This is a genomic window from Citrobacter sp. CK180, assembly GCF_030333655.1.
GTDB lineage: Bacteria > Pseudomonadota > Gammaproteobacteria > Enterobacterales > Enterobacteriaceae > Citrobacter_B > Citrobacter_B koseri.
The window spans coordinates 1-115,343 of the sequence record NZ_JAOWFM010000053.1 but is presented as its reverse complement, the minus strand read 5'-3'; the positions used below and the strand labels follow the sequence as shown (position 1 = coordinate 115,343).

General features: G+C 52.7%; 97 protein-coding genes, 6 tRNA genes, 1 other RNA gene and 3 pseudogenes (1 of these 107 running past the window's edge). 68 read left to right on the top strand and 39 right to left on the bottom strand.

Annotation, left to right across the window (positions count from 1 at the left end; translation table 11 throughout):
• The 3 genes from xapA to OGV50_RS16365 form a co-directional block, all read left to right on the top strand.
• A protein-coding gene (xapA, locus tag OGV50_RS16375; protein WP_200090866.1) for a xanthosine phosphorylase crosses the window boundary here: on the top strand, positions 1–364 show its 3' end. The gene continues 470 nt to the left of window position 1, outside the view; 364 of the gene's 834 nt are visible here — the last part of the coding sequence; the start codon falls outside the window, past its left edge; it ends in the stop codon at positions 362–364.
• Between the two features lie 61 nt (positions 365–425).
• Entirely contained in the window at positions 426–1,682 is a 1,257-nt protein-coding gene (locus tag OGV50_RS16370) for a nucleoside permease (RefSeq protein ID WP_286488635.1), read from the top strand.
• A 97-nt stretch (positions 1,683–1,779) separates the two neighbouring features.
• On the top strand, positions 1,780–2,664 hold the full coding sequence (locus tag OGV50_RS16365; RefSeq protein ID WP_012131381.1) for a LysR family transcriptional regulator: 885 nt from the start codon (positions 1,780–1,782) through the stop codon (positions 2,662–2,664).
• Positions 2,665–2,792: 128 nt separating this feature from the next.
• On the opposite strand, the gene OGV50_RS16360 is transcribed toward OGV50_RS16365, so the two are convergent.
• The 4 genes from OGV50_RS16360 to OGV50_RS16345 all read right to left on the bottom strand — a co-directional run bounded on the left by OGV50_RS16360 (position 2,793) and on the right by OGV50_RS16345 (position 3,225).
• Positions 2,793–2,918: non-coding RNA, RtT sRNA (locus OGV50_RS16360), on the bottom strand.
• A gap of 29 nt (positions 2,919–2,947) precedes the next feature.
• A tRNA-Lys gene (locus OGV50_RS16355) sits at positions 2,948–3,023 on the bottom strand.
• 4 nt (positions 3,024–3,027) lie between these two features.
• Positions 3,028–3,103, bottom strand: a tRNA-Val gene (locus tag OGV50_RS16350).
• A 46-nt stretch (positions 3,104–3,149) separates the two neighbouring features.
• Positions 3,150–3,225: transfer RNA gene (locus OGV50_RS16345), tRNA-Val, on the bottom strand.
• Between the two features lie 259 nt (positions 3,226–3,484).
• Between OGV50_RS16345 and gltX the strand changes: the two genes are divergently transcribed.
• Positions 3,485–4,900: a glutamate--tRNA ligase gene (gene gltX, locus OGV50_RS16340; protein ID WP_047462188.1), complete on the top strand. Its 1,416-nt coding sequence runs from the start codon at positions 3,485–3,487 to the stop codon at positions 4,898–4,900.
• 76 nt (positions 4,901–4,976) lie between these two features.
• Here the strand turns inward: gltX and OGV50_RS16335 are convergent, their stop codons facing one another.
• Positions 4,977–5,366 carry a MerR family transcriptional regulator gene (locus tag OGV50_RS16335; protein ID WP_012131383.1) on the bottom strand — a complete coding sequence of 130 codons (390 nt, stop codon included), beginning with the start codon at positions 5,364–5,366 and terminating at the stop codon, positions 4,977–4,979.
• 1 nt (position 5,367) lies between these two features.
• Positions 5,368–5,730, bottom strand: a complete 363-nt coding sequence (locus tag OGV50_RS16330) for a YfeC-like transcriptional regulator (protein ID WP_200073624.1) — start codon at positions 5,728–5,730, stop codon at positions 5,368–5,370.
• A 221-nt stretch (positions 5,731–5,951) separates the two neighbouring features.
• Between OGV50_RS16330 and OGV50_RS16325 the strand changes: the two genes are divergently transcribed.
• From OGV50_RS16325 to OGV50_RS16315, 3 genes are all read left to right on the top strand, one after another.
• Positions 5,952–6,027: transfer RNA gene (locus OGV50_RS16325), tRNA-Ala, on the top strand.
• Between the two features lie 39 nt (positions 6,028–6,066).
• Positions 6,067–6,142 (top strand) — tRNA-Ala (locus OGV50_RS16320).
• A gap of 210 nt (positions 6,143–6,352) precedes the next feature.
• Entirely contained in the window at positions 6,353–8,551 is a 2,199-nt protein-coding gene (locus OGV50_RS16315; RefSeq protein WP_200090863.1) for a bifunctional diguanylate cyclase/phosphodiesterase, read from the top strand.
• An 80-nt stretch (positions 8,552–8,631) separates the two neighbouring features.
• Here the strand turns inward: OGV50_RS16315 and nupC are convergent, their stop codons facing one another.
• Positions 8,632–9,819 carry a nucleoside permease NupC gene (gene nupC, locus OGV50_RS16310; RefSeq protein WP_012131386.1) on the bottom strand — a complete coding sequence of 396 codons (1,188 nt, stop codon included), beginning with the start codon at positions 9,817–9,819 and terminating at the stop codon, positions 8,632–8,634.
• A 275-nt stretch (positions 9,820–10,094) separates the two neighbouring features.
• On the opposite strand from nupC, the gene OGV50_RS23675 reads away from it, so the two are divergent.
• The gene (locus OGV50_RS23675) at positions 10,095–10,184 is read left to right on the top strand and encodes a hypothetical protein (protein ID WP_418222348.1); all 90 of its coding nucleotides are present in this window, start codon (positions 10,095–10,097) and stop codon (positions 10,182–10,184) included.
• Complete coding sequence (locus tag OGV50_RS16305; protein WP_071260155.1) at positions 10,165–11,403, top strand: Nramp family divalent metal transporter; 1,239 nt, start codon at positions 10,165–10,167, stop codon at positions 11,401–11,403. The genes OGV50_RS23675 and OGV50_RS16305 overlap by 20 nt, the downstream gene beginning before the upstream one ends.
• 100 nt (positions 11,404–11,503) lie before the next feature.
• Here the strand turns inward: OGV50_RS16305 and ypeC are convergent, their stop codons facing one another.
• Together ypeC and mgrA are read right to left on the bottom strand one after the other, a co-directional pair.
• Positions 11,504–11,824, bottom strand: coding sequence for a DUF2502 domain-containing protein YpeC (gene ypeC, locus OGV50_RS16300; protein ID WP_024130138.1), 321 nt, complete (start codon positions 11,822–11,824; stop codon positions 11,504–11,506).
• A gap of 124 nt (positions 11,825–11,948) precedes the next feature.
• On the bottom strand, positions 11,949–12,947 hold the full coding sequence (gene mgrA, locus OGV50_RS16295) for an L-glyceraldehyde 3-phosphate reductase (RefSeq protein ID WP_286488634.1): 999 nt from the start codon (positions 12,945–12,947) through the stop codon (positions 11,949–11,951).
• Positions 12,948–13,129: 182 nt separating this feature from the next.
• On the opposite strand from mgrA, the gene OGV50_RS16290 reads away from it, so the two are divergent.
• Positions 13,130–14,785 carry an alpha-keto acid decarboxylase family protein gene (locus OGV50_RS16290; protein WP_012131393.1) on the top strand — a complete coding sequence of 552 codons (1,656 nt, stop codon included), beginning with the start codon at positions 13,130–13,132 and terminating at the stop codon, positions 14,783–14,785.
• A gap of 13 nt (positions 14,786–14,798) precedes the next feature.
• Here OGV50_RS16290 and OGV50_RS16285 read toward each other — a convergent pair whose 3' ends face one another.
• On the bottom strand, positions 14,799–16,034 hold the full coding sequence (locus tag OGV50_RS16285) for an ion channel protein (protein WP_200090860.1): 1,236 nt from the start codon (positions 16,032–16,034) through the stop codon (positions 14,799–14,801).
• Between the two features lie 204 nt (positions 16,035–16,238).
• Here OGV50_RS16285 and glk point away from each other — a divergent pair, with 204 nt between their 5' ends.
• The 6 genes and pseudogenes from glk to ptsP all read left to right on the top strand — a co-directional run bounded on the left by glk (position 16,239) and on the right by ptsP (position 23,637).
• Positions 16,239–17,204 carry a glucokinase gene (glk, locus tag OGV50_RS16280; RefSeq protein ID WP_012131396.1) on the top strand — a complete coding sequence of 322 codons (966 nt, stop codon included), beginning with the start codon at positions 16,239–16,241 and terminating at the stop codon, positions 17,202–17,204.
• Between the two features lie 247 nt (positions 17,205–17,451).
• The gene (locus OGV50_RS16275; RefSeq protein ID WP_286488633.1) at positions 17,452–17,778 is read left to right on the top strand and encodes a PTS fructose transporter subunit IIB; all 327 of its coding nucleotides are present in this window, start codon (positions 17,452–17,454) and stop codon (positions 17,776–17,778) included.
• Positions 17,779–17,798: 20 nt separating this feature from the next.
• Entirely contained in the window at positions 17,799–19,046 is a 1,248-nt protein-coding gene (locus OGV50_RS16270; RefSeq protein WP_012131398.1) for a PTS fructose transporter subunit IIC, read from the top strand.
• A gap of 16 nt (positions 19,047–19,062) precedes the next feature.
• A complete protein-coding gene (gene ypdF / locus OGV50_RS16265; protein WP_115614589.1) occupies positions 19,063–20,148 on the top strand; it encodes an aminopeptidase in 1,086 nt (361 codons plus the stop codon).
• Positions 20,148–21,185 (top strand): aminopeptidase, encoded by a 1,038-nt coding sequence (gene ypdE, locus OGV50_RS16260; RefSeq protein WP_200090859.1) that lies wholly within the window; start codon positions 20,148–20,150, stop codon positions 21,183–21,185. The genes ypdF and ypdE overlap by 1 nt, the downstream gene beginning before the upstream one ends.
• Before the next feature lie 26 nt (positions 21,186–21,211).
• Positions 21,212–23,637: pseudogene (gene ptsP, locus OGV50_RS16255) on the top strand (phosphoenolpyruvate--protein phosphotransferase).
• Positions 23,638–23,854: 217 nt separating this feature from the next.
• Here the strand turns inward: ptsP and OGV50_RS16250 are convergent.
• From OGV50_RS16250 to ypdA, 3 genes are read right to left on the bottom strand one after another with little or no spacing between them, the layout of a single operon-like run.
• Complete coding sequence (locus OGV50_RS16250; RefSeq protein WP_012131402.1) at positions 23,855–24,712, bottom strand: AraC family transcriptional regulator; 858 nt, start codon at positions 24,710–24,712, stop codon at positions 23,855–23,857.
• Positions 24,713–24,726: 14 nt separating this feature from the next.
• Positions 24,727–25,461, bottom strand: coding sequence for a two-component system response regulator YpdB (gene ypdB, locus OGV50_RS16245; RefSeq protein WP_058667806.1), 735 nt, complete (start codon positions 25,459–25,461; stop codon positions 24,727–24,729).
• Positions 25,462–25,475: 14 nt separating this feature from the next.
• Positions 25,476–27,173 carry a two-component system sensor histidine kinase YpdA gene (gene ypdA / locus OGV50_RS16240; RefSeq protein ID WP_096753865.1) on the bottom strand — a complete coding sequence of 566 codons (1,698 nt, stop codon included), beginning with the start codon at positions 27,171–27,173 and terminating at the stop codon, positions 25,476–25,478.
• Positions 27,174–27,562: 389 nt separating this feature from the next.
• Here ypdA and alaC point away from each other — a divergent pair, with 389 nt between their 5' ends.
• The gene (gene alaC, locus OGV50_RS16235; RefSeq protein WP_012131405.1) at positions 27,563–28,801 is read left to right on the top strand and encodes an alanine transaminase; all 1,239 of its coding nucleotides are present in this window, start codon (positions 27,563–27,565) and stop codon (positions 28,799–28,801) included.
• 51 nt (positions 28,802–28,852) lie between these two features.
• On the opposite strand, the gene ypdK is transcribed toward alaC, so the two are convergent.
• Positions 28,853–28,924, bottom strand: a complete 72-nt coding sequence (gene ypdK / locus OGV50_RS16230) for a membrane protein YpdK (protein ID WP_010723117.1) — start codon at positions 28,922–28,924, stop codon at positions 28,853–28,855.
• A gap of 379 nt (positions 28,925–29,303) precedes the next feature.
• The gene (gene lpxP / locus OGV50_RS16225; protein ID WP_012131406.1) at positions 29,304–30,224 is read right to left on the bottom strand and encodes a kdo(2)-lipid IV(A) palmitoleoyltransferase; all 921 of its coding nucleotides are present in this window, start codon (positions 30,222–30,224) and stop codon (positions 29,304–29,306) included.
• Between the two features lie 917 nt (positions 30,225–31,141).
• Between lpxP and OGV50_RS16220 the strand changes: the two genes are divergently transcribed.
• The 3 genes from OGV50_RS16220 (at position 31,142) to OGV50_RS16210 (ending at position 40,354) form a co-directional block, all read left to right on the top strand.
• The gene (locus OGV50_RS16220) at positions 31,142–38,101 is read left to right on the top strand and encodes an autotransporter outer membrane beta-barrel domain-containing protein (RefSeq protein WP_200090858.1); all 6,960 of its coding nucleotides are present in this window, start codon (positions 31,142–31,144) and stop codon (positions 38,099–38,101) included.
• A 97-nt stretch (positions 38,102–38,198) separates the two neighbouring features.
• On the top strand, positions 38,199–38,780 hold the full coding sequence (locus OGV50_RS16215; protein ID WP_047462248.1) for a LuxR C-terminal-related transcriptional regulator: 582 nt from the start codon (positions 38,199–38,201) through the stop codon (positions 38,778–38,780).
• 62 nt (positions 38,781–38,842) lie between these two features.
• Positions 38,843–40,354, top strand: coding sequence for an EAL domain-containing protein (locus OGV50_RS16210; protein WP_200003467.1), 1,512 nt, complete (start codon positions 38,843–38,845; stop codon positions 40,352–40,354).
• A gap of 189 nt (positions 40,355–40,543) precedes the next feature.
• Here OGV50_RS16210 and OGV50_RS16205 read toward each other — a convergent pair whose 3' ends face one another.
• From OGV50_RS16205 to OGV50_RS16190, 4 genes are all read right to left on the bottom strand, one after another.
• On the bottom strand, positions 40,544–40,978 hold the full coding sequence (locus OGV50_RS16205; RefSeq protein WP_049008221.1) for a DoxX family protein: 435 nt from the start codon (positions 40,976–40,978) through the stop codon (positions 40,544–40,546).
• A 14-nt stretch (positions 40,979–40,992) separates the two neighbouring features.
• Positions 40,993–42,888: an amidohydrolase gene (locus OGV50_RS16200; RefSeq protein ID WP_012131414.1), complete on the bottom strand. Its 1,896-nt coding sequence runs from the start codon at positions 42,886–42,888 to the stop codon at positions 40,993–40,995.
• Positions 42,885–43,163 (bottom strand): XapX domain-containing protein, encoded by a 279-nt coding sequence (locus OGV50_RS16195; protein ID WP_012131415.1) that lies wholly within the window; start codon positions 43,161–43,163, stop codon positions 42,885–42,887. Before OGV50_RS16195 ends, OGV50_RS16200 begins: the two co-directional genes overlap by 4 nt.
• A gap of 65 nt (positions 43,164–43,228) precedes the next feature.
• Entirely contained in the window at positions 43,229–43,909 is a 681-nt protein-coding gene (locus OGV50_RS16190; protein WP_012131416.1) for a hydrolase, read from the bottom strand.
• Positions 43,910–44,434: 525 nt separating this feature from the next.
• On the opposite strand from OGV50_RS16190, the gene OGV50_RS16185 reads away from it, so the two are divergent.
• Entirely contained in the window at positions 44,435–45,337 is a 903-nt protein-coding gene (locus tag OGV50_RS16185) for a LysR family transcriptional regulator (RefSeq protein ID WP_012131418.1), read from the top strand.
• Between the two features lie 211 nt (positions 45,338–45,548).
• Here the strand turns inward: OGV50_RS16185 and OGV50_RS16180 are convergent, their stop codons facing one another.
• A complete protein-coding gene (locus OGV50_RS16180; RefSeq protein WP_071818848.1) occupies positions 45,549–45,890 on the bottom strand; it encodes a helix-turn-helix transcriptional regulator in 342 nt (113 codons plus the stop codon).
• Between the two features lie 182 nt (positions 45,891–46,072).
• On the opposite strand from OGV50_RS16180, the gene gap reads away from it, so the two are divergent.
• From gap to OGV50_RS16165, 3 genes are all read left to right on the top strand, one after another.
• Positions 46,073–47,074, top strand: a complete 1,002-nt coding sequence (gap, locus tag OGV50_RS16175) for a type I glyceraldehyde-3-phosphate dehydrogenase (RefSeq protein WP_012131419.1) — start codon at positions 46,073–46,075, stop codon at positions 47,072–47,074.
• A 384-nt stretch (positions 47,075–47,458) separates the two neighbouring features.
• Positions 47,459–50,002: an oxygen-sensing cyclic-di-GMP phosphodiesterase DosP gene (gene dosP, locus OGV50_RS16170; protein WP_112001802.1), complete on the top strand. Its 2,544-nt coding sequence runs from the start codon at positions 47,459–47,461 to the stop codon at positions 50,000–50,002.
• Positions 49,999–51,561: a sensor domain-containing diguanylate cyclase gene (locus OGV50_RS16165; protein WP_012131422.1), complete on the top strand. Its 1,563-nt coding sequence runs from the start codon at positions 49,999–50,001 to the stop codon at positions 51,559–51,561. The genes dosP and OGV50_RS16165 overlap by 4 nt, the downstream gene beginning before the upstream one ends.
• A 42-nt stretch (positions 51,562–51,603) precedes the next feature.
• Here the strand turns inward: OGV50_RS16165 and OGV50_RS16160 are convergent, their stop codons facing one another.
• Complete coding sequence (locus OGV50_RS16160) at positions 51,604–53,031, bottom strand: glucose/sorbosone family PQQ-dependent dehydrogenase (RefSeq protein ID WP_112001804.1); 1,428 nt, start codon at positions 53,029–53,031, stop codon at positions 51,604–51,606.
• 624 nt (positions 53,032–53,655) lie between these two features.
• Here OGV50_RS16160 and OGV50_RS16155 point away from each other — a divergent pair.
• Positions 53,656–55,260, top strand: a complete 1,605-nt coding sequence (locus OGV50_RS16155) for an MFS transporter (RefSeq protein WP_052194464.1) — start codon at positions 53,656–53,658, stop codon at positions 55,258–55,260.
• Positions 55,261–55,432: 172 nt separating this feature from the next.
• On the opposite strand, the gene OGV50_RS16150 is transcribed toward OGV50_RS16155, so the two are convergent.
• Together OGV50_RS16150 and OGV50_RS16145 are read right to left on the bottom strand one after the other, a co-directional pair.
• Positions 55,433–55,507, bottom strand: a tRNA-Arg gene (locus OGV50_RS16150).
• A gap of 75 nt (positions 55,508–55,582) precedes the next feature.
• Positions 55,583–56,515, bottom strand: coding sequence for a formate/nitrite transporter family protein (locus tag OGV50_RS16145; RefSeq protein ID WP_012131426.1), 933 nt, complete (start codon positions 56,513–56,515; stop codon positions 55,583–55,585).
• A 288-nt stretch (positions 56,516–56,803) separates the two neighbouring features.
• Here OGV50_RS16145 and mlaA point away from each other — a divergent pair, with 288 nt between their 5' ends.
• Positions 56,804–57,559, top strand: a complete 756-nt coding sequence (gene mlaA / locus OGV50_RS16140) for a phospholipid-binding lipoprotein MlaA (RefSeq protein ID WP_024130145.1) — start codon at positions 56,804–56,806, stop codon at positions 57,557–57,559.
• A gap of 62 nt (positions 57,560–57,621) precedes the next feature.
• Here mlaA and fadL read toward each other — a convergent pair whose 3' ends face one another.
• Positions 57,622–58,971: a long-chain fatty acid transporter FadL gene (gene fadL, locus OGV50_RS16135; RefSeq protein WP_024130146.1), complete on the bottom strand. Its 1,350-nt coding sequence runs from the start codon at positions 58,969–58,971 to the stop codon at positions 57,622–57,624.
• 371 nt (positions 58,972–59,342) lie between these two features.
• Here fadL and OGV50_RS16130 point away from each other — a divergent pair, with 371 nt between their 5' ends.
• The 4 genes from OGV50_RS16130 (at position 59,343) to sixA (ending at position 63,953) form a co-directional block, all read left to right on the top strand.
• On the top strand, positions 59,343–59,627 hold the full coding sequence (locus OGV50_RS16130) for a YfcZ/YiiS family protein (protein ID WP_134769192.1): 285 nt from the start codon (positions 59,343–59,345) through the stop codon (positions 59,625–59,627).
• 176 nt (positions 59,628–59,803) lie between these two features.
• Positions 59,804–61,114, top strand: coding sequence for an acetyl-CoA C-acyltransferase FadI (fadI, locus tag OGV50_RS16125; RefSeq protein ID WP_200090856.1), 1,311 nt, complete (start codon positions 59,804–59,806; stop codon positions 61,112–61,114).
• Positions 61,114–63,261: a fatty acid oxidation complex subunit alpha FadJ gene (gene fadJ / locus OGV50_RS16120; RefSeq protein ID WP_047462278.1), complete on the top strand. Its 2,148-nt coding sequence runs from the start codon at positions 61,114–61,116 to the stop codon at positions 63,259–63,261. Before fadI ends, fadJ begins: the two co-directional genes overlap by 1 nt.
• Positions 63,262–63,467: 206 nt before the next feature.
• Positions 63,468–63,953, top strand: coding sequence for a phosphohistidine phosphatase SixA (sixA, locus tag OGV50_RS16115; protein WP_047462281.1), 486 nt, complete (start codon positions 63,468–63,470; stop codon positions 63,951–63,953).
• Positions 63,954–64,195: 242 nt separating this feature from the next.
• Here sixA and smrB read toward each other — a convergent pair whose 3' ends face one another.
• Entirely contained in the window at positions 64,196–64,747 is a 552-nt protein-coding gene (smrB, locus tag OGV50_RS16110) for an endonuclease SmrB (RefSeq protein ID WP_012131437.1), read from the bottom strand.
• A gap of 165 nt (positions 64,748–64,912) precedes the next feature.
• Between smrB and prmB the strand changes: the two genes are divergently transcribed.
• Genes prmB through OGV50_RS16080 form a run of 6 tightly spaced genes read left to right on the top strand, consistent with a single transcriptional unit; the run spans position 64,913 to position 69,465 of the window.
• Complete coding sequence (gene prmB / locus OGV50_RS16105; protein ID WP_012131438.1) at positions 64,913–65,845, top strand: 50S ribosomal protein L3 N(5)-glutamine methyltransferase; 933 nt, start codon at positions 64,913–64,915, stop codon at positions 65,843–65,845.
• Between the two features lie 38 nt (positions 65,846–65,883).
• Positions 65,884–66,969, top strand: a complete 1,086-nt coding sequence (gene aroC, locus OGV50_RS16100; protein WP_012131439.1) for a chorismate synthase — start codon at positions 65,884–65,886, stop codon at positions 66,967–66,969.
• A 3-nt stretch (positions 66,970–66,972) separates the two neighbouring features.
• The gene (gene mepA, locus OGV50_RS16095) at positions 66,973–67,797 is read left to right on the top strand and encodes a penicillin-insensitive murein endopeptidase (RefSeq protein WP_012131440.1); all 825 of its coding nucleotides are present in this window, start codon (positions 66,973–66,975) and stop codon (positions 67,795–67,797) included.
• Entirely contained in the window at positions 67,797–68,606 is an 810-nt protein-coding gene (locus tag OGV50_RS16090; RefSeq protein ID WP_012131441.1) for a sulfite exporter TauE/SafE family protein, read from the top strand. Before mepA ends, OGV50_RS16090 begins: the two co-directional genes overlap by 1 nt.
• Positions 68,606–69,154: an elongation factor P hydroxylase gene (locus OGV50_RS16085; protein ID WP_200090855.1), complete on the top strand. Its 549-nt coding sequence runs from the start codon at positions 68,606–68,608 to the stop codon at positions 69,152–69,154. The genes OGV50_RS16090 and OGV50_RS16085 overlap by 1 nt, the downstream gene beginning before the upstream one ends.
• 32 nt (positions 69,155–69,186) lie before the next feature.
• The gene (locus tag OGV50_RS16080) at positions 69,187–69,465 is read left to right on the top strand and encodes a YfcL family protein (protein WP_012131443.1); all 279 of its coding nucleotides are present in this window, start codon (positions 69,187–69,189) and stop codon (positions 69,463–69,465) included.
• A gap of 68 nt (positions 69,466–69,533) precedes the next feature.
• On the opposite strand, the gene mnmC is transcribed toward OGV50_RS16080, so the two are convergent.
• On the bottom strand, positions 69,534–71,534 hold the full coding sequence (gene mnmC, locus OGV50_RS16075) for a bifunctional tRNA (5-methylaminomethyl-2-thiouridine)(34)-methyltransferase MnmC2/FAD-dependent 5-carboxymethylaminomethyl-2-thiouridine(34) oxidoreductase MnmC1 (RefSeq protein ID WP_200090854.1): 2,001 nt from the start codon (positions 71,532–71,534) through the stop codon (positions 69,534–69,536).
• Positions 71,535–71,692: 158 nt separating this feature from the next.
• Between mnmC and fabB the strand changes: the two genes are divergently transcribed.
• The gene (gene fabB / locus OGV50_RS16070; RefSeq protein ID WP_047462293.1) at positions 71,693–72,913 is read left to right on the top strand and encodes a beta-ketoacyl-ACP synthase I; all 1,221 of its coding nucleotides are present in this window, start codon (positions 71,693–71,695) and stop codon (positions 72,911–72,913) included.
• Between the two features lie 111 nt (positions 72,914–73,024).
• Here fabB and OGV50_RS16065 read toward each other — a convergent pair whose 3' ends face one another.
• The 3 genes from OGV50_RS16065 to OGV50_RS16055 all read right to left on the bottom strand — a co-directional run bounded on the left by OGV50_RS16065 (position 73,025) and on the right by OGV50_RS16055 (position 74,335).
• Positions 73,025–73,555, bottom strand: a complete 531-nt coding sequence (locus OGV50_RS16065; protein WP_047462296.1) for a YqhG/Tai3 family protein — start codon at positions 73,553–73,555, stop codon at positions 73,025–73,027.
• Positions 73,555–73,923 carry a hypothetical protein gene (locus OGV50_RS16060; RefSeq protein WP_058667779.1) on the bottom strand — a complete coding sequence of 123 codons (369 nt, stop codon included), beginning with the start codon at positions 73,921–73,923 and terminating at the stop codon, positions 73,555–73,557. The genes OGV50_RS16065 and OGV50_RS16060 overlap by 1 nt, the downstream gene beginning before the upstream one ends.
• A 163-nt stretch (positions 73,924–74,086) precedes the next feature.
• Positions 74,087–74,335, bottom strand: coding sequence for a helix-turn-helix domain-containing protein (locus OGV50_RS16055; protein WP_047462299.1), 249 nt, complete (start codon positions 74,333–74,335; stop codon positions 74,087–74,089).
• Positions 74,336–74,508: 173 nt separating this feature from the next.
• On the opposite strand from OGV50_RS16055, the gene OGV50_RS16050 reads away from it, so the two are divergent.
• Together OGV50_RS16050 and OGV50_RS16045 are read left to right on the top strand one after the other, a co-directional pair.
• Positions 74,509–74,883 (top strand): MerR family transcriptional regulator, encoded by a 375-nt coding sequence (locus tag OGV50_RS16050; protein ID WP_104868399.1) that lies wholly within the window; start codon positions 74,509–74,511, stop codon positions 74,881–74,883.
• Between the two features lie 179 nt (positions 74,884–75,062).
• Entirely contained in the window at positions 75,063–76,241 is a 1,179-nt protein-coding gene (locus tag OGV50_RS16045; RefSeq protein WP_200090853.1) for an MFS transporter, read from the top strand.
• On the opposite strand, the gene flk is transcribed toward OGV50_RS16045, so the two are convergent.
• Complete coding sequence (gene flk, locus OGV50_RS16040) at positions 76,238–77,239, bottom strand: flagella biosynthesis regulator Flk (RefSeq protein ID WP_049008705.1); 1,002 nt, start codon at positions 77,237–77,239, stop codon at positions 76,238–76,240. The genes OGV50_RS16045 and flk overlap by 4 nt on opposite strands.
• 102 nt (positions 77,240–77,341) lie before the next feature.
• Between flk and pdxB the strand changes: the two genes are divergently transcribed.
• The 15 genes and pseudogenes from pdxB to hisP all read left to right on the top strand — a co-directional run bounded on the left by pdxB (position 77,342) and on the right by hisP (position 91,740).
• Positions 77,342–78,478, top strand: a complete 1,137-nt coding sequence (gene pdxB, locus OGV50_RS16035; protein WP_200090852.1) for a 4-phosphoerythronate dehydrogenase PdxB — start codon at positions 77,342–77,344, stop codon at positions 78,476–78,478.
• Positions 78,479–78,539: 61 nt separating this feature from the next.
• The gene (locus tag OGV50_RS16030) at positions 78,540–79,553 is read left to right on the top strand and encodes an aspartate-semialdehyde dehydrogenase (RefSeq protein WP_012131450.1); all 1,014 of its coding nucleotides are present in this window, start codon (positions 78,540–78,542) and stop codon (positions 79,551–79,553) included.
• Positions 79,553–80,365: a tRNA pseudouridine(38-40) synthase TruA gene (truA, locus tag OGV50_RS16025; protein ID WP_012131451.1), complete on the top strand. Its 813-nt coding sequence runs from the start codon at positions 79,553–79,555 to the stop codon at positions 80,363–80,365. Before OGV50_RS16030 ends, truA begins: the two co-directional genes overlap by 1 nt.
• A 23-nt stretch (positions 80,366–80,388) precedes the next feature.
• Positions 80,389–81,048, top strand: a complete 660-nt coding sequence (locus OGV50_RS16020) for a DedA family protein (protein WP_012131452.1) — start codon at positions 80,389–80,391, stop codon at positions 81,046–81,048.
• Between the two features lie 152 nt (positions 81,049–81,200).
• Positions 81,201–82,115 (top strand): acetyl-CoA carboxylase, carboxyltransferase subunit beta, encoded by a 915-nt coding sequence (accD, locus tag OGV50_RS16015; protein WP_012131453.1) that lies wholly within the window; start codon positions 81,201–81,203, stop codon positions 82,113–82,115.
• 192 nt (positions 82,116–82,307) lie between these two features.
• Positions 82,308–83,576 (top strand): bifunctional tetrahydrofolate synthase/dihydrofolate synthase, encoded by a 1,269-nt coding sequence (gene folC / locus OGV50_RS16010; protein ID WP_115625758.1) that lies wholly within the window; start codon positions 82,308–82,310, stop codon positions 83,574–83,576.
• Complete coding sequence (dedD, locus tag OGV50_RS16005) at positions 83,566–84,249, top strand: cell division protein DedD (RefSeq protein WP_012131455.1); 684 nt, start codon at positions 83,566–83,568, stop codon at positions 84,247–84,249. The genes folC and dedD overlap by 11 nt, the downstream gene beginning before the upstream one ends.
• A 314-nt stretch (positions 84,250–84,563) precedes the next feature.
• Positions 84,564–85,052 carry a colicin V production protein gene (gene cvpA / locus OGV50_RS16000; protein WP_012131456.1) on the top strand — a complete coding sequence of 163 codons (489 nt, stop codon included), beginning with the start codon at positions 84,564–84,566 and terminating at the stop codon, positions 85,050–85,052.
• Positions 85,053–85,087: 35 nt separating this feature from the next.
• A complete protein-coding gene (purF, locus tag OGV50_RS15995; RefSeq protein WP_012131457.1) occupies positions 85,088–86,605 on the top strand; it encodes an amidophosphoribosyltransferase in 1,518 nt (505 codons plus the stop codon).
• 91 nt (positions 86,606–86,696) lie between these two features.
• Positions 86,697–87,272: pseudogene (locus tag OGV50_RS15990) on the top strand (UbiX family flavin prenyltransferase); the annotation flags it as partial.
• Positions 87,273–87,560: 288 nt separating this feature from the next.
• Positions 87,561–88,343: a lysine/arginine/ornithine ABC transporter substrate-binding protein ArgT gene (gene argT / locus OGV50_RS15985; RefSeq protein WP_012131460.1), complete on the top strand. Its 783-nt coding sequence runs from the start codon at positions 87,561–87,563 to the stop codon at positions 88,341–88,343.
• A gap of 248 nt (positions 88,344–88,591) precedes the next feature.
• Positions 88,592–89,374 carry a histidine ABC transporter substrate-binding protein HisJ gene (hisJ, locus tag OGV50_RS15980; RefSeq protein ID WP_012131461.1) on the top strand — a complete coding sequence of 261 codons (783 nt, stop codon included), beginning with the start codon at positions 88,592–88,594 and terminating at the stop codon, positions 89,372–89,374.
• Between the two features lie 185 nt (positions 89,375–89,559).
• On the top strand, positions 89,560–90,246 hold the full coding sequence (locus OGV50_RS15975; protein ID WP_012131462.1) for a histidine ABC transporter permease HisQ: 687 nt from the start codon (positions 89,560–89,562) through the stop codon (positions 90,244–90,246).
• Complete coding sequence (gene hisM / locus OGV50_RS15970; protein ID WP_012131463.1) at positions 90,243–90,959, top strand: histidine ABC transporter permease HisM; 717 nt, start codon at positions 90,243–90,245, stop codon at positions 90,957–90,959. The genes OGV50_RS15975 and hisM overlap by 4 nt, the downstream gene beginning before the upstream one ends.
• Before the next feature lie 7 nt (positions 90,960–90,966).
• Positions 90,967–91,740 (top strand): histidine ABC transporter ATP-binding protein HisP, encoded by a 774-nt coding sequence (gene hisP / locus OGV50_RS15965; protein ID WP_049008687.1) that lies wholly within the window; start codon positions 90,967–90,969, stop codon positions 91,738–91,740.
• A gap of 97 nt (positions 91,741–91,837) precedes the next feature.
• Here hisP and OGV50_RS15960 read toward each other — a convergent pair whose 3' ends face one another.
• The 3 genes from OGV50_RS15960 to folX form a co-directional block, all read right to left on the bottom strand.
• Complete coding sequence (locus tag OGV50_RS15960; protein WP_049008706.1) at positions 91,838–92,350, bottom strand: GNAT family N-acetyltransferase; 513 nt, start codon at positions 92,348–92,350, stop codon at positions 91,838–91,840.
• Positions 92,351–92,420: 70 nt separating this feature from the next.
• Positions 92,421–93,314 (bottom strand): TIGR01777 family oxidoreductase, encoded by an 894-nt coding sequence (locus OGV50_RS15955; protein ID WP_047462321.1) that lies wholly within the window; start codon positions 93,312–93,314, stop codon positions 92,421–92,423.
• A 19-nt stretch (positions 93,315–93,333) separates the two neighbouring features.
• Positions 93,334–93,696 (bottom strand): dihydroneopterin triphosphate 2'-epimerase, encoded by a 363-nt coding sequence (folX, locus tag OGV50_RS15950; protein ID WP_012131467.1) that lies wholly within the window; start codon positions 93,694–93,696, stop codon positions 93,334–93,336.
• Between the two features lie 196 nt (positions 93,697–93,892).
• Between folX and yfcF the strand changes: the two genes are divergently transcribed.
• The 3 genes from yfcF to yfcD are packed head-to-tail and all read left to right on the top strand — an operon-like array spanning position 93,893 to position 95,754.
• Entirely contained in the window at positions 93,893–94,537 is a 645-nt protein-coding gene (gene yfcF, locus OGV50_RS15945) for a glutathione transferase (protein WP_200090851.1), read from the top strand.
• 55 nt (positions 94,538–94,592) lie between these two features.
• Positions 94,593–95,144: a phosphodiesterase gene (gene yfcE / locus OGV50_RS15940; protein ID WP_047462326.1), complete on the top strand. Its 552-nt coding sequence runs from the start codon at positions 94,593–94,595 to the stop codon at positions 95,142–95,144.
• A gap of 55 nt (positions 95,145–95,199) precedes the next feature.
• Positions 95,200–95,754 carry an NUDIX hydrolase YfcD gene (gene yfcD, locus OGV50_RS15935; RefSeq protein ID WP_058667767.1) on the top strand — a complete coding sequence of 185 codons (555 nt, stop codon included), beginning with the start codon at positions 95,200–95,202 and terminating at the stop codon, positions 95,752–95,754.
• Positions 95,755–95,759: 5 nt separating this feature from the next.
• Here the strand turns inward: yfcD and OGV50_RS15930 are convergent, their stop codons facing one another.
• Positions 95,760–96,779: a LacI family DNA-binding transcriptional regulator gene (locus tag OGV50_RS15930; RefSeq protein WP_012131471.1), complete on the bottom strand. Its 1,020-nt coding sequence runs from the start codon at positions 96,777–96,779 to the stop codon at positions 95,760–95,762.
• A gap of 250 nt (positions 96,780–97,029) precedes the next feature.
• Between OGV50_RS15930 and OGV50_RS15925 the strand changes: the two genes are divergently transcribed.
• The 5 genes from OGV50_RS15925 (at position 97,030) to OGV50_RS15905 (ending at position 101,015) form a co-directional block, all read left to right on the top strand.
• Entirely contained in the window at positions 97,030–97,473 is a 444-nt protein-coding gene (locus tag OGV50_RS15925) for a PTS sugar transporter subunit IIA (protein ID WP_024130154.1), read from the top strand.
• A gap of 82 nt (positions 97,474–97,555) precedes the next feature.
• Positions 97,556–97,828: a PTS sugar transporter subunit IIB gene (locus OGV50_RS15920; RefSeq protein WP_024130155.1), complete on the top strand. Its 273-nt coding sequence runs from the start codon at positions 97,556–97,558 to the stop codon at positions 97,826–97,828.
• Between the two features lie 22 nt (positions 97,829–97,850).
• Positions 97,851–99,242 (top strand): PTS ascorbate transporter subunit IIC, encoded by a 1,392-nt coding sequence (locus OGV50_RS15915; RefSeq protein WP_012131474.1) that lies wholly within the window; start codon positions 97,851–97,853, stop codon positions 99,240–99,242.
• Positions 99,239–100,069 carry a transketolase gene (locus OGV50_RS15910; RefSeq protein WP_199971643.1) on the top strand — a complete coding sequence of 277 codons (831 nt, stop codon included), beginning with the start codon at positions 99,239–99,241 and terminating at the stop codon, positions 100,067–100,069. The genes OGV50_RS15915 and OGV50_RS15910 overlap by 4 nt, the downstream gene beginning before the upstream one ends.
• On the top strand, positions 100,062–101,015 hold the full coding sequence (locus OGV50_RS15905) for a transketolase family protein (protein WP_047462336.1): 954 nt from the start codon (positions 100,062–100,064) through the stop codon (positions 101,013–101,015). Before OGV50_RS15910 ends, OGV50_RS15905 begins: the two co-directional genes overlap by 8 nt.
• 283 nt (positions 101,016–101,298) lie before the next feature.
• On the opposite strand, the gene yfcC is transcribed toward OGV50_RS15905, so the two are convergent.
• The 3 genes from yfcC to ackA form a co-directional block, all read right to left on the bottom strand.
• Positions 101,299–102,825, bottom strand: a complete 1,527-nt coding sequence (gene yfcC, locus OGV50_RS15900) for a putative basic amino acid antiporter YfcC (protein ID WP_047462338.1) — start codon at positions 102,823–102,825, stop codon at positions 101,299–101,301.
• A 216-nt stretch (positions 102,826–103,041) separates the two neighbouring features.
• Positions 103,042–105,186 (bottom strand): phosphate acetyltransferase, encoded by a 2,145-nt coding sequence (pta, locus tag OGV50_RS15895; protein ID WP_024130156.1) that lies wholly within the window; start codon positions 105,184–105,186, stop codon positions 103,042–103,044.
• Positions 105,187–105,262: 76 nt separating this feature from the next.
• Positions 105,263–106,465, bottom strand: coding sequence for an acetate kinase (gene ackA, locus OGV50_RS15890; protein WP_012131481.1), 1,203 nt, complete (start codon positions 106,463–106,465; stop codon positions 105,263–105,265).
• A gap of 338 nt (positions 106,466–106,803) precedes the next feature.
• Here ackA and yfbV point away from each other — a divergent pair, with 338 nt between their 5' ends.
• The 4 genes from yfbV (at position 106,804) to OGV50_RS15870 (ending at position 110,417) form a co-directional block, all read left to right on the top strand.
• Positions 106,804–107,259, top strand: a complete 456-nt coding sequence (gene yfbV, locus OGV50_RS15885; RefSeq protein WP_003028087.1) for a terminus macrodomain insulation protein YfbV — start codon at positions 106,804–106,806, stop codon at positions 107,257–107,259.
• Positions 107,260–107,342: 83 nt separating this feature from the next.
• Positions 107,343–107,837, top strand: coding sequence for a YfbU family protein (locus OGV50_RS15880; RefSeq protein ID WP_012131483.1), 495 nt, complete (start codon positions 107,343–107,345; stop codon positions 107,835–107,837).
• Positions 107,830–108,507, top strand: coding sequence for a sugar phosphatase (locus tag OGV50_RS15875; RefSeq protein WP_012131484.1), 678 nt, complete (start codon positions 107,830–107,832; stop codon positions 108,505–108,507). The genes OGV50_RS15880 and OGV50_RS15875 overlap by 8 nt, the downstream gene beginning before the upstream one ends.
• A 77-nt stretch (positions 108,508–108,584) precedes the next feature.
• The gene (locus tag OGV50_RS15870) at positions 108,585–110,417 is read left to right on the top strand and encodes an SLC13 family permease (protein ID WP_012131485.1); all 1,833 of its coding nucleotides are present in this window, start codon (positions 108,585–108,587) and stop codon (positions 110,415–110,417) included.
• An 88-nt stretch (positions 110,418–110,505) separates the two neighbouring features.
• On the opposite strand, the gene yfbR is transcribed toward OGV50_RS15870, so the two are convergent.
• Positions 110,506–111,105, bottom strand: a complete 600-nt coding sequence (yfbR, locus tag OGV50_RS15865; protein ID WP_012131486.1) for a 5'-deoxynucleotidase — start codon at positions 111,103–111,105, stop codon at positions 110,506–110,508.
• 104 nt (positions 111,106–111,209) lie between these two features.
• A complete protein-coding gene (gene alaA, locus OGV50_RS15860; RefSeq protein WP_012131487.1) occupies positions 111,210–112,427 on the bottom strand; it encodes an alanine transaminase AlaA in 1,218 nt (405 codons plus the stop codon).
• A 935-nt stretch (positions 112,428–113,362) separates the two neighbouring features.
• Here alaA and OGV50_RS15855 point away from each other — a divergent pair.
• Positions 113,363–114,085, top strand: a pseudogene (locus OGV50_RS15855) (LysR family transcriptional regulator); the annotation flags it as partial.
• Between the two features lie 65 nt (positions 114,086–114,150).
• Positions 114,151–115,313 (top strand): IS3-like element IS3 family transposase gene (locus OGV50_RS15850; protein ID WP_085947771.1). Its coding sequence is split into 2 segments (ribosomal slippage): positions 114,151–114,412 and positions 114,412–115,313, totalling 1,164 coding nucleotides; the frame shifts between segments, so codons are not numbered across the junction.
• Positions 115,314–115,343: the final 30 nt, after the last annotated feature.

Genomic DNA, 115,343 nt, shown 5'->3' with positions numbered 1-115,343 from the left:
CTTCTCGCTGGCCAATGCCTACGATGCGGATTACCGCGCCATTCTCCAGCGCGTTGCAGGGGAAGAGGGCTTCACGCTTCACGAAGGGGTGTTTGTCTCTTATCCGGGGCCGAACTTTGAGACGGCAGCGGAAATTCGCATGATGCAGATCATCGGTGGCGACGTGGTGGGAATGTCGGTCGTCCCGGAGGTGATTAGCGCGCGCCATTGCGGACTAAAGGTGGTGGCCGTATCCGCGATCACCAATCTGGCGGAAGGGCTGGGTGATGTGAAACTGTCCCATGCACAAACGCTGGCGGCAGCTGAGCTTTCCCGGCAGAACTTCATCAATCTGATTTGCGGCTTCTTACGCCAACTGGCTTAAAACACAAAATAATAATGGCCCTGCTTGCAGGGCCGTACTTTACGGCAAGGAACGAAAAAAAATGGGTATTACGTCCCGCTTAAAAGTCATGTCGTTTTTACAATATTTTATCTGGGGAAGCTGGCTGGTGACCCTGGGTTCTTACATGATTAACACCTTACATTTTACTGGCGCTAACGTTGGAATGATTTACAGCTCAAAAGGGCTGGCGGCGATTATTATGCCGGGCATTATGGGGATCGTCGCCGATAAATGGCTGCGTGCCGAGCGTGCATATATGCTCTGCCATCTGGTGTGCGCCGGCGCGTTGTTGTATGCCACGACCGTGACCGACCCGGATGCGATGTTCTGGATAATGTTAATTAATGCAATGGCCTATATGCCGACTATTGCCTTATCCAACAGCGTTTCTTACGCCTGCCTGGCGCAGTCCGGCCAGGACCCGGTTACTGCATTCCCGCCCGTTCGCGTCTTTGGTACCGTGGGCTTTATTATCGCTATGTGGACGGTCAGCCTGATGGGGCTGGAGCTAAGCAGCGCGCAGCTGTACATTGCCGCTGGCGCTTCGCTGTTACTGGCGCTGTATGCCTTTACGCTACCGAAAATTCCGGTGGCGAAGAAGAATACGTCCGCCACGCTTGCCAGCAAACTGGGGCTGGATGCGTTTATCTTATTCAGAAATCCGCGAATGGCGATTTTCTTTCTGTTTGCGATGATGTTAGGGGCTGTGCTGCAAATTACGAATGTTTTCGGTAATCCCTTCCTGCACGATTTTGCCCGCAATCCGGCGTTTGCTGACAGCGTTGTGGTGAAATATCCCTCCATCCTGCTGTCTGTTTCCCAAATGGCTGAGGTGGGTTTCATTCTGACTATCCCGTTCTTTCTGAAACGCTTTGGCATTAAAACCGTGATGCTGATGAGTATGCTGGCATGGACGCTGCGCTTTGGCTTTTTTGCGTTTGGCGATCCATCCCCGTTTGGCGTTGTGCTGCTGCTGATGTCGATGATTGTTTACGGTTGCGCTTTCGACTTTTTCAATATTTCAGGATCGGTATTTGTTGAGCAGGAAGTCAGTTCGACGATCCGCGCCAGTGCGCAGGGGCTGTTTATGACTATGGTCAATGGCGTAGGCGCCTGGGTCGGGTCAATTTTGAGTGGTATCGCCGTGGACTACTTCTCGGTGGAAGGCGTGAAAGACTGGCAGACCATCTGGCTGGTATTCGCCGCTTATGCGCTGGCGCTGGCAGTGATTTTTGCGCTGTTTTTCAAATATAAACACGAGCCAGAAAAATGGCTGGCGAAACCACTGGCGCACTAACGGCTGAAACGGCGGGGTGCCTGCCCGCCGTTTCAACGTCCCTGAGACAAATGTGCTAACGTTGCGCATTATTCCTTATCTGTGGAGCGCAATAATCATGGAACGCGTACATCGTATAGATCTTAAATTATTGCGCTATTTTCTCGCTGTTGCTGAGGAGCTGCATTTTGGCCGGGCGGCGGCGCGTCTGAATATGTCTCAGCCTCCTCTGAGTATTCATGTCAAAGAGCTGGAAAATCAGCTTGGCACGCCGTTGTTTGTTCGCCATTCCCGCAGCGTGGCGTTAACGCATGCGGGGAAAATTCTCATGGAAGAGTCGCGGCGTTTGTTGTTCAGCGCGAATCAGGCATTTGCGCGCGTGGAACAGATCGGACGCGGTGAAGCAGGGCGCATTGAACTGGGCGTTGTGGGCACGGCGATGTGGGGGAAAATGCGTCCTGTGATGCGCCGTTTTTTGAAAGAGAACCCCAATGTCGAGGTGTTATTTCGCGAAAAAATGCCTGCGATGCAGATGGCGTTACTGGAGCGACGCGAGCTGGATGCTGGCATCTGGCGGATGGCGATCGAACCGACGGAGGGATTTACCAGCCTGCGCTTACATGAATCCGCATTTTTGGTGGCGATGCCGGAAGATCATCCTCTGGCTTGCTGCCCGGCGATCCCTCTTGATGCGTTACGCAACGAATATTTCGTTACTATGCCTTCGATTCATACCGACTGGGCATTTTTGCAACGTGTTTGTCAGAAAGCCGGATTTACGCCGATGATAGTGCGTGAAGTTATGGAGCCGCAAACGGTGCTGGCGATGATCAGCATGGGGATTGGCATTACGTTAATCGCGGACAGTTATGCGCAGATGAACTGGCCGGGCGTGGTGTTTCGCCCTCTGGAAGAACGTATTCCGGCAGATTTGTATATTGTTTACGAGCCGCAGCAGGCAACACCGGCATTAACGAAGTTGATTGATGCGCTGATTCGTTGAGCATTGCCGGATGGCGGCGCAAGCGCCTTATCCGGCCTACAAGACCCGTAGGCCTGATAAGCGAAGCGTCATCAGGCATATAAATATCGCGCATAGCAAAAAGGCGCCTTTAGGGCGCCTTTTTACATTGGTGGGTCGTGCAGGATGACTCGCTTCGCTCGCCCTTCGGGCCGTCGCCGCTAGCGGCTCCGTTGTCTCACTACGTTCGACCCGAACCTGCTACAGGTTCGAATCATAAATATTGCGCATAGCAAAAGGGCGCCTTTAGGGCGCCTTTTTACATTGGTGGGTCGTGCAGGATTCGAACCTGCGACCAATTGATTAAAAGTCAACTGCTCTACCAACTGAGCTAACGACCCGAAGTGGTGGGTGATGACGGGATCGAACCGCCGACCCCCTCCTTGTAAGGGAGGTGCTCTCCCAGCTGAGCTAATCACCCACTTCGGTACTTCATTTTACTGCAAGAAATTCAGCTGGCGAGAAAGTGGTGGGTGATGACGGGATCGAACCGCCGACCCCCTCCTTGTAAGGGAGGTGCTCTCCCAGCTGAGCTAATCACCCCCGCTGTGTGGAGTCGCATTATAGGGAGAGTTGAAAATGAGTCAACGCATTTTCTAAAGAAATTGTCCGTTCGTCGTAAATTTAAACAAAACGATCGCGAATTACTCCGTTCAGCATGATTTGTATACGAAAATCGCAAAGCGTGATGTTCCAACCCGAACAACATTGAGGAATCAGACCACGGTGATAGAATACCAGCCTGATAATCTTTCCCGGATTTGCCGGTTGTCGGCATCTTTAATAAACGTAAGGCCATTTCATGAAAATCAAAACTCGCTTCGCGCCAAGCCCGACAGGCTATCTGCACGTCGGCGGCGCGCGTACTGCTCTTTACTCCTGGCTTTTTGCACGTAACCACGGCGGTGAGTTTGTGCTGCGTATTGAAGACACCGATCTCGAACGCTCCACGCCGGAAGCTATTGAAGCCATTATGGATGGTATGAACTGGCTGAGCCTGGAATGGGATGAAGGCCCGTATTTCCAGACCAAACGTTTTGATCGTTACAACGCGGTGATTGATGAGATGCTGGAAGCGGGTACGGCATATAAATGCTACTGCTCCAAAGAGCGTCTGGAAGCGCTGCGTGAAGAACAAATGGCGAAAGGCGAGAAGCCGCGTTACGACGGCCGCTGCCGTCATGGTCACGAACATCATTCTGACGATGAGCCTTGCGTTGTGCGTTTTGCCAACCCGCAGGACGGCTCCGTTATTTTTGACGACCAGATCCGTGGGCCGATCGAATTCAGCAACCAGGAGCTGGACGATCTGATCATTCGTCGTACCGACGGTTCCCCGACCTATAACTTCTGCGTGGTCGTGGATGACTGGGATATGGAAATCACCCATGTGATTCGTGGCGAAGACCATATCAACAACACGCCGCGCCAGATTAACATCCTGAAAGCGCTGAACGCGCCGGTTCCGGTGTACGCGCACGTTTCCATGATCAACGGCGACGACGGTAAAAAACTGTCCAAGCGTCATGGCGCGGTCAGCGTGATGCAGTATCGTGACGACGGCTACCTGCCGGAAGCGCTGCTGAACTACCTGGTGCGTCTGGGCTGGTCCAGCGGCGATCAGGAGATCTTCACCCGTGAAGAGATGATCAAGCTGTTCTCGTTGAATGCCGTGAGCAAATCCGCCAGTGCGTTCAACACTGACAAACTGCTGTGGCTGAACCATCACTACATCAATTCTCTGGCGCCGGAATATGTGGCAACGCACCTGCAATGGCACATTGAGCAGGAGAATATCGATACCCGTAACGGCCCGCAGCTGGCTGAACTGGTGAAACTGCTGGGCGAACGCTGCAAAACACTGAAAGAGATGGCGCAAAGCTGCCGCTATTTCTATGAGGACTTTGCTGAGTTCGACGCGGATGCGGCGAAAAAACACCTGCGCCCGGTCGCGCGTCAGCCGCTGGAAGTGGTGCGTGATAAGCTGGCGGCCATCACAGAGTGGAGCGCAGAAAACGTACACCATGCAATTCAGGCGACAGCCGATGAACTGGAAGTGGGGATGGGGAAAGTCGGTATGCCGCTGCGCGTTGCCGTCACTGGCGCAGGCCAGTCTCCGGCGCTGGACGTCACGGTGCATGCGATTGGTAAATCCCGCAGCATTGAGCGCATCAATAAAGCGCTGGCTTTTATCGCGGAACGTGAAAATCAGCAGTAAGGTGTATTAACCGTAGGCCGGATGGGGGTTGCGCCGCCATCCGGCCTGTTGCCCGATGGCGCTGCGCTTATTGGGTCTACGATTCATCAAGGCCCAAACGGGCGAGAAAACCGCGTATGCCTTCTCGCGACAGAAACTGCGCCAGCTTTTCCTGCTCTTTGGACGACATGTTTTCCACGGCATCAATAATCTGGCGATAGGCGTGGCTGCGCACAACGTGGCTGTATTCGGCAAGCGGCTCCTCCGCCTGATAAAACGCAGAATGGTTGCGGAAGGCAGGGATGTTAAGAATAAATTCCTGTACGCGAGCATCAATGTGAATGAGCCTTGCCCGACCGCCTTTTACGCCCGGAAACTTTTCAGTTTCCCATCCTTGTTCTCTGATCCACCGATTAACGGTTTGTCTGGCGACGCCAAGGCACTCCGCCAGCTCTTCGGTCGTCATTTTGCTGCGTAATTTTTTCATATTATTTGCTATCGCGAATCCCTAAGCGTTGTAACAAACCGGTAATCCCTTCACGCAAAAGCAAAGACGTAAAGTGCTTCTGTTCAGATGGCGTCATCTCTTTGACCAGCGTGACCAGCAGCGATTCAAGAGAGGTATCGCTGGTTAACGAAAAGGATTCCGATGCTCCCTCCGCAGAACGCTCGGCGCTGCGGATATATTCGCGAACCTGCTCATTAACGTGTACCAGCCGGGCTTTTCCTCCCTGTACGCCTGGTTTGGGCGACGTCGTCCAGCCTTCCTTGCGCACCCATTTGTTGATGGTTTGTCGGCTGTAACCGGTCAGATTAGCGAGTTCTTCTGGCGTCATCCGTTCCTTGAACATAACGATTCCCTGAATAGTCGTATGGTTAATTAGCGGTTCACTTTATAGCATCATTTTAGTTGAAACCGTGACGCGTTTAACTACTAAATGCGAGTTGTTACGCAATGTTCTTCATTTGCCTGCTTTTTCAGCGATTGAATTTGCCGGTGGCATTTTGCCGTTGACACATGCGAAGGGAATTCATATGATGCCGCCCGTCAACTCGACAAGCTTTACGTGACGGGGCTATAGCTCAGCTGGGAGAGCGCTTGCATGGCATGCAAGAGGTCAGCGGTTCGATCCCGCTTAGCTCCACCAAATTTGAATCCCAACAAATCTGGTACGTAAAAGCATCGTGGGGCTATAGCTCAGCTGGGAGAGCGCTTGCATGGCATGCAAGAGGTCAGCGGTTCGATCCCGCTTAGCTCCACCAAAATTTGAACCCTCGCTGAAAAGCGGGGGTTTTTTGTATCTGCGTTCCCGCCATTTTTGTAATACAGTTTCAGTAAGCGTCAATACCTTTGTATCAAATGAAAGAACGTGTAAGAGCGCCTGATATCAGGCCTGTGCAGGTTTGCTTCGCGTCACGAATAAACTTATTATTTGTGTGCCTTATAGCGTGACTGATGAGAACAGGGAATCTATGCAGGATAAGCATAACTTACTAAAAAATATAAAAATATTTATCGTTTCTTTGACGCTATCCATTGTCGGCATACAGTTCTCCCGCTCTATTTCTCCGCTCGCCGTTGTCGATGACAGCTCTATTTTCCTGGCCTGGCTGCCGCTATGCGTCATGTTTTCCGTGCTGTTCTTATTTGGCCGACGCGGTATTGTCCCCATCATTTTAGCGATGATGGCGACCAATCACTGGAACCTTCATCTCCCGTTAATGCAGGCAGCGGTGCTGTTATTTTGTCAGACCTTTTCCGTATTGGGCATTTGCGGGATTGTCCGCTGGCAAGTGGGGGCGCGCTGGCGTCATGGATTGCCTGACAGGAATATCTGGTTGCGTATCTTCTGGCTCGGGTTTGTCGCGCCGGCGGGCATCAAAGCCAGCATGTATCTCGCGGGGCATTGTCTGGACTACCCTGTTGCGATATCAACATTCTTTGGTACGGCAACCATTATTTATACCATCGTGGATATTCTGAGCCTGATTTCAGCGGTCCTGATTTTCACTATGCTCTTTTATTATCCTCTGCGGATGATAATCAACCCGCGCTATTGCCGCATTTTCTGGCGCAGGGACATTGCGCCGTATCTGGTCAAAGAGAAGCGTCTGTTTACCCTGACCTGGATCTCCGTCGTCGTGGCGCTGATCGTTCTGATGTGCGCGCCTTTTGATGCCGACTATATTGCCGGTTATCTGGTGCCCGTCTTTTTTATTGTTTTTACGCTCGGTGTGGGCAGGTTGAGTTATCCGCTGCTGAACCTCAGCTGGGCCATCTCTGCGCTGTGCCTGCTGGTGTATAACCGGAATTTCTTGCAGGGCGTCGGCTCCGAATATTCACTGGCCTTTATCCTCTCTGTTCTCATCTCCTTTAGTATTTGTTTGCTGTATATGGTGTGTATTTATCAACGCAGCGAATGGTTGAACCGACAGTGGCATGGCCAGGCGTTAACCGACCCGTTGACGAGCCTTCCTAACATTCGCGCGCTGGAGCAATTTTTGTTGCAGGGAACAGGACAAACGGTTTGCTGCCTGCGGATGGAAAACCTGGAATTTTTGAGTCGACATTACGGCATGCTGATGCGCGTTCATTGCAAACGCTCGGTGTGTCGAATGCTGCAACCGTTCCTGCAAGAAAACGAGAGCGTATTTCAGGTGCCTGGCAGCGAATTGTTGTTAGTGCTTCGCGGCCCTGAGACGGAAGCCCGCCTGCAACATATGGTTAATCTCCTCAATAGCCGCAAAATTTACTGGAACAATACCGGGCTGGACATGGAATACGGCGCCGCGTGGGGCGTTTACGACGGCAGGCAGGAGACGCTGCAACCCCTGCTGGGGCAGCTTAGCTGGCTGTCGGAGCAATCCTGCGCGAACCACCGGGTTATGGCGCTGACCCAAAGTCTTGAGGTGGTCTCCGATCAGACGACGGAACGGGTATTACTGCTGCAAAAGGTTCGCAAAGCGCTGGAGAACGGCGATCTGGTTTTGTACGCGCAACCGATTCTCAACGCGCAGGGGAAGGGGTATGCGGAGGTTCTGGCGCGGCTGAAAAGTGATGACGGCATCATGACACCGGATCAGTTTATTCCACTGATTGCCCAATTTAACCTCAGCGCCCGCTTTGATTTACAGGTTGTGGAGGCCCTGCTGCGATGGATAGCTACCCACCCGACGACAGCGCCGGGCGCCCGTTTCTCGGTCAATTTAATGCCGTTGACGTTACTGAATAAAGAGAGCGCATCACGCATTATCGGCCTGTTCAGGCGTTATGGTATTACGCCAGAAAGCGTGATCATCGAAATCACCGAAGAGCAGGCGTTTTCCAATTCTGAAATCAGCACGCAGAATATTGCGCAACTGCGGAATTTCGGTTTCAGGATAGCCATTGATGATTTTGGTACGGGATACGCGAACTATGAACGTCTTAAACGCCTGCGGGCAGACATCATCAAGATTGATGGTTGCTTCATAAAAGATATTATGACGGACTCTCTGGATGCGATGATCGTGAAATCAATTACCGATCTCGCGAAAGCGAAATCCTTATGCGTGGTTGCCGAATTTGTCGAGACGCCGGAGCAGCGGGAATTACTCTTAAGCCTGGGCGTGAACTATCTGCAAGGTTATCTGATTGGGCGACCGCGCCCGCTGGAAGCGCCACAGCTATAAAAAAACCGGGGAACATGTCCCCGGTTGCGCGTCGTAAGGCCAGATGAAGGCGTTTGCGCCGCCGCCTGGCGATACCGTAATTACAGAACCAGCGCTGCGATAGACGCAGACAGTACGCTCACCAGCGTTGAGCCGTACACCAGTTTCAGACCAAAACGTGAAACCACGTTGCCTTGCTCTTCGTTCAGACCTTTAATCGCGCCTGCGATAATCCCGATGGAAGAGAAGTTAGCGAAGGAGACCAGGAATACAGAGATGATGCCTTCCGCGCGCGGAGAGAGCGTAGAGGCGATTTTCTGTAGATCCATCATGGCGACGAATTCATTAGATACCAGTTTGGTCGCCATGATACTGCCTACCTGAAGCGCTTCATTCGCCGGAACCCCCATGACCCAGGCCACCGGGTAGAAGATGTAACCCAGAATGCCCTGGAAGGAGATGCCCAGAACGGCCGCGAACAGGGCGTTCAGCGCCGCGATCAGGGCGATAAAGCCAATCAGCATCGCCGCAACGATAATCGCGACCTTAAAGCCCGCCAGAATGTATTCGCCCAGCATTTCGAAGAAGCTCTGACCTTCGTGCAGGTTAGACATCTGAATATTTTCTTCGCTGGCTTCGACGCGATACGGGTTGATCACTGACAGAACGATAAAGGTGCTGAACATGTTCAGAACCAGCGCCGCAACGACATATTTCGGCTCCAGCATGGTCATGTACGCGCCCACGATAGACATGGATACGGTAGACATTGCCGTTGCCGCCATCGTGTACATACGATTGCGGGACATTTTGCCGAGGATGTCTTTATACGCGATAAAGTTCTCAGACTGGCCCAGAATCAGGGAACTGACGGCGTTAAATGATTCCAGTTTACCCATCCCGTTGACTTTGGATAAGAGGAAACCAATCGCGCGAATCACAACCGGCAGAACGCGGATGTGCTGAAGAATACCGATCAGCGCGGAAATAAAGACGATGGGGCAAAGGACTTTCAGGAAGAAGAAGGCCAGGCCCTGATCGTTCATGCTGCCGAAAACGAAGTTGGTCCCTTCGTTGGCAAAACCGAGCAGTTTTTCAAACATCTCGGAGAAACCTTTCACGAAGCCCAGGCCAACGTTTGAGTTCAGGAAGAACCAGGCCAGTAAAACTTCGATAACAAGCAGCTGAATGACGTAACGAATGCGAATTTTTTTACGGTCATGGCTTACCAGCAGTGCGAGTACCGCAACAACAGCGAGGGCCAGGACAAAATGAAGGACGCGGTCCATATTTGCTCCAAATATGAGGCAGGTTTAATTTCCGTGCACATTCTATGCAACAACAATAAAGAAAACGAGATCAAACACACACTATAATAAGGAGCTGTGATGAGATTCAAAATTAGTGATCTGGAATACGTTTCTGTTATGTTTAGTATGGAAGTGAAAAGTTATGTCATTGTGCTAATCTCATACAATTAACAAACAACCTGGTTTTGTTTTTCGACCCTCCCTTGCTGACCCATAGCCTGGCGCTATCAGAGATATCAACGTTACCCATTAAAATGCACTTGATAATCATTCTCAATAAACATAGCATAAAACATAGCAAAGGCTATGTTTCTGAGGCAAAAGATGACAAACGATCGCGTTGAAAGCAGTAGTGGACGGGCGGCGCGCAAGTTAAGGCTCGCATTGATGGGCCCGGCGTTCATCGCCGCGATCGGATACATCGATCCCGGTAACTTTGCGACCAATATCCAGGCCGGGGCCAGCTTTGGCTATAAATTGCTGTGGGTGGTTGTCTGGGCGAACCTGATGGCGATGCTCATCCAGGTTCTGTCGGCCAAACTGGGGATTGCGACAAGCAAAAACCTGGCGGAGCAAATTCGCGATCATTACCCGCGCCCTGTCGTCTGGTTCTATTGGGTTCAGGCGGAAATCATCGCGATGGCCACCGACTTAGCGGAATTTATCGGGGCGGCGATCGGCTTTAAACTCATTCTCGGCATCTCCCTGTTGCAGGGGGCGGTGCTGACAGGTATCGCCACATTCCTGATTCTGATGTTGCAGCGTCGTGGGCAAAAACCGCTGGAAAAAGTGATTGGCGGATTACTGCTGTTTGTGGCCGCAGCCTATATTGTGGAACTGATTTTTTCGCAGCCAAGCCTGGCGCAGCTGAGCAAAGGGATGATCATCCCCAGCCTGCCGAACTCTGAGGCGGTATTTCTGGCTGCCGGGGTGCTGGGCGCGACCATCATGCCCCACGTTATCTATCTGCACTCTTCTTTAACGCAGCATCTGCACGGCGGCTCCCGGCAGCAGCGCTATGCCGCCACCAAATGGGATGTGGCGATAGCGATGACGATTGCAGGGTTCGTGAACCTGGCGATGATGGCGACCGCTGCCGCCGCGTTCCATTTTAGCGGGCATACCGGTATTGCCGATCTTGATCAGGCGTATCTGACGCTGGAACCGCTGCTTAGCCATGCTGCGGCGACGGTGTTCGGCCTGAGCCTGGTTGCGGCGGGGCTCTCTTCCACCGTGGTCGGTACGCTGGCGGGGCAGGTTGTGATGCAGGGATTTGTTCGCTTTCATATTCCGCTGTGGGTACGCCGCACTGTCACGATGATGCCGTCGTTTATCGTTATTCTTATGGGGCTTGATCCAACCCGAATCCTGGTGATGAGCCAGGTCCTGCTGAGTTTCGGCATTGCGCTGGCGCTGGTGCCGTTATTGATTTTTACCAGCGATCGCACATTAATGGGCGATCTGGTGAATACCCAATGGGTCAAGTACATCGGCTGGATGATTGTGGTGCTGGTGGTGGCGCTGAATATCTGGTTGCTGGTAGGAACCGCGCTGGGGTTGTGATTTAAAGACCGTATAGCCAGGGAAGTTAAGAGAAATGGTTGAATCGGTATTGCTGATAAAAACACAATTCGAAAATAGCCCCGTTTGAACGGGGCTATTTTTAATGACGGTGTCCGTGACCCCGGCCAGGGTGGTGGTCGCGATCGCGCCAGCCTTCGCGGTAGCCGCGTTCATAGGCTTTGCGCTTATCCCAGCCGCGATGATAGCCATTATCGTGTCGCCACCAGCGATTTTTACGCCATTCATAATGGTGGTGCCAGTAATCCCGGTCGCGCCAGTATCTGCCGTCCCAGTAGTTACCGTAATTATCGCGATCGCCAATTTGTAATTTTATCGATGGCAACAGGGTGATTTCGCCAGCGTTCGCGGCAAGCGGTGTAAAAGCCAATAAGGCTGCCGCCAGAATCAGTGACCTGAACATTCTTTTTCTCCTTCACGATCGAGCCGTAATCGGCCTGTTAACGCAATATTACGGGGCGGTAAAGCCCCGTTTCATCGCCTTAACTCTTAAATCATGAGTGAGAGCACTTTTTGCTAAAAAGTGATTATTGGCTGCCGTTCAGGATTGCGTTGATTTCTGCGCATTCGGCGGGAGAAAAATGACGATTTGCCAGCATCCCCACGGCATCTTCAATTTGCGCGGTCTTGCTGGCGCCAATCAGCACTGACGTCACTTTGTCGTCGCGCAGCACCCAGGCCAGCGCCATCTGGGACAGTTTTTGCCCCCGACGTCCGGCCAGCGCATTTAACTGGCGCACTTTTTCCAGTTTCTCTGGGGTAATCTGATCCGGGTTAAGGAAGCGGCTTCCGCTGGCGGCCCGGGAATCAGCCGGAATGCCGTTGAGATAACGATCGGTTAATTGCCCGCCCGCCAGCGGTGAAAAGGCGATACTGCCAACGCCTTTCTCCTGCAATAAGGCCAGTAAGCCGTCTTCGACCCAGCGCTCAAACATCGAGTATTTGGGCTGGTGAATCAGGCACGGCGTGCCCAGGTCGTCCAGGATCTCAATGGCCTGTCTGGCCAGATCCGCCGGATAGTTGGAAATCCCGACGTACAGCGCTTTTCCCTGACGAACAATATGATTCAGCGCTTTCATCGTCTCTTTGAGCGGCGTTTCCGGGTCAGGGCGGTGGTGATAGAAGATATCGACATATTCCAGCCCCAGACGTTTCAGGCTTTGATTGAGGCTGGCTATCAAATACTTGCGCGAACCCCAGTCACCGTAAGGGCCATCCCACATGGTATAACCCGCTTTAGTGGAAATGATCAGTTCATCGCGCCACGGTAAAAAATCTTCCTGTAGGATACGGCCAAAATGGCGCTCTGCTGAGCCTGGCGGCGGGCCGTAATTATTCGCGAGATCAAAATGGGTAATTCCCAGATCAAAAGCACGCTGTAGCAGCGCCCGGCTGTTCTCTACCTGAGTGGTATCACCGAAATTGTGCCATAGCCCAAGTGAAATGGCGGGGAGCTTTAAACCGCTCTGACCGCAGCGGCGATACTCCATTGTCTGGTAGCGATTTTCATCGGCCCGATAAACCATGTTGTTGCCCTCTGAATGACGTGAGTTTCCAGTGTATACGTTTACACGGATTGTTATTCAATGAGATTACACCGTGAAAAACTGTAAATCCTGCTTTCCACCCCTTTTGCAGCAGCTTTTCTGGACAGCTATCACAGTTCTTTAATACTCAACATGAGGTTACCGTCAGAAGGATAGCTGTCATGCAAACCCCATATTCCGTTGCGGATTACCTGCTGGACAGACTGGCAGGCTGCGGTATCGGGCATCTTTTTGGTGTGCCGGGCGATTATAATTTGCAGTTTCTTGACCATGTGATTGCGCATCGTGACGTATGCTGGGTAGGGTGCGCGAATGAGCTGAATGCCGCCTATGCGGCTGATGGCTACGCCCGGTTAGCCGGGGCAGGGGCGTTGTTGACCACTTTCGGCGTAGGGGAGTTAAGCGCGCTTAATGGCCTGGCGGGAAGCTACGCAGAGTACGTTCCCGTGCTGCATATTGTCGGCGCGCCATGCAGCGGCGCACAGCGGCGGGGCGAACTGATGCATCACACCCTAGGCGATGGCGACTTTCAGCATTTTTACCGTATAAGCCAGGCTGTAACGGCCGCCAGCGCCGTGTTGAATGAACAGAACGCCTGTTATGAAATCGACCGCGTATTACGCGGAATGCTGACGATGCGCAGACCCGGCTATCTGATGTTACCGGCGGATGTGGCAAAACGACCTGCTGTCCCTCCTGTAAACGTTCTCACACCTGACCGTGCTGAAGGGGAAAATGACACGGTGGCGGCGTTTCGCTATCGCGCGCGCCAGCGGCTGATGAACAGCCCGCGCGTGGCGCTGCTGGCAGACTTTCTCGCCTTGCGTTTTGGCTTGCAGCCAGTTTTACAACGCTGGATGGCGGAAACGCCAATAGCGCACGCGACGCTGCTCATGGGCAAAGGGCTGTTTGATGAGCAGCACCCGAATTTTGTCGGTACATACAGCGCCGGAGCCAGCAGTGAATCGGTGCGTCAGGCGATTGAAGAGGCTGATACCGTTATCTGCGTTGGCACCCGGTTTGTCGATACGCTGACGGCGGGCTTCACACAGCAACTGCCGCAGGAACGCACGATTGAAATCCAGCCGCATGCTTCGCGCGTCGGGAATAGCTGGTTCAGCGGTCTGTCGATGGAGCAGGCGGTCACTACGTTGCGCGAGTTATGTCTGGAACTTTCATTTTCGCCTCCTCCGACCCCGGCGCATGCGCCCGGCGGCCATATTGAGAAGGGGACGCTGACGCAAGAAAACTTCTGGCATACGGTACAGGCGTACCTGCTGCCGGGCGATATTATCCTTGCCGATCAGGGAACCGCCGCGTTTGGCGCGGCGGATCTTTCACTGCCTGCTGGCGCGGACGTGCTGGTGCAACCGCTTTGGGGATCAATCGGCTATGCTTTGCCCGCCGCCTTTGGCGCGCAAACCGCCTGCCCGGAACGGCGAGTGATTCTGATTACCGGAGACGGCGCGGCGCAGCTGACGATTCAGGAACTGGGGTCGATGATGCGGGATGGACAGTCGCCGGTCATTCTGCTGCTCAATAACGATGGCTATACCGTGGAGCGCGCCATTCATGGGGCGAACCAGCGTTATAACGATATCGCCGGATGGAACTGGACGCAGGTTCCGCAGGCGCTCAGTGCGAACTGTCAGGCGGAGTGCTGGCGGGTAACGCAGGCTATCCAGCTGGAGGAAGTGCTGGCGCGCCTGAAATCCCCGCAGCGGCTTTCGCTGATTGAGGTCGTGCTGCCGAAAGCCGATTTGCCGGAATTGCTGCGTACCGTCACCCGCGCGCTGGAATCGCGCAACGGGGAGTAAACGCGGTGGCTGGTTATCTGTCGTGGCGGTTGGCGGCCATCATCGGCTTGCCTGCCAGCAGGAGCCAGGCGGGAAGCATAACGATGCACAACAGCGGAAGCAGGGTGGTGTCCGGTACGACGACTGCGGCCATAAACAGACTCAGCCAGCCGTCACGGGTTACGACCAGCATCAGCCCCAGAATCGCGCATGAGACGGTAATTGCCGCCGGAACCGCTTCAACATGCGCGTGCAGCATCAGACCCAGCGCCACGCCCACAAAGACCGCCGGGAAGATACGCCCGCCCCGGAAACCGCAGGCGGCGGCGATAACCAGCGCGCCCAGCTTAACGATCGCCAGCATAAAGTAGTCCGTGGCGCCCAGCGTTTGGCTGAACGCCAGCTGCTGCATCTCGTCCAGTCCTTTAAAGAGAGTCAGCGGCCCGCCCAATACGCCCAGAATCCCCAGCATAAAACCACCGATACCGAGAATAAGTACCGGATTTTTCAGACGATGCACCAACGAATGCAGACGTGGTAAACACCATACCGCCACCATACCCGCCGCAATCGCAATGGCCGCCACCACTGCGCCGCTGAAAATATCGCTCAGCCGCATTTGCGTGTAGTGCGCAATCGGCAAGGAGAAGTGCGGATGGAAGAACAGGCTAGTGGTTAACGATCCCGCGGCTGCCGCCATCAGCGGAGCGAACAGACGATCCCACAAGGGCGTATCGTCAGAGCTGTTCAGGGTTTGCGAGAAAATCAGCGCGGCGGCGACAGGGGTGCCGAACAGCGCGCCGATAGTGCCTGCGGAAGCCAGGATCGTCCAGTCCAGCGCCCCTATGCGTGGGAAAAGGCGCGCGCCGATAGCGACGGCCAGCGCGATATTCACCGCCATAATGGGATGCTCCGGCCCCAGGCTTACTCCACCTGCCAGGCCGAGAATGAGCGCGATCAGCAGGCCCGGAAGCGCGACAGGGTTCATCGGCGCGCCGATCAGCGGTTCGGTCGCCGGGTCCGGGCCTGCATGCCCAGGGCTGTAGCGGATGACAAGCCCGACCATGATCCCGGTAAACGTGAGCATGCCGATAATCCAGACGGGGGAATCATGAGCAATGCCCAGGCCGATGGGGATTTGCTCCCACAGCAGGCGCTGTAAAACGGAGGCGACTTTCATCACGGCGATCAATACCAGACTGGAGGCAATGCCAATAATGAGTGCGGGAAGCGATAATAACAGCATCGTTCTGGCTCGCGGATGGAGCATGATCTATTCCTTAATACTGAGTCATATGCTTAGTTTGCACAGCCTGCCCGACGGCATCGCTGCAAATGGTGCTGAAACGATAAAGTAATTATGTGATGCAGATCGATATTTTTGGGGAGCTCGCCTTTCGACCGTTGTTGTTATGCCCCCATGAATTTACAGTGTGGCAAAGATTTATTCTGACTTTAGCGGAGCAGTAGAAGAATGACAAAATATGCTTTAGTAGGTGATGTAGGCGGCACCAACGCGCGTCTTGCTCTGTGCGATATGACCAGCGGGGAGATTTCGCAGGCGAAAACCTATTCCGGGCTGGACTATCCGAGCCTCGAAGCCGTGGTTCGCGTGTATCTGGACGAGCATAACGCCAGGGTGGAAGACGGCTGTATCGCTATCGCCTGCCCGATCACCGGTGACTGGGTGGCGATGACTAACCACACCTGGGCATTTTCTATTGCGGAGATGAAAAAGAATCTTGGCTTTAGCCATCTGGAAATCATCAACGATTTTACCGCCGTGTCGATGGCGATCCCGATGCTGCGCAAAGAGCATCTGATCCAGTTCGGCGGCGCGGAACCGGTTGCCGGCAAACCGATTGCCGTTTACGGCGCCGGAACCGGATTAGGGGTGGCACACCTGGTTCATGTCGATAAACGCTGGATCAGCCTGCCGGGCGAGGGTGGTCACGTTGACTTCGCGCCGAACAGCGAAGAGGAAGGCATTATTCTCGAAGAACTGCGTGCGGAAATTGGTCACGTCTCCGCCGAGCGCGTGTTGTCGGGGCCAGGGCTGGTGAATCTGTATCGTGCTATCGTCAAATCTGATGGCCGTCTGCCGGAAAATCTGCAACCGAAAGATATTACCGAACGCGCGCTGGCGGATACCTGCATTGACTCTCGTCGTGCGCTGTCGCTGTTTTGCGTCATTATGGGCCGTTTTGGCGGTAATCTGGCATTGACGCTGGGCACGTTTGGCGGCGTCTACATTGCGGGCGGCATCGTGCCGCGCTTCCTGGAGTTCTTTAAAGCCTCCGGCTTTCGTGGCGGGTTTGAAGACAAAGGCCGTTTCAAAGCCTACGTTCAGGATATTCCGGTTTACCTGATTGTGCATGATAATCCCGGTCTGCTCGGTTCCGGCGCGCATCTGCGCCAGACGTTAGGGCAAATTCTGTAATTGAAGATCGGCAGGCCTGATACGCGTTAGCGCCATCAGGCAGGGCATGACAGTCGTTGCCTGCATTATCCGGCCTTAAACCGCGTCATTGACGCGGTTTTTTTGTGCCCGTCGCCGACCTTTCCGACGCTCGTCACATTTCTGTTTAACGGGATTATTTGTCCAGTAAAAGCATTATTTGTCTGATAACAATGCGCAGGCTCTCACCGCCATAATTTCTCTCGTTAACTATCTGGAGGAGTCTGTTATGGCGAAAAAACTCATTGCTGTTTGCGCATGCCCGATGGGGCTGGCCCACACATTTATGGCGGCTCAGGCGCTGGAAGAGGCGGCGGTTGAAGCGGGATACGAGGTGAAAATTGAAACCCAGGGGGCGGACGGCATCCAGAATCGCCTGACGGCGCAGGATATCGCTGAGGCGACGCTAATCATCCATCCCGTTGCCGTTACCCCCGAAGACAATGAACGGTTTGAGTCGCGCGATGTGTATGAAATTACGCTCCAGGACGCGATAAAAAACGCCGCCGGTATCATTAAAGAAATCGAAGAGATGATTGCGGCAGAGCAACAATAATTTTCGACAGGGATACACATATGGCCATTAAAAAACGCAGTGCAACTGTTGTGCATGGCGCATCCGGTGCGGCAGCGGCAATAAAAACCCCTCCGGCCTCCCGTAACAGCTTCTGGGGCGAACTTCCGCAGCACGTCATGTCGGGTATTTCGCGCATGGTGCCCACGTTAATCATGGGTGGGGTGATTCTCGCTTTCAGCCAGCTGATTGCCTATAGCTGGCTGAAAATTCCCGCAGATACCGGCATTATGGATGCGCTGAATAGCGGAAAATTCGACGGTTTTAACCTCTCATTACTGAAATTCGCCTGGCTATCGCAATCCTTTGGCGGCGTGTTGTTTGGCTTTGCGATTCCAATGTTCGCGGCGTTTGTCGCTAACTCTATCGGCGGTAAGCTGGCCTTTCCCGCAGGATTCATCGGCGGCTTAATGTCCACCCAGCCAACCCAGATACTGAATTTTGACCCGGCCAGCCTGCAATGGGTAACGACCGCGCCCGTACCGTCAACGTTCATCGGGGCGCTGATTATCTCGATTGTCGCGGGCTATCTGGTGAAGTGGATGAATCAAAAAATCCAGTTGCCTGATTTCTTACTGGCCTTCAAAACCACCTTTTTGCTGCCCATTTTGTCCGCTATTTTTGTGATGCTGGCGATGTACTACGTGATCACGCCGTTTGGCGGATGGATTAACGGCGGTATCCGTACGCTACTGACGGCGGCGGGTGAAAAAGGAACGCTGATGTATGCGATGGGGATCTCGGCGGCAACGGCAATTGACCTCGGCGGCCCGATTAACAAGGCCGCAGGATTTGTCGCTTTTAGTTTCACTACCGATCACGTTTTACCCGTCACCGCGCGTTCTATCGCGATTGTGATCCCGCCGATTGGTCTGGGGCTGGCAACGATTCTCGATCGTCGCTTAACCGGTAAGCGCCTGTTTAACGCGCAACTGTATCCGCAAGGCAAAACCGCGATGTTCCTGGCGTTTATGGGGATCAGCGAGGGGGCGATTCCTTTCGCGCTGGAAAGCCCGATTACGGCAATCCCTTCGTATATGGTGGGCGCGATTGTCGGCTCGACAACCGCCGTCTGGCTGGGCGCCGTGCAGTGGTTCCCTGAGTCTGCGATTTGGGCATGGCCGCTGGTGAGCAATCTTGGCGTCTATATGGCGGGGATCGTGTTAGGGGCGGTGATCACGGCGCTGATGGTCGTTTTCCTGCGTCACATGATGTATCGCAGAGGCAAACTGCTGATTGAAAGCCTCTGAAAAAAGGACTGACATCATGACGTTACGTGCATCGCTTCGCCAGTGGCTGGTGGAACAACGCCTGGATGCGGTATTGATTTCATCCCGGCAGAACAAGCAACCGCATTTGGGGATTTCCAGCAGCGCCGGGTTTGTTTTTATCACGCATAAAAGCGCGCATCTGCTGGTGGATGGCCGCTATTACGCTGACGTTGAAGCGCGAGCGCATGGCGATCAACTGCATCTGTTGGCCGGGTCGCAGACGCTGACTTCCATTGTGAACCAGATAATCGACGACGAGCAATTGCAGGTCATTGGTTTTGAAGGCGCGCAGGTGAGTTGGGATTGCGCGCAACGCTGGCAGGAAAGGCTGCGGGCGAAGCTGGTGAGCGCGTCGCCGGACGCGCTGCGACAGATCAAAACGGCACAGGAAATAGCGTTGATACGCGAGGCCTGCCGGATTGCCGATTGCAGCGCGGAGCATATCCGCCGTTTTATTCGCCCCGGCCTTCGCGAACGAGAAATTGCCGCGGAGCTGGAGTGGTTTATGCGCCAGCAGGGGGCGGAAAAAGCCTCTTTTGACACCATCGTCGCCAGCGGCTGGCGTGGGGCGTTACCCCACGGTAAAGCCAGCGAAAAAATCGTCGCGGCGGGTGAATTTATTACCCTGGATTTTGGGGCGCAATATCAGGGGTATTGTTCGGATATGACGCGAACATTCCTCGTGAGCGGGCAGGATGCGCCCGTCGCATCTCATCCGCTGTTCGCCGTTTACCAGACGGTTCTTGAGGCGCAGCAGGCGGCGATTGCCGCCATTCGTCCGGGCGTGTGCTGCCAGGCGGTGGATGCTGCGGCTCGTCGGGTGATTGAGGCGGCGGGCTATGGCGATTATTTTGGCCACAACACCGGGCACGCTATCGGCATTGAGGTGCATGAAGCGCCGCGCTTTTCACCCACGGATACCACCCGACTTGCCGCAGGCATGTTGCTGACCGTAGAGCCGGGCATTTACCTGCCGGGGCAGGGCGGCGTGCGTATTGAAGATGTCGTACTGGTCACGGAAGACGGCGCGGAAGTGCTCTACACGATGCCGAAAACAGTATTGCTCACGGGAGAAGCATAATGGATTTATCGCTGTTAAAAGCCCTGAGCGAGGCGGATGCCATTGCCTCCTCAGAACAGGAAGTGCGCCAGATCTTACTGGAGGAAGCGGATCGTCTGCACAAAGAGGTGCGCTTTGACGGGCTGGGATCGGTGCTGATCCGTCTTAATGAGTCCGATGGGCCGAAAGTGATGATCTGCGCGCACATGGATGAGGTGGGGTTTATTGTGCGCAGTATCTCGTCGGAAGGGGCGATCGATGTGTTGCCGGTCGGCAACGTGCGTATGGCGGCCCGTCAGCTCCAGCCCGTGCGTATTACCACGCGGGAAGACAGTAAAATTCCCGGTTTGCTGGATGGCGAGCGTAATGGAAATGAGGTTGGCGCCTTGCGGGTCGATATTGGCGCACGCTCATATGATGAGGTGATCCAGGCGGGCGTTCGACCAGGCGATCGCGTCACTTTTGACTCTGTGTTTCAGGTGCTGCCACACCAGCGGGTAATGGGGAAAGCGTTTGATGACCGACTGGGGTGCTACTTGTTGATCATGCTGCTGCGTGAATGGCATGACGCAGCGCTGCCCGCCGAGGTCTGGCTGGTAGCCAGCTCCAGCGAAGAGGTCGGGTTACGCGGCGGGCAAACGGCCGCTCGCGCGGTTGCTCCCGATATCGCTATCGTGCTGGACACCGCCTGCTGGGCGAAAAACTTTGATTATGGCGCGGCGAATCATCGGCAGATCGGTAAAGGGCCGATGCTGGTGCTTGCCGATAAGTCACTCATCGCACCGCCCAAACTGACCGCCTGGGTTGAAAGCGTCGCCAGTGACTCCGGTCTGCCGCTGCAACTGGATATGTTCAGTAATGGAGGGACGGATGGCGGAGCGGTGCATTTGACCGGGACGGGAACCCCGACGGTGGTTATTGGGCCCGCCACGCGTCACGGGCATTGCGCCGCGTCCATTGCGGATTGCCGCGACATTATCCATACGCAGCAACTTTTATCGGCACTTATTACCCGTCTTACGCGTGAGACCGTCGTTCATCTTACGGATTTCAGATGAGCGTCTTGCGTTAATCAGGAGTTGTTATGTTAACGATTCAATTTCTCTGCCCGTTGCCAAATGGCCTGCATGCGCGTCCGGCGTGGGAACTGAAAGAGCAGTGTAGCCAGTGGCAAAGCGAGGTGACGTTTATTAACCATCGCCAGAATGCGCGCGCGGACGCGAAAAGCTCGCTGGCGCTGATCGGCACCGGAACGCTGTTTAACGACAGTTGCAGTCTGAACATTAGCGGCAGTGATGAAGAGCAGGCCAGGCGTTCTCTGGAGACCTATCTCCAGCACCGGTTTATCGACAGTGACAGCGTTCAGCCGACCTCTGCGGAACTGGCGGCGCATCCGCTGCCGCGCTCACGTTGTGGCAAAACGACAATCTGGAGGCGTATCGCGCAATTCCGGCCAGCGCGGAAGACAGCACCCGGCTTGAACATAGCCTGGCGACGCTGGCGGAGCAGCTTAATCAACAGCTTCGCGAACGTGACGGTGAAAGTAAAACGATCCTTAGCGCCCATCTGTCGCTGATCCAGGATGACGAGTTTGCGGGGAACATTCGCCGCCTGATGGACGAGCAGCACAAGGGGCTGGGCGCGGCGATTATCGCCAATATGGAGCAGGTGTGCGACAAGCTGTCGTCCTCCGCAAGCGACTACTTACGCGAGCGGGTAAGCGATATTCGTGATATTAGCGAACAGTTGCTGCATATCACCTGGCCGGAACGACGCCCGCGTAATACGTTGATTCTTGAACAGCCGACCATTCTGGTGGCGGAAGATCTGACGCCAAGCCAGTTCCTGAGCCTCGATTTGCAGCACCTGTCCGGCATGATTCTGGAGAAAACCGGCAGAACGTCGCACACGCTGATTCTGGCGCGCGCATCCGCGATTCCGGTGCTCAGTGGGCTGCCCCTGGACGCGCTCAGTCGCTACGCCGGGCAACCTGCGGTGCTGGATGCCCAGTGCGGCGTGCTGGCGATTAACCCGAACGCCGCCGTCTGCGGCTATTACGCCATTGCGCAGCAACTGGCGGATAAGCGTCAACAGCAACAGGCGAGAGAAGCGTCTTTGCCTGCTTTTTCCCGGGATAATCAGCGTCTTGATATCGCCGCCAATATTGGTACGGCGCTGGAAGCGCCGGGCGCGTTTGCCAATGGCGCGGAAGGCATCGGTCTGTTCCGCACCGAAATGTTGTTCATGGATCGCGACAGCGCCCCTGACGAACAGGAACAGTTTGAGGCCTACCAGCAGGTACTGCTTGCGGCGGGAGAGAAGCCGGTTATTTTTCGCACGATGGACATTGGCGGCGATAAAAATATTCGCTATCTCAATATCCCGCAGGAAGAGAACCCTTTCCTCGGCTATCGCGCCGTGCGTATTTATCCTGAGTTTGCCGGGCTGTTTCGCACGCAGCTTCGCGCTATTTTGCGTGCGGCAACTTTTGGTCAGGCGCAACTGATGATCCCGATGGTGCACAGTCTCGATCAGATCCTGTGGGTTAAAAGCGAGCTGCAAAAAGCGATCGTGGAACTCAAAAGAGATGGGCTGCGCCATGCTGCAACGATCCCGCTGGGGATTATGGTGGAAGTTCCGTCGGTCTGTTACATCATCGACCACTTCTGCGATGAGGTGGATTTCTTTAGCATCGGCTCGAACGATATGACCCAGTATCTGTATGCCGTCGATCGTAATAATCCGCGTGTCTCGCCGCTGTATAACCCGATTACGCCGTCATTTCTGCGCATGTTGCAGCAGATTGTCCGCACGGCGCATCAGCACGGAAAATGGGTGGGGATTTGCGGCGAGCTGGGCGGTGAAAGCCGATATTTACCGTTACTGCTGGGGCTGGAACTGGATGAATTAAGCATGAGCAGCCCGCGAATCCCTGGCGTGAAAAGCCAGCTGCGGCAGATGGACAGCCAGGCGTGCCGGGCGCTTGCGGCGCAGGCCTGTGAGTGTCGTAGCGCAGAGGAGATTGAAACGCTGTTGAATCAGTTTGCGCCGCAAAAAGACGTGCGTCCGCTGCTGGCGCTGGAAAATATCTTTGTGGGCGAGTCATTGAGCAACAAAGAGCAGGTGATCCAGTTTCTTTTCGGCAATCTCGGCGTAAACGGGCGTACTGAGCATCCGTTTGAGCTGGAAGAGGATGTCTGGCAACGCGAGGAGATTGTCACGACTGCTGTCGGTTTTGGCGTGGCGATCCCGCATACCAAATCACAGTGGATACGCCATTCCAGCATCAGCATTGCGCGGCTGGCGCGCCCTGTTGACTGGCAGTCGGAGATGGGCGAGGTTGAGCTGGTGATTATGTTGACGCTGGGCGCTGATGAAGGGATTAACCATGTGAAAGTCTTTTCGCAGCTGGCGCGTAAGCTGGTGAATAAAAACTTCCGTCAGTCGCTGTTCGCCGCTCAGGATGCCGAAAGTCTTCTGGTGCTGCTGGAGGCGGAACTGACGTTTTGAATCTGAGTGTCTGAGTGAATGCCCGGTGGCGCTTCGCTTACCGGGCCTACGTGTACGCCAATTATTCGTTTTACGTGTACACCGCATCCGGCGGTTATGCCCGGTTATCCGTTTTACATGTAGGCCGGATAAGGCGTTTACGCCGCCATTCGGCGGTTATGCCCGGTTATCCGTTTTACATGTAGGCCGGATAAGGCGTTACGCCGCCATCCGGCGGTTAACCCTGAAAACGCGCGCTGTACTCTCCCGGCGTCAGGCCAAACTGCCGACGAAACAGGCGGCAAAAATAGTCGCTGTCGTGATATCCGCAACGTTCCGCCACCTCGCTAATCGACAGATGGTACTTCTGCAAAATGATGCGCGCCTTCGCCATTCGCACCCAGCGAACATACTCGACAAAACTCATGGTGCCGTGCTGGGTGAACAGTTTTGATAAGTGATTCGGCGTGATATTGAAAAACTGCGCCACGCTTTCCCGCGTCAGCGGCCGGGCGTAGTTGTCCTGCACCCAGTTGCACATACTGTGATAGAGAAATTCCGAGCGCGGGCGGCGTGAGTCCGGGCGAGTATTGACCACGCTACGGCACAGATGCAGCAGGCTGAGAACCAGAGGCTGAATAATATCCTGCGCCTGAGGCGAGCGGCTCAGGTGGGTCAGAGCCGTGAGCATGGCTTCCCCTTCGCCGCGCTGCTGGTGCGCTAACTCAATGCGTCGCACCGGGCGTAACAGAGAAGCGGTACGGTTATCGTAAAACGATAATCCTAACCAGGCCGGGGCAAACACCAGACTTAACAGCATCACCGGTTTATCGCTACCGGGCAGGTTTGCCGCCCTGGCGGGGATAAACAGCATCTCCCCCTCCGTCAGGGCGTGCTGTTTTTTTTCGAGCAGGTTACCGTATTCTCCGCGCAATACGATGTCGAGACGCGGTAAATCAATACACAGGCTGCCTGTGGGGAGAGCGGTATGTTGCGTGGCAAACCAGACGCGTCCCAGCCGCTGCGGATTTAACACCAGGCCGCTGAACAGATCGGCAAAAAACTGTTGGTCTGCGGGCAAGCCTGGCTCTTTCATCACTTAATCCTGCGTCATAAATGCATTAACTGCCTGAACTCTTTCACTTTACTCCGACTGACCGGGATTTCAAATTCCAGATCTTTGAGCCGCAGGATGTACGTGTTGTTAAACCAGGGTTCGATTTCGCGGATCTTGTTTAAATTCACACAAAACGAGCGGTGGCAGCGAAAGAAATGCGACGCTGGCAGTTTGCTGCAAAACTCGGTGATATTCATCGGCATGACATACGACTCCCGTCGCGTGTAGACAAACGTCATCTTTTCATGCGCTTCCGCGTAATAGATATCGTTGATCGGCGTGACGATAATGCGCTCATCTTTAATCAGATTAATGGTGTCGTTTTCACGGGCGACAGGGCTGCCGGGAACGGCGACGGCCTGCTGCTGTTGCCAGGCGGCCTCCAGCTTTTGTAGCATCCCCACGATGCGTGATTCCTGGTACGGCTTCAGTATGTAGTCAAATGCTTCCAGTTCAAACGCCTCTACCGCGTGCTCTTTCCATGCGGTAATAAACACAATAAACGGCTTATGGGCGAACTGGCTGATGTTTTGCGCCAGCAGTACGCCATCCAGCGAGGGAATATTGATGTCCAGAAAAATGGCGTCAACGCGGTTATGCTGTAGAAATTTGAGCACGTCCAGACCGTCGTCAAACGTACCGACAATCTCCATCTGGCTATGCTCTTTTATCAGCCAGCTTAATTCTTGCTGGGCCAGGAATTCATCTTCAACGATGATGACTTTCACTACTCATCTCCGGGTTAAAGCAATAACGTTGCCGGTGCGGCGGCAGGGGAGCGCTGATTGGGTACATAAAAGGCGATTTCGGTGCCCGGTTCCAGACGGCGGATGTGCAGCCCTTCACCGTATAACAGCTTAACGCGATGATGGACATTCAGCAGGCCGATTTTATTTCCCGGCATTTCATTCGCCTCCACCCGCTCAATTACTTTAGGATCAATACCGTGGCCGGTATCCCTGACGGTGATTCGCACACGATTGCCGCATTCGGCGACGCTGATGGTCACTACGCCTTTTCCTTTACAGGGCTGAATGCCGTGGACGATTGCATTCTCTACCAGCGGCTGAATAAGCAGGCTGGGAATGTAGCAGTTCACCTCTTCATCAATATCATAAATGACGGTCAGCTTGTCGCCAAAACGAGCCTGCTCAATGGCGATGTAGTCCTTGATTTGATACAGCTCCTTTTTGATATCAATTTGCTCATCATCTTTTAATTCAATGTTATAGCGAAGATAGCGTGACAGATTAAAAATGAGCTGGCGTGCGGTGTCCGGGTTGAGCCGAATGGATGACGAAATGGCGTTCAGCGCATTAAACAGGAAATGGGGATTAATTTTACTTTGCAGCGCTCGCAGCTCTGCCTTATTTGCCATTTCCCGCAGTTGCTCCGCGCGGGACACTTCCAGTTGGGTGGAGATAATCTGCGACAGGCCGATCGCCATCTCTTGCAGGGAAGAGGTGATCTGATGCGCGTGGCAGTAGTAGATTTTTAGCGTCCCGGTCACTACGCCCTTTTCCCATAATGGGATGACTAGCATTGAGTGTATTTCCGGCGTGCGGTGCGCTTCATCATTGTTTTTAATGATGATTTTCCCGTAATTGATGGCCTGTTGCGTGGTCGGGCTGACAAAATCATCGTTATTGCGGTAGTTGGTTTCCCCCACGCCGACATAGGCCAGAACGTGTTCGGTATTAGTGATTGCTACCGCGTCGGCATGGATATCATGACGGATGATTTCGCACACCTGGCGGAGTGATTCGCTGTTGACCTGGCGAAAGAGCGGCAACGTTTTGTTGGCGATATCCAGCGCCAGCTTGGCCTGCCGCGCGGCGCTGGCCTCTTTCTCGCCCTCCACGCTTTGAACCAGCAGCACGATAAAACCGATACATACGCTGCCGAGGATCATCGGGATACCGATTTTGGACACGATATCTACGCCCAGCGCGATGGTCGGCGCCCAGACAATGACCAGAATCATGGTCAAGGTTTCACAAAGCATCCCGCCCAAAATACCCACGCGCCAGTGCTGTGCTTTTGGGATTTTCCGGTTTATCCAGCCCGCGATACATCCCGCCAGAATACTGGTGATAAAACACGGTACGGCAGTGACCCCGCCAATATCGATAAGGTAGCGGTGAATACCGGCGATCACACCCGTAATGATCCCGACCCACGGGCCAAACAAAATGCCCCCGGACATCACGGCGATGATGCGAACATTCACCAGCGAGCCTTCGACCGGTACGCCGGACCAGGTGCTGAACAGGGCGAACATCGAGAAAATCGCGGTAACGGCGAGCAGCTCTTTCGGGGAGTGCGCTGACTTATGCAACAGTTCGCGAAACAGGCGGATACGGATGAGGAAAAACAGACAGAACAGCATTAGCGCTGCCCGGTCAAATACCGCCAGCAGCATGTTGAATATTTCGTGCACGGGTGACTCTTGTGACTGGGTTAAACCACTATGATAGGTAACCCGCACCCATATGACCAGCCCGCTGATGCGGCGCTGTTAATGAGGAAAAACCATAATATTAAAAGGGGATTGATCTTTTGTTAGAGAAATGACAAGACCTCACCAGGATGAGGAACGCCTTAAGGTAATTTTATTGATATCAAAATGTTAATTAATTGATGGTTGTTATGGGCGGTATTTTGCTGAGTATTCCCGTTTTCTTTTTAGTATTCCCCTTTTAAGCCGATGAAAAATATTTTCGTTTGCCTCTCGACAGGAGGATTTTTTTCAGGCTATTTTCTAAGCATGCCACGGTCGTGGCAGCGTCGCTCGGACGGTCCGGGCGCTAACGTGAATCTGAGGATACTATGGCTGATACCCGCCCTGAACGTCGCTTTACGCGTATTGATCGTCTCCCTCCCTACGTTTTTAACATTACCGCTGAGCTGAAGATGGCTGCGCGTCGGCGCGGCGAAGATATTATTGACTTCAGCATGGGGAACCCGGATGGGGCAACGCCTCCTCATATCGTCGAGAAACTCTGTACGGTGGCTCAACGCCCGGATACGCATGGTTACTCGACCTCACGCGGGATCCCGCGTTTACGCCGGGCGATCTCCCGCTGGTATCAGGAACGTTACGATGTGGATATCGATCCAGAAACGGAAGCGATCGTCACTATTGGTTCGAAAGAAGGGTTAGCGCACCTGATGCTGGCAACCCTTGATCATGGCGATACCGTGCTGGTGCCGAACCCCAGTTATCCCATCCATATTTATGGCGCCGTCATCGCTGGCGCGCAGGTACGTTCGGTTCCGCTGGTGGAAGGCGTGGATTTCTTCAACGAGCTGGAACGTGCGATCCGTGAAAGCTACCCGAAACCGAAGATGATGATTCTTGGTTTCCCCTCCAACCCGACGGCACAGTGCGTTGAGTTAGAATTCTTCGAAAAAGTGGTTGCGCTGGCCAAACGCTACGACGTGCTGGTGGTCCACGATCTGGCCTATGCCGATATCGTATATGACGGCTGGAAAGCGCCGTCAATTATGCAGGTGCCGGGTGCGCGCGACGTGGCGGTGGAGTTTTTCACCCTGTCGAAAAGTTACAACATGGCGGGCTGGCGCATTGGCTTTATGGTGGGCAACCAGACGTTAGTCAGTGCGCTGTCGCGGATTAAGAGCTACCACGATTACGGAACCTTCACGCCGTTACAGGTGGCGGCGATTGCCGCGCTGGAAGGCGATCAACAGTGCGTGCGTGATATCGCTGAGCAGTATAAACGTCGCCGCGACGTACTGGTGAAAGGCTTGCATGAAGCCGGATGGATGGTCGAAATGCCAAAAGCCTCGATGTATGTCTGGGCAAAAATACCGGAGCAGTACGCGGCAATGGGGTCGCTGGAATTTGCGAAAAAGCTGCTCAACGACGCCAAAGTGTGCGTGTCGCCGGGGATCGGTTTCGGCGACTACGGCGACACCCATGTGCGTTTCGCGCTGATAGAAAACCGGGATCGTATACGTCAGGCGATCAGAGGTATTAAGACCATGTTCCGCGCAGACGGCCTGCTGCCTGCGGGGGCGAAATCGGTAACAGAAGGTACCGAGTAGAAAAGCAAACAGGAGCCATCTGGCTCCTGTTTTTTGCTGCATCTTTTCAATTTAGATCATCAGGGCAAAAGTACCGGCCCAAACGATGACCATAAATGAAATGCCCATAAAGAAATATTTCACGTTTCATCTCTCCGCGTCGCTTTAAGCACGCCTAAATGAACTTAAATTTACCTGTGTATAGAGAGCTGGTGCCCGCCAGAATGAGATTGAGAATGTTCTCCGTCTTTCTTGTGGCATCACCTCAGAATTCTGTGCGTTATCGCTCCAGACGGCGCTAATGTACGCCTAAAAATGAGGCGAGACAAGAGGCATTTTTTTATTTACTTTTAGTAACTTACAACTGTCGTGATTCGGCGACAGTTTAATTTCTGACGGTAATAAATTGCTATTCAGCGACGCTATTGCTGTTCAGAAAAAGTCACATAAAAACCAGGTGGTTAACAGGGATATTGAGGTGAAAAGATAGCGCCGGGCAATAAAAAAGGCCTTGCGGCCTTTTTTAAACATACAACGATGCTTCCCCTAAAGGGCGCGTTTTGAAACGACGATGGATCCAGAGATATTGCTCAGGTGCGCGCATAATCTCTTTCTCAATAATCTTGTTCATATAGGCTGCCGCCTGGTTCTCTTCTTCCGGGTAGCCTTCCATTTCTGGCGTGATATACAGACGATAACCTGAGTTATCACCTTTTCTGATCATGGTGACGGTCAGCATCGCTGCGCCGGAAAGGCGGGATAACACATAGGTGCCGTTAGTCGTTGCGACGTCTTTGACCGCGAAGAAGGGAGCAAATGAACTGCCTTTACGGCCGTAATCCTGATCCGGGGCGAACCATACGGCTTCACCTTTTTTCAGCGCGCCGACGATGCCGCGCAGATTGTTGCGCCCAATCATCGCTTTATTTGAACGCATGCGACCCCGCGTCTGAACCCACTCCATCAGCGAGTTATTGTGCGGGCGGTATGTCGCCATCATCGGCTGGCACAGCCCCATGACCCGACCGCCTAATTCCAGCGACATAAAGTGGACGCCTACGACCATCACACCGCGTTTTTGCGCTTGCGCCTGTGTGAGGTTATCCAGACCGTCCACATCAAACCATTTACGTACCCGCTTATCAGGCCAGAACCACGCCATACCCGTTTCAATAAGTGCCATACCGAGGGAGTGGAAGTTCTCCACTATCATCTTTTCCCTTTCTTCCGGCGTCAGATTGGGGAAGCAAAGCTCAAGATTCTTACGGGCGATGGATTCGCGACGTTTCAGAAAGGGACGGGCAAGTCTGCCGGTTCGCGTACCCAGGAAGCGTAAAACGGGGTAGGGAAGCAGCACCAGTAACCAGAGTACAGTAAGACCAAACCAGGTAAGCCAGTAGCGCGGGTGCAGTAGCGCACGAGAAAATTTGCATTGTGGGAACATAAATACCCTCTGTTGATACGAACAATATGTATCGCAGAAGATTCATTGTCCGCAGCGGTACACTCACGATAGTTAGGCCATCATGTACGACAATGGTTCCTGTAAAGAGTGTAAAGCTTAGTCAGGACAAAACCACGAGGGGCATGAATGCTTGGACAACTAATGTACCACCGGGGGATTAATATCAGCCAGAAATTATTAATTAAGATGCGTAAATATTTTTTGATGGGGGTGGTTTTGTTATTAATTTATTGTTTTTAAATGGTTTTTATGTGTGTGCACATGTTCGTTTTCCCTGAAAAGCCGCTTCTGGCCGGTAAGCCTGTCAGAGTCTGACGCTTCTGAATGTGATAACAATTGCTTTAAATATTCTCATTGATGGAAGCATTTAATTAAATGAGTTAACAAAGGATATTTTAAATCAAAAAACAGCGATTTTAAGAATAATCTTAACTAAATAAAAACATGTTTTATATCAATCAGATAACAAATTAAGACATTAAATAATCGATGTTCAGATTACCCCATCAAATAAATCTTTTCCACCTTAAAAAAACAATAATAAACATAAAAAATATAAGTCAGGTAATTAATTATACCTATATAAATCATGTGGTTAAAAAGGAAATATCGGTTTTTTCTATGATTTTTATTTTCCTGCATTGATCGCTATGAACGATCATCATTTGAATTTTAATAGTTAGCGCCTATCAAAATTAACTATACGATCGTTGTAATCGATCAATGTTTGTTGCTTGTGATAAACTCGCCACGTTCTGAGAAATATTGGTTGTTTAACGATTTGGATTTCTTGTCTGGCAAGAAATCGATATTTGCTAGTCGATGCGTTGGGGCGAATGGTGTCTTTTTAATGTTTTGCCACGTATCAATGCGGCGTTTTGAATAATGGTAAAATTATGAATAAAGTGTTTAAAGTCATCTGGAACTCCAGGCTGAATATATTTGTCGTGGCATCTGAATTAGCGCGTGGTTATTGTAAAAGCACGGCCGGGAGCACCAGTTTTGGCAGTCTTTTAAAATACCCATTAATGAGTGCGCTGGCTGTTTCGATTTCGTGTATTTTAACGACTGGCACATTCGCCGCCGATTTACAGGTTTATGATTTCTCTCCTCAGGATCCGTTTGAAGAGATTATTTCTGGTTCCACGCATTTGACAGGCGGTTTTTCTGGAATACAGCGAGGAGAAACAGGATATACCTGGACAACGCTTGGTCAGGCCAGAGAGGATGGGTTAATTACTGGCGATTCCGGGCAATGGGTGGATAAAGATATCTTCCGTATGGGCTCGCAGACCAAATCTATAAATTACACCGACCCCGTTACCGGTAGCACGGTAACGATGAAAGTTTATGATAACAATGATATGCAGACCGAAGCGGCCAAAGATTTCCGGGTTGTCGTTTCTCAACCCGTCGGAAAAGATGGTCAGTATGTCGATCGTAATTTGTATCAGGTTGGGGCGGGCGCTTCTCTTGATGTCGATGTCGGTCAGAAAACGGGGAATTGGGTCGGTGCTGCGGATAACCAGTTCAACGTTATCATGAAAAGTTCGGTAAATACGCAAAACTTATCGTCTGCTTATCATGTCACTAATGGCGGCAGCCTTAACTACCAGTCTAAAACAGTCGTTCAACTGGGGAATAGTGATAACAATATAAAAGACGCCAGCAATGCACTGGCATGGATGACGGCGGCTGATTTTGTTGGTGAGTTTGACAGCGTTATTGGTAAGCAGAATATTACCAACATTGATGAGTTCAAGGCGTATAACGATGCGTTGATTCAGGCGCTCCAGGATGGGCAAATTCAGCTAACGGAGGCGCAATATGCTGATGAACTGAATAAAGCCAGGGATACCTCACTGCACGGGATCTTCGCTGATACGGGGAGTATTGCGGCTGATGATGCCATCAGAGCCTTTGTTAACAGGGATGCGGTATCCTATATTCATGGCGTGGGCAGCGGCACCAATGTGGTTATCGATAAGGATGCCAACATTCAGTTAGTGGGATCGGATGCTACGGTTGTTAACCTGGAAAATGGCGCCAGACTGACAAACAACGGCACCCTTGGTACCGCAGGTAATACTTATCGCGGCGCTTATATCATTGCTGCGAGAAATACGTCTTTTGTTGATAACAACGGCGTTATTGATGCGGGCACGAACCCCGAAATGGCGGATTTTTTCTCAAGTGGGGCGGCGGGCGTAGCGCAAGGTGCGCATACTGCCATTCTGGCTAATGGTTCCTCTGTAATTAATAACAACAGCAGCGGCGTGATAAATGTTGCGGCCAGAGGTAACTATTATGGTAATACCGGCGTGTTGATGAGCGGTAATGCCACGCTTAATAATGATGGTGCTATTAATATTGCAGCGAGTAATGAGGCGAACAGTATATTAGGTAATGGTGCCAATATCGGCGTCGTTACCCAACAAAACACCACCTTTAATAACCGGGGCACATTGTATATTGGTCGCCTGGCGCAGCGTGCACCTGATGATGCAAACACGGATATCGCGATCAAGCAGCAGTCAATTGGGGTTCATCTGTACGGTAATGGTACTTATAACGGTTCCGATACTTCACAGATTATTATTGGCAGTAAAGTCCAGAATGCGACAGCGATTGATGTTGGCGGGAATGCAACTCTCGATCAAAAAGGGAGCATTAATATCAATGGTGCTGTAACCGGGGAGTCCGTTTCTTCGAATATTGGTATTATTGCACGCGCAGGAACCCAGGCCGCTAAAGTCGTTCATGATGGCATCATTAATCTGAACGGCCTGAACAGTACCGGGATACAGGTGCTGGAAAATGGTCAGATAACCAGTTCGGGCACGATTAATATTAATGGTGGACTGGACCCAGTAACCCACTATGCCAACTATGGTATTTACGTCCAGGGTGAAAAGGCGCTGGCAATATTGTCTGGCACCGTAAATTTAAGTGGCGATGGCGCTATTGGGGTTCATGCGCGTGATAAAGGTGAAATTGATGTTACCGAGAATGGTACTGTCAATTTCAAAGATGGCGTTAATCAGACGGGCTATTATATTTTTGGCGCGGGTTCTACTATCAAAAACGCGGCCTCCAGCGTTCAGGACGCGTCAACCCAGAATGCCACGCTGTACCGCGTTGACGGAGGCGCCAGCTTCTATGGTTCTGCCGATAGCTCAGCGCAGCTAAACGCTTCTGGTGATGGCGCAACGATTATTCGGACAACCGGTGCTGGTAGCCACTTTGATTCCGGTAAACTTGCTCTTAGCGTCACGGGGACAGGAGCGACGGGCATCCGAATTGAAGGAGGCGCGACGGGCGAAATTACCTCGGATGCGGTTATTGTCAGGGTGGCCGGGAAAGATACCACTGCCGGCATTGTTGATGGTAACTATTACAACCTTGATGGCTCCGTTAATGATGCGCAAAAAGGTGACTCCGTATTAACCAGTTATGCGGTGCTGGAGACAGCAAACACGGCAGACGGCGCATTTGGCTACATCGCCAGAAATGGCGGCCGTCTGATCCATGAAGGCTCGATTAATTTCACGGCTGACAACAGTACCGGGATACTGGTGGATGGCGGGATCCTGGAAAACCATTCTGATGTCACTGTGAATGGCGTGGCGGTTAATATTCAGGGCGCTAACTCAGAGGTGACCAACAGTGGCGTGGTGACCGCAACGGATGGCCAGGCTGCCTATCTGGTTGGGAACAACGCCACGCTGGCGCTGAATGGTAACGGTGAAACCCGGGCGGCGGGCACCGCTCACGGGATCTTACTGGATACTGGCGCGAAAGGCCTGACGGTTGATGGTGCGACTATCACAATGGATAGCGCTGGTAGCGGCAACGCAATTGAAAACAAAGCCGCGATTAGCGGTATTCAGTTGAAAAATACCACGATTAATGTCGGTAATGGCGTGGGTGTTCACACCGGCGCATCGATGGCGCAAACCAACTCCGGCACGATCAATATTAATGGCAGCGGTACAGGGATACTGTTTGAGAACGTGGCTGATGGCTCTGACACCGATCAGACGCTGGATATGTCTGACTCCAGAGATCTGGTGATCAATGTGAACGGTGCTCAGGGGAACGGGATTATTACCCGAGCATCCACCGACCTGAAAACCGGTGCCAGCGTTAACGTCCTGGACAGTGACGGGAAATCAGCGCTGGTTGTCCAGGGGACGACGAAGAATGTAGAGCAATCCGGCAAACTGATCTCGGTGTCTGACAAGGCGGCGGTGGTCGATTTGAATAACGGCGTACTTGAGAGCTTTATCAATAAAGGCGATATCCTGGCGCTGGATGCCAGCCACACTGCGCTGGAAATGAACAGTGGTAACGGGATTACCTTCACCAATGCCAGTGGGGCAAATATTGTCGGTCAGGTGAATCTGCTTAATGGCGACAATACGGTGATCCTTGAATCAGGAAGCACTGCGACTGACATTACCAGCGGCAGCGGCAAAGATAACTTCATTCTGAAGAATATCAGCGAGAATGAAAGCGGCTCATTGTTCACGTCATTAAATGGCGGCAGCGGCGACGACACATTACAGCTTGAGAATTCGTCATACACTTTAACCCGTGCTGATGCCATTAACGGCATGGAGCATATTGCGCTGGCGAATAATTCTGTTTTTACCCTCGACAACGTTGCACTGGGGCTGGGTGACGACGAACTTGATGGCGCGGGAACCGGATACACCATTGACGGTTCCAGCCAGCTTAGTATTAAGAATACGGCGGATGTGACTTTTAAAAGCCATCTTGCCGGGACGGGAGTTGTTGCCGTTGATACGGCGAATAACCACTTCAACTTTGATGCTAATAATGCCGCAGATGGTTTTGCCGGTACGCTGGCGCTTACTAACAGCCGTTTTGAACTTGACGGTCTGAATACTCAGGCGCTTAGCAACGCTACGCTGCAAGCTGGAAATGGCAGCATTACCCATGTCGGCAGCGGCGAGCAGAATATCGGCGGTCTGGATTTCAAAGGGGGGACCGTACAGTTTGACGGCGTAACTCCGGGTAACCCAACGGCTTTAGGAACGATTCACGCTGGCGCGATGGATCTCTCTGGTCGCGGTACGGTTCAGGTTGACAGCGGAACGGTCAGTAACGATCGTCCTCAGGCTGATACGCATCGTCCAATACTGGAACAGGATGACGCGCAGGCATTGATTAAACTGGCGACCTCTGACACCGCCGTTCAGGGGGGCGCCGGTAACCTGGTGCTGAAAGATAAAGACGGTAATGTGATCAGCGATAGCATCACTGCCGATATCGCCCAGAATGGCGCGGTGGTGGCGAAAGGAACGTATGACTATCGTCTGACCGGCGGTGACAGTGATGACGGACTTTATGTCAGCTATGGCCTGACCCAGGTCGATTTGCTGGGTAAAGACGCCGATGCGCTTATCCTTGATGCGAACGGGAAAAGCGGCAACGCGGCTGACCTGAGCGCCAGAGTGACCGGCAGCGGCGATCTGGCGTTTGACAGCCAGAAAGGCCAGACGGTGACGCTGTCGAATATGGATAATGATTACAGCGGCGTCACCGATGTGCGCAGCGGTAATCTGGCGATGCTGAACGATAACGTGCTGGGAAATACCCGCGAACTGAAACTGGCTGGCGATACCGGGTTTGATATGCGCGGTCATTCACAAACCATCGGCAAGCTCACGGCTGAAAGTGGCTCTCTGACCGATTTGAACGGCGGTCATCTGACGCTGACAAACGGCGGTGAAGCGTCTGGCGTACTGACGGGCGACGGGGAGCTCACCGTTGCAGGCGGAACCCTGAATGTCTCCGGGGCGAATACGGGGCTGAAGGCGACGACCACGATTGCTCAGGGCGCGACGGCGGTGCTGGATAATACGCTGGGGCTGGGAACCGGAGATATTGTTGCCGCCGGGCTGCTTAATCTGAGCAACGCCACGGGCGTGCTGTACAACAGCATCAGCGATGCCGGGAAAGTCGCACTGGATGCCAGTGATGTGGTGCTTGCTGGCAACAATAGCCATTTTGCCGGGACCTTCGACATCGACAACGACTCCACGCTGACGGCCTCTTCCGCGCAGCAGTTAGGCACCTCCGCGATTCAGAATGCCGGTAAGTTTGTGCTGAACACTCACGAAAACTGGTCGCTGGAGAACGGTGTTACAGGTAGCGGGAGCGTGGTGAAGAATGGCAGCGGCAACGTCACGCTTAGCGACAGCGCCCAGTGGACCGGCGCGACGGATATCAATGCCGGTGGTCTGACTCTGGGCAGCGCGGATAACGCGTTCACGCTGGCCAGTCATCAGGTCAATATCGGGAAAGACGGGCGCTTATCCGGGTTTGGCGGCGTAGCCGGAAATATGGCTAACCAGGGCACGTTATTGATTGGCGATGACGTCAGCGCGGCTCGCAGAGCGGCTTCTTCACCTGTCAGCTTTACCGTAGGCGGCAATCTGACGAACAGCGGCGATATCTGGACCGGAAGCAAAGGTAAAGATGCCGGTAATCAGCTTGTGGTAAACGGGAACTATCAGGGAGATGGCGGTCATCTTCATCTGAATACCGCGTTGAATGATGATAATTCCGTCACGGATAAACTGATTGTTAAAGGAAACACCTCTGGCACAACCGGCGTCAGCGTGACGAATGCTGGCGGTTCTGGCGCGCAGACGATCGATGGCATTGAAGTGATTCATGTTGATGGTCAATCCGACGGTGAGTTTACGCAGGACGGCAGGATTGTGGCCGGGGCGTATGATTATTCACTGGCTCGTGGTCAGGGCGACAACAACGGTAACTGGTATTTAACCAGTCATAAGACAGATCCAAATCCGGGGCCGGGCCCGAAACCTGAACCTGATATCCGTCCTGAACCGGGCTCCTGGACAGCTAACCTGGCGGCAGCCAATACGCTGTTTGTCACGCGGCTTCACGATCGTCTTGGCGAAACGCAGTACATTGACGCGCTGACGGGCGAGAAGAAAGTCACCAGCATGTGGATGCGTCAGGCGGGCGGGCATAATGCCTGGCGGGACAGCTCCGGTCAGCTTAAAACCCAGAGTAACCGCTATGTGATGCAGGTAGGGGGCGATATTGCCCGCTGGAGCGGCGACGGACTGGATCGCTGGCACCTTGGCGTCATGGCCGGATATGGACACAACAGCAGCAACACGCGCTCCTCATCGACAGGGTATCGCTCTGACGGTTCCGTGAACGGCTACAGCGCCGGGGTGTATGCAACGTGGTATGCCAATGATGAAACGCATCAGGGCGCTTATCTGGATTCATGGGCACAGTACAGCTGGTTTAATAACAGCGTCAAAGGCCAGGATATTCAGAGCGAATCGTACAAATCCAAAGGGATCACCGGGTCGCTGGAGCTGGGGTACACCCACAAGCTGGGTGAATTTGCAGGAAGTAAGGGCTCTAAAAATGAATGGTTTATCCAGCCGCAGGCGCAGGCTATTTGGATGGGCGTCGAAGCTGACGATCATCGTGAATCGAATGGCACACGTATCAGCGGTGAAGGGGACGGCAACGTTCAGACCCGACTGGGCGTACGTACTTTCCTGAAAGGCCACAGCGCGATTGATGAAGGCAAAGCGCGCGAGTTCCAACCGTTTGTGGAAGTGAACTGGCTCCACAATACGCGCGACTTCGGCACAAAAATGGATGGTGTCAGCATCCGGCAGGAAGGCGCACGTAATCTGGGTGAAATAAAAACGGGCGTTGAGGGACAAATTAATCCACAACTCAATGTCTGGGGGAATGTCGGCGTCCAGCTGGGCGATAAAGGATACAATGACACCTCAGCAATGATAGGGATTAAATATAACTTTAAATAGCAGAAAGGGGGCGTCGTGCCCCCTTTTTCTGTCGTGAGTTCTCATCTTTATAACATTAAAAAACAATTTTCTTCAGGAAGAATAGAGTGAGGGATGAATGATTGTAATCTCAGAAAATAGTTTTTTCCATCTTGGGGTTAGCGCATTAGTAGAAAGAATGGCATTGAATACCACCCGTAATTTGATTGTGTTTGATACGGGGCGCGATTGTCTCTATATGCTTGATACTGAAGAGGCAAAGATGCCTTTTTTCCATGAACCGATTTTGATTTTTTCACATTGTCGGCGTATTTATCTCACCGAGAAAAACAGAAAATTCAAAATCGAAACGCTGCTATCAAAAACGAAATCTCATCCCGCTGTCAGACGGAAGCGAGAAGTATTAACCGTAAGTGAGTTACGGGTCATAAAAAAAGTTTGTCAGGGGATCAGTCAACGACGAATTGCAGAACAGTTCAAGGTCAGCGAAAAGACGATCAGTAATCAAAAAATGAACGCCTTGCGAAAGCTGAGCATCAATAAAACAACAAAGTTTTTCGTTGAGTATCTGGCCTGGCTGAGATTGTGGCATGAGTATGTTGAGTATAAAAACAATCAAATGCGAAAACCGGTTAAACTCTCTGTCATCACGCCTGAAACCTTTACAAAAAGGCGGAGTGAGGTTTTAATAGAGGTTTAATCTACGTAAGCCAGGATGACAATGAGTCTTTCTTATATTTAAAGGGACTTTTACAGAACTCAATGAAACAACATGCTGGGGGATTGGTGGGAAACAAGCTAGTTTTTGTGATCGTATTCTTAACCATCACTATAACCGGCATGGTGACTTTTTGGCTGGGTGCGTCCAGCCGGGTAGATAATGACAAAAGAGCATTAATCCAGCGCGTAGATTCGCTGCTGTTTGAAGCGAAACAGATATCAGATTCGTTGACCGCTCATTTAACAGAACGCTGCTCAGATGAAACGGTGCGTATGCTGACGAAACAGATACACCGTTATCCGCATATTGGGGGCATTTTCCTGTTGCAGGATTCGCAGGTATATTGCTCATCCGGGATGGCAAAACCTGAACTCAGCAATTTAACCGCAGGGGAGAACGGTAATCGGCTATTTTTAGTTGATGAAACGCCGGCATTTCGCGGGGAGCCTGTATTAGCCTACGTTACTGTGAGAGGAAATAACGCAATAGTGGTGACGATCAGTACCTACTGGTTTAAGTCGCTGCTTGCAGACAGTCGTTTACTTGTTAACGTGAATGGAAATATTCTCTCCGATGATAAGTTAATCAGTACAAACAGTATTGATTTTCAAAACTCCGCCTGGCAACAATCTAATATGTTTGATTATCAGGTAATGGAATACCCGGAACATACGGGCATTGCTTCTGTTCTTAACTTTATTTTTATTCTCTTTTTATCCGCAGCGATTGCCGTCCCTGCCGCTTTTCTGTTTAACTATACGCTACAACGAATCGCGATGTCCCGGTATATACAACTTCGCCGGGGGCTGCGCAAACAGCAGTTCGTTCCTTATTACGAACCCGTCATGAATTGTGCTTCCGGGGCATTATATGGAGCAGAAGTGGTCATGCGATGGAAGAAGGGGAACGATACATCCGTTATTAATGAAGAGATTATCTCTCTGGCAAATAAAACCGGGATGATATCTCCATTAGTTAACTTCATTTTACGACAAGTGGAAAAAGATATACTCTCTTTACGCCTCAGACTGCCGAGAACATTCTACATTAATTTCCGACTTAGTGAATCGATGATCGCTATGCCAGAACTTATTGATTCGTTTGTTGAGTTTCAAAAACGCTTGCCCAGCGATGTAAAACTGACGCTGGAATTTCCTGAGGTTGTTTATCGTGATACAACGCTTGAGTTTGATTCAGTTCTCAGGAGGTTACGTGTCGAAGGCATTAAAATTAAAATGAGCTCCTTATTTTTAGAACGTTTAAATGCTGACCGTAATTTATATCTTCCGGTTGATGCTGTCAGAATTGAAAAGTCAGTTACCGGATTAATTTCGGACTCCAAAGAACCTGTCGCGAGTGTTGATGATATTATTCGTTCGGCGGTAAATAAAAATTATACGATTATCGCGGATGGTATTGAAAATGATCAGCAGTACCACTATTTATCACTGCGCGGTGTCGTTTTACAACAGGGGAATTACTGGTCAATGCCATTGTCCAGTTTTCATTTAATGCAGTATATTATTCAGAGCGATAAAGTATTACTGTGTTAATTTCTGATAATAATGCGAAATTTATCGATATATCATGCGCATATTACCCGGAGTAATATGCGCATGTATATATCAGGACTTAAGTTGTAGCGCGATCTCAACCACATATTTACCCTGGTGGCGAGCGATATCCAGTTCACGACTGTCACGAATGACCCATCACGGATTACCGCCATTGCTGAATGTTTTTTATTCGTCAGCCGTCTTTTTCTGCACGTCCAGCCAGGCCACGAGCAGAAAGCCGCCAACAAGACCCAGATGCTCAAAAAATGCGTTGGCGGTGCTGAATCTCTCCATGCCTGCCGGAAGTTCCCAAAAGCGCAGCGCCAGGAACGTCGCGACAAGGGTGAACCCCGCCAGTGCCAGCGAAGCAAGCCAGCGCAGGCAACCCGTCAGGATCATGATTGACGCGCCCAGCTCCAGCGCAATAACCAGCGCGGCAAACAACGGCGCAGGAGACAGGCCGAAATGGTTCATCTCGCCGATAGCGCCCTGAAAATCCAGCAGCTTATTGATCCCGCCCTGCAAGTAGGCCGCGCATAGCCCGAGATAAGCCAGCCAACGGCATACCGCCGCCCCGATAAGGGGGCGAACGGCATGCGTCAGACGTTGTGAAAATGTCATGTCAGGTTCCACGGTCAGACAGCCCAGCAGGAGCAGCCAAGCGCGCCAAAGAACCCTTTCAGATCCGATACCGGCAGGCTGGATGTCCATGCGCCAGCATGATCGTGCCCGTGCAGGCCGCAGCCGTGAGAGCAACCGCAGGAGGCCATCGCCATTTGTCGTACGGCAAGCGAGTTTTTCCCCGCGCCTTCTGGCTCTCCCCATGCGGCGTAGCCTTTGAAGGTGCGCGTTGGCGACCAGTCCGGCATCGCGGGTGGGACAGGATTGTCATCCAGGGATTCGAAAGGACCCGCCCCCCAGACGATTTTTCCGCCCACCATCGTTAATTCTGAAGACAGGAAGGAGATCTCATCCTCGGCGCAGGCAAAAAAGTCTTTGTCCGGCACAATGAGGTCAGCGAACTGACCGGCCTGAATACGGCCTTTTTTACCTTCTTCATTGGAGAACCAGGTGACGTTCTCCGTCCACATTCGGAGCGCTGTTTCCCGATCCAGACAGTTACGACGCGGATAAAGCTGCATGCCTCCCACGGTTTTCCCGGTGATCATCCAGGCGAGAGAAACCCACGGGTTATAGGATGCTACGCGGGTGGCATCCGTACCGGCGGACACTTTCACCCCTTTTTCCAGCATACGGGCAATAGGCGGCGTGGCTTCCGCAGCGCCGGCACCGTAACGCTCAACGAAATATTCGCCCTGATATGCCATACGGTGCTGAACCGCAATACCACCGCCTAACGCCGCGATACGATCGATTGAACGCTCAGAAATTGTTTCGGCGTGGTCGAAGAACCAGTTAATCCCTTCAAGCGGGATATCCTGATTGACCTTCTCAAAAACATCGAGGGCGCGAGAAATGGTCTCGTCATAGGTGGCATGCAGACGCCAGGGCCAGCGGTTTTCCGCCAGAATGCGAACAACTTCTTCCAGCTCGCCTTCCATTTCCGGCGGCATATCCGGTCGCGGCTGGCGGAAGTCTTCGAAATCCGCCGCTGAAAATACCAGCATTTCACCGGCGCCGTTATGGCGGAAGTAGTCGTTACCCTGTTTGTAGGTGACGGAGCGGGTCCAGTTGAGGAAATCCTCTTTCTCTTCCTGGGGTTTTTGCGTGAAGAGGTTATAGGCCAGGCGCACGGTCATCAGATTTTCATCTGCAAGTTTCTGAATAACGGCGTAGTCATCGGGGTAATTCTGGAATCCGCCACCGGCGTCGATGACACCGGTTACGCCCAGACGATTCAGCTCACGCATGAAATGGCGGGTGGAGTTAACCTGGTAGTCAAACGGCAGTTTGGGGCCTTTGGCCAGCGTGGCATAAAGGATGCCTGCGTTGGGGCGTGCCAGTAATAATCCGGTAGGATTGCCTTTCGCATCGCGGGTTATCTCGCCTCCGGGTGGTTCCGGCGTCTCTTTTGTATACCCGACGGCACGCAAAGCCGCGGCGTTCAGGAGCGCGCGGTCATAGAGATGCAGCAGAAACACCGGGGTGTCCGGCGCAATGGCGTTGATCTCTTCGATGGTTGGCAGACGCTTTTCCACAAACTGATGTTCAGTAAAACCGCCAACCACGCGAACCCACTGCGGTGCCGGGGTGATGGCCACCTGCCGACGCAACATATCCATCGCGTCAGCCAGCGAACGTACGCCATCCCAGCGAAGCTCCATATTGTAATTAAGCCCGCCGCGTACTACGTGCGTGTGGTTATCAATCAGCCCGGGTAATACCCGTTTGCCTTTCAGGTCGACGACTTTGGTTGCCGGACCTGCGAAGGCCATAATTTCAGCGTCGCCGCCAACCGCGAGAAACTTCCCGTCTTTGACTGCGACGGCGCTGGCGGTTGGGTTGCTTTTATCGAGAGTGGTAAACAGACCATGATGCAGAATAACGTCTGCGACAACATGTTGTGTCATGAGCGTTTCTCCTCTGAGGAATGACTGTCTTCAGCTGCCTGGCGGCCGGGGAGCTGCCCGAAGATATGGCTGATGGCATGTGTTTTGGTACAGGCTGAAGAAAAGGCTGTGCCGGACAGAAGTTGTTTGCCTACCGGAATAACTTGTTCGCCGACCAGCATTCCCAGCAAGCCAAGGAGGGCTATCAGCGGTGGGGCGGGGGAGCGGACATTCAGCAAACTGTAAATAATGCCGACAAGAAGTCCGGCACCCAGAGAAAGGATATACATTTTCATGCGGACCTCATCAGGACAGGCGCAATGCGTGTTGCATTACGCCTGCCGTAAATCAGTTGGAGGTGTTATTTAGCCGGGTTTGGGCCGATACGTTCGCCGTGTTGTACGCGCTCAGGCGCTTTATGAACCATAGTATAGGCATAATCGACGCCCATGCCGTAGGCGCCGGAGTGTTCACGCACGATATCCATAATGCCGTTGTAGGTCTCTTTACGGGCCCAGTCGCGCTGCCACTCAAGAATGACCTGCTGCCAGGTTACCGGTACGATGCCTGCCTGAACCATACGATCGATAGCGTATTTGTGCGCATCAACGGAGGTGCCGCCGGAAGCATCAACAACCATATAGATTTGATAATCCGCGTCTTTGACTGCACACAGGGCAAACGTGGTGTTACAGACTTCCGTCCACAGACCGGAAACAATCACTTTCTTACGACCATTCGCCGCCAGCGCATCACGCACGTTCTGATCGTCCCATGAGTTCATTGAAGTACGTTCCAGGATGTTGTTTTCCGGGAAAACGGCCAGGAGTTCGGGATAGGTGTTACCGGAAAAACTTTCGGTTTCTACGGTCGTGATGGTGGTGGGGATATTAAACAGTTTTGCCGCTTTGGCCAGGCCAACAACGTTGTTTTTCAGTACCTGACGGTCAATAGATTGTACCCCGAAGGCCATCTGGGGTTGCTGGTCGATAAAAATCAGTTGACTGTTCTGCGGGGTGAGGACATCAAGGTAATGAGACATATCACTTTCTCCTGAACTAATATAGTGTAAGCACAACATGATTAGAAATGCGCATTCCCGAAGAGAATAATGCCGTGTTATTCCTTCCTGACGTTCAACATTTTCCCGTCGCACTTATTTCATGTTACGGTATACGTGCTGTCAGCAATGTTCGTTCCTTATCCGCGTACTCTTCCTTTTTATTTGTTATCCATCCGTCATCTGATTAATGACAGGGGAATATCTTTACCATCATTTTGATCTGTCGGTCAGAATGTGATGACAGACTCAGTTTAGAAGTTTTATGGCTAACATCAATGTTCAAAAACATTACTCACTGTCTTTTAAAATGTGACAATCATATTTTTCTCATGTCTTGTTTAAGAATTTTATACAACATGTTTAAGAAAACTTTTGGAAACTTATTATTTATTAAATATTGTTCCTTGTCATGACTCATGGGGTTTACGATTTCACCATCGGTAAACTATTATAGGGACTGTATTCATAACAGGACAATCATACGTCCCGTATCTGGTGACAGTAATGCATTTAGAAGATATTCGAATTTTTGTAACCATCGTAAATATGGGAAGTTTTACAGCAGCAGCCGAACACCTGAGTCTATCCAAACAATTTGTCAGCAGAAGAATGGCCGCGCTGGAGAAAAAAGTTTCAGCCCGATTACTGGTGCGAAATACCCGAAAGTTGTCCGTTACGGATACCGGCCAGGCTTTTTTTCATCATGCCCGGCGCATTCTGGAAGAGGTTCATGAAGCCGAGCAGGTTATCTCCGCCCGGCAGCAAAAACTGGCCGGGTCATTCAGGATTAGCCTGCCGATGACATACGGCATCAGGCGACTTGCCCCCCTGATTGTTGAATTTCAGGCGGCGCATCCAGAACTTACCGTTCATATTGATATGAATGACCGATATGTTGATGTGGTGGGCGAAGGCTACGATATGGTTTTGCGCATCGGGAACCTGATGGACTCTACCTTAATTGCTCGCTGTCTGGGTAAATTACCGATGGTGATTTGCGCCAGCCCGGATTATCTCCGTTTGCACGGTACGCCTCTGGCGCCTTCTGAACTGGCGCAGCATAGCTGCCTTTTGTATGGTCGGGAGGGGCAATTCGGCTGGAAATTGACGGAGGAAAATTCACCGAATACGTATGCCGTCAGAGGCAATCTGAGCAGTAATAACGGGGACGTGATCCGCGAGGCCGCAGAAGCGGGGGCCGGTATTGCGCTTTTGCCGCTTTTTATCGTTGAAGACTCGCTGCAACAAGGCGCTTTAGTGCAGATATTGTCTGATTACTCGCCGCCTCCGCTGACGATCAGCGCGCTGTATCCAAAACATCGCCAGCGCAGCGCAGTGACCCGGATCTTATTGCCATTTCTGGCCGAAAGAATTGCCGGCATCGTCGACCCGATTAAAAAAACATGAGTGATGTAGGGGCTGATGTTGTCAACTAAATCAGGATAGTGAATATGTTATTTGAGTATTGATGGGCTCAGGCAGTGACATAAAATGGCCGTGTCAAGCCGACGCTGATAACTATCATATGATCATCAAAGCGATGTAATCCCTGGTATTCCAGAAGGGATAAGATGTTCGTTGCTCTTTAAAATTATGCTTGCCTGATGTTCGGTTGAAATTAAACGCGTTCTCTTTTTTCTGTCATATCGCGTCTGACTTGTCCTGGCGTTTTCCCAAAGTATTGATGGAATCGTCTTGAAAAGGCTTGCTGACTGGAAAAGCCTACGATAAAGGACACATCCATTATCGGTGTCCTGGTTGTCGATAAAAGTTCAAAGGCCTTATTTAATTTTAACTCTGTCACATACTGACCAAGGGTTACGCCGGTATGCGACTTGAATATTCTCTGGAGGTGCCAGGGAGAATATCCTGATCTCGCGGCTATGTCAGTAATTCGTAATGGTTTGTCTGTATTGTTGTGGAGCCATTCAAGTAGAACGTCGAGCACACTTTTGTACATGATAATACATCTGCCATTTTCGGTTATTGATTATGTATCAACGTATCATAATCATAATGCTTATATCGAACTTTATTGTGCAGTTTTTTTGATGATAATCAGCAATAAAATTATACAGCATCGGCAACCTTGTTGTGTATGTTGGTAGTGTCTTATGAGTGCTTTTATTTTGAGGATTGAATATGAAAAGAATTGGCATCAATGGTTTCGGTCGTATTGGTAGACTGGTATTACGCCGGATTCTGGAAACCGAACTGAATGTGGAAATTGTCGCTATAAACGATCTTACCTCGCCGGATGTTTTGGCTTATTTGCTGAAATATGATTCAAACTATGGTCCCTTTAACGGCACGGTTTCCCATGCTGACGGTTCAATTATCGTCAATGGTAAAGTCATCAAAGTATTTGCTGAGAAAAATGCGGGTGATATCCCCTGGGGTAGCCTGGGTATTGATGTTGTTGTGGAATGTACCGGTTTTTATACCTCAGCAGAAAAAGCGAATGCCCATATTGAAGCCGGAGCGAAAAAAGTGCTTATCTCCGCGCCTGCTGGCGATATGAAGACCATCGTTTATCATGTGAATGATGAAACGCTCACTTCTGCTGATAACATTATTTCCGTTGCGTCCTGTACGACAAACTGTCTGGCGCCGGTGGCAAAAGCCCTGAATGACGCCTTTGGTATTAACGTCGGCACGATGACGACGGTACATGCTTATACCGGCACCCAGGCTCTGGTGGATGGTCCCCGAGGTAAAGACTTCAGGGCTTCTCGTGCTGCGGCGGAAAATATTATCCCGCATACGACGGGGGCGGCCAAAGCGATTGGTCTTGTTATTCCTGAACTTAACGGGAAACTGAAAGGTCATGCCCAGCGTATTCCGGTAAAAACGGGTTCAGTGACGGAGTTAGTGACCGTCCTGAATAAGACCGTCACCGTTGAAGAGGTCAATAACGCGCTGAGAAATGCAACAGTTGATAATGAGTCATTTGGCTATACGGATGAGCCAATTGTATCGTCTGATATTATTGGCATCCATTTTGGTTCCGTTTTTGATGCGACCCAAACGGAAGTGACCGAATTTGATGGCGTGCAACTGGTCAAAACGGTCGCCTGGTATGATAATGAATACGGGTTTGTGACCCAGTTGGTCAGAGTATTGAAGAAGTATATTTCCCTCTGATTTTTGTTGAAAAGAAACCCCTGCACAAAAATGCGGGGGTTTTTAAATGGTGATATAAATTTAGGTTATGTCAGATTTTTATTGTTGATGTGCGCTGTCGTTCAGGTAATGAAAACGGCAAACATGGCTTCGTACTGCGTAAGAAAAGGAACCGGGCAGAAAAGGAATAGCAGGCATGATAAGCGTGACATATTTTATACCGCTGAGTGGAAGTAATCCGTTTGCTTCAGTAGACTTTTCCTACAGGGTTTGAATAGCGAAACGCGGCAGGTGACGTCATCACCATGTATCGGCCTGCCTGAGGCTGTGGTTTGCAGGGACAATTGTTCAGGATAATGCGACTTTCCGTCAGTCAGGCATTATCTGTTGAGGAGTTATCTGAAAATGAAAGCTGCGGCTGACAATATTCTGTTTCCTGCTCTTGAGCAGACGTTCATGGCGGTTGTCCTCGTCGACGAGCGTAACCGGGTTCTGTTCTTTAACGAAGCCGCAGAGAAATTGTGGGGCTATTCCAGGGATGAAGTGCTTGGCCGGGATATGAATATATTAATTCCCGGGCCTCTGAAGCATGTTCATGGGGATTATGTCCACCATCACCGCGACGGGGGAAATTCCCGGGTTGTCGGGATGAATCGTGAACTTCAACTGGAACGAAAAGACGGCACGCAGGTCTGGACCAGCTTTTCGCTCTCCAAAATAGACGTGGATGGCCGCATCCACTACATGGCCGCCGCCCGGGACGTCAGCAAAGAGGTGGCCAGGCGCGAGCAAAACCGTCTGTTGTTGCTTGCCGTCAATAATACGGACAGAGCCGTGGTTGTTCTGGATGAACAACGTCGTATTGTCCAGACCAACCGTGCGTTCACCAGCATGTTTGGATATGGCGCAGATGAAGCCATGAACCAGGTATTCCCTGATTTCCTGCTGTCTTCAGGAAACAGCGATGACGCGCTAAAGCGTGTGGAAGAACATCTGCGGGGAAGTCGCTGGTTTCAGGAAGAACTCCTCACCGCGACCAGAAACGGCAGGGAAGTCTGGAGCCGGGTTTCGGTAAACCCTGTCCTCAATGAGCGTGACCACCGCCAGACCCGTAACCTTGTCGTAACCTTCGTTGATATTACGGAAGAACGTAATATTCGTAATCTGGAACGGGATGTACTGGCCGCGCTGACCAGCCGGATGACTTTCCAGGAAACGGGTGATTACATCTGCCAGCGAATTGGAAATATTGCGCCAGGCGTACTGGTCTCGGTATGCCGGATCGTCGATAACCGGATGCGCCCGTGGGCAGCTCCCGGTTTTCCAAAAGAATATGGTGAATACTGGGATGGCGTGGCCGTCGGTGAAGGCGTGGCAAGCTGCGGTACTTGTGCTGTGCGTGGCGAGCCCGTCATGGTCCAGGATATCAGCACCGATCCTCTATGGGCTCCCTATAAACATCAGATGTTGCCTCATGGTTTTCGGGCATGCTGGACATACCCTGTAAAACGTCGAGATGGTTCCGTGGCAGGGACGTTTGCTTTTTATTTCAGGACACAGAATGAGCCGGATACATTTCTGGTTCGCATTGCCGATGCCAGCGTTCATCTTTGCGCTCTGGCGATTGAGCGGGAGGAAGGTCGCCAGCAAATCGACCGGCTGGTTCGGTTCGATGCCCTTACGGGGCTGCCCAATCGTCAGTATCTCTATCACCATCTGGATAAACTGCTGTCGGGTAACGAACCGGAACTCGCCGTGTTTTTCCTCGATATTAACCGTTTTCGTAAGGTGAATGAGTCACTGGGGTATTCCGCTGGCGACCAGGTGATTATCACGCTGGCTAACCGCTTGCAGGAGAGGTTCGGGCCGCATCACTTTATCAGCCGGGTGGGTGGCGCGCAGTTTGTTGTGGTGGCGAGCGCCTGTCGTGTTGATGAGGCCTCACACCTGGCTGAGCTTATGCAGCATATCGTTGGCGCTGAAATGAGCGCCGCCGGGCAGACCTTCGAGCTTAAAGCCTGTATTGGGATCAGCCATTCCATTGGCGGCGACAGGGAAACGCTGCTGGCCCACGCCGAGAGCGCGATGGAGCGGGTACGTGAAAGCGGTGGAAGCTATCAGTTTTTTAACCCGGAACTGAATCAGGCCGTCATGCAACGTCTGAAACTGGGCATGGCGCTGCGAAATGCGATTACGGAGGGGCATTTGCGGCTGGAATATCAGCCTCAGATCAGGGCTGCGGACGGGCAGGTATACGGTTTTGAAGCGCTGACCCGATGGCACGATCCGCACGCTGGCGACATCTCTCCAGGGACGTTTATTCCTCTGGCTGAAGAGACGGGAGAGATAGAGCATATCGGCCTCTGGGCGCTGCGTGAAGTCTGCCGACAGCTTTTTGAATGGCGGGAAAAGGGCACGAATGTGTCGGCAGTATCTGTAAACCTGTCTGCCCATAACTTCCGTAAGCCTGATTTACCCCGTTATATCGCCGACCTGCTGAATGAATATCAGCTGCCCGGCAATATCCTGACCATTGAAATTACGGAAAGCGCCATGATGGAACTGACGGACGAGATGCTTGCGCGGGTCAGGGAGATTCGTGCGATGGGCGCGGGGGTCTCAATGGATGATTTCGGCACCGGCTTTTCCAGTCTGGCCAGCCTGGCGTATCTGCCGGTGACGGAGGTCAAAATTGATAAAAGCTTCATTGACCGGTTCGCCCGCGATCGTCGCGTCAATGCGCTGGTCGAAGCGGTTGTCAGTATTGGGCATAACCTCGACCTGACGGTTGTGGCGGAAGGTGTGGAAAATACCCATCAGCATCAGCAACTGAGAAAAATGGGCTGTTCCGTACTTCAGGGATTTCTTTTTTCCCGACCATTGTCGGCGAATACGTTACCGGTATGGCTAGAGGCTTACCGTTCACCCTTGCAGGATGCACAATCATGAAGAAAAAACTGTTACAGATGCTGAATTTGCGTCTGCTTATTATTGCTTTTGCGTTTCTGATGACCCTCCTTACTCTTTTCAATAGTTTCTATTCAGCCTGGCGTGTCCAGAAGCAGGTACTTATTGAGAATGAACTCAGTGAAAACCAGGCATATGCGGAGAGGATTGCTTCCACTATTGATTTGTATCTGGCGGTTTTCATGGAGCGTCTGGAATACAGTGCGAGCGTCATCGGTCAGCATTTCGATGATGAGAGCATTATCTCTGGTGAAATGATGAGGATGCAGCGGCGAGATTTTGGTTTTGATTCCGTTACGCTGGTGGATGAAAAAGGCAAAATTATTGGCGTGCTGCCTGAATCCCTGAACCTGAAGGGGAAAATGCTGACCACGCCAGGCGGCGTCGAGGCTCTCAAAGAAATGCAGCCGACGGTCAGCAGCGCCTACAATTCTCTGTCCGGTAATCTGGTGGTGTATATTTCACATCCCGTCAGGAATGCGCAGGGGAAATACCTCGGTTTTATTGGCGGCGCGATTTATCTGCAAAGAAGCAACGTTCTTTCTGCGCTCATTTCTAATCATTTCCGCAATGATGACAGCTATATTTATGTCGTTGATAAAAATGACCAGCTCTTATATCACCCCGATCCGGCCCGCAGAGGGGAAAAAGAGGAAGGCAATGCCGCAGTGAAAGCCGTGGAGCAAGGGCTGAGCGGCGCGATGGAGGTGACAAACTCCCGTGGCGTGGAAATGCTGGCGGGGTATGCCAGTATAAACACCTCGGGCTGGGGCGTTGTGGCGCAAAAACCAAAAGATAAAACCCTTACTGCGCTTGATGGGCTCATGTGGCAAATGATACGCGGCGTTGTACCGCTGGGTATTGTGGGGTTGTTTATTCTCTGGTGGCTGGGGAATGAAATCGTCAGACCATTGCGTCAACTGGCGGATCACGCCATTTCGATGGACAGCGATGAGTCCGCAGAAAAAGTACGAAACGTTCGATCATGGTATATCGAAGCCTCCCGACTCAGGCGCGCGTTGCTTCAGGGAATGGAATTAATCCGGGAGAAAATGAAATGGCTGAACGATCAGGCCAGCACTGACCCGCTTACCGGGCTGGTCAACCGACGGGCGGCAGAGAAACTGCTGGCTGAATACGAACATCAGCAGCGACAGTTTGCGGTGATTTCTCTGGATATCGATCGCTTCAAAGCCGTCAACGACACGTTTGGTCATGACATTGGCGATGTTACGTTAAAAGCGCTGGCGCAGCTGCTGAAGCGAAGCTGTCGTAAAAATGATACCGCCTGCCGTATGGGAGGAGAGGAGTTTATGATGTTTTTCCCGGAGACGTCGGTAGAGGCTGCGGCGGATATTGCGGAGCGGCTGAGAAAAGAGGTCGCCGCCGCAAAGATAGAGACGGTAGGGCATATCACCATTTCTCTTGGCGTGACGGTGTGGCCGTCGGGCGTTGACTCTGTCTCTCAGGCGCTGAAACGGGCTGATGAATTGATGTACCAGGCGAAACAGGCGGGCAGAAACCAGGTGGTCGCAGGATAAAAAAGCAGGCGAATACCTTATTCGTATTCGCCTGTTATTGAATTATTTGCCCGTGTATTCAAAGACGATAATAGAACCCGGGTTACTCAGATTATGCGTTGGATGGTTGGATTCATCCATCACATTACCAAAGTTATCCGTCGCCACGTAGATTTTACGGGTGTCCGGGCTGACCAGCACCATGCGGTAACGGTTTGCCGTGTGGAAATATTTCGCGACGTCACCCTGAACATCTTTCTTATCGGCATTCAGCAGAACACGGTACAGCGCGCCATTTTTCATGGAGCTGATAATCACCGAGTTTCGCCAGCCTTTAATTACGCCGTTTTCCGGGTAGTATGCCACGCTGGATGGTGCAATTGTCGGCCAGCAGATATATGAAGAATCCGGGCCGCAGCTGGCGTCGTTATAGGTAAAGCCTTCTTTGACCGTAAAGAACGTTTTAATCGGCGCTTTAAAGTCTGCGGCTTTCCACTCTGTTTCTTTCTGGACCGGAACGCCTGCCGGAATATGGTTAGGGTCCCAGGTCAGAGACGGGCAATTCGCCGCTTCAGAGTAGTTGGCATAAACATAAGCCTGATCGTCCTGGAAACCGGCAACGTGTGGCCAGCCATAGTTGCCGCCGGGTTCGAGGATATTCAGCTCGTCATCGGAGGATGGCCCTTGTTCGGATGCGTAAAGGGTATCGCCAATAAATACCAGTCCCTGAGGGTTACGGTGTCCGTAAGTAAACAGGTGGCTTTTGATGCCTTTAATAACGGGGTTATCATCTGGAATAGAACCATCGGTATTCAGACGCAGCACTTTACCGGCATAGGCGGCATAGTCTTTATTCTTCAGTTCATTCTCAGTGGGAATACGCTGAGCTTCGATAGGTTTACAGAAATTCGCGCCCTGGTTATGCCCTTGTTCACCGATGGTATAATACAACTTCCCGTCCGGGCCAAAGCGCAGGCGTCCACCGTTGTGGTCATTGCCCGCCGGGAATCCAGCCAGGATCTCTTTTTCATTACCTAGCTTCTGGGTTTTTTCGTCATATTCCAGGCGAACGATTTTGGCGTGTTCCTTGTCGCCGTTCATATAGGTATAGGCCGTATAAACATAATTATCGCCACCCGGTTTCATGAAGTTCGGTGACAACGCCAGGCCCAGAACGCCTTCATGCTGCGGCCCGGTATGAACCCTGCTCAGCGTAATGGCGACTTTTTTCTCACCGGTTTTCGGGTTGATACGATCGATAGAAGCGGCTTTACGTTCGGTTACCCATAAATAATCATCCGGCCCCCACACCATATCCCACGGGGCATCAAGCCCGCTAATGAGGACATGCGCGGAAAAAGGTTCTGAGGCTTGTATCTCGGTTTGTTTTGAATTTGCGGCCTGTGATGAGGTTGCGGCATAACTAACGCCAGATATGGCAAGGGCTAACGTAACAGCCTGACTGATGCGCTTTATTTTATTATTCATCATTGCGTTCCTGTATATGATAAATAGTTTCGACGGATGTCGAAATTTTCAAAGATGTAACAACTATTGTCCTTGAGAGGTAATTTGTCAAGTTGCGCCAGAAGCCGATAATTTATTAAAAATGAATCTGTTGCGATAAGGTGGAATAAGTCGATTTGGGTGTGTCGGCATTGGGGGGTTGTTTAACGTGTTGTTTGTACTGAATGTTTTCTCTGGCAGTTGTTAGAGGTTCATTTGTTGGCTTCTCACAATATCGCGATATGAATTTATTGTCTCATTTTTTGAAATTCACTGTCCGACATGTGTTGTTAATGTTGATTTTCACCCACTGGATTATGTAGTTGTGTTCTATAATGAGAGTGATGTCCATGAATAATCTCTATTTTTCAGTGATAACACTTTATTTAAGGATTATCAGGCACATTTCTACCGGAGATGGTATTGTCTGAACGCGGATTTTAATTCTTGTTATTTATTTTTATAAAAGGTAATGTCATGAGATAAGGGACTGTATCTAAATATTCCCCATAAATCTTCTTTTCCTGTTTTGTATTTTGATTACGATATCGTTGATATCTGTGACAAGTAAATGATTACCGGTCATCTTAAGCTGGAGGGCATATTTATATGGCAGAACAACATTCATCAGCATGGTCACCTTTACGTAACCGTGTTTTCTTCATGTTATGGATAGCCACACTCTTTTCCAATATCGGGACCTGGATGAATGATGTTGGCGCCGGTTGGTTGATGACCAATTTAAGCCCGGACCCTGTCATGATTGCCGCTATTCAGGCAATGACCACGCTGCCCGTATTCTTGCTGGCGTTACCTGCGGGGGCTATTGCGGATATTTTCGACAAGAGAAAATTACTTATTCTTGTTAATATTATGATGCTGTGTGCCGCGTCTCTGCTCGCAATTATCGTCTATTTTAATGTTGTCAGTATCGGATGGTTATTATTCATCACGTTTATTCTCGGGTCCGGCGCCGCGTTTTTAGGCCCGGCATGGCAGGCCATTGTACCTGCTATTGTTGAACCTCATGAATTAAAATCCGGGATTGCGTTAAATAGTATGGGTATTAACATCAGCCGGGCGATCGGGCCCGCGCTGGCCGGTATTTTGATTTCACAGGTCGGTCTTTATCTTCCTTTTCTTCTAAATGCGTTGAGTTTTATTGCGATTATTGCTGCGGTATGGTGGTGGAAAGGAGAAGAAAAAACGAACGGGAGTCTTCCGGCTGAATCTGTTGTTGCCGCAATGGTTTCAGGTTTGCGTTATGCCCGTTACAGCCCTGAATTAATGAGAACAATAATAAAGGCTGCCAGCTTCTTTGTTTTTGCCAGCGCGTATTGGGCAATGCTCCCGCTGGTGGTGAGACTCTCACTTCAGGGAGATGCAACATTATATGGCGTGTTAACAACCAGTATCGGGATCGGCGCTGTCTGTGGCGCATTCAGTTTGCCCGCGCTGCGTAAGCGACTCAGTGCCGGCGCTCTTATTACCTCAGGAACATTCGGTACTGCTGCCGTATTACTGATATTCGCCGGAGCAGCATCTCAATATGCCGCCATTTTCGCCAGTATTGTGGCTGGTTTCAGCTGGATTATTACCTTGTCAACGCTCATGATATCAGCCCAGACAGCGCTCCCGGACTGGGTTCGCGCAAGAGGGCTGGCCTTGTACCTGACCGTATTTTCCGGGTCAATGGCATTCGGTTCTCTGGTCTGGGGACAAATTGCCTCGCATACGTCAGTAACCACAGCATTACTTTCTGCCGCAATCGGTATTGTCGTTGTCTGGTTATGCGTATTAAAGGTAAAAATTGACCATGACAATATTAACTTGCAGCATTCAGATCACTTTAGCCTTGCTGAGGACGGTCTTAATGATATTACCGGCCATACCGGCCCGATGCTGGTGTCTGTTTATTATCATGTCGATGCTGAAAAGAATGGCCAATTTATCAGTTTGATGAAAAAGTTAAAAAATATCCGGTTAAGGGATGGCGGTTACGCCTGGGGACTGTTTGTAGTTCCTGAGAAATCCAATGAATTTATTGAAACATTCATGGTGTCGTCATTGGCTGAACATCTGCGTCAGCACGACAGAGCGACTGTCGATGACAGACAAATACAGCAGCAACTGGATGACGTCATTCTGAATAAAAAAGCAACACACTATTTTTCTGCGAGTGTAGCGGAATCCTTTGTCATACAAGAGGAATAAGAATAAGCGTTCAGCTTATACCGTCTGGTGAATAATAGAACGTTGTGGGGCGGCAGGACTGAATCACGCATCATCCTGTCTGCCTCGTGGCAATGTAGAAATGCAAAATCACAAGACGATGGCTGATTGTGGCGGTTTTACTGAACCCGGCAGACGTCAGGAGAGGTATGTATGGTGTCCCCTGCAGGAATCGAACCTGCAACTAGCCCTTAGGAGGGGCTCGTTATATCCATTTAACTAAGGAGACGAGGCGGCACGAGTATAGCGTTTTTTACCCTGCACAGTAAGTATATCGCCGCCTGACTGCTCAAACAGTCGCCATTCAGGACTGTTTTTTCTGCTTTTCCGCCTTCTTTCCGGCACGCAGCCTGGCCTCTTCTTTGCGTCTGGCGCTCATATCATTACGGATCTGCGCATGGCTCATAAGCGCGAAGATGAATGTACCGCCGCAGATATTCCCCGCCAGCGTGGGCAAAGCAAAGGGCCAGAAAAAGTCGCTCCAGTGCAGCGTGCCGTTAAACACCAGATAGAGGATTTCAACCGAACCCACGACGATATGGGTCGTGTCAGCGAGGGCGATAAGCCAGGTCATCAGAATGATCACCACGATTTTTGCGGCGCCGGCAGCGGGAAACATCCATACCATTGTGGCAATGATCCAGCCGGAGATAATGGCATTGGCAAACATCTCGCCAGGGCTGTTTTTCATCACATCCATGCCGATTTTGACAAACGCATCACGCGTTTCTTCGTCAAATATAGGCATATATTCAAAAGCCCATGCGGCGATGCCAGTACCGACTACGTTGCCCAGCAACACCACGCTCCAGAGCCGCATCAGCAGACCCGCGTTGCCCATCGTCGGGTTTTGCATCACCGGCAGAACGGCGGTGACGGTATTTTCAGTAAACAACTGCTGGCGCGCCATGATGACGATGATAAAACCAAAGGTATAACCCAGATTCTCAAGTAAAAAACTGCCGGGGACGCCGTCCAGCTGTACGTGAAAAATACCTTTCGCCAGTAGCGAGGCGCCCATTGAGAGCCCTGCGGCAATGGCTGACCACAGCAGCGCCATGGCGTCACGCTCCAGCTCTTTTTCGCCGTCCTGGCGGATATGTTCGTGAATCGCCATAGCGCGTGAGGGGAGGCGATCCTCGTCGACCTCTATCTTTTTCCCGCGTTGTTTTTCTTCGCTTTCGACTTCGAGTTCGTCACTGTGTTGATCAATTTTCTCTTCGCTGAATTTATCCATTGTGAGACCTCGTGATGAACACATCTGTCTAAAGCGTAGTGGCTTTTATCCGACTGAAGGCAGGGCAAACTCTGAAATCGCAAAAAAGGCGACGCGCGTTTTTACCCGCCCGGTTAGAATGAAACCCGCCATGAGCCAGAGTTACAGGCTATGATCAAATCAACAAGAATCAGTATATAGACATCATTTGACGTGCTGTTACAATCGCTCACACCTAAACAGGCGGATACGGTCTCGTTCCGTCATGGATGGCAATCAGCGATAGCCATAATCAACAGGGAGACATTTATGAAGCTTCGCCTGTCGGCGCTTGCGCTGGGGAGCACACTGCTGGTGGGATGTGCAAGCTCCGGTACAGAACAGCAGGGGCGTTCAGATCCGCTCGAAGGATTTAACCGCACCATGTACAACTTCAACTTTAACGTGTTGGACCCGTATGTCGTTCGACCGGTCGCTGTCGCCTGGCGTGATTATGTTCCGCAGCCTGCCAGAAATGGTTTGAGTAACTTTACCAGCAACCTCGAAGAGCCTGCGATTATGGTGAACTATTTCCTACAGGGCGATCCCTATCAGGGCATGGTGCACTTCACCCGCTTCTTCCTGAATAGTATTTTGGGGATGGGGGGCTTTATTGATGTTGCGGGGATGGCGAATCCAAAACTACAGCGTGTTGAACCGCACCGTTTCGGCAGTACGTTAGGCCATTACGGCGTGGGGTATGGCCCCTACGTGCAACTTCCGTTCTATGGCAGCTTCACGCTGCGTGAAGATGGCGGTGATATGGCCGATACCCTTTATCCGGTACTTTCCTGGCTCACCTGGCCGATGTCGATCGGTAAATGGACCATTGAAGGAATTGAAACCCGCGCGCAACTGCTGGATTCCGATGGTCTGCTGCGTCAGTCTTCCGACCCGTATATTCTGGTGCGTGAAGCATACTTCCAGCGTCATGACTTCATCGCTAACGGCGGGAAGCTTAAACCGCAGGAAAACCCGAATGCCCAGGCGATTCAGGACGATCTCAAAGAGATTGATTCTGAATAACCACACGAGGCCAATAAAAAAGGTGAGTCAAAAGACTCACCTTTTTTTACGTCTGATGAAAATCAGAACGCGTAGTTAAAGTTCGTACCGAACAGCCAGGCTTTACCGTCAGACTTGAAGGAGTAAGCTGCCGGGCCTTCCCCTTCGGTGAATTTCACGTTCTGACCGTGCATATAGGATGCGCCAACGTCAATAGAAGCATCTTCATTGAAGGCGTAAGTTGCACCCGCGCTCAGCCACAGACGGTCCTGATCGGGAATAGAAATGGAGCGTTTGTTTGCCGGAACCGGGCTATCGTCATACGCGATACCGGTACGGAAAGTCCAGTTTTTATCGTAGTAGTAGGTCGTACCCAACGCGATACGGTACGCATCCTTAAAGCTTTCATCTTTATAGAAGAGCGTCTGGCCGTCGTCGCCTTTGGCTTTTAACTCCTGGAACTGGCTCCAGCTGGTATAAGTCAGGCTATAGTGGATAGCCCATTGCGGCGCGACGCGGTTATAACCGGAGATTTCCCACATTTCAGGCAGGTTCAGGGTTAAGGAACCATTCTGTGTTGCGCCGCCAGTGCCGTATGGCAGGCTTGAAAGCCCCATACTGGCGAAAATATTGTTCAGATTTGGGTTAATGGAGCTTTTGTAATCGCCTTCGAAGTCGATTTTCACTTCAGAGCGGTAGGTCAGACCCCAACGGTTATCCTTGTCGAGTTCATACAGGATGCCTGCGTTCCAGCCGAATCCCCACTCATCACCCTTCAGGTGGGCGATCTGGGAGTCAGGGGAGTTAATGCCATCCGTCCACTGAGAGGGTACGCCTTGTCCAACCAGCTGTTGTGAAAGCACCGGACCGAGGGAACCCGCATAGCGCTCAATTTTAGCCTTCGCGTAAACCGCATCAAAACCAACCCCGAAGCTCCAGCTATTATTCAGGCGATAGGCGCCGCTGAGGTTCAGGTTCACCGTTTGCAGGTCTGTTTTACCGCCATAGATACCGGCTGAATAATCTTTATTGAATTCGGTGGCGAGGCCATAGTTGGAGGTAATGGATGCCCCCCAACCGAACTGATCGTTGATCGGCGCAACGAAGTGCAGGTTAGGAACCCACGCTGTTGGCGCAATATTATTCGCGTTGGCATTTTGCCCGGTTAAGTTAGAGCGGCCGGTCACATTGACATCTGGATCGATATACACCGCACCCGCAGAGAAGGTGGGGCGATCGAACATCATAATTAACGCCGGGTTGCGGCTAACGTTACCGGCATCATCTGCGATAGCGCCTTCACCCGAATAAGCCCGGCCAAGGCCAGAGGAAGAAAATTCGTTTAACTGAAAGCCTGCAGACCAGGCTTGTGTGGAGACGATTGCCACTGCGACTGCGAGAGCAGACTTTGTAAACAGGGTTTTCTGGCTCATGACCATAACCTCATCGATTTATTTTTATACAAACTATGTTACATGCCGTAACAGGAGCGCGAAGTGTAGGGTCTGAGGTACGACAGAGAAATCAGACCAGTGGCGTGAGTATAGGTCTGACCAGCTGGAATGTTGCAAGTATGTTTATAATATTTTTCAATTGTGATCATAGAAACGCGATCCAGCTGGCAAATTTGAGGCCTGGCGCACTCACTCGATTGGGCGATTTTTGTTTTAGATCATTTTTAAGTGTGATTTCGGTCACTTATCCCATTTTGCATCATTAACGACTGGAGAGCCTTTTTCCACGAGCGTAAAATATCCTCAATATTTATCTGGCACCTTGAGTGCAAATACAGAGGAAATCTACAATGAGTAAATGCAGTGCTGATGAAACCCCGGTTTGCTGCTGTATGGATGTTGGCACCATTATGGACAACTCCGATTGCACCGCGTCCTACAGCCGTGTGTTTGAAAACCGCGAGCAGGCCGAAGAAACGCTGGCGGCTCTGACAGAAAAAGCGCGTGGCGTGGAGTCTGAACCTTGCCAGATTACATCCACCTTTACCGAAGAAGCTGAAGGCGTGCGTCTGGACATCGACTTTGTCTTCGCCTGCGAAGCTGAAACGCTGATCTTCCAGCTGGGTCTGCGTTAATCCCCTTCTTTGAATGCCCCTGTCAAATTCTGGCAGGGGCATTCTCGTAACCCTCTGTTACTATCCTCTGTGTCTTAGCTCTCACTTTCTGGCGTCTCCGCTTGGCGAAATGTAAAAAATTGGTTAAGACTGTGATCAGGTCAGACCACTTATTTTATTTTTTACAGGGGAATGTTATGAGTCAGGCTTTACCACTGGTTACCCGCCAGGGCGATCGTATTGCCATTGTAAGCGGATTACGTACGCCGTTTGCTCGTCAGGCCACTGCTTTTCATGGCATTCCTGCTGTTGAGCTGGGAAAAATGGTTGTTGGGGAGTTGCTGGCGCGCAGTGAAATACCTGCCGAGGTTATTGAGCAACTGGTTTTTGGCCAGGTAGTGCAAATGCCTGAAGCTCCCAACATCGCCCGGGAAATTGTGCTGGGTACGGGGATGAATGTTCACACCGATGCCTACAGCGTAAGCCGGGCGTGCGCGACCAGTTTTCAGGCGGTAGCGAATGTTGCGGAAAGCCTGATGGCGGGGACGATTCGCGCGGGGATTGCTGGCGGCGCGGACTCCTCCTCCGTGTTACCTATTGGCGTCAGCAAAAAGCTGGCGCGTATACTGGTGGACGTCAATAAAGCCCGCTCTACCGGGCAAAAACTCAAGCTCTTTTCCCGTCTGCGCCTGCGAGACCTGATGCCTGTTCCGCCCGCGGTCGCTGAATATTCCACCGGGCTGCGGATGGGCGATACGGCCGAGCAAATGGCGAAAACCTATGGCATTACGCGTGAGCAGCAGGATGCGCTGGCGCATCGTTCCCATCAACGTGCCGCACAGGCCTGGGCCGAAGGTAAACTGGCGGATGAGGTGATGACAACATATGCGCCGCCGTATAAAGAGCCTTTTTCTGAAGACAATAATATTCGTGGCAACTCTACTCTGGCAGATTATGCGAAGCTGCGCCCCGCGTTTGACCGACAACATGGGACGGTCACGGCGGCGAACAGTACGCCGCTGACGGATGGCGCGGCAGCCGTCATCCTGATGACGGAGTCTCGCGCCAGAGAACTTGGCCTGGCGCCGTTGGGCTATCTGCGTAGTTATGCGTTTACCGCAATTGACGTCTGGCAGGACATGCTGCTGGGCCCGGCCTGGTCGACGCCGCTGGCGCTGGAGCGGGCCGGATTAACGCTGGCCGATCTCTCGTTAATTGATATGCATGAAGCCTTTGCCGCTCAGACGCTGGCTAACATTCAACTGCTTGGCAGTGAGCGTTTTGCCCGCGACGTGCTGGGCAGGGCGCATGCGACCGGAGAAGTGGATGACAGTAAGTTTAACGTCCTCGGCGGGTCGATTGCCTATGGACATCCGTTTGCCGCAACGGGGGCGCGGATGATCACGCAAACCCTGCATGAGCTACGCCGTCGGGGAGGCGGTTTTGGCCTGGTGACCGCGTGCGCAGCGGGGGGGTTAGGGGCGGCAATGGTTCTGGAGGCGGAATAATGGACATGACATCGGCTTTCACGCTTAACGTGCGTCTGGATAACGTCGCGGTCGTCTCTATTGATGTCCCCGGTGAGAAAATGAATACCCTGAAGGCGGAGTTCGCGACGCAGGTTCGCGCCATCCTGAAACAGATTCGGGAAAACAAGGCGCTGCGCGGTGTGGTTTTTATTTCTGCGAAGCCGGATAACTTTATCGCGGGGGCGGATATCAACATGATCGGCAACTGCAAAAGCGCGCAGGAAGCTGAAACGCTGGCGCGTCAGGGCCAGCAGATAATGGCTGAAATTCAGGCGCTGTCTGTTCCGGTTGTCGCCGCCATTCACGGCGCGTGTCTCGGCGGTGGGTTAGAGATGGCGCTGGCTTGCCATCGGCGCATTTGTACTGATGATGCGAAAACCGTGCTGGGCCTGCCGGAAGTGCAACTGGGGCTGCTGCCAGGGTCTGGCGGTACGCAGCGATTACCGCGCCTGGTTGGGGTGAGTACGGCGCTGGACATGATCCTGACCGGTAAGCAGTTACGGCCAAAACAAGCGCTCAGGGTTGGTCTGGTGGACGAAGTCGTGCCGCATGCCATCTTGCTTGAGGCTGCCGTGGAACTGGCGATTAAAGGGCGTTCCGCTCAGCGGAATTTACCGGTGCGTGAACGTATTCTGGCGGGGCCGCTTGGGCGCACGCTGCTGTTTCGCATGGTCAGTAAAAAAACCGGGCAGAAAACGCAGGGTAATTACCCGGCGACAGAGCGAATCCTTGAGGTGATTGAAACCGGGCTGGCGCAGGGAAGCAGCAGCGGATACGACGCGGAAGCGCGGGCGTTTGGCGAACTGGCGATGACGCCGCAGTCGCAGGCGTTGCGGAATATCTTTTTTGCCAGTACCGAAGTGAAAAAAGATCCGGGGAGCGACGCGCAGCCTGGCCCGTTAGCCAGCGTAGGCGTGCTGGGCGGAGGTCTGATGGGCGGCGGTATTGCTTACGTGACGGCCTGTAAAGGCGGCTTGCCGGTTCGCATCAAAGATATTAATGCCAAAGGCATCAACCACGCGCTGAAGTACAGCTGGGATCAGCTTGAAACCAAAGTTCGCCGCCGCCATATCAAAGCGGGCGAACGCGACAAACAGCTGGCGCTAATCTCCGGCTCAACGGATTACCGCGGCTTCTCGCATCGGGATCTGGTTATTGAAGCGGTGTTTGAAGATCTGGCGTTAAAACAGCAGATGGTGGCGGAAGTCGAGCAAAACTGCGCTCCTCACACCATTTTTGCCTCCAACACCTCATCTTTACCCATCGGCGACATCGCGGCTAACGCGGCCAGGCCTGAGCAGGTGATTGGTTTGCACTTCTTTAGCCCGGTAGAAAAAATGCCGTTGGTGGAGGTCATTCCTCATGCGACAACCTCTGCGCAGACGATCGCCACGACCGTTAAGCTGGCGAAAAAACAGGGCAAAACGCCGATTGTGGTCAGCGATAAAGCCGGGTTCTACGTTAATCGTATTCTTGCCCCGTATATCAACGAAGCAATACGGTTGCTGACCGAAGGTGAACGCGTCGAAGCGATCGACGCCGCGCTGGTCAAGTTTGGTTTTCCGGTCGGGCCAATCCAACTTTTGGATGAGGTTGGCATCGATACAGGCACTAAAATTATACCTGTACTGGAGGCCGCTTACGGCGAACGTTTTAGCGCGCCTGCAAACGTTGTTGCCTCAATTTTGAATGACGATCGCAAAGGCAGAAAAAATGGTCGCGGTTTCTATCTTTATGGCGTGAAAGGGCGTAAAAGCAAAAAACAGGTCGACCCTGCAATTTATAGGCTTATTGGTACGCAAGGGCAGAGCCGACTTTCTGCGCAGCAAATGGCTGAGCGGTGCGTGATGTTAATGCTCAATGAAGCGGCGCGCTGCTTTGATGAGAAGGTGATCCGCAGCGCGCGTGATGGCGACATCGGCGCGGTATTTGGTATTGGTTTTCCGCCGTTTCTTGGCGGCCCGTTCCGTTATATGGACACTCTCGGCGCGGGTGAAGTGGTTGCGGTTCTGCAACGACTGGCTACGCAGTATGGCGACCGGTTTACCCCGTGTGAGCGCTTATTGCGGATGGCTGAACGCGGTGAACGTTTCTGGAACAGTGGGGAAACAGACCTGAAGGAATAAGGTCATATCAGGACGAGACCGCACCGAATGACTGTGTGGTGGTCAATTTGTAAACAAAGATTGACTATACTTACGCCATTGAGGTAAAAAACAGCGTTTCATTCGGTGAATGGATAAGGCACAATGCCGGCCACCGCATTTTTATCATACCCGTCAGGGTTTTTGCTAAGAATGTGGGTGATTCTGGTTAACAAAAGCGGTGCAATATGCAAGTTTTTATCATGCGTCACGGCGACGCGGCCCTCGATGCCGCCAGTGATTCGGTTCGTCCCTTAACCTCGTGTGGTTGTGACGAATCCCGCCTTATGGCGAACTGGCTGAAAGGTCAAAAAGTGGATATCGAACGTGTTCTGGTGAGCCCGTTTCTACGAGCCGAACAAACGTTGGATGTGGTAGGGGAGTGTATGAACCTGCCTGGCAATGTGGACGTTTTGCCGGAGCTTACTCCTTGCGGCGATGTCGGTATGGTCAGCGCCTGGTTGCAGACGCTGGCGAATGAAGGTGTCGCATCGGTGTTAGTGATCTCTCACCTGCCTTTGGTGGGATATCTGGTGTCTGAACTCTGTCCTGGCGAGACGCCGCCAATGTTCACCACATCTGCGATTGCCAGCGTAACGCTTGATGAAAGCGGCAAAGGGATTTTCAACTGGCAGATGAGCCCGTGTAATCTGAAAATGGCAAAAGCGATTTAACGTTATTATCGTCGGTTGGATACTGTGCCTGATGGCGCTTCGCTTATCAAGCCTACATCCTGCACTGATCCCGCAGGCCGGATAAGGCGCCTGATAGCGCTTCGCTTATCAGGCCTACAGCCTGCACTGAACCCGCAGGCCGGATAAGGCGCCTGATGGCGCTTCGCTTATCAGGCCTACAGCTTGCACTGATCCCGTAGGCCGGATAAGGCGCTTGCGCCGCCATCCGGCAATCGGCATTGTCAGGGAAGCTCCGGCGGCAACCACTCTTCTACTTCAATCAATACCAACAGCGCAGCGTCCCCGCCGTACTCTTTTGGCGCCTGATGGAAGGCCATAACGTGCGGATGTTGCGCCAGCCATAACGGCGTTTGTTGCTTAAGAATATGCTTTCCGTGGCCGTGCATCACACAGGCGCAAAAGACATGCTCGCGGCGACAGGCGGCAATCAGCGCCCCCAGCTCTTGCTTGGCTTGCTGTTGCGTCAGACCGTGCAAATCCAGGAACAACTCCGGCGAATAGTCGCCCCGACGCATTTTCTTCAGCTCGAAATGGCTGACGTCGGCACGTACATATTTCACCGGGCCGTCCGTATTCAATAACGGTTGAAATTCATCGGAGAAATAGTGGCTGGCATCAGCCTGCTCCTGTATCAGACGCTTGACCGGGACTTCTGTGATTTTTTTACGTTGCGGTCGGTGGACAATGGTGTCCTGCTTAATCTGGCGGGTGCCGGTCATTAACTGCCGGAACAACGCCTGGTCCTCCTCGCTGAGCGATGTTTTCTTTTTCATTCGAACGTCTCATCTTTTATTTTGCGTTAGTTTACCCGACTCAGGGGACATTCGTTCAGCCAAAACGCAATTTTCACGCTCTGGCGCCGCGTGAGTGCTGATTTATCGCCGTCTTCGTGGCAAACTAGCCGCCGAATTTAATGCGAGCATGCCCTGGAGGAATACGTGGATAAAATTTTCGTCGATGAAGCAGTGAGTGAGCTGCATACCATTCAGGACATGTTGCGCTGGGCGGTAAGCCGGTTTAGCGCGGCGAATATCTGGTATGGTCACGGCACGGACAACCCGTGGGATGAGGCCGTACAGCTGGTACTGCCGTCACTTTATCTGCCGCTGGATATTCCAGAAGACATGCGTACCGCGCGCCTGACGTCCAGCGAACGTCACCGCATTGTTGAACGGGTCATTCGCCGTGTCAACGAGCGTATTCCGGTGGCCTACCTGACCAATAAAGCCTGGTTCTGCGGCCATGAATTCTATGTTGATGAACGCGTATTAGTGCCGCGTTCGCCGATTGGCGAGCTGATCAACAACCGCTTCGCGGGGCTTATCAGCGAGCAGCCGCACCACATTCTGGATATGTGTACCGGCAGCGGATGTATCGCTATCGCCTGTGCTTATGCTTTCCCGGAGGCGGAAGTGGATGCCGTTGATATCTCCAGCGACGCGTTAGCCGTAACTGAACACAACATTGAAGAGCACGGTCTGCTCAACCATGTCACGCCGATTCGCTCCGATCTGTTCCGCGATCTGCCGAAAGTGCAGTATGACCTGATTGTGACGAACCCGCCGTACGTTGATGCGGAAGATATGTCCGACCTGCCGAATGAATATCGTCATGAACCTGAACTGGGCCTGGCGTCCGGCACTGACGGTTTAAAACTGACCCGCCGTATTCTGGGCAACGCGCCGGACTACTTGTCCGATGACGGTATTCTGATTTGTGAAGTCGGAAACAGCATGGTACATCTGATAGAACAATATCCCGATGTACCGTTTACCTGGCTGGAGTTCGATAACGGCGGCGACGGCGTCTTTATGCTGACGAAAGCGCAGCTCATTGCGGCTCGCGAGCATTTCAGCATCTATAAAGATTAATCAACGGTCAACAACACAACAACGATAACGGAGCCGTGATGGCAGGAAATACACTTGGACAACTCTTTCGCGTAACGACTTTTGGTGAATCACACGGGCTGGCGCTCGGTTGTATCGTTGACGGCGTTCCGCCGGGCATTCCGCTAACAGAAGCCGACCTGCAACACGATCTCGACAGACGCCGTCCGGGAACCTCGCGTTACACGACCCAGCGTCGTGAACCGGACCAGGTGAAAATTCTCTCCGGTGTCTTTGAAGGCGTGACGACGGGCACCAGCATTGGCCTGTTGATTGAAAATACCGATCAGCGTTCACAGGATTACAGCGCCATTAAGGACGTTTTCCGCCCGGGCCATGCCGACTATACCTACGAGCAGAAATACGGTCTGCGCGATTACCGTGGCGGCGGTCGTTCTTCCGCCCGTGAAACGGCGATGCGCGTCGCGGCTGGCGCGATTGCTAAAAAATATCTGGCGGAGAAACACGGCATCGTCATTCAGGGGTGTCTGACCCAGATGGGCGATATTCCGCTTGAAATCAAAGACTGGCAGCAGGTTGAACAAAACCCGTTTTTCTGTCCTGATCCAGATAAAATCGACGCGCTGGATGAACTGATGCGCGCCCTGAAGAAAGAGGGCGATTCGATTGGGGCAAAAGTGACCGTCGTGGCAAACGGCGTTCCGGCAGGGCTTGGTGAACCGGTCTTTGACCGTCTGGATGCGGACATCGCTCATGCGCTGATGAGCATCAACGCGGTAAAAGGCGTGGAGATTGGCGATGGGTTTGATGTGGTCGCGTTGCGAGGTAGCCAGAATCGCGATGAAATTACCAAAGAGGGCTTCCTGAGCAACCATGCGGGCGGTATTCTCGGCGGTATCAGCAGCGGGCAACAAATTGTTGCACATATGGCGCTGAAACCCACTTCCAGTATTACGGTGCCGGGACGTACGATTAACCGCTTTGGTGAAGAAGTCGAGATGATCACCAAAGGGCGTCACGATCCGTGCGTTGGGATCCGCGCCGTGCCGATCGCTGAGGCCATGCTGGCGATCGTGCTGATGGATCACCTTCTGCGTCAGCGCGCGCAAAATGCGGATGTAAAGACTGATATTCCACGCTGGTAATCAATGAAAAAAACGGCACTCGCGTTGCTGGCTCTTCTGGTCAGCAGCGCCAGCCTGGCGGCGACGCCCTGGCAGAAAATTACGCATCCTGTTCCCGGAAGTGCGCAATCCATCGGCGGCTTTTCGAATGGCTGCATTGTTGGGGCAGACACGCTTCCCGTGCAGTCCGAACACTATCAGGTGATGCGTACCGATCAGCGCCGCTATTTTGGTCATCCCGATCTCGTGATGTTTATTCAACGACTGAGCACTCAGGTCAGCAACCTTGGGTTTGGAACGGTGTTGATCGGCGATATGGGGATGCCTGCGGGCGGGCGGTTCAACGGCGGACATGCCAGCCACCAGACCGGGCTCGATGTCGATATTTTTCTGCAACTGCCGAAAACACGCTGGACGCAGGCGCAGCTACTGCGACCTCAGGCAATTGACCTGGTCTCCCGCGACGGCAAACATGTGGTGCCTTCGCTGTGGAAGCCGGAAATTTCCAGCCTGATCAAACTGGCGGCGGAAGATAACGACGTCACGCGTATTTTTGTTAATCCTGCCATTAAACAGCAGTTATGCCTGGATGCCGGAACCGATCGTGACTGGTTGCGTAAAGTGCGACCCTGGTTCCAGCATCGTGCGCATATGCATGTACGATTACGTTGCCCTGCCGACAGCCTGGAGTGCGAAGATCAGCCTTTGCCTCCGCCTGGCGATGGATGCGGCGCAGAACTACAAAGTTGGTTTGAACCTCCTGAACCTGGAACAACAAAGCCTGAGAAGAAGACACCGCCACCGTTGCCGCCTTCCTGCCAGGCGCTACTGGATGAGCATGTACTCTAATGGACAATTTTTTAAATCTGTTTATGGTGTCCCCGCTGTTATTGATTGTTCTTTTTTTCGTGGCAATGCTGGCTGGATTTATTGATTCGCTGGCGGGGGGAGGCGGCTTATTAACGATCCCTGCATTAATGGCGGCAGGCATGTCGCCAGCACAGGCGCTGGCGACCAATAAATTGCAGGCCTGCGGCGGCTCACTCTCCGCGTCAATCTATTTCATTCGTCGCAAAGTGGTTAATCTTGCCGATCAGAAACTTAATATTCTGATGACGTTCATTGGCTCAATGAGCGGCGCGTTACTGGTGCAATATGTCCAGGCGAGCATTTTGCGGCAGATTTTACCGGTGCTGGTTATTTGTATTGGCCTTTACTTCCTGTTGATGCCGAAACTCGGCGAAGAGGATCGTCAGCGTCGGCTTTATGGCCTGCCTTTCGCGCTGGTCGCCGGGGGCTGCGTCGGATTCTACGATGGCTTCTTCGGCCCGGCAGCCGGATCGTTTTACGCGCTGGCGTTTGTGACGCTGTGCGGGTACAACCTGGCGAAATCCACCGCCCATGCCAAAGTGTTGAATGCCACCTCGAATATTGGCGGCCTGTTGCTGTTCGCTATTGGCGGTAAAGTCATTTGGGCGACAGGTTTCGTGATGCTGATTGGCCAGTTTCTGGGCGCTCGTATGGGCTCGCGACTGGTGTTAAGCAAAGGACAGAAGCTCATTCGCCCGATGATTGTCATCGTCTCTGCGGTGATGAGCGCCAAACTACTTTATGATAACCACGGACAGGAGATTCTCCACTTGCTGGGGATGAACTAATGAACAGTACGCATCATTACCAACAGCTAATTGATATTTTTAACGGCTGCTTTGCCGACGATTTTAATACCCGTCTGATTAAAGGCGATGACGAACCGGTCTATCTTCCTGCTGATGCGGACGTGCCGTACCACCGGATTGTTTTTGCGCACGGCTTTTACGCCAGCGCGCTGCATGAGATTTCGCACTGGTGTATTGCCGGAAAGGCGCGTCGCGAGCTGGTGGATTTTGGTTACTGGTATTGCCCGGATGGGCGTGATGCGCAGACCCAAAGCCAGTTTGAAGACGTGGAAGTGAAACCGCAGGCCTTTGACTGGTTGTTTTGCGTGGCGGCGGGTTATCCGTTTAACGTCAGTTGCGACAATCTGGAAGGGGACTTCGAACCGGATCGCGTGGTATTTCAGCGCCGGGTTCATGCTCAGGTGATGGAGTACCTGGGAAAAGGCATTCCTGAACGCCCGGCCCGGTTTATTAAAGCGTTACAGAATTATTATCACACGCCTGACATTACGGCGGAACAGTTCCCGTGGCCGGAAGCGCTCAACTGAGGCCGACGCCACGTTTACAATGAGGAAAGAAGATGATCGCGGAGTTTGAATCACGCATTCTGGCATTAATCGACGATATGGTAGAGCACGCAAGCGATGACGAGCTGTTTGCCAGCGGATATCTGCGTGGCCACCTGACGTTAGCAGTTGCAGAACTGGAAGGCGGTGATGACCATTCCGCAGAAGCGGTGTATGCCAACGTCACCAGCAGCCTGGAAAAAGCGATTGGCGCAGGCGAGTTGTCGCCGCGTGACCAGGCGTTAGTGAAAGAGATGTGGGATAACCTGTTCCAGAAGGCCATTAACGCGTAGGCCGGATGCGTCGCCATCCGGCATTTTCACCTTGCCGGGTGGCGTTAACGTTCATCCAACGGATGGACTTATTTCACCGCTTTTCCCTTCAATAACTTCCGTACCCACAGACGATTCGGGTTTAACGCCGCCAGCGTGTCAGCATCCATCGGAATGGGCTCTTCACTCATTTGCGCCGCGAGAATTTCCGCACAGAGCGGGGCTGAACACAACCCGCGCGATCCGAGCGCTCCCAGCATAAACAAATCAGGATAAACCGGCGCGCGTTCGGCGGCGTCTTTCTGTCTGGCAAGGGCGGCGTATTGTGCGAGCGTTGCATCATAGTCCGGCACATTTCCGACCATCGGCAGATGATCACGCGTGGCGCAGCGTACGCCACAGCGCGCCGCTTTTTCGCTGATATCAACCTCTTTTGCCCATGCGGCATCCGGGAAGCAGTCGATCAAGCGCTGGCGATTCTGCTGCTGATCGTCTTCACGATAGGCAGTTTCCTCACTGCCGCGATGGTAACTGGCGCCAATGCAGTGCTGATGAGTGGCAGGGTTTTGCGGCGTGAGGTATCCGTCGTAGCACAGCACCTGGCGTAATGCGGAAAGCGCAGGCGTCGTCGGGATATGGCTCACCTGACCAGCCACCGAATAGACCGGTAACGGACGCGTCTGGTCAACGTGGTTAATCTGATGCCCGTTTGCCAGCACGACCACCTCATGTTCAACTGCCTTACCCTCTGCAAATTGCAACTGCCAGCCTGTGGCCTGGCGCGAAAGGGCGGTGAGCGTGTGTGTGTAATGCCTCCGCAGCCCTTGTGTGGCCGCTAGCGCCAGCAGCGCAGCGGTTAACTGTGCTGGGCACAGCCAGCCGCCAGCCGGATACGTTATTCCGCGACAGTGTGTCGCCACGCCTGTTTCCTGCTGCGCCTGGTCTGGATCTACAGCCACTGCGAGCGCATCGGGCAACGCCAGCGACAGCATCTGATCGATTTTGTGCTGGCTCTTTTCGTCCCAGCCCAGTTGCGTGACGCCGCACCAGTCATGGTCGAAAGTCACCGGCAGCGCGTCATACAGACGCCGCGCGAACGTAAACGCGCTCGGGAAAAAGAGGTTAATCGCCGCATCGTGTTTGCTGAGCAGGGGATAAAGCGCCCCCTGGCGATTGCCGGATGCGCCTTGCGCGGGCTGCTCATCTGAACAATAGAGCGTTACCTGCCAGCCGCGGCGCAGAAGCGCCAGCGACAGCAGCGCGCTGGCGATGCCACCGCCGATGATTGCGACGTCTCGTTTGGCGCTGCCGCTGCGGGTGAACCACGGCGTCGGGGAGGGGGACGTCAGCGCGTGTGCCATGACGCCGCAAAGCATTTCACGCTTGCGGCCAAAACCTTTGCGTTTTTGCATCGTGAACCCTGCCTCCTGCAACCCCCGGCGCACGAATCCCGCAGAGGTAAACGTCGCCAGCGTTCCGCCGGGGCGAGCCAGTCGCGCCATGGTGGAAAACAGATTCTGCGTCCACATGTCAGGGTTTTTCGCGGGGGCAAAACCATCCAGAAACCAGGCGTCCACTTTCTGGTTCAGGGATTCATCCAGTTTCCCCGTCAGCTCATTAATATCGCCGAACCAGAGATCCAGCGTCACACGACCGTCATCAAGAATCAGACGATGGCACCCGGCCAGCGGCAGCGGCCACTGCGCGTGTAGCTGCTGTGCCCAGGGAGCAAGCTCTGACCAGTGTTGATGGGCTAACGCGAGATCGGCCTGCGTCAGGGGAAATTTTTCAAAACTGATAAAATGTAATCTTTGTAGCGTAGCCTCAGGGTGAGCATCGCGAAACTGCGAGAATGCCTGCCAGAGCGTCAGGAAGTTAAGGCCAGTGCCGAAACCGCTCTCCGCCACCACGAATAATGGGCGAGGGTGCAGCGGAAAACGCTCCTCAAGCTGATTGCCGCCGAGAAAAACATAACGCGTCTCTTCCAGCCCATTATCATTGGAAAAGTAGACGTCATCGAAATCTCGGGAAACAGGTGTACCCTCAGCGTTGAATTCAAGGTTGGCAGGTTGTATAGCGTATTGTTTCACGTAAGTTACTCGTCTGACAGGCAGTGTCACGATCTTAGCGATGTGCGCCCGGAGGCGCAAATTTCCATATTAATTGGCTGATCGGACTTGTTCGGCGTACAAGTGTACGCTATTGTGCGAGTCGAATCTTAAAATAGTGCGACTTACAGAGGTATTGAATGAAACGTGCAGTGATTACTGGCCTGGGCATCGTTTCCAGCATCGGTAATAACCAGCAGGAAGTCCTGGCATCTCTGCGTGAAGGACGTTCAGGGATCACTTTCTCTCAGGAGCTGAAGGACTCCGGCATGCGTAGCCATGTTTGGGGTAACGTCAAACTGGATACCACTGGCCTCATTGACCGCAAAGTAGTGCGCTTTATGAGCGACGCATCCATCTATGCTTACCTTTCTATGGAGCAGGCGATTGCTGATGCGGGTCTCTCTGTAGAAACTTACCAGAATAACCCGCGCGTTGGCCTGATTGCAGGTTCCGGCGGCGGCTCCCCGAAATTCCAGGTCTTTGGCGCAGATGCCATGCGTAGCCCGCGTGGTCTGAAAGCCGTTGGCCCGTATGTAGTGACCAAAGCGATGGCCTCCGGCGTTTCTGCCTGCCTCGCTACGCCGTTTAAAATCCACGGCGTGAACTACTCCATCAGCTCTGCTTGCGCGACCTCTGCGCACTGCATCGGCAACGCGGTTGAACAGATTCAACTGGGCAAACAGGACATCGTCTTTGCCGGCGGCGGTGAAGAGCTGTGCTGGGAAATGGCGTGTGAATTCGATGCGATGGGCGCACTGTCCACCAAATACAACGACGATCCGTCTAAAGCTTCTCGTACCTATGATGCGAACCGTGATGGTTTCGTTATCGCGGGCGGCGGCGGTATGGTTGTGGTTGAAGAACTGGAACACGCTCTGGCGCGCGGCGCGCACATCTATGCAGAAATCGTCGGTTATGGCGCAACGTCTGATGGCGCTGACATGGTTGCACCGTCAGGCGAAGGCGCAGTGCGCTGCATGCAGATGGCGATGCATGGCGTTGACACTCCGATTGACTACCTGAACTCCCACGGTACTTCTACGCCGGTAGGCGACGTGAAAGAACTGGGCGCAATTCGTGAAGTCTTTGGCGATAAGAGCCCGGCTATCTCCGCGACCAAAGCGATGACCGGTCACTCTCTGGGTGCGGCTGGCGTGCAGGAAGCTATCTATTCGCTGCTGATGCTGGAACACGGCTTTATCGCGCCGAGCATCAACATTGAAGAGATGGACGAGCAAGCGGCAGGTCTGAACATCGTAACCGAAGCCACCGATCGCGAACTGACGACCGTCATGTCCAACAGCTTCGGCTTTGGCGGCACTAACGCGACGTTGGTTATGCGTAAGCTGAAAGCGTAAATCTGAAGACGTTGGGCGGATAAGGCGTTTACGCCGCTATCCGACATCAACGTTTGCCTGATGGCGCTTCGCTTATCAGGCCTACAGGGGAGCCGATAATGGCTCCCTTTTTTATTGCTTGTTTTCGTATTCCTGCGCGACTTTTGCCGACCACGCCCTGGCGCGGGCAATAGCGCCTGCATCGTAGATCGGGTGTTCAAACTGGTGGGTAAGATCGCGTACCCGATAAATTTTCCATTGGCCATTTTCTCGGCGAGTGTACACCATTAAATGGATAAGGCGGGTATCGGAATCGCCAAGCCATACATCCACTTTTTCACCTCCCAAAAAAGCACTGGCTGTTCCTGCGTGGAATTTAGCGATCCATTCCGGCGCGTAGTCCTGCACGTACATAAAGTAGTCTGACGCCACGATTTCCTGCTCATAATAATCGTCAATTTTCTTTAATCTGCGAATAATTTCAGTTGAAACATATTTTTCATAAATAGGATTGGTGTAATTGATAAGGCTCTTATCGTTATCGCTGGCGTATATTGCCATGTACTGGGGGTAGAATTGACTCACCATGTTACGACTACTTGTATCATTGTGAACATTACATGCGGATAACAGTAAAAGGATTAATGGGAGAATAAACCGCATTAGTTCCTCCTGTATATCGTATATTGTGGTTTTGCTGCTCTGTAACCAGGACCTGCCCACATATCACGTTGTTTGAAATCGGAATACCAGTCTTGTCCATCAAATATAGCCATATGACCGCTTGGGTTTCCTCCCTCATACGGTTGCAAAATGACAACATCACCTGCTCGCGGGGACTCATAAGGAGAGACGGGTCTGAAACCCGCGTGCATTAAAAGAGAACCATAATCTTTGGCGTGCCCAGTGTTCCCTATATCTATGCCTCCGGCACGGATTGCCTTTCGTGTATATTCAGCACATTTTTTGATTGAGTGTGTATGAGCGTGATGCTTTGCATAGTTTGTTGCTGTTCTTATATCCCAGACCATATTATATCCTTTGGATGTTATTACGTGATCCGTTAATTAATTATCACTGTAATAATGGGGTATATAGGTAATATGTGCTATAAAAAAGAATTATAAATAATTTGATTGTATTTAATATGCCAAATAATATTGACCTGAAAAATATTTCTGGATTTATAGTGTTTTATTCTTCTGAACGCTGATGTGGTTCCTCATGACCAGAAATGTAGCGCGAAGGCCAAATCACATCTGGTGTGGTCTCCAGCGCCACCGCAATGATCAGCTCTGCTCTGGGCCAATGGCGGGTAAATACATTGCGTAACGAGTCGGGAGATAATCCAGCTGCTCGTGAAAGATCTCTGAGCGTAATTCCTCTTTTTTCCAGTGCACTTTTAATATCTGCACGATGCCAGTCTTGGCTTTTGTGTTCCATTCTGTAATCCTAAGAAGATGTGTTATCGGCGCCGATATTTTTCAGGTTATAAATTAGCGCGACAAAAAGAACGTTACTTTCTTTTTCATTATAAGAATATTGCCAGAATAAACCTGAAATTTCGCGCAAAAGAAAAAATATTTTTATTTCATCAGGGAAAAGGAAAGAAACTGATGGCAAAAGAGTGGTTCACGGTTAAGGAGTGTCTTGCATTACCGGGGTTTCCAGGAAGTGTGCCTGCGGTTCGTGAACGTTTGAATAAGTACAGTGAGGGGAAAGAGAGTGTCAAACGTAAGCGTGCTAAATCGAAAGCTGAGGAGTACCATATTTCTGTTTTTCCTCTCTACCTCCGTCCTTATTTGAACGAAAATGAGGCAGTGCTAACGCTGGAGAATGCCTTCGACCAGGAAGTGGAACCCAAAGAGATCTGGGATATGATATTCAGGCTACTGACGCCGGGGCAACGTATACAGGTGACCGGGCTGTTCAGGACAAAGGGAATCGATGCCGTCTTTCCCTTTCTGTTCGATGACAAGTCTTCGTTTTGATACAACTTCCTGAGATTTCAAGGTTGACAAGTTTAGCGGCTCACAGGCAGACTTCACGCTCAACATTATCCCCATGATAATGCGTAAGCGTTTAACGTTATCCAACGCACCTTAATCCTGATGGTCAGGTGGAGGGGGCGTGGCATTTCCTCGCCTTACTCTGCATTCTGGAGTAACGCATGACAGCTGTATCCCAAAAAGAAAAAACACCTTCTGCGAATTTTTCGCTTTTTCGTATCGCTTTTGCGGTTTTTCTGACCTATATGACGGTCGGTTTACCGTTACCTGTAATCCCTCTTTTTGTTCATCATGAGCTGGGCTATGGCAACACGATGGTCGGCATCGCGGTGGGCATTCAATTCCTTGCAACGGTATTGACCCGTGGTTACGCCGGGCGACTGGCCGATCAATATGGTGCCAAACGTTCCGCGCTACAGGGGATGTTGGCCTGCGCGCTGGCGGGGGGCGCGTGGCTGTTGGCGGCGTTGTTACCTGTTTCTGTACCTGTAAAATTCGCGTTGCTGATTGTCGGGCGACTGATCCTGGGTTTTGGCGAAAGCCAGCTACTGACCGGAACCCTGACCTGGGGGATGGGGCTGGTTGGGCCTTCGCGCTCCGGTAAAGTGATGTCGTGGAATGGCATGGCGATTTACGGCGCGCTGGCTGCCGGTGCGCCGCTTGGTTTACTGATTCACAGCCATTACGGTTTTGCGGCGCTGGCAGGAACAACAATGGTGCTGCCGCTGCTGGCCTGGGCATTTAATGGCGCCGTGCGTAAAGTACCTGCGCACGCGGGCGAACGTCCGTCGCTGTGGAGCGTCGTCGGCCTCATCTGGAAGCCGGGCCTGGGGCTGGCGCTACAGGGGGTTGGTTTCGCCGTTATCGGCACCTTTATTTCACTCTATTTCGCCAGTAAAGGCTGGGCGATGGCCGGTTTTACGTTGACCGCGTTTGGCGGCGCTTTCGTGCTGATGCGCGTGCTGTTTGGCTGGATGCCGGATCGCTTTGGCGGTGTGAAGGTGGCGGTTGCGTCCCTTTTGGTCGAAACGGCAGGGCTGGTGCTGCTTTGGCTGGCGCCTGTGGCCTGGATTGCGCTATTGGGCGCGGCGTTAACCGGGGCAGGGTGCTCGCTCATCTTCCCGGCGCTGGGCGTTGAAGTGGTGAAGCGCGTACCTTCTCAGGTACGCGGTACGGCACTTGGCGGCTATGCCGCGTTTCAGGACATCTCCTACGGCGTTACCGGCCCGCTGGCCGGGCTGTTAGCCACCTCGTGCGGCTACTCTTCCGTATTCCTCGCCGGGGCGATTTCTGCCGTCGTGGGGATTGTGGTGACGCTGCTGTCGTTTCGCCGGGGTTAAGACACCAGCCAGAACAGAATGAAGGCAACCGCCAGTGCGATAAAGATCAGCCCCGGTCGCGCCGTTACGGATTTGATGGTTTCAATCATCGGGGCGAACGGGCTGTATATCGGCTGAATGTGATGCGGCTCGGTTAACTCTCTTTCGCGCGCAACGCGGCGCAGAAAGACCTGGTTCAGCAGATCCTGAACCTGAGCGGTTGTCAGAATTGTATGCGGCAACGCCTGATATGTCTGTTGGGCGTAATCTCTTAACGCCGTGAATTCATTCGGCTCCAGCGGCAGTTTTAGCGCCGCCTGTAGCGTCTGTAGGGTGGGCGCGCTCTGGTTGCTGAGGGTCTGGCGCGCTTGAAGCCAGGTGACCAGGTGCGTGAACTGTTTTGCAGGGATCAGCTCGCCGCTTTTCACACCGGAAAGTTCCAGCATGGACTGCCAGATAAGTTTGCCCGATTCGCCCGTCGCGGCGGCCAGCTTCGTCACCAGTTGGTTGAGCGTATTATGCTCGGCAGGCAATAACGGTCTGTCGGTTGGCGGACGTTGTTGAGGCTGAGGAATGGAAAGTTGCCCCTGTTGCAGTAGCGTCAGCACATTCTTTAACTGCTCGGGCGTTAACTGGCTGAGCGCCGTCTGACCGTACTGTTGGCGAATAAAATCGCTGACGGCCTGGCGGTTGTTCCCCTGGCTCAATAATTCCGTCAACTGCGAGAGTACCTGACGATTCGCGTGGTTCTGCTGAGCGACGCTCAGGCGTTGCGTGAGATTTTGTTCTGCGGCGGGGAAGTGACGCGACAGTAACGGCGTGTCGCTTTTTACGCCCAGATCGTGTTTCATTCCGGCCCAGACTTCCGCGCTTTGCTGTTGCGTCAGCGAAATCAGACGCGTAATCAGGCGTTCCAGCACCGTGCGCTGCTGGGTGGATAGCGGCTGTTCTCCGGCAACGGAAGGCGCAGTCTGACCTTCACCGGGAGGGCGTGCGGGAGTACCGGAAATGGGTTGCATCATCACTTATCCTTAAACCATAAATCTTAGCAAAGTATGCCTGGCGGCCAGATTATGGCACACTTGCCCGGTTAACTCTCGTTCTCAAACAGGTACGCAGACGTGAAAATCCTCGTTGATGAAAATATGCCTTATGCCCGCGAATTATTTAGCCGTCTGGGCGAGGTCAAAGCGGTTCCCGGTCGCCCCATTCCCGTTGCAGAACTTGATGATGCGGATGCGTTAATGGTGCGTTCAGTCACCAAAGTGAATGAAGCGCTGCTTGGGGGGAAATCCATCAAATTTGTCGGCACCGCAACCGCCGGGACCGATCATGTGGATGAGGCATGGCTTAAGCAGGCTGGTGTGGGGTTTTCAGCGGCGCCTGGCTGCAATGCCATCGCTGTTGTTGAATATGTCTTTTCCGCTTTACTGATGCTGGCGGAGCGTGACGGCTTTGCTTTAAGCGACCGCACCGTGGGGATTGTCGGCGTAGGTAATGTTGGCGCTCGCTTGCAGGCGAGGCTGGAAGCGTTGGGCATTCGCACTTTGCTGTGCGATCCGCCGCGTGCGGACCGGGGCGATGAAGGTGATTTCCGCTCGCTGGATGAGCTGGTCCAGGAAGCGGATATTCTGACGTTCCACACGCCGTTGTATAAAGAGGGGCCCTACAAGACGCTGCACCTGGCGGATGAGGCGCTGATCGGGCGGCTGAAGCCGGGGACGATTCTGATTAACGCCTGTCGCGGCCCGGTGGTGGATAACACCGCGCTGCTGGCGCGCCTGAATGCCGGGCAGTCGCTGAGCGTGGTGCTTGATGTCTGGGAAGGGGAGCCCGATCTTAACGTGGCGCTGCTGGAAAAAATTGATATCGGCACATCGCACATTGCCGGTTATACCCTGGAAGGGAAGGCGCGCGGCACCACGCAGGTCTTTGAAGCCTATAGTACGTTTATCGGACGGGGGCAAAAAGTGGCGCTGGATACGCTGCTACCCGCGCCGGAGTTTGGGCGTATTACGCTGCATGGCCCGCTGGATCAGCCGACGCTGAAAAGGCTGGCGCATTTGGTGTATGATGTGCGCCGCGATGATGCGCCACTGCGTAAAGTCGCCGGAATTCCGGGCGAGTTTGATAAGCTGCGTAAGAATTACCTTGAGCGCCGTGAATGGTCTTCCTTGTACGTGATGTGCGACGATGCCAGTGCCGCCACGCTGCTGCATAAGCTCGGTTTCAACGCCGTTCATCATCCGGCCCATTAACATTCTTTTTGTCGCTCCCTGCATAGCGCGGGGAGCTTTGCTATTTCTGGAGTAAACCACCATGTCTGAAGGCTGGAACATTGCCATCCTGGGCGCAACAGGCGCCGTAGGCGAAGCCCTGCTCGAAACGCTGGCTGAACGTCAGTTCCCGGTCGGTGAGATTTATGCGCTGGCGCGTAATGAAAGTGCGGGCGAACATCTGCGCTATAGCGGCAAGTCGGTCATTGTGCAGGATGTTGCTGATTTTGACTGGACGCAGGCGCAGTTGGCGTTTTTTGTCGCTGGCGCTGAAGCCTCTGCCGCATGGGTTGAGGAAGCCACCAATGCGGGCTGTCTGGTGATCGACAGCAGCGGCCTGTTTGCCCTGGAACCGGATGTGCCATTAGTGGTGCCGGAAGTGAACCCGTCTGTGCTGGCCGATTACCGCAACCGCAATGTGATCGCCGTAGCCAACAGCCTGACCAGCCAGTTGCTGGCCTCGCTGAAGCCGCTGATTGATGAAGGCGGTCTGTCGCGCATTAGCGTCACCAGCCTGCTTTCTGCCTCGGCACACGGGAAAAAAGCGGTGGATGCGCTGGCCGGTCAGAGCGCGAAACTGCTCAACGGTATCCCTATCGACGAAGATGATTTCTTTGGTCGCCAACTGGCGTTTAACATGCTGCCGCTCCTGCCGGACAGTGAAGGCAGCGTGCGCGAAGAGCGCCGTATCGTTGATGAAGTGCGTAAGATTTTGCAGGACGACGGGCTGATGATTTCCGCCAGCTGCATTCAGTCGCCGGTATTTTATGGCCATGCGCAAATGGTCAGTTTTGAAGCGCTGCGCCCGCTGGCGGCGGAAGAGGCGCGCGATGCCTTTTCTCGCGGCGAAGATATTGTGCTGTCTGAAGAGACTGACTTCCCGACTCAGGTGGGCGATGCGTCTGGCAATCCGCAGCTTTCTGTCGGCTGTGTGCGTAACGACTATGGCATGCCGGAGCAGGTTCAGTTCTGGTCGGTGGCCGATAACGTTCGCTTTGGCGGCGCGCTGATGGCGGTCAAAACCGCGGAAAAACTGGTGCAGGAGTACCTGTACTGATGTCAGCAGTGGAACAACCGCCAGTTTATAAAATTGCGCTGGGCATTGAGTACGACGGCAGCAAATATTATGGCTGGCAACGCCAGAACGAAGTGCGCAGCGTTCAGGAAAAGCTGGAAAAAGCGCTTTCTCAGGTTGCCAACGAACCTGTTAACGTGTTTTGCGCCGGGCGGACAGACGCTGGCGTACACGGAACGGGGCAGGTGGTGCATTTTGAAACCACCGCGTTGCGTAAAGACGCGGCGTGGACGCTGGGTGTAAATGCGAATTTACCTGGTGACATCGCGGTTCGTTGGGTTAAAGCTGTACCTGAGGATTTTCACGCCCGGTTTAGCGCAACGGCTCGCCGTTATCGCTACATCATCTACAATCATCGGTTGCGCCCGGCGATTTTAGGTCATGGGGTTACGCACTTTTATGAGCCGCTGGACGCAGAACGTATGCACCGGGCGGCGCAGTGTCTGATTGGTGAAAATGATTTTACCTCGTTTCGCGCGGTACAGTGCCAGTCGCGTACGCCGTGGCGAAACGTGATGCACATTAACGTGACGCGTCACGGTGCGTATGTGGTGGTTGATATCAAAGCCAATGCCTTTGTACATCATATGGTCAGGAATATTGTCGGTAGCCTGATGGAAGTAGGCGCCCACAACCAGCCGGAGAGCTGGATAGCAGAGTTGCTGGCGGCGAAGGACAGGCGGCTTTCAGCAGCAACGGCGAAAGCGGAAGGGTTGTATCTGGTTGCGGTTGATTACCCGGAACGGTTTGACCTTCCCAAAACGCCACTGGGCCCGCTGTTTCTGGCGGACTAATTTGAGTCGTATAAGGCATCAATATGGACCTGATTTATTTTCTGATTGATTTTATCCTGCACATTGACGTGCACCTGGCGGAGCTGGTCGCGGAATACGGCGTCTGGGTATATGCCATTCTGTTCCTGATCCTGTTTTGTGAAACCGGACTGGTGGTGACGCCGTTTCTGCCGGGGGATTCGTTGCTGTTTGTGGCGGGGGCGTTGGCGTCGCTGGAAACCAACGATCTCAACGTACATATTATGGTGATGTTAATGCTGATCGCCGCGATTGTCGGCGACGCGGTGAACTACACGATCGGCAGATTGTTTGGCGAACGGTTGTTCAGTAACCCGAATTCAAAAATTTTCCGTCGCAGTTACCTTGATAAGACGCACCAGTTTTATGAAAAGCATGGCGGAAAAACCATTATTCTGGCCCGTTTTGTCCCGATTGTCAGAACCTTTGCGCCGTTTGTTGCGGGTATGGGACATATGTCTTATCGCCATTTTGCCGCGTATAACGTCATTGGCGCGCTTTTATGGGTGCTGCTCTTCACATATGCGGGGTATTTCTTCGGTACGATCCCTATGATTCAGGATAACCTTAAGTTACTGATCGTAGGGATTATTGTGGTGTCGATATTGCCAGGCGTGGTTGAAATCATTCGCCATAAGCGCGCTGCGTCGCGTGCCGCAAAATAGAAAGTAACTCAGCGGTTCGACCACTTTTTTATCCAAAGTTTCGGGCTGTTATGTTTTAATGTGCAACATTCATAGTCTGTTGGGGGCAAAAATGGCATTATGCGCTCCTGATAACAAAGCTGACGACTAAGGTTCAGGCAGAAAGGTCACTAATGAGCTGGATTGAACGAATTAAAAGCAACATTACTCCCACCCGCAAGGCAAGCATTCCTGAAGGGGTGTGGACCAAGTGTGATAGCTGCGGTCAGGTTTTATACCGTGCTGAGCTGGAACGTAATCTTGAGGTCTGTCCGAAGTGTGACCATCATATGCGCATGTCGGCGCGCAATCGCCTGCATAGCCTGTTAGATGAAGGAAGCCTTGTGGAACTGGGCAGCGAACTTGAGCCGAAAGATGTGCTGAAGTTCCGCGACTCCAAGAAGTATAAAGATCGTCTGGCTTCCGCGCAGAAGGAAACCGGCGAGAAAGACGCGCTGGTGGTGATGAAAGGTACGCTCCACGATATGCCGATTGTTGCGGCGGCGTTTGAGTTCTCCTTTATGGGCGGTTCTATGGGGTCTGTGGTCGGCGCGCGTTTTGTCCGTGCCGTTGAGCAGGCGCTGGAAGATAACTGCCCGCTGATCTGCTTCTCCGCTTCCGGCGGCGCGCGTATGCAGGAAGCGCTGATGTCGCTGATGCAGATGGCGAAAACCTCCGCTGCGCTGGCGAAAATGCAGGAGCGTGGTCTGCCGTATATCTCCGTGTTGACCGATCCGACAATGGGCGGCGTTTCCGCAAGTTTTGCGATGCTCGGCGATCTCAACATTGCAGAACCGAAAGCGTTAATCGGTTTTGCGGGCCCGCGTGTTATTGAACAAACCGTACGTGAGAAACTGCCGCCGGGATTCCAGCGCAGTGAGTTTCTGATTGAAAAAGGCGCTATCGATATGATCGTCCGCCGCCCGGAAATGCGCCTGAAACTGGCAAGCGTTCTGGCGAAGCTGATGAATCTTCCGGCGCCGAACCCGGATGCGCCGCGCGAAGGCGAGGTGGTGCCGCCGGTACCCGATCAGGAACCCGAGGCCTGATAATTTACTCTATGGATTTCGAGTTGCAGGAAGGCGGCAAGAGAGCGAATCCCGATGAGCTTGCACAGGCAAGTGATTCGGGTGAGCGAGAGCAGCCAACACACCTGCAGCTTGAAAGACGACGAGTACAAAAGGGCAGGGCCAGCTGGCGCTGCCTTTTGCTTTTCTCAACGTAATAAATTTACAGGCATCATGGACAATAAACGCATTCCCCAAGCCGCGTCGCCCCTGGCAGCGTGGCTTTCTTATCTGGAAAACCTGCACAGTAAAACTATCGATTTGGGTCTGGAACGCGTAAGCCGGGTTGCGGCGCGTCTGGGCGTGCTGAAACCCGCGCCGTTTGTCTTTACGGTGGCGGGTACTAACGGTAAAGGAACAACCTGCCGCACGCTGGAGTCTGTGCTGACGGCGGCGGGCTATAAAGTGGGCGTCTACAGTTCTCCGCATCTTGTGCGCTATACCGAGCGCGTTCGCGTGCAGGGAAACGAGTTGCCGGAGTCTGCTCATACCGCCTCGTTCGCCGAGATTGAGGCCGCGCGCGAAGACATTTCTCTGACCTACTTTGAATATGGCACGCTGTCGGCGCTGTGGCTGTTTAAGCAGGCTCAGCTTGACGTGGTGATTCTGGAAGTCGGGCTGGGCGGACGTCTGGACGCGACCAATATTGTTGATGCGGATGTTGCGGTAGTGACCAGCATTGCGTTGGATCATACCGACTGGCTGGGGCCGGACCGCGAAAGTATCGGGCGTGAGAAGGCGGGGATCTTCCGGGCGGAAAAACCGGCTATCGTCGGCGAACCGGAAATGCCGTATACCATCGCCGATGTGGCGCAGGAAACCGGGGCGCAGTTACAGCGTCGCGGCGTGGACTGGCATTATGATGTGACGGGCGACGGCTGGTCGTTTACGGACGGCGAAGGTACGCTGGCGAATCTTCCGCTGCCGCAGGTGCCTCAGCCTAACGCCGCCACCGCGCTGGCGGCACTGCGCGCCAGCGGGCTGAACATCAACGAGCAGGCGATTCGTGACGGCATTGCCCGGGCGATTTTGCCCGGTCGTTTCCAGATAGTGAGCGAATCGCCACGGGTGATTCTGGATGTCGCACATAATCCCCATGCTGCGGAATATCTGACAGAACGCCTGAAAATGTTGCCGAAAAACGGGCGTATACTTGCCGTTATCGGTATGCTACATGATAAAGATATCGCAGGGACGTTAGCCTGGCTGAAAAGCGTGGTCGACGACTGGTATTGCGCGCCGCTGGAAGGGCCGCGCGGCGCGACGGCGGAGCAATTGCTGGAACATCTGGGCAAAGGCACTGTCTATGACAGTGTCGCGCTGGCGTGGCATGCAGCGCTGGCAGAGGCGAAACCAGAAGATACCGTGCTGGTGTGTGGATCATTTCACACGGTTGCACATGTCATGGAAGTGATGGACGCGGGGAGAAGCGGTGGCGAGTAAGTTTCAGAATCGTTTAGTTGGCACAATCGTGCTGGTCGCTCTCGGGGTGATTGTGCTTCCCGGGTTGCTCGACGGGCAGAAAAAACACTATCAGGATGAGTTTGCGGCGATCCCGCTGGTGCCAAAGCCTGGCGATCGCGATGAGCCTGATATGATGCCAGCCGCAACACAGGCGTTGCCGACCCAGCCGCCTGAAGGCGCTGCTGAGGAGGTGCGTGCCGGAGATGCGGCAGCGCCGTCTCTGGACCCTTCCCGTTTTGCTGCGGAAAACAACGCCAGTTTCGATCCTGTCCCCGCACCTGTTGAGCCGCCGAAACCGAAACCGGTTGAAAAGCCGAAACCACAGCCGAAGCCGCAGCAACCGGTAGCGGCAACGCCGACACCGGCGCCTGAGCCGAAACCTGCTGCTGAAGAAAAACCCGCGCCAACGGGTAAAGCGTACGTTGTGCAGTTGGGGGCGTTGAAAAATGCCGATAAGGTCAATGAGATAGTGGGTAAACTTCGTGGCGCGGGCTTCCGGGTATATACTTCTCCGTCAACGCCGGTACAGGGTAAAATAACCCGTATCCTCGTCGGGCCTGACGCCTCAAGAGACAAGCTGAAAAATTCTCTTGGCGAGTTACAGCAGATCTCCGGTTTGAGTGGCGTGGTGATGGGTTACAGCCCGAACTAAGCCACCGCTGCCTGATGGCGACGCTGCGCGTCTTATCAGGCCTACGGTGTACTGTTTTCCAGGCCGGATAAGGTGCTTGCCCGCCATCCGCGCGGAGTTCAGCCAGGCCTACGGTGTACTGTTTTGTAGGCCGGATAAGGTGCTTGCACCGCCATCCGGCAATGCCCGAAGAGGCAAAAAGTTTGATGGCGTTGAATATTTTTTCAGCGCCATTTTTATTTACGCACGGGAAGGAAATCCCTACGCAAACGTTTTCTTTTTCTGTTAGAATGCGCCCCGAACAGGACGACAGGGCGTAAAATCGTGGGACACATATGGTCTGGATTGATTACGCCATTATCGCGGTGATTGGTTTTTCCTGTCTGGTTAGCCTGATCCGTGGCTTTGTTCGTGAAGCGTTATCGTTGGTGACATGGGGTTGTGCTTTCTTTGTCGCCAGCCATTACTACACTTACCTGTCTGTCTGGTTTACGGGCTTTGAAGACGAACTGGTTCGAAATGGGATTGCTATCGCGATACTGTTTATCGCGACGCTTATCGTCGGCGCTATCGTGAACTTTGTGATAGGTCAGCTGGTGGAGAAAACCGGCCTGTCGGGTACTGACAGGGTGTTGGGGATCTGTTTTGGCGCGCTGCGAGGAGCGTTAATCGTCGCCGCCATTCTGTTCTTTCTCGATACGTTTACCGGCCTGTCGAAAAGCGAAGACTGGAGCAAGTCGCAGCTTATCCCGCAGTTCAGTTTCATCATCAGATGGTTCTTTGACTATCTGCAAAGCTCGTCAAGTTTCTTGCCCAGAACGTAACGGTTCTGAGATGTGGCTTAACGAGGAAAAGACGTATGTGCGGTATTGTCGGTATCGCCGGTGTTATGCCGGTAAACCAGTCGATTTATGACGCGTTAACGGTGCTCCAGCATCGTGGTCAGGATGCCGCTGGCATCATCACCATTGATGCCAACAACTGCTTCCGCTTGCGTAAGGCAAACGGACTGGTGAGCGATGTTTTTGAAGCTCGCCATATGCAGCGTATGCAGGGCAATATGGGCATCGGGCATGTGCGTTACCCAACGGCTGGCAGCTCCAGCGCCTCCGAAGCTCAACCTTTTTACGTCAACTCGCCGTATGGCATCACGCTTGCTCATAACGGCAACCTGACCAACGCGCATGAGCTGCGTAAAAAGCTGTTTGAAGAAAAACGTCGTCACATCAACACCACGTCAGATTCTGAAATCCTGCTCAATATTTTTGCCAGCGAGCTGGATAACTTCCGTCATTATCCGCTGGAAGCCGATAATATCTTTGCCGCCATTGCCGCGACCAACCGCCAGATTCGCGGCGCGTATGCCTGTGTGGCGATGATTATCGGGCACGGTATGGTGGCTTTCCGCGATCCGAACGGCATCCGCCCGCTGGTGCTGGGCAAGCGCGACATTGGCGATGGCCGCACTGAATATATGGTTGCGTCCGAAAGCGTGGCGCTTGATACGCTGGGCTTCGAATTCCTGCGCGATGTGGCGCCGGGCGAAGCGGTGTACATCACCGAAAAAGGCCAGTTGTTTACCCGCCAGTGCGCGGATAACCCGGTCAGCAATCCGTGCCTGTTCGAATACGTCTACTTTGCGCGCCCGGACTCGTTCATCGATAAAATTTCCGTCTACAGCGCCCGCGTGAATATGGGGACGAAGCTGGGCGAAAAAATTGCCCGTGAATGGGAAGATCTGGATATCGACGTGGTGATCCCGATTCCAGAAACCTCCTGCGATATCGCGCTGGAAATCGCCCGCATTCTGGGTAAACCGTACCGCCAGGGCTTTGTGAAAAACCGCTACGTTGGCCGGACGTTTATCATGCCGGGCCAGCAGTTGCGCCGTAAGTCCGTGCGTCGCAAGCTGAACGCCAACCGCGCTGAATTCCGCGATAAGAACGTCCTGCTGGTGGATGACTCCATCGTGCGCGGCACCACCTCTGAACAGATTATTGAGATGGCCCGTGAAGCCGGCGCGAAGAAGGTCTATCTGGCTTCTGCGGCGCCGGAAATTCGCTTCCCGAACGTTTACGGTATCGATATGCCGACGGCAAATGAGCTGATTGCTCACGGTCGTGAAGTGGATGAAATTCGCCAGATCATCGGCGCTGATGGGCTTATCTTCCAGGATCTGGACGATCTGATTGAAGCTGTTCGCGCTGAGAACCCGGATATTCAGCAGTTTGAATGTTCGGTCTTTAACGGCGTGTATGTCACAAAAGACGTTGACCAGCAGTATCTCGACTATCTGGATTCCCTGCGTAATGATGACGTCAAAGCGATGCAGCGTCAGAACGAAGTGGAAAACCTGGAAATGCATAACGAAGGTTAATCTCTCCTCCCGGCAAGGGCGCGCAATCCGCGCCCTTGCTTGCAACGCCCCGTAAAATCCTGCAAAGTCAGCCCAGACGCAAGAAAGGGCAAAAATCATGAAACGACTCATTGTAGGGATTAGCGGCGCCAGCGGCGCGATTTATGGCGTGCGCTTGTTGCAGGTTCTGCGTGACGTGGCGGATGTGGAGACCCACCTGGTGATGAGTCCGGCTGCGCGTCAGACGCTTGCGCTGGAAACCGAATTTTCCTTGCGGGAGGTGCAGGCTCTGGCCGATGTCACCCATGATGCGCGCGATATTGCCGCCAGTATCTCTTCTGGCTCCTTTCAGACGGCGGGGATGGTGATTTTACCGTGCTCGATCAAAACGCTCTCCGGTATTGTACACAGCTATACTGACGGACTTCTCACCCGTGCGGCGGATGTTGTCCTGAAAGAGCGCCGCCCGCTGGTGTTGTGCGTGCGGGAAACGCCGCTGCATTTAGGACACTTGCGCCTCATGACTCAGGCGGCTGAAATTGGCGCCGTTATTATGCCACCGGTTCCCGCGTTTTATCATTGCCCGCAAACGCTGGATGATGTGATTAATCAGACGGTTAATCGAGTTCTGGATCAGTTTGATATCACGTTGCCGCACGATCTTTTCACCCGTTGGCAGGGCGCATAACGCTGCCCGCTCACAGTGCGTTTTTGCATAAATTGCCCTGTTTCAGGGCAATTTTGTAACCGCGATCATATCCTCAACATTTAATTCGCTAAAAGCGACCGAAACGCTGCGGTTCAACCGTCATACCTGCTATCTTCAACATCAGGACAATATTGCAACGTTTTATTAACATATTTAACGTCAAATAGGGACGCCGACGTGAAAATGGCATAAGACCTGCATGAAAAAGTCTGCAAACACACAACACAATGCAAAACATAATAAAATTACGCCACTTGAGGGTTATGTATGAAGAAGACAGTTCTCGCTTTGTCTTTGCTGGTAGGACTTTCCGCAACGGCGGCCAGCTACGCAGCGCTACCGCAGACGGTTCGTATTGGTACAGACGCGACATATGCGCCTTTCTCATCGAAAGATGCCAAAGGGGATTTTGTCGGTTTTGATATCGATCTGGGCAATGAGATGTGCAAGCGTATGCAGATCAAATGCACCTGGGTCGGCAGCGATTTTGACGCGCTGATTCCTTCCCTGAAAGCGAAGAAAATCGATGCCATCATTTCATCGCTCTCCATTACCGAGAAACGCCAGCAGGAGATTGCCTTCTCCGACAAACTGTATGCCGCCGACTCGCGCCTGATTGCCGCGAAAGGCTCATCTGTCCAGCCGACGATTGACTCGCTGAAGGGCAAGCACGTTGGCGTACTGCAAGGCTCCACTCAGGAAGCCTATGCGAATGATAACTGGCGCAGCAAAGGCGTGGATGTTGTGGCCTACGCGAACCAGGATCTCATCTATTCCGACCTGACGGCGGGCCGTCTTGATGCTGCATTGCAGGATGAAGTTGCGGCCAGCGAAGGGTTCCTCAAACAGCCTGCGGGCAAGGACTATGCGTTTGCCGGTCCTTCCGTGAAAGATAAAAAGTACTTTGGCGACGGCACCGGGGTTGGCTTGCGTAAAGACGATACCGAGCTGAAAGCGGCGTTTGATAAAGCGCTGAGCGATCTGCGTGCTGACGGCACCTACGACAAGATGGCGAAAAAGTACTTTGACTTTAACGTCTACGGCGACTGACAGGTCGCTGCGGGGGAGTGTTGCGCACCGTTTTGGTTAACCATCACGGTGCGTGATGAGAGATTTGCACCATCATGGTGCGTTTGTCGCTGTCAAAATGAGCATGAATGCATACTTAAGCGCTTTTCATGCAAAATAAACCGGCTGACAGGGTAGAATGCTTTGCCTTGTCGGCCCGATTAATGGCACGATAACTGCACCTGGTCCTGTAAAGATCCCCTATAAAAGACAGTCTGTTGAGGATAGTTATGAAAAAACTGGTGTTGTCTCTTTCTCTGGTCCTGGCTTTCTCCAGTGCTACCGCAGCATTTGCAGCCATTCCGCAAAAAGTTCGTATCGGTACCGATCCGACTTATGCCCCTTTTGAATCGAAAAATGCACAGGGTGAATTGGTCGGTTTTGATATCGATCTGGCCAAAGAGCTGTGCAAACGCATTAATACACAATGTACCTTCGTGGAAAACCCGCTGGATGCGCTGATCCCGTCGTTAAAAGCGAAGAAAATCGATGCCATCATGTCCTCGCTTTCCATCACCGAAAAGCGTCAGCAGGAAATCGCGTTTACCGACAAGTTCTATGCAGCAGACTCTCGCCTGGTCGTCGCCAAAGATTCTGATATCCAGCCGACCGTTGAGTCCCTGAAAGGCAAGCGTGTTGGCGTATTGCAGGGCACCACGCAGGAAACGTTTGGTAATGAGCACTGGGCGCCGAAAGGCATTGAAATCGTCTCTTACCAGGGTCAGGACAATATCTATTCCGACCTGACGGCAGGGCGTATCGATGCCGCTTTCCAGGATGAAGTCGCAGCCAGCGAAGGCTTCCTGAAGCAGCCTGTAGGCAAAGATTACAAATTCGGCGGCCCGTCGGTGAAAGACGAGAAACTGTTCGGTGTGGGTACGGGTATGGGGCTGCGCAAAGAGGATAACGAACTGCGCGAAGCCCTGAACAAAGCATTTGCGGAAATGCGTGCTGACGGTACTTACGAGAAGCTGGCGAAAAAGTACTTTGATTTTGATGTTTACGGCGGTTAATCGCCGCTGGTGCAGATAACGCCCGCAGATTTTTGACGCGCTGATTTTATGCCTGATGGCGCTGCGCTTATCAGGCCTACAGAGATTTTGTAGGTCGGATAAGGCAAAGCCGCCATCCGGCATTTAACGGTTCGACTGAGATCAAAAGAGGCGTCTTACTCACCACACACGACAGGACAGGCAGCATGTTGTACGGGTTTTCAGGTGTTATTTTTCAGGGCGCGCTTGTCACGCTTGAGCTGGCCCTCAGCTCAGTTGTGCTGGCCGTGCTGATCGGTCTTGTCGGCGCGGGCGCGAAACTTTCGCAAAACCGGGTGACGGGACTTATTTTCGAAGGCTATACCACCCTGATTCGCGGGGTGCCGGATCTGGTTTTAATGCTGCTGATTTTCTACGGGTTGCAAATCGCGCTCAATGCGGTGACCGACGCGATGGGAATAGGGCAGATTGATATTGATCCGATGGTCGCCGGTATTATCACCCTGGGTTTTATCTATGGCGCGTACTTTACGGAAACCTTCCGTGGTGCGTTTATGGCGGTGCCCAAAGGGCATATTGAAGCGGCGACGGCATTCGGTTTCACCGGTTCGCAAATATTCCGGCGGATTATGTTCCCGGCGATGATGCGCTACGCCTTACCGGGGATTGGTAATAACTGGCAGGTTATCCTCAAAGCGACGGCGCTGGTTTCGCTGCTCGGGCTGGAAGATGTGGTCAAAGCCACGCAGCTGGCCGGCAAGAGCACCTGGGAGCCATTCTATTTCGCCGTAGTGTGCGGGCTGATTTATCTGGTATTTACAACGGTTTCCAATGGTGTGCTGCTGTTCCTCGAGCGCCGCTACTCCGTGGGTGTGAAGAGGGCTGACCTGTGATCGAGATTATTCAGGAGTACTGGAAATCCCTACTCTGGAGCGATGGCTATCGCTTTACCGGCGTGGCCATTACGCTGTGGCTGCTGATCTCCTCGGTGGTGATGGGCGGCATCCTGGCGCTGTTTTTGGCGATTGGCCGCGTTTCCAGCAATAAATTTATCCAGTTCCCCATCTGGTTGTTTACCTATGTTTTTCGCGGTACGCCGCTGTATGTGCAACTGCTGGTGTTCTATTCCGGGATGTACACGCTGGAGATCGTGAAAGGAACCGATCTCCTCAACGCGTTTTTCCGTAGCGGTCTTAACTGTACCGTTCTGGCGTTGACGCTGAATACCTGCGCCTATACCACGGAGATTTTCGCTGGCGCCATCCGTTCAGTACCGCACGGGGAAATTGAAGCGGCGCGGGCGTATGGCTTCTCATCGTTCAAAATGTATCGCTGTATTATTTTACCTTCCGCGCTGCGTATCGCGCTGCCAGCATACAGTAACGAAGTGATCCTGATGCTGCACTCAACCGCGCTGGCGTTTACCGCGACGGTGCCGGATTTGCTGAAAATCGCCCGTGATATTAACTCGGCAACCTATCAACCGTTTACCGCATTCGGCATTGCCGCTGTGCTGTATTTGATTATTTCGTATGTCCTGATTAGCCTGTTCCGTAAAGCGGAAAAGCGCTGGCTCCAGCACGTGAAACCTTCTTCAACGCACTGAGAATACGATGTCTGAGAATAAATTAAACGTTATCGATTTGCACAAGCGCTACGGCGAACATGAGGTGCTGAAAGGGGTATCGCTACAGGCTAACGCCGGAGATGTGATCAGTATTATCGGATCGTCTGGCTCCGGTAAGAGTACCTTTCTGCGCTGTATTAACTTCCTCGAAAAACCGAGCGAAGGGTCGATTGTGGTGAGCGGCCAGAATATTTCCCTGGTGCGTGATAAAGACGGCCAGCTCAAGGTCGCCGATAAAAACCAGCTGCGGCTGCTGCGTACGCGCCTGACGATGGTATTTCAGCACTTCAATCTCTGGAGCCACATGACGGTGCTGGAGAACGTTATGGAAGCGCCGATTCAGGTGCTGGGATTAAGCAAACATGAAGCGCGCGAGCGTGCGGTGAAATACCTGGCGAAAGTCGGTATTGATGAACGTGCGCAGGGAAAATACCCGGTACACCTCTCTGGTGGTCAGCAGCAGCGCGTCTCGATTGCCCGCGCGTTGGCGATGGAACCTGAGGTGCTGCTGTTTGATGAGCCGACATCGGCGCTTGACCCCGAACTGGTAGGCGAAGTCTTGCGTATCATGCAGCAGTTAGCGGAAGAGGGGAAAACGATGGTGGTGGTGACGCATGAAATGGGATTTGCCCGCCATGTTTCCACCCATGTGATTTTCCTGCATCAGGGGAAAATCGAAGAAGAAGGCGATCCAGAGCAGGTATTCGGCAACCCGCAAAGCCCGCGTTTGCAACAGTTCCTGAAAGGCTCGCTGAAGTAGCGGTTTATCCGTCGCTCAGAGAAACAATTTTGCCCGGTGACTCTGTGCTTACCGGGCCGACACGTAGGCCGGATAAGGCATCGCCGCCATCCGGCGATTATCGCCCCATCTCGCTTTCCAGACGGTATACCCATTCGTCATACCGGATGCCGTTCACCTCATAGGCGTTTTCCAGCACCTGAGTCCGCGTAAAACCACGCTTTTCCAGCACGCGCACAGACGCGTGATTCTCTGCCAGCACATAGGCGTTTATCGCTTTCACGCTGGTATGCGTAAAGGCGTAATCGCAGACGGCATATAAGGCTTCTGTGGCGATCCCTCTCCCTTGCGCTTCCGGGAGAACTGTATAGCCGATATCGGCTTCCTGCGGATAATGGTGGCTAATTTGTAAGCCAATGTCGCCCAAAGGCTTATCGCTGTTATGCAGGCGGATGACGAAGGTATGCTTTGAGACGAGGCGACGGGCGAACAGCAGGCGAGTGTCTTTTTCCGGTGTGATATCAGCCATATAACGCATGATTTCAGGGTTTTCACGCAGTGCGAGAAAAAAGGACCAGTCAGTAGGTTGAAAAAGGGAGAGGGTCAATCGGGAGGTGGTTATTATCGCCATAAAATCGCCATTCCAGAAGTCAGGCATACTACCTTACCACCGGAATGGCTACAGTGACCAGGTGAATGGTTTAACGGATCACATCGGCCAGCGCTTCTTCTAAATCGTACCAGCGAAATGAAAACCCCGCCGCCTCCAGTCTTTTTGGCAATGCGCGCTGTCCGCCCAGCACCAGTACCGATGATTCCCCCATTAACAGGCGGATGACGGTCGCGGGAACGCGCAGGATTGCGGGGCGGTTCAGCGCATGACCCAGCGCATGGGCGAACTGTTCATTACGAACCGGATAAGGCGAAACCATATTGAACGGGCCGCGCAGGTCGTTATCCAGCAGCCAGAGAATACCGTTTACCATATCATCGATATGGATCCAGGCCAGATACTGACGCCCATTGCCAATTGGCCCTCCCAGCCCCAGGCGAAACGGCGGGATCATTTTGGCCAGAATGCCGCCTTCCGGCGCCAGGACGACGCCGGTGCGTAGCAGACAAACGCGCGTTTTATCACTTTGCGCGCTACAGGCAATCTGCTCCCAACGCGCGCATAACTTATGGGTAAATTCGTTATGCGGCGGCTCTTCTTCCGTTACGACAACTTCGCCCAGATCGCCGTAATAGCCTGCGGCAGACCCGGAAATTAACGCGGCCGGGGGCGTCTCGCTGGCGTTGATCAAATCCGCCAGCTTTTGCGTGATGGACCAGCGGCTTTGACACAAACGCTCTTTTTGCTGCGCGGTCCAGCGTTTGTCGGCGATAGGCTCGCCAGCAAGGTTGACCACGGCGTCTATGTCGTTGAGATTCTGCCTGTCCTCCAGCCCTTTCCACAGCGCAACCCGGGAGTCGAGAAGCTGACGCGCCTTATCGGGACTCCGTGTGACGACCGTCACCTGATGCCCCAGCTCCAGCAGACGGGGAATCAGGTGGCGTCCTATCAGGCCAGTACCGCCGGTAATCAGAATCTGCATGTTTCCTCCCGGATAGCGCTTAACGTCGCCAGCTGAGCGTCATGGAGACGGAATCGGCATAACGCAGCGCATGAAGTTTGTCGATCTCTACTTCAGCATAAGTGACCCAGTGATGTTCGCGTGCGATGTCGAGCACATCCTGAGTTAATTTTTCTAACAGCGAGAATCGGTTGCTCTCCACATGCTGAATAATGTTTTTTGTGATGGTGCGGTAATTCAGCGCGTCGTTGATGTCCTCGCTTACGCGGGCTTTTTCCGCCGGATAGTGAATGGCAACGTTAATAACGATATCCTGGCGGTTGAGGATCTCTTCCTCTTTGATACCGATAAACGTGCGCAGACGAAGGTTTTTTATACGAATAATAGCGTCAGGTTGTGACATTGCAGGCGTCCTCCATGGTTGAACCTTTGCATGATACACGAGAACCCGGCCGCGTTATCCGCTCTGACTCTCAGGCTTCTGCTAAGGCCGCAGTCTTGCGCGTTCTGTTGCCGGGCTCAGTATGAGTTTTCATCAGGTGACAGTATGCGAAAGACTCTATATTTTGAGAGAAAGCCCAAAGAACGAAGAGGACATTATGAGCAAACCCGAGATTACGCTTTGGTCAGACGCTAACTTTTTCTCTCCTTACGTCTTATCCGTTTATGTTGCCTTGCAGGAGAAAGGACTGCCTTTTAGCCTCAAAACCGTTGACCTGAGCAGCGGCGAGCATTTGCAGCCCTCATGGCAGGGCTACGCGTTAACGCGCCGCGTCCCGGTGCTGGAAATCGATGGCTTCGAACTTAGCGAGTCGTCGGCGATTACCGAGTATCTGGAAGATCGCTTTGCGCCGCCGCAGTGGGAGCGCATCTACCCGCACGATCTGCAAAAACGCGCCCGCGCGCGCCAGATTCAGGCGTGGTTACGCAGTGATTTAATGCCCATTCGCGAGGAACGTTCGACGGATGTGGTCTTTGCGGCGGCCAGGAAAGGCCCGTTAAGCGAAGCAGGGAAAGAGAGCGCGGCAAAACTGGTGGCGACGGCCAGTGGTTTGCTCGCTCACGGTAAGCCGAATTTATTTGGCGAATGGTGTATTGCGGATACCGATTTGGCGCTCATGCTTAACCGCCTCGTACTGAACGGCGACGAGATTCCTGAGGCACTGGCGGAATATGCAGCATTCCAGTGGCAGCGCGCTTCCGTTCAACGTTTTATTGCGCTTTCCGCAAAGCGTTACGGCTGATAATCCGCGTATAATCCAGTATCATAGAACGGTTTTTTATGACGAGGAGTGAGTGATGAAACTGATGTTTGCATCGGACATTCATGGTTCGTTACCTGCGACAGAGCGCGTACTTGAACGGTTTGCGCAAAGTGGCGCGCAATGGCTGGTGATACTGGGTGATGTGCTTTATCACGGGCCGCGTAACGCGCTGCCGGAAGGCTACGCACCGGCGCAGGTGGCAGAACGCCTGAACGAGCAGGCGGCGCGTATTATTGCGGTACGGGGAAACTGTGACAGCGAAGTGGATCAGATGCTGCTCCACTTCCCGATAACCGCGCCGTGGCAGCAAGTGCTGCTGGAAAACCGGCGCATCTTCCTGACCCACGGACACCTGTTCGGGGCGGATAATGTACCCGCGTTAAATGCGGGCGACGTTCTTGCTTATGGGCATACTCATCTGCCGGTCGCTGAAAAACGCGGCGAGCTGTATCACTTTAATCCAGGCTCAGTCAGCATCCCGAAAGGTGGGTTTGCAGCAAGCTACGGCATTCTGGATGATAATGTTTTGAGCGTAATCGCACTCAATGATCAAAGTATCATTGCGCAGGTCGCGATTAATCCGTAATTTACCCCACAATTGTAAATGCGCCGTAAGAGCGCCAGAAAAAGAAGGTTTCCTGATGGTGGAACAGCGTCGTTTAGCAAGTACTGAATGGGTGGATATTGTGAATGAAGAGAACGAAGTCATTGCGCAATCCAGCCGGGAGCAAATGCGAGCGCAGCGCTTACGTCATCGTGCAACGTATATCGTCGTGCATGATGGTATGGGCAAAATTCTGGTTCAACGCCGTACTGAGACAAAAGACTTTTTGCCCGGCATGTTAGATGCCACCGCAGGTGGAGTGGTGCAGGCCGATGAGCAACTGCTGGAGTCTGCACGACGTGAAGCGGAAGAAGAACTGGGTATCGCAGGCGTGCCGTTTGCTGAGCACGGTCAGTTCTATTTTGAAGATGATAATTGCCGTGTCTGGGGCGGGTTATTTAGCTGCGTTTCTCATGGGCCATTCGCGCTTCAGGAAGAAGAGGTCAGCGAAGTCTGCTGGCTGACGCCGGAAGAAATTACGGCGCGTTGCGATGAGTTCACCCCGGACTCATTGAAAGCGCTGGCGTTGTGGATGACCCGCAATGCCAACAATGAATCGGCAAAGCAAGAGAAGCAAGAAGAGACGGAATAAGGTCTCTAACAGCTATCCCGCAGGCATAAACTGGAGGCGATCTGTTTCCGATCGCTCCAGTTGCCATCCTTCAGACGTTCCAGCAGCGCGCGTCCGGCTTCAAGGCCTATCTTACGATGCGGTACGGCCATTGTCGTTAACGGCGGCTGACAAACCCGGCTCACATCGCTGTCGCCGAATCCTACCACCGCCAGATCGTCAGGGACTTTGATCCGTCTGCGCTGACACTCATATAACGCACCGCAAGCCAGCTCATCGGATACGCACACCAGCGCGTCCAGCTCGGGCCACGCCAGAATAAATTCGGGAAGCTGCGAGGCGCCGGTGGAAAAGTTTGGCGGCAGGGCGGCGTTAATCACGCGATTGGGCGACATATGGTGGCGCAACATCGCCTTGTACCAGCCCTGCAAATGCTGTTGAAAGATCCACTGCTCCTGATTGGCGCAAAGCAGGCCAATATTCTGATAACCGCGCTGAATGAGCATTTCGGTCAGTTCGTACATTGCCGCGACGTTATCGATACCGATATTCATATCAATCGGATCGGTACGAATGGCGCCAATTTCCATCACCGGAATCGACGCGTTTTTTAACCAGTGACGCACCGTGTCGCTGTGCTCGACGCTGAGTAAGATGGCGGCGGCGATGTTGGAGGCCAGCAGCGTCTCCAGCAGTTTCTCTTCCTGTTCGAGATGGTGAAGGGACTCCGCCAGCATAATCTGGTATCCCGCAGGCTGTAAAACTTGCTGAAGTCCGGCAAACATTTCTGAACAACCGGCTTCCGTGAGGTTCGGGACGACCATCGCGATGGTCCGTGACGAGGCGGAAGCCAGCGCGCTTGCGGCAAGATTGGGCATATAACCGAGTTCATTTACTGCGGCTTCGATTTTTTCCCGGAGTTTATCGGAAACTTGCTCAGGCGTGCGTAACGCACGGGACACGGTCATGGTGCCGACACCGGCAAGCTGAGCAACATCGGCGATGGTCACCTTACCAGTACTACGCCGTTTTCGAGTTATAGACATACAGATTCCTGCGCAATTACAACGTATTGAGATGTTTTTTTATTGTCATTCATCGCTTCACGGGAATAGCAGTATACGCCTTAAATCCGGTTTAAGGCTGTGATTTCACGCGTTGATTGTATTTTGATAGCGCTATCACATATCTGACTGATAACTTTTGATAGCGCTATCTTTGTGAATATGATCACAGATAAGGTTTCAGCGCTTGAATAAAGTTTGCTCATATCTGGCAATCACGCGAGGAGGATATGTGCTCAATCACTGGCTAACGGATGCAACCATCATGCGGCAGGCGAGGGTGGAAAACTGGCCGCAGGCGCTGGAAATATGCGCCAGACCGCTGCTGGATGCTGGCGTTATCACACCTGAATATGTGACGGCGATTGTTGAGCAGCACCATAAGCTGGGCGCGTATTACGTTCTGGCGCCGGGTCTGGCGATGCCGCATGCGCGACCGGAAGAGGGAGCAAAGGGATTAGGCTTGTCGTTGTTAAAGCTGGAGCAGGGTGTCTCATTTGGGGCGGGCGAGTTCGATCCGGTGGATATCATCGTGATGCTCGCGGCACCCGACAAACACAGCCATATTGAAATGATTTCGGCGCTGGCAGAGTTATTTTCCAGCGATGACGATATGGATAAATTACATCAGGCGAAGTCGCTGGAGGAAATAAAAACAATAATCGCACGTTTCTAATTTAATTACGCATTCCGAATTACCTGACACATTACGCGCCTGCGTGATGCGGGCGTACTCTACTTAAAAGAAGGTGATGATAATGAAAATTATGGCTATTTGCGGTTCTGGCCTGGGCAGTAGTTTTATGGTCGAAATGAATATTAAAAAAGTGCTCAGGAAGCTTGAAATTGATGCCGATGTTGAGCATTCCGACCTCTCCTCGGCGACGCCTGGCGCTGCGGATCTGTTTGTCATGGCGAAAGATATTGCCGCCAGCGCCAGCGTGCCGGAAAGCCAGCTGGTGGTGATTAATAACATTATCGATATTAATGAACTTGAAGCGCAGCTGCGCGCCTGGTTCGCCAAACAATAACCTTATTGCAAGCGAGGCGGATATGTTTATCCTTGAAACGCTGAATTTTGTTGTTGATATCTTAAAAGTGCCCTCGGTGCTGGTGGGGTTAATTGCCTTAATTGGCCTTGTCGCGCAGAAAAAAGCGTTTTCCGATGTGGTGAAAGGCACGATTAAAACTATTTTAGGTTTTATTGTACTGGGTGGCGGCGCAACGGTACTGGTCGGGTCTTTAAATCCACTCGGCGGAATGTTTGAACATGCGTTTAATATCCAGGGGATTATTCCAAATAACGAAGCGATTGTTTCCATTGCGCTGGAAAAATACGGGGCGTCTACGGCGCTGATCATGGCCTTTGGCATGGTGGCGAATATTGTGGTCGCCCGTTTTACCCGTCTGAAATACATCTTTCTGACAGGACACCATACGTTTTATATGGCCTGTATGATCGGCGTAATCCTGACGGTTGCCGGTTTTGACGGCGTTGGTCTCGTCTTTACCGGATCGCTGATTCTGGGGCTGGTGATGGCCTTTTTCCCGGCGCTGGCGCAGCGCTATATGAAGCGTATCACCGGCACTGATGATATCGCGTTTGGTCACTTCGGCACGCTGGGTTATGTGCTGTCCGGCTGGATCGGCAGCCTTTGCGGTAAAGGTTCCCGCTCTACCGAAGAGATGAACCTGCCTAAAAACTTAAGCTTCCTGCGCGACAGTTCGATCTCTATCTCTCTGACCATGATGATTATCTATCTGATCATGGCGGTGAGCGCGGGGCGTGAATATGTCGAGAGCACCTTCAGCGGCGGTCAAAACTACCTGGTCTACGCCATCATTATGGCGATCACCTTTGCGGCGGGCGTGTTCATCATCCTACAGGGCGTACGTCTGATTCTGGCGGAAATCGTACCGGCCTTTACCGGATTCTCAGAAAAACTGGTGCCGAACGCCCGCCCGGCGCTGGACTGCCCGGTCGTCTATCCGTATGCGCCTAACGCGGTGCTGATTGGCTTCCTGTTTAGCTTCCTCGGCGGCCTGGTCGGTCTGTTCCTGCTCGGACAGATGAAGCTGGTGCTGATCCTGCCGGGCGTGGTGCCGCACTTCTTTACCGGTGCGACGGCTGGCGTATTTGGTAATGCCACCGGCGGGCGTCGCGGCGCGATGATCGGCGCATTTGCCAACGGTCTGTTGATCACTTTCCTGCCCGTTCTGCTGCTGCCCGTGCTGGGGGCGATCGGCTTTGCGAATACGACCTTCTCAGACGCTGATTTCGGCGCAGTGGGGATTGTGCTGGGCAATCTGGCGCGCTACCTGTCGCCGCTTGCCATCACAGGGCTTGTTGTGGCGTTGTTCGTGCTGCTGGTGGCGTACAACGTGTTTGCGAAAAACAAATCTGCGGGGGGTAACACGCAGGAGAATACCGGAGCCAAATTATGAATGTGAATGAAGTTACTCAACTGGCGCGCGATATTCGCGTTGCCACTCTTAAGTCATTGACGCAGCTTGGCTTTGGCCACTACGGCGGCAGCATGTCGGTAGTGGAGACGCTGGCGGTGCTGTACGGCGCGGTGATGAAGATTGACCCGGCCGACCCTGACTGGCCGGAGCGCGATTACTTTGTGCTGTCTAAAGGTCATGCTGGCCCGGCGCTCTACAGCACGCTGGCGATTAAAGGTTACTTTCCGACAGAAGACCTGAACACGCTTAACCAGAACGGCACCCGTCTGCCGAGCCATCCAGACAGGTTAAAAACGCGCGGCGTGGATGCGACGACCGGTTCACTGGGGCAGGGGATCTCGATTGCCGGGGGGATGGCGCTGTCGCATAAACTTGCCGGGCGCCCGAATCGGGTATTTTGTATCGTCGGCGACGGCGAGCTGAATGAAGGGCAGTGCTGGGAAGCGTTTCAGTTTATCGCCCATCATAGGCTGAACAACCTGACGGTGTTTATCGACTGGAACAAGCAGCAGCTGGACGGCGAACTGGATGAGATTATTTGCCCGTTCGATCTGGAAGGGAAATTCCGCGCTTTCGGTTTTGATGTTGTCACCGTGAAAGGCGATGACATTGCCCGGCTGCTGGAGGTCGTTCAGCCGGTTCCGGCGGCGGATGCCCGTCCGCGCGTGGTGATCCTCGACAGTATTAAAGGACAGGGCGTGCCCTACCTGGAGCAATTAAGCAACTCCCACCACCTGCGTCTGACCGATGAGATGAAAAAGGCGCTTAACGAGACGATTCGCCAACTGGAGGCCGCGCATGATTAAGGTTGCACCCGCGGGACAAAAAGAGAGCATGGAAATGCGTAAAGTGTACGCCGGATTTGTGGCGGAGCAGATAGAGGCCGGAAGCCAGATTATCGCACTTGAAGCGGATCTCATGAGTTCTATGGCGATGGACGGCGTTGCGAGGGATTATCCTCAGCATGTGATCAACTGCGGCATTATGGAAGCCAATGTGATCGGCACTGCGGCAGGGCTATCGCTCACCGGACGCAAACCGTTTGTCCATACCTTCACCGCCTTTGCCAGCCGTCGCTGTTTTGATCAGCTGTTTATGTCGCTCGATTACCAGCGCAACAACGTCAAGGTGATCGCGTCGGATGCCGGCGTGACTGCCTGCCATAACGGCGGCACCCATATGTCTTTTGAAGATATGGGCATTGTGCGCGGGCTGGCGCATTCGGTCGTGCTGGAAGTGACCGATGCCGTCATGTTTAAGGATATTTTGCGCCAGCTTATCGATCTTGAGGGTTTTTACTGGGTTCGAACCATCCGCAAACAGGCCCCGAGCATTTATGCGCCGGGATCGACGTTCACCATCGGTAAAGGGAATGTTCTGCGTGAAGGCAGTGATATCACGCTAATTGCCAACGGCATTATGGTTGCCGAGGCGCTGGAGGCGGCTCGCCAGCTGGAGCAGGATGGCGTGAACGCGGCGGTTATCGATATGTTTACCCTCAAGCCCATCGACCGCATGCTGGTAAAAAATTACGCGGAGAAAACCGGGCGAATCGTCACCTGTGAAAACCACAGCATTCATAATGGACTTGGGTCGGCCGTGGCTGAAGTGCTGGTTGAAACGTGCCCGGTGCCCATGCGCCGCGTCGGCGTTAAAGAGCGTTATGGTCAGGTCGGAACGCAGGATTTCTTGCAGAAGGAGTATGGTTTGACCGCAGAGGCTATTGTGGAAGCGGCGAAAACGCTGCTGTAATAACGATGTGTTGTTGCCGGATGGCGCTGCCGCTTATCCGGCCTACAATAACCTGACTCGTAGGCCGGATAAGACGCACTAGTTAACGTTATGGTCAGGTCGGGACGCAGGATTTCTTGCAGAAGGAGTATGGTTTGACCGCAGAGGCCATTGTGGAAGCGGCGAAAACGCTGCTGTAATAACGATGTGTTGTTGCCGGATGGCGCTACCGCTTATCCGGCCTACAATAACCTGACTCGTAGGCCGGATAAGACGCGCCAGCGTCGCCATCCGGCATTTTTGATCAATGGTATCCCATCAACTGTGCGCCGATAACCACCACGCTGGACATGATAAACAGCAACCCCAGCAGCGTCGCGCCAACCTTCAGCCAGTTGCGAAAATCGACCCGGCACACGCCTAATGTCGCCATTAACGATGCGGACGTTGGATAGATGATGTGGCTGAAGCCATCGCCAAACTGGAAGGCCAGTACCGTAACCTGACGATTTACGCCTACCAGATCGCCTAACGGAGCCAGAAGCGGCATCGTTAACGCCGCCTGACCGGAACCGGAGGTGACAAAGAAATTGAATACGGCCTGAAACAGCAGCATAAACCATGCAGCGACAGCGTTGTTCAGACCGCTAATACCGTGAGCAATACTGTTCAACAGGGTATTTAACACGCTGGCGTCGCCCGCCTCGCCGTTGCCCACGAGCAATAAAATACCTTTGGCGAAGCCGACCAGCAGGGCCGGGGCAATCATCATTCTGGCGCCTTCGGTGAACGAGGAGGCCATGATGTTCACCGTCATACCGTTGAGACGGAAAATAACTCCAATGATGCCGATGACCACGCCCATCGTGAAGAACTGGCTGGCAATCTCAGGAATAAACCACGCGTGAACAATCACTCCCCAGATAACCCAAATCATCACCCCGGTCAGCACAATCAGCACCAGCCAGTCGCCAGCGGTGAAAGGACGTTGAGCGATTTCGTCCTGCTTCTCACGAAAATAGCGATCGGATTCATGGACGCGCGACAGATGGGGATTCTTTTTCACCCGCGCGGCATAGGTCAGGGTAAAAAGAAGACCAATCAGCGTGGAAACGAACCACACAACAATGCGCAAGCCTGAGCCGGAAAGGACCGGTACGCCCGCAATCCCCTGCGCGACCACGACGCAAAACGGGTTCATCCATGAACTGGCAAAACCAATCTGGGTGGCGATATAGGTGACCAGTACGGTGGTAATGCTGTCATAGCCCAGGCGTACCATCAGCGGCGCGATAATAATCGCAAAGGCGACGGCCTCTTCCCCCATGCCAAAAACCGCGCCGCCCAGTGAGAAGAGGATGAACAGCACCGGGATAAACAGCACCTCATTGCCGCGCGTATGGCGTATCAGCGCCAGAATACCGTTATCAATGGTGCCTGTACGCATGACGATGCCGAACGCGCCGCCGATCACCAGCATAAACATGATGATGCCGACGGCCGTGCCGAATTTAGAACCGGAGGTTAATCCTTCGAACGGGAAATTCATTAAGCCGGGTCTTTCATCGCCGGTTGTAAAGAGCTGGACGCGATGATACTGCGCTTCACCGGCTTCGTTGGTGAGAATACGAAAAGAGTGGGGATCGACCACTTTGCGGGTTTTCGTCTGCCCGTCAACCTGATACTGCACTTCCTGGCTGTCGAACATTCCGACGGGAACAACCCAGGTGGCAAGACTGGTCAGAATGGCGACGAAAAAAATAATCACCAGCGTATCGGGCATCGCCCATTTTTTGGCAGGCCGCGATTGCGATTCTGTTACTGCGGACATAACACACTATCCCTGTTGCAAGGCAAAGAGATAATTATGCGAACAGAGGAATAGTTATTCATTGATACAGCGCAGCTAAGCGGGAAAATCGGATTTCGTTCATGCCGGTTCGGCGGGCATAAAAAATCTGGAAATAATCGCTATTTCCAGACCTTAGATATGAAGTGCTGGCCGGATAAGGACGCCTTAGCGTCGCTATCCGGCACACAAAGCAGATTACTGCTGTTGCTGTGAAGACTGAATCGCGGTCAGAGCGATGGTGTAGACGATATCATCTACCAGCGCGCCACGGGACAGGTCGTTCACCGGCTTGCGCATACCCTGTAGCATTGGCCCGATGGAGATCAGGTCGGCAGAACGCTGTACCGCTTTGTAGGTGGTGTTACCGGTGTTCAGATCCGGGAAGATGAACACGGTCGCGCGACCTGCAACCGGAGAGTTCGGCGCTTTGGATTTCGCAACATCAGCCATGACTGCGGCGTCGTATTGCAGCGGGCCGTCGATCATCAGATCAGGGCGTTTTTCCTGCGCCAGACGGGTCGCTTCACGCACTTTCTCTACGTCGCTGCCTGCGCCAGAGGTGCCGGTGGAGTAGGAGAGCATCGCAACGCGCGGTTCGATGCCGAAGGCAATTGCGGATTCCGCAGACTGGATGGCGATTTCAGCCAGCTGTTCTGCCGTCGGGTCCGGGTTGATCGCGCAGTCGCCGTAAACATAAACCTGTTCCGGCAGCAGCATGAAGAACACGGAAGAGACCAGAGAGCTGCCTGGCGCTGTTTTGATCAGCTGTAGCGGCGGACGAATGGTGTTTGCCGTGGTGTGAACCGCACCGGAAACCAGACCGTCAACTTCATCCTGTTCCAGCATCAGCGTACCGAGAACCACGTTGTCTTCCAGCTGTTCGCGGGCGACGGTTTCGGTCATGCCTTTGCTCTTACGCAGTTCAACCAGACGAGCGACATAGCTTTCGCGAACCACTTCCGGGTCGACGATTTCAATGCCTGCGCCCAGTTCTACGCCCTGAGAGGCGGCAACGCGGTTGATCTCTTCCGGGTTACCCAGCAGGACGCAAGTCGCGATGCCACGTTCAGCACAGATGGCTGCCGCTTTAACGGTACGCGGTTCGTCGCCTTCCGGCAGAACGACGCGTTTACCGGCTTTACGCGCCAGCTCGGTCAGCTGGTAGCGGAATGCAGGCGGAGACAGACGACGGCTGCGCTCAGAGGTCGCGGTCAGGGATTCAATCCAGTCAGCGTTGATGTAGTTAGCAACGTATTCCTGAACTTTTTCGATACGCTCATGGTCATCAACCGGAACTTCCAGGTTGAAGCTCTGTAGGCTCAGAGAGGTCTGCCAGGTGTTGGTATTCACCATGAATACCGGCAGGCCGGTTGCGAAAGCACGTTCGCACAGTTTAGAGATGCGCGCGTCCATTTCGTAGCCGCCGGTCAGCAGCAGAGCGCCGATTTCCACGCCGTTCATTGCCGCCAGGCAAGCCGCAACCAGTACGTCAGGACGGTCAGCAGAAGTCACCAGCAGAGAACCCGCACGGAAGTGCTCCAGCATGTGCGGAATGCTGCGCGCGCAGAACGTGACAGACTTCACGCGACGGGTGTTGATATCGCCTTCGTTCACAACGGTTGCGTTCAGGTGACGCGCCATGTCGATTGCACGGGTTGCAATCAGATCGAAGCTCCACGGCACCGCGCCCAGAACCGGCAACGGGCTGGATTCCTGGAGTTTAGCCGGATCGACTTTCACCACTTTCGCTTTGGAAGAGTCGTCGAAAATCTCAGACAGATCCGGGCGGGTACGGCCCTGCTCATCAACCGGTGCGTTCAGTTTGTTAACAATAACGCCGGTGATGTTGGTGTTCTTCGCGCCGCCGAAGCTGCTGCGGGTCAGTTCGATACGCTCATTCAGCTGTTCCGGGGTGTCGGTGCCCTGAGACATCACGAAGACGATTTCCGCATTCAGCGTTTTCGCGATTTCGTAGTTCAGAGACTGAGCGAACTGGTGTTTACGCGTCGGAACCAGGCCTTCAACCAGCACCACTTCCGCATCTTTGGTGTTCGCGTGATAGTTCGCGATGATCTCTTCCATCAGCACATCTTTCTGATTGCTGGACAGCAGAGATTCAACGTGGCTCATCTTCAGCGGTTCAGCCGCCGGGACAGACGAGTTTGCACGAACGATAGCGGTAGTCTGGTCTGGCGCATTGCCACCCGCGCGCGGTTGGGCGATTGGCTTAAAGACGCTCAGACGAACGCCTTTGCGTTCCATAGCACGGATGACGCCAAGGCTGACGCTGGTCAGGCCGACGCTGGTTCCGGTAGGGATCAGCATAATAATACGGGACACGGTTTATCCTCTTTCGTTACCGCCGGTTTCAGGCGGGTTACAAAACAGCACCGCCAGCTAGGCTGGCGGTGTAAAATCAGGCAGTCAGACGGCTCGCGTCTTGCGCGATAACCAGTTCTTCGTTGGTTGGGATAACCACCGCAGGACGGGTACCTTCTTTGTTGATGAAACCAGATTTGCCGAAACGGGCAGCCAGGTTACGTTCGTGATCGACTTCAAAGCCCAGCACGCCCAGTTTACCCAGAGACAGCTCACGCACCATCGCCGCGTTTTCACCGATACCGCCAGTGAAGACCACTGCGTCCAGACGACCTTCCATCAGCGCGGTGTAAGAGCCGATGTATTTCGCCAGACGGTGGCAGTATACGTCCATCGCACGTTTCGCATCTTCTTTAGCGGTGTAGTTGTCTTCAACATAACGGCAGTCGCTGGTGACTTCGGTCAGACCCAACAGACCTGATTCTTTGGTCAGCATTTTGTTGATCTGATCGATGTTCATGCCCAGGTTGTCATGCAGGAAGAAGATGATTGCCGGGTCGATGTCACCGGTACGGGTGCCCATCACCAGACCTTCCAGCGGGGTCAGACCCATAGAGGTGTCAACGCACTGGCCGTTGCGGATTGCAGAAACGGAACCACCGTTGCCCAGATGGCAGGTGATGATGTTCAGTTCTTCAACCGGCTTGTTCAGCATTTTTGCGGCTTCCTGAGTCACATAGTAGTGGCTGGTGCCGTGGAAACCGTAACGACGTACGCCGTGTTCTTTGTACAGGCTGTACGGCAGGGCATACAGGTAAGACTCTTCCGGCATGGTTTGATGGAACGCGGTGTCGAACACTGCAACGTTCTTTTCTTTCAGTTCCGGGAAGGATTTCAGCGCTTCAGTAATCCCGATCAGGTGAGCCGGGTTGTGCAGCGGAGCGAACGGCGCAGCGTCTTTGATGCCCTGGATAACGGAGTCATCAATGACCACGGAGCTGGTATACTTCTCGCCGCCGTGTACGATACGGTGACCAATTGCGGTCAACTGCGCAGACAGTTCTGGTTTTTGTGCCAGAATAGTATTAACAATAAAGTTCAGCGCTTCACTGTGAGCGGCGCCTGCACCTAAAGCCGCTTCTTGTTTATTGCCGTCCATTTTCCATTTGATACGTGCTTCAGGAAGATGGAAACATTCGGCTAAACCAGAAAGGTATTCTTCACCGTTCGCTGCATCGATGATTGCAAATTTCAGTGAGGAGCTACCGCAGTTCAGAACCAGTACTAACTTACTCGACATGGAAGTACCTATTTATGATACGTGGCTAAAAAAACGTCAGTGAGCCATAGAGCGTAACGCATGATGACGCTGACGTTTATGATTAACATCATGCGCAATAATCTTTTTCGGCATGATGGAAGAAATACCTTTGAGTCTATGCCATTTTGCGTATTTTTCAGCCAATGGCATACTATATGTAAATTTGACGACTCAATGATTTTGGACTACTGGCCTTAGAGGCCGACACAGGATACCTGATAGTGGGTATCAATGACAAAATGTTTTGAACGATGTCCCTTGCAGTTGTTGTTTTGCACAAATTTTTGAATTTTTATATGTGAAGTTGAGGTAAAGCCATGTCGACACCGGATAATCGCTCCGTGAATTTTTTTAGTTTGTTTCGCCGGGGGCAGCACTACGCAAAGACGTGGCCGATGGAAAAGCGCCTTGCGCCGGTCTTTGTTGAGAACCGCGTGATTCGTATGACGCGTTACGCCATTCGCTTTATGCCGCCGATCGCGGTGTTTACGCTGTGCTGGCAAATCGCGCTGGGCGGTCAGTTAGGCCCGGCGGTTGCCACAGCCCTGTTTGCGCTCAGTTTACCGATGCAAGGCATGTGGTGGCTGGGAAAACGCTCCGTTACGCCACTCCCGCCTTCCATCCTGAACTGGTTCTATGAGGTTCGGGGAAAATTGCAGGAAGCCGGGCAGGCGTTGTCGCCAGTAGAAGGCAAGCCGGATTACCAGGCATTAGCTGACACGCTTAAGCGCGCCTTCAAACAACTGGATAAAACTTTCCTTGATGATTTGTAATTGACCCCTGATTACGCATATAAAAGAAGGCATACCAATGCCTTCTTTTTTTGACCGCAGTAGAGTGATACAGGAGTCCCAAAATGGAAATGACCAACGCTCAACGTCTGATTTTGTCTAACCAGTACAAAATGATGACCATGCTCGACCCGACCAACGCCGAGCGTTATCGCCGTCTGCAAACGATCATTGAACGCGGCTACGGCTTGCAGATGCGTGAGCTGGATCGTGAGTTTGGCGAACTGAAGGAAGAAACCTGCCGCACGATTATCGATATCATGGAGATGTATCACGCCTTACATGTGTCCTGGACTAACCTGAAAGACGCGCAGACCATTGACGAGCGTCGCGTGACGTTCCTCGGGTTTGATGCCGCAACCGAAGCGCGTTATCTGGGCTACGTTCGCTTTATGGTGAACGTGGAAGGGCGCTATACCCACTTTGATGCCGGTACGCATGGCTTTAATGCCCAGACGCCGATGTGGGAAAAATACCAGCGTATGCTGAATGTCTGGCACTCCTGCCCGCGCCAGTATCACCTGAGCTCGAACGAAATTAATCAGATTATCAATGCCTGAGGGGGTGAGCGTGCAGTGCAAAGGCTTTCTGTTTGATCTGGATGGAACGTTGGTTGACTCCTTACCCGTTGTAGAGCGGACATGGTGCAACTGGGCCGATCGTTTTGGCCTCACGCATGATGAAGTGCTGAGCTTTATTCATGGCAAGCAGGCTATCACTTCTCTGCGACACTTCATGGCGGGAAAGCCGGAAGAGGAGATCGCCGCAGAGTTTACCCGTCTGGAACAGATAGAAGCGACGGATACGGCAGGGATTGTGGCGTTGCCGGGCGCGGTCGAATTGCTGAACCATCTCAATAAAGCCGGTATCCCCTGGGCTATCGTTACCTCAGGCTCGATGCCGGTTGCGCGGGCGCGCCATCAGGCGGCCGGCCTTCCTGCGCCAGAGGTGTTTGTTACCGCTGAACGCGTGAAACGCGGCAAACCGGAACCGGATGCCTATCTGCTGGGCGCCCAACTGCTCGGCCTCTCGCCGCAGGAATGCGCGGTGGTGGAAGACGCGCCTGCCGGGATTCTCTCCGGGCTGGCCGCCGGGTGTCATGTCATTGCGGTCAATGCGCCTGAGGACACGCCCCGCATTGCGGACGTCGATTTTGCCCTGAGCAGCCTTGAGCACATTTCCGTGACCAAACAGCCCAACGGAAACGTGGTCGTTCTTAGAAATACCTGAACATGATTTAGCCCCGCATTGTTGGGGCTTTTTTATGGCAGAATCAGTCCATCCCTCTCATTTAACAAGGATATGTTGTGAACGGTGAATTGATATGGGTTCTCTCCTTACTGGCGATTGCCGTTATCTTGTTTGCGACGGGCAAAGTGCGCATGGACGCGATTGCTTTGCTGGTCATTGTCGCCTTTGTTCTGAGTGGAACATTGAGCATCTCAGAGGCCTTTTCCGGCTTCAGCGATCCTAACGTTGTTCTGATTGCCGCCTTGTTCATTATCGGCGACGGGCTGGTGCGTACCGGCGTCGCGACGGTCATGGGCGCCTGGCTGGTGAAAATGGCCGGTAGCAGCGAAGTCAAAATGCTGGTGCTGCTGATGATCACCGTTGCCGGGCTTGGCGCGTTTATGAGTTCAACCGGCGTGGTCGCGATTTTCATCCCGGTGGTGTTAAGCGTTTCTATGCGTATGCAGACCTCGCCTTCACGCCTGATGATGCCGCTTAGTTTTGCTGGTCTTATCAGCGGCATGATGACGCTGGTGGCGACGCCGCCCAACCTGGTGGTGAACAGTGAACTGTTGCGCGAAGGGCTGCACGGTTTTAGCTTCTTTAGCGTCACGCCGATTGGGCTGGTGGTGCTGTTCCTCGGCATTATCTACATGCTGGTGATGCGCTTTATGTTGAAAGGGGATGATGCGTCGCAGCAGCGTGATGGCTGGAAGCGTCGCGCCTTTCGCGATTTAATCAAAGAGTACCGTCTGACCGGTCGCGCCCGTCGGCTTGCCATTCGCCCGGGTTCGCCGATGGTCGGCCAGCGTCTGGATGACCTCAAGCTGCGTGAGCGCTATGGCGCGAACGTGATCGGCGTTGAACGCTGGCGGCGCTTTCGGCGCGTTATTGTTAACGTCAATGGGGTGTCGGAATTTCGCGCCCGCGATGTGTTACTGATCGATATGTCTGCCGCCGAGGTGGATCTCCGGGAATTTTGCAGCGAGCAACTGCTGGAGCCGATGGTTTTACGCGGCGAGTATTTTTCCGATCAGGCGCTGGACGTGGGGATGGCGGAAATCTCCCTGATTCCCGAATCGGAACTGATTGGCAAATCGGTGCGCGAGATCGGTTTTCGTACGCGCTATGGCCTGAATGTCGTCGGTCTGAAGCGTGACGGCGTGGCAATCGAAGGGTCGCTTGCTGATGAAGCGCTGTTAATGGGCGACATTATTCTGGTGGTGGGAAACTGGAAGCTGATTGGTCAACTGGCGAAGCAGGGCCGTGACTTCGTGGTGCTGAATATGCCTGTGGAAGTGAGCGACGCCTCCCCGGCGCACAGCCAGGCGCCGCATGCGATCTTCTGTCTGGTGCTGATGGTTGCGCTGATGTTGACCGATGAGATCCCTAACCCGATCGCAGCAATCATTGCTTGCCTGCTGATGGGGAAATTCCGCTGTATTGATGCAGAAAGCTCCTACAAAGCGATTCACTGGCCGAGCATTATCCTGATTGTCGGGATGATGCCTTTTGCGCTGGCGTTGCAAAAGACCGGCGGCGTTGATCTGGTCGTTAAAGGATTGATGGATGTCGGCGGCGGCTATGGCCCCTATATGATGCTGGCATGTCTGTTTGTGCTGTGCGCCACCATCGGGCTGTTTATTTCCAATACCGCGACCGCCGTGCTGATGGCGCCGATAGCCCTTGCGGCAGCGAAGTCGATGGGGGTGTCACCGTATCCTTTCGCGATGGTGGTGGCAATGGCGGCGTCGGCGGCGTTCATGACGCCGGTCTCCTCACCGGTAAACACGCTGGTTCTGGGGCCGGGGAACTACAGTTTTAGCGACTTTGTTAAGATCGGGGTGCCGTTTACGATAATCGTTATGGCGGTATGCGTGGTGATGATCCCGGTGCTGTTTCCGTTTTGATTTTTTGCCGGATGGCGCTATTCGCTTATCCGGCCTACAAATGTAGCAGTAGGTCGGATAAGCGAATAGCGCCATCCGGCAAAACGATTTATAGCGGCGAATCCTGGCTGATTTCATCCAGCGAGAGGTGAAAACTGGGCACAAACACCGCCATAAAATAGTCCATCTCTTCGCTGCGGCGCGACGCCAGGGTTTTTTCCAGTCGCGTTTTTGCCAGCAGGAATTCATTATTGCCCGCCGATAACTCTTCCAGACACTTCAGATAGGCGCAAAGCGCGTCGGCTTGCTTCACAACCGATTTCTCTTCTTCGCTGTAAGCATGTTCGTCGATCAGCGGTGCAAAAATATCGCGCAGTTCGTCAGGAACCATATCCACCAGTTTTTGTTGGGCAATTTTCTCTATCGCTTTGTATTCCTGCGCGATTTGCGAGTTGAAGTATTTCACCGGGGTCGGGAGATCGCCGGTCAATACTTCAGAGGCATCGTGGTACATCGCCAGTAGCGCAATACGCTCGGCGTTGACCTGGCCGCCGAATTTGCGATTTTTGATAGCGGCAAGCGCGTGGGCGACCATTGCCACCTGCAAACTGTGTTCGGAGACGTTTTCGGTGCGCACGTTGCGCATCAATGGCCAGCGGTTAATCAGTTTCAGGCGGGAGAGGTGGGCAAAAAAATGGCTCTGCTTCATAGTGACCTTTTCATGATGACAACCTGAGGGTCATTGTGCGCAGAGAAGGCCATCGGATGCAAATACTCGTCTTGCTCACGTTGCATCCGACGGCCTGTTTACGGTTACAGCTGATGATATCCTGACAGGAAGCGCCCGAATTTACTCAGCGACATTTCAATGTCGTCAATACGAGGCAGTGTTACAATGCGGAAGTGATCCGGCCAGGGCCAGTTGAACGCGGTTCCCTGCACCAGCAGCACTTTTTCCTGCAACAGGAAGTCGAGCACCATCTTCTGGTCATCGTGGATGTTAAAGCGCTTCGCATCTATTTTCGGGAACATATACAGTGCGCCGCGCGGTTTCACGCAGGAAACGCCCGGAATATCGTTAATCAGCTCCCACGCGCGGTTACGTTGTTCATACAAACGCCCGCCCGGCATGATGAATTCGCTAATACTCTGGTAGCCGCCCAGCGCCGTCTGGATCGCGTGCTGTGCCGGAACGTTGGCGCACAGACGCATTGACGCCAGCATCTCCAGCCCTTCAATGTAGCCTTTGGCGTGTTTTTTCGGCCCATTCAGCACCATCCAGCCCTGGCGGAATCCGGCGACGCGATAGGTTTTGGATAGCCCGTTGAACGTAATGGTCAGCAAATCCGGCGCCAGTGCGGCGATAGAATGATGCTCAGCGTCGTCGTAGAGGATCTTGTCGTAAATCTCATCGGCGAAAATGATCAGATTATGTTGACGGGCAATCTCAACGATCTCCATCAGCAGCTCTTTGGAGTAAACCGCGCCGGTTGGGTTATTCGGGTTGATTATCACAATGCCACGGGTACGCGGCGTGATTTTGGCGCGGATGTCGTCGAGATCCGGGAACCAGTCAGAAGATTCATCGCAAAGATAGTGTACCGCTTTGCCGCTGGAGAGCGAGACTGCCGCTGTCCACAGCGGGTAATCCGGCGCGGGAACCAGCATTTCGTCCCCGCTGTTCAGCAACGCCTGCATTGCCTGCACGATCAATTCGGATACGCCGTTACCAATATAGATATCTTCTACGGTGACGTCGCGCATGCCGCGCGCCTGGTAATGCTGCATGATCGCTTTGCGTGCGGAATACAGACCCTTTGAATCGCAATACCCCTGCGCCGTTGGTAAATTGCGGATGACATCGACCAGGATCTCATCAGGCGCTTCAAACCCAAAAGGGGCGGGGTTGCCGATGTTCAGTTTCAGAACTTTATTGCCTTCTTCTTCCAGGCGTTTCGCTTCTTTCAGAACAGGGCCGCGGATGTCATAACAGACATTTTCTAGTTTGCTGGATTTTTCAATGGGGGACATGAATCTTGACCTTTTTAGCTGTTATCGCCACTCCCTGCCGTGGAAGTCAGCACGGAACAATGTACTCCCACAGCGGTGAGTTTTGAAGGGTCAGCAGTAGAAGATTTTGCTCAGGCTTAGTGTGGGATTATGCTGTTAAGTCCTGCTTTAATGCCATTCTTGCAGTTTTTATTACTGCTTTTATTTATTTTATTGGTTTTTTGTTTTTAGTATCGGGCTTTTGTGTGGTTGTATGTTTTGTTAAAAAATAGTCTAAACTCAGGGAGGAAAGTGTTAGCGGCGTCAGCATAACTCAATTATCAGGAAAATACTGAATGCTTTTACGAAACTACTGTTATCGCCATGATCTGTAAACGTTAGGGTGTAAATCTATTGTTAAGTAGAATTAATGAGTAGTGGCGATCTTAATTAATTATTATTTAATATTTAAAAAGCACCTGCTGGTGAGATTAATAATACATAATTTTCTTAGTTAAGATAACATAATCACGCTTCAGATTATTCGTATTAAGGCTTATAAATATAGTGGTTTTGGGTTAAGATAAGCCCCAGGAAATGGTGCGCAGTCTGCGTTGTCTGCTAATTTTTATGACGAGCATCTATAACTAACTTGTTGCTCAGTAGGCTTTTTTTGTGTCGGTAAATGTCCGTTAACTTCTTTTACATTTACAAAATTACACGTTTATCCTTAGCAGAATTCCGTTGTTACCTAAAAAGGTATGCGTCTTCTCCTCGATATATCCCTGGTAATGACCTCTGGGATTATTCGAAAAGAAAGGAGAAGAGGTTGTTAGCAGCACCAAATACATTTTTACTTTCACTTGGTTACGCAAGTGAAACGGCGAGGGAAGCACATTACAAATGGAATTGTTTGTTTATGAACACACAGCATTAACCAGGTCAGCATGGTATGACCCGCCAGTAAGTGAAAAATTATGATAAATGCAAATCGTCCGATAATTAACCTCGACCTCGATCTGCTGAGAACGTTTGTTGCTGTTGCCGATCTGAACACGTTCGCCGCTGCGGCGGCGGCGGTATGTCGTACTCAGTCTGCGGTGAGCCAGCAAATGCAGCGTCTTGAGCAGCTTGTGGGTAAGGAGTTGTTCGCCCGTCATGGTCGTAACAAGCTGTTGACTGAACACGGTATTCAGCTTCTGGGTTACGCCAGAAAAATCCTGCGCTTTAATGATGAGGCGTGCTCATCATTGATGTTTAGCAATCTTCAGGGCGTATTAACAATTGGCGCTTCTGATGAATCCGCCGATACGATATTGCCTTTCCTGCTCAATCGGATCAGTTCGGTTTACCCGAAGCTTGCTCTGGATGTGAGGGTGAAACGTAACGCCTTTATGGTGGATATGCTGAAATCGCAGGAAGTGGATTTGATTGTCACTACGCACCGTCCGGGATCTTTCGAGTTCCTGAACCTGCGCACATCGCCGACACACTGGTACTGCGCGGCGGAATATGTGCTACAGAAGGGGGAACCGATCCCGCTGGTGTTGTTAGACGATCCCAGCCCGTTCCGCGATATCGTATTAGCGACGTTGAATGCGGCGAATATTCCCTGGCGCCTTGCCTATGTGGCCTCAACGTTAGCGGCGGTACGCGCGGCCGTAAAAGCCGGACTGGGGATCACCGCGCGACCGGTCGAGTGATCTTACCCAGCAATAGTGGACACGCGGCTAAGTGAGTAAACTCTCAGTCAGAGGTGACTCACATGACAAAAACAGTATCAACCAGTAAAAAACCCCGTAAACAGCATTCGCCTGAATTTCGCAGTGAAGCCCTGAAGCTTGCTGAACGCATCGGTGTTACTGCCGCAGCCCGTGAACTCAGCCTGTATGAATCACAGCTCTACAACTGGCGCAGTAAACAGCAAAATCAGCAGACGTCTTCTGAACGTGAACTGGAGATGTCTACCGAGATTGCACGTCTCAAACGCCAGCTGGCAGAACGGGATGAAGAGCTGGCTATCCTCCAAAAGGCCGCGACATACTTCGCGAAGCGCCTGAAATGAAGTATGTCTTTATTGAAAAACATCAGGCTGAGTTCAGCATCAAAGCAATGTGCCGCGTGCTCCGGGTGGCCCGCAGCGGCTGGTATACGTGGTGTCAGCGGCGGACAAGGATAAGCACGCGTCAGCAGTTCCGCCAACACTGCGACAGCGTTGTCCTCGCGGCTTTTACCCGGTCAAAACAGCGTTACGGTGCCCCACGCCTGACGGATGAACTGCGTGCTCAGGGTTACCCCTTTAACGTAAAAACCGTGGCGGCAAGCCTGCGCCGTCAGGGACTGAGGGCAAAGGCCTCCCGGAAGTTCAGCCCGGTCAGCTACCGCGCACACGGCCTGCCTGTGTCAGAAAATCTGTTGGAGCAGGATTTTTACGCCAGTGGCCCGAACCAGAAGTGGGCAGGAGACATCACGTACTTACGTACAGATGAAGGCTGGCTGTATCTGGCAGTGGTCATTGACCTGTGGTCACGTGCCGTTATTGGCTGGTCAATGTCGCCACGCATGACGGCGCAACTGGCCTGCGATGCCCTGCAGATGGCGCTGTGGCGGCGTAAGAGGCCCCGGAACGTTATCGTTCACACGGACCGTGGAGGCCAGTACTGTTCAGCAGATTATCAGGCGCAACTGAAGCGGCATAATCTGCGTGGAAGTATGAGCGCAAAAGGTTGCTGCTACGATAATGCCTGCGTGGAAAGCTTCTTTCATTCGCTGAAAGTGGAATGTATCCATGGAGAACACTTTATCAGCCGGGAAATAATGCGGGCAACGGTGTTTAATTATATCGAATGTGATTACAATCGGTGGCGGCGGCACAGTTGGTGTGGCGGCCTCAGTCCGGAACAATTTGAAAACAAGAACCTCGCTTAGGCCTGTGTCCATATTACGTGGGTAGGATCA

Coding starts and splice junctions, on each gene's coding strand:
- fadJ (WP_047462278.1), top strand. CDS start 61,114: ATGGACATGACATCGGCTTTCACGCTTAACGTGCGTCTGGATAACGTC.
- OGV50_RS16185 (WP_012131418.1), top strand. CDS start 44,435: ATGCATTTAGAAGATATTCGAATTTTTGTAACCATCGTAAATATGGGA.
- OGV50_RS16130 (WP_134769192.1), top strand. CDS start 59,343: ATGAGTAAATGCAGTGCTGATGAAACCCCGGTTTGCTGCTGTATGGAT.
- alaC (WP_012131405.1), top strand. CDS start 27,563: ATGGCTGATACCCGCCCTGAACGTCGCTTTACGCGTATTGATCGTCTC.
- accD (WP_012131453.1), top strand. CDS start 81,201: ATGAGCTGGATTGAACGAATTAAAAGCAACATTACTCCCACCCGCAAG.
- OGV50_RS16210 (WP_200003467.1), top strand. CDS start 38,843: ATGAAACAACATGCTGGGGGATTGGTGGGAAACAAGCTAGTTTTTGTG.
- OGV50_RS16205 (WP_049008221.1), bottom strand. CDS start 40,978: ATGACATTTTCACAACGTCTGACGCATGCCGTTCGCCCCCTTATCGGG.
- alaA (WP_012131487.1), bottom strand. CDS start 112,427: ATGTCCCCCATTGAAAAATCCAGCAAACTAGAAAATGTCTGTTATGAC.
- ackA (WP_012131481.1), bottom strand. CDS start 106,465: ATGTCGAGTAAGTTAGTACTGGTTCTGAACTGCGGTAGCTCCTCACTG.
- OGV50_RS16370 (WP_286488635.1), top strand. CDS start 426: ATGGGTATTACGTCCCGCTTAAAAGTCATGTCGTTTTTACAATATTTT.
- OGV50_RS16155 (WP_052194464.1), top strand. CDS start 53,656: ATGGCAGAACAACATTCATCAGCATGGTCACCTTTACGTAACCGTGTT.
- fadI (WP_200090856.1), top strand. CDS start 59,804: ATGAGTCAGGCTTTACCACTGGTTACCCGCCAGGGCGATCGTATTGCC.
- gap (WP_012131419.1), top strand. CDS start 46,073: ATGAAAAGAATTGGCATCAATGGTTTCGGTCGTATTGGTAGACTGGTA.
- yfcC (WP_047462338.1), bottom strand. CDS start 102,825: ATGTCCGCAGTAACAGAATCGCAATCGCGGCCTGCCAAAAAATGGGCG.
- purF (WP_012131457.1), top strand. CDS start 85,088: ATGTGCGGTATTGTCGGTATCGCCGGTGTTATGCCGGTAAACCAGTCG.
- OGV50_RS15975 (WP_012131462.1), top strand. CDS start 89,560: ATGTTGTACGGGTTTTCAGGTGTTATTTTTCAGGGCGCGCTTGTCACG.
- mlaA (WP_024130145.1), top strand. CDS start 56,804: ATGAAGCTTCGCCTGTCGGCGCTTGCGCTGGGGAGCACACTGCTGGTG.
- OGV50_RS15920 (WP_024130155.1), top strand. CDS start 97,556: ATGAAAATTATGGCTATTTGCGGTTCTGGCCTGGGCAGTAGTTTTATG.
- flk (WP_049008705.1), bottom strand. CDS start 77,239: ATGCAACCCATTTCCGGTACTCCCGCACGCCCTCCCGGTGAAGGTCAG.
- OGV50_RS16055 (WP_047462299.1), bottom strand. CDS start 74,335: ATGGAACACAAAAGCCAAGACTGGCATCGTGCAGATATTAAAAGTGCA.
- OGV50_RS16165 (WP_012131422.1), top strand. CDS start 49,999: ATGAAGAAAAAACTGTTACAGATGCTGAATTTGCGTCTGCTTATTATT.
- OGV50_RS16045 (WP_200090853.1), top strand. CDS start 75,063: ATGACAGCTGTATCCCAAAAAGAAAAAACACCTTCTGCGAATTTTTCG.
- yfbV (WP_003028087.1), top strand. CDS start 106,804: ATGTCGACACCGGATAATCGCTCCGTGAATTTTTTTAGTTTGTTTCGC.
- glk (WP_012131396.1), top strand. CDS start 16,239: ATGACAAAATATGCTTTAGTAGGTGATGTAGGCGGCACCAACGCGCGT.
- OGV50_RS15875 (WP_012131484.1), top strand. CDS start 107,830: ATGCCTGAGGGGGTGAGCGTGCAGTGCAAAGGCTTTCTGTTTGATCTG.
- OGV50_RS16160 (WP_112001804.1), bottom strand. CDS start 53,031: ATGATGAATAATAAAATAAAGCGCATCAGTCAGGCTGTTACGTTAGCC.
- OGV50_RS16030 (WP_012131450.1), top strand. CDS start 78,540: ATGTCTGAAGGCTGGAACATTGCCATCCTGGGCGCAACAGGCGCCGTA.
- sixA (WP_047462281.1), top strand. CDS start 63,468: ATGCAAGTTTTTATCATGCGTCACGGCGACGCGGCCCTCGATGCCGCC.
- OGV50_RS16020 (WP_012131452.1), top strand. CDS start 80,389: ATGGACCTGATTTATTTTCTGATTGATTTTATCCTGCACATTGACGTG.
- OGV50_RS16085 (WP_200090855.1), top strand. CDS start 68,606: ATGAACAGTACGCATCATTACCAACAGCTAATTGATATTTTTAACGGC.
- OGV50_RS16060 (WP_058667779.1), bottom strand. CDS start 73,923: ATGGTCTGGGATATAAGAACAGCAACAAACTATGCAAAGCATCACGCT.
- OGV50_RS16315 (WP_200090863.1), top strand. CDS start 6,353: ATGCAGGATAAGCATAACTTACTAAAAAATATAAAAATATTTATCGTT.
- OGV50_RS16275 (WP_286488633.1), top strand. CDS start 17,452: ATGGCGAAAAAACTCATTGCTGTTTGCGCATGCCCGATGGGGCTGGCC.
- OGV50_RS16065 (WP_047462296.1), bottom strand. CDS start 73,555: ATGCGGTTTATTCTCCCATTAATCCTTTTACTGTTATCCGCATGTAAT.
- OGV50_RS16330 (WP_200073624.1), bottom strand. CDS start 5,730: ATGTTCAAGGAACGGATGACGCCAGAAGAACTCGCTAATCTGACCGGT.
- OGV50_RS15960 (WP_049008706.1), bottom strand. CDS start 92,350: ATGGCGATAATAACCACCTCCCGATTGACCCTCTCCCTTTTTCAACCT.
- OGV50_RS16290 (WP_012131393.1), top strand. CDS start 13,130: ATGCAAACCCCATATTCCGTTGCGGATTACCTGCTGGACAGACTGGCA.
- OGV50_RS16250 (WP_012131402.1), bottom strand. CDS start 24,712: ATGAAAGAGCCAGGCTTGCCCGCAGACCAACAGTTTTTTGCCGATCTG.
- OGV50_RS15930 (WP_012131471.1), bottom strand. CDS start 96,779: ATGTCTATAACTCGAAAACGGCGTAGTACTGGTAAGGTGACCATCGCC.
- aroC (WP_012131439.1), top strand. CDS start 65,884: ATGGCAGGAAATACACTTGGACAACTCTTTCGCGTAACGACTTTTGGT.
- ypeC (WP_024130138.1), bottom strand. CDS start 11,824: ATGTTCAGGTCACTGATTCTGGCGGCAGCCTTATTGGCTTTTACACCG.
- OGV50_RS16270 (WP_012131398.1), top strand. CDS start 17,799: ATGGCCATTAAAAAACGCAGTGCAACTGTTGTGCATGGCGCATCCGGT.
- mgrA (WP_286488634.1), bottom strand. CDS start 12,947: ATGGTTTATCGGGCCGATGAAAATCGCTACCAGACAATGGAGTATCGC.
- yfcF (WP_200090851.1), top strand. CDS start 93,893: ATGAGCAAACCCGAGATTACGCTTTGGTCAGACGCTAACTTTTTCTCT.
- truA (WP_012131451.1), top strand. CDS start 79,553: ATGTCAGCAGTGGAACAACCGCCAGTTTATAAAATTGCGCTGGGCATT.
- OGV50_RS16285 (WP_200090860.1), bottom strand. CDS start 16,034: ATGCTCCATCCGCGAGCCAGAACGATGCTGTTATTATCGCTTCCCGCA.
- OGV50_RS16220 (WP_200090858.1), top strand. CDS start 31,142: ATGAATAAAGTGTTTAAAGTCATCTGGAACTCCAGGCTGAATATATTT.
- fadL (WP_024130146.1), bottom strand. CDS start 58,971: ATGAGCCAGAAAACCCTGTTTACAAAGTCTGCTCTCGCAGTCGCAGTG.
- OGV50_RS16090 (WP_012131441.1), top strand. CDS start 67,797: ATGGACAATTTTTTAAATCTGTTTATGGTGTCCCCGCTGTTATTGATT.
- OGV50_RS16080 (WP_012131443.1), top strand. CDS start 69,187: ATGATCGCGGAGTTTGAATCACGCATTCTGGCATTAATCGACGATATG.
- fabB (WP_047462293.1), top strand. CDS start 71,693: ATGAAACGTGCAGTGATTACTGGCCTGGGCATCGTTTCCAGCATCGGT.
- yfbR (WP_012131486.1), bottom strand. CDS start 111,105: ATGAAGCAGAGCCATTTTTTTGCCCACCTCTCCCGCCTGAAACTGATT.
- mepA (WP_012131440.1), top strand. CDS start 66,973: ATGAAAAAAACGGCACTCGCGTTGCTGGCTCTTCTGGTCAGCAGCGCC.
- dosP (WP_112001802.1), top strand. CDS start 47,459: ATGAAAGCTGCGGCTGACAATATTCTGTTTCCTGCTCTTGAGCAGACG.
- lpxP (WP_012131406.1), bottom strand. CDS start 30,224: ATGTTCCCACAATGCAAATTTTCTCGTGCGCTACTGCACCCGCGCTAC.
- OGV50_RS16145 (WP_012131426.1), bottom strand. CDS start 56,515: ATGGATAAATTCAGCGAAGAGAAAATTGATCAACACAGTGACGAACTC.
- hisP (WP_049008687.1), top strand. CDS start 90,967: ATGTCTGAGAATAAATTAAACGTTATCGATTTGCACAAGCGCTACGGC.
- OGV50_RS16190 (WP_012131416.1), bottom strand. CDS start 43,909: ATGTCTCATTACCTTGATGTCCTCACCCCGCAGAACAGTCAACTGATT.
- ypdE (WP_200090859.1), top strand. CDS start 20,148: ATGGATTTATCGCTGTTAAAAGCCCTGAGCGAGGCGGATGCCATTGCC.
- OGV50_RS15905 (WP_047462336.1), top strand. CDS start 100,062: ATGATTAAGGTTGCACCCGCGGGACAAAAAGAGAGCATGGAAATGCGT.
- OGV50_RS16180 (WP_071818848.1), bottom strand. CDS start 45,890: ATGTACAAAAGTGTGCTCGACGTTCTACTTGAATGGCTCCACAACAAT.
- OGV50_RS16195 (WP_012131415.1), bottom strand. CDS start 43,163: ATGAAAATGTATATCCTTTCTCTGGGTGCCGGACTTCTTGTCGGCATT.
- ypdF (WP_115614589.1), top strand. CDS start 19,063: ATGACGTTACGTGCATCGCTTCGCCAGTGGCTGGTGGAACAACGCCTG.
- yfcD (WP_058667767.1), top strand. CDS start 95,200: ATGGTGGAACAGCGTCGTTTAGCAAGTACTGAATGGGTGGATATTGTG.
- cvpA (WP_012131456.1), top strand. CDS start 84,564: ATGGTCTGGATTGATTACGCCATTATCGCGGTGATTGGTTTTTCCTGT.
- gltX (WP_047462188.1), top strand. CDS start 3,485: ATGAAAATCAAAACTCGCTTCGCGCCAAGCCCGACAGGCTATCTGCAC.
- hisJ (WP_012131461.1), top strand. CDS start 88,592: ATGAAAAAACTGGTGTTGTCTCTTTCTCTGGTCCTGGCTTTCTCCAGT.
- OGV50_RS16305 (WP_071260155.1), top strand. CDS start 10,165: ATGACAAACGATCGCGTTGAAAGCAGTAGTGGACGGGCGGCGCGCAAG.
- OGV50_RS16335 (WP_012131383.1), bottom strand. CDS start 5,366: ATGAAAAAATTACGCAGCAAAATGACGACCGAAGAGCTGGCGGAGTGC.
- smrB (WP_012131437.1), bottom strand. CDS start 64,747: ATGAAAAAGAAAACATCGCTCAGCGAGGAGGACCAGGCGTTGTTCCGG.
- folC (WP_115625758.1), top strand. CDS start 82,308: ATGGACAATAAACGCATTCCCCAAGCCGCGTCGCCCCTGGCAGCGTGG.
- nupC (WP_012131386.1), bottom strand. CDS start 9,819: ATGGACCGCGTCCTTCATTTTGTCCTGGCCCTCGCTGTTGTTGCGGTA.
- yfcE (WP_047462326.1), top strand. CDS start 94,593: ATGAAACTGATGTTTGCATCGGACATTCATGGTTCGTTACCTGCGACA.
- folX (WP_012131467.1), bottom strand. CDS start 93,696: ATGTCACAACCTGACGCTATTATTCGTATAAAAAACCTTCGTCTGCGC.
- OGV50_RS16215 (WP_047462248.1), top strand. CDS start 38,199: ATGATTGTAATCTCAGAAAATAGTTTTTTCCATCTTGGGGTTAGCGCA.
- OGV50_RS15915 (WP_012131474.1), top strand. CDS start 97,851: ATGTTTATCCTTGAAACGCTGAATTTTGTTGTTGATATCTTAAAAGTG.
- OGV50_RS23675 (WP_418222348.1), top strand. CDS start 10,095: ATGCACTTGATAATCATTCTCAATAAACATAGCATAAAACATAGCAAA.
- OGV50_RS15955 (WP_047462321.1), bottom strand. CDS start 93,314: ATGCAGATTCTGATTACCGGCGGTACTGGCCTGATAGGACGCCACCTG.
- OGV50_RS15910 (WP_199971643.1), top strand. CDS start 99,239: ATGAATGTGAATGAAGTTACTCAACTGGCGCGCGATATTCGCGTTGCC.
- OGV50_RS16050 (WP_104868399.1), top strand. CDS start 74,509: ATGGCAAAAGAGTGGTTCACGGTTAAGGAGTGTCTTGCATTACCGGGG.
- argT (WP_012131460.1), top strand. CDS start 87,561: ATGAAGAAGACAGTTCTCGCTTTGTCTTTGCTGGTAGGACTTTCCGCA.
- OGV50_RS15880 (WP_012131483.1), top strand. CDS start 107,343: ATGGAAATGACCAACGCTCAACGTCTGATTTTGTCTAACCAGTACAAA.
- OGV50_RS16365 (WP_012131381.1), top strand. CDS start 1,780: ATGGAACGCGTACATCGTATAGATCTTAAATTATTGCGCTATTTTCTC.
- OGV50_RS16200 (WP_012131414.1), bottom strand. CDS start 42,888: ATGACACAACATGTTGTCGCAGACGTTATTCTGCATCATGGTCTGTTT.